Consider the following 88,980-nt stretch of genomic DNA (forward strand, 5'->3'; position numbering starts at 1 on the left):
ATATTTCATGCCAAAATATCCTATCATTTCATGGCACATGCCAAAAACCATTTTATGATATATTGGCACGCAAAACAAGCCTATTTTTCAATGTGCCGAAAAGTATGCTTTTTACACATCAAAAGCCATTATTCAGCTATGTGCTCTCCAAAAGAGCACAATCGCGGCAGCTCCTCTTACCTTACAACTTACATCCATCTAGGTAATGGTCGATAACATCTTGCTATTCAAACTTTCTCGGCTCCAACTGGCTTATCTATTGAACTTAGCTGTAAATCAGTCCATTCATAAAAAAAGTCGCGATTTCAGCGACTTCTAAAGTGTTTTCGCAATTTATGATACTTCACAGGCGACACCGTCCCGGTCCCGATCGAGCTTCGTGCTATAGCCTGGATCTCCTTCGTATAATGGTGCTTTACCCGACGCCTTAACTTCGGTGCAATTTGCATAGGTAATGTTTGTATCCGCCGGAGGAGTTGTCGGCGTTGTTTCTTGCTCCGTTTCTTTTACGTTTCCATTGGTCTTACCGTTAATTACGAAGAGAACTTTCGTGCCATCTTTGTAATCTTCCAGCTGATTACCGACCCACGCGCCGGCTCCGCGATTGTCAGATGAGGGAACGTAAGCAACGCCAGCTCCGGCGCCGCCCTCTTCACACATAGCCATTGGCCATTCATCGCGGTCATAACCGTCTTTCGTTGGAATACCAGCGAGTGACTCTTCTCGGTTGGCGTCCGCACCGTGTCGATCAATTGTACAGATCGCTGACTCACCTTTCGCCATTGCCGCTTTTATGTGCGCCGCTGTCTCCGGATATTTATCGGCAGGGAAGATAATTGTTATGTCATATGTTACGTTTCCGCTTGTGATTGTAACTGTGAACGTTTTCGAGTCATAGTTAACATTTGCGCCGAGCAATTCCGCAGCCGCACGTACAGGTACGTATGTCGTTCCACCAATCACTTTCGGTTCAACTTTGGCAACCGTTCCGTTTACGATAAGCTTCATTTTCGGTATTGACGTCACTTCTTGCGCTGCAGCCAACGGTGAATCACTGGACGTAATCGTCACGGTTTTAGACTTCGCATTGTAGTTCACATCCGCGCCTAGTAATTCCGCTGCGGCTCGGACTGGAACGTATGTAGCACCACTAATAACCTCCGGCTCGACACTCGCAACCACACCATTAACAATAAGTGTCATTTTCGCTGCTGCAGTTGCCATTGTGGTTATGGAAAAAAACATTGAAATGACTACTACTAACGTTATTTCCAGCCTGTTTTTCACTCTCTTAACTCTCCCCATATTTGCAAATTAGTTCCATATCACTTTACTATATATTCCCTCAAATGACTATTTATTTTTGAATAGATATCAACAAAAACAACACGCAATATGTGCAAACATCAAGCTTGTTTTCGTAGTCTCCGACATCATGGGTTAATCCAATCGGGACTTGCTTGCAGCTTGAGTCAAGGAGAGATTAACCGCAATATACTTCCAGGGTTTACTCGCTGAACAATGAAGCGCAAGAAAGATGAATTGGAGTTTGTGCTGCGCGGCAGTTAGCCAAGGGGCTGCCGATTATGCTGGCAGCCCTTTTTCATTGTACCATCGTAATCGTTAGCAAATTATAACCGCCAATTTATACTGTGAACATTACTTGATAATGTCGTTGAATTTCGAAATCGTGCTCTCAACCGCCCCCTTTACATCCTCGCCCTTTTCAATCGGTTGGGTCAGATTCTCCCAAATCGCGCCGTCAATTTCACCTTGCTTCGGCTGGTTGTTGAAACCACGGGCAACCTCGGATGCCTGACGGATAGTTTCCACCGCATATTCTTTCTCCGGACGGCTAGTCTTGATCAGGTCAAAGCCGGATTTGGTAGGTGCAACCACTTTCCATTGATGAGCCGCATTTGTCATATCGACTAGCGCTTTAGCAGCGATTTCCTGACTTTTCGTCGTGCTAGATATAGCAGTTAAACCGATCCAACTGAACGTAACCTGCTGTGTGCCTTTCGGCGGGATCACCATTCCAACTTTGAACTTCATTGTTTTCTCGAAATCGTCACCGGCGCCACCGATAAACATGGCCACTTTGCCAGTTTTGAACATATCCCCGTTGCCCATTGAATCGGCCTGCGCGCGTGCTGGAGCGATGCCGGACTTCACGATGGTCTGGTACATTTCCAGACCTTGGATCGATTCCTGGGAATCGAGCGTAATATTACCGTTCTTATCAAAGACATCGCCGCCGTAAGACCAAGTGTACATCGCAGTCGGAATGTTGTTTAGCAGTGCGCCCCATTGACCGTCTTTCGTCAGCTTTTTGCCGGATTCAATAAATTGTTCCCAGGTCATGTCGTTGGTAGGGACCGGAACGCCGGCTTTATCGAAAATATCCTGGTTATAGTACAGCATGTATGGCTGGGAGATCCAAGGCAACGCGTACAGTTTGCCGTCATTCCTGCCTACGTCGAGTGCTCCTTGGAAATAATCTTCGGCTTTATAATTGTCGACGGCGGACAATTGCTCATCAATCGGGGCAATCGCGCCGAGGCTCGCGTATTGCGCAATATACTCTTGCGACAACCACATGAAGTCAGGGGCTTGTTTACCTGCAATCATCGTTTGCAGCTTCTGATAGTATTCAGCCGGAATGCTCTGCACTGCAATCTCATAATCTGTCGCGCCTTCATTCAACTTCTTGACGAGACCTTCAAATTCTCTCAATTCTTCGGCGCCTGCCCACGTCGCAACCTTCAATTTCACTTTCTCGGTCAGAGCGGCATCATCATTCTGCTTTTCGTTAGACGACGTATTTACATTGTTCGAGTTCCCGCCGCATGCGGACAAGAGGGAAACTAATGCCAGTACAAGAGCAAGAAGCAAGCAATGCGTTGCATTTCTTTTCATGTGTGGGATTCCCCTTTTTATTTATTTGAATTTGATTTCGCTCGATTAAGCTAATATCAATATTCATTCATTTCCCGATGGATGCAGGCAGTCTCCAGTTTTTAACCGGCATTACCCCTTGATACCGCTAAGCTTAATGCCTTCCACGAAATACTTCTGTGCCAGAAAAAAAACGATCAGCACCGGCAGCAGTGCCATAATCGAACCAGCCATAAGCGGTCCCCACTCCACCTTCATGACACCTTTGAACATGGACAGCCCAAGGGTCAATGTGAATTTATCGACGTCATTCAAATAAATAAGCGGACCGAGCAGGTCATTCCAGCTTCCTTGAAAGGAGAAGATCCCAATCGTCATTAATGCGGGAACTGACAACGGAATGAAAATCCGATAAAAAATTTTGAAGCTGTTCGCCCCATCGATGACTGCGGATTCTTCCAAATCCTTCGGAACCGAAAGGAAAAACTGCCGTAGAAGAAAGATGAATACGGGAGCGCCGCCGAAAAATCCGGGAATAACGAGCGGCATAATTGAATTGCCCCAGCCAATTTCACTGAAACCGATAAAGACGGGAATCATCGTCACTTCTCCCGGCAGCATTATGGTCGAGAGTACCAGCAAAAACCAGATGTTTCTCCCCGGAAAGTCGAAACGGGCGAAACCGTACGCCACGAAGGCCGAGACAAACACATTCGATAACAATTGAGAAACGTAATGATTACCGTATTTTTGAACAGATTTAAGAAATTGATTTCCAAGACAGCTCTCCAGTAATTTTCCCAGTGCATCCCGTCAGGCAGAAAATGAGGTGGGATTTCGAAGATTACATCACCTGATTTCAGCGAGGTTGAGATCATCCAGATCAAGGGAAACAAGGTGACCAAGGAAAAAATGACGAGCAAGAGATAGACCATAATTTCGCGCATGATCTTTTGACGTCTTCTTCCGATCCCACTCACCTGCCTTTGCGCGATTTCGATGTGACTTCATTTTCGTAGTAAACCCAGGCGGAGGAAGACTTAAATGCCGCAAATGTAAGTAGCAGAATAATGACAAACAAAATCCATGCCATTGCCGTTGCATAACCCATTTTGAAAAATTTGAACGCATTCTCATACAGGTAAATCATATAAAACCGACCCTCGTTTTCAGCACCGCCGATTATATAGGCATCCCCGAACTTTCGCATGGCACCGATGATTCCCATGATCAGATTGTAGAAAATGACCGGTGTCAGCATCGTCAACGTGATGTGTCTGAACTTCTGGATCCCGTTCGCTCCGTCGATTTCTGCTGCCTCGTACAAATGGCCAGGAATGTCCTGTAGGCCTGCGAGATAGGTCAACATACCGCCGCCTGCTCCCCAAATCATCATCATGAGATAGGACGGCATGACGAGAGAGGCGTTCGTCAGCCAACCGAGCGGTGCGATCCCGACCTTGGACAGCAGCAAATTGATGAGCCCGAAGTCTGTATCCAGAATCCACTTCCACAGCAGTGATATGGACACGCCAGATACAACGGCCGGTAAATACAACGCCGTGCGGAAGAAGGCAACGCCTTTCACTTTCATATTGACCAGCACCGCGATCAACATGGAAGTGGCGATGCCAAGAGGCACGGAAATCACTGCAAACTTCACTGTCACCCACAATGCCTTGCGGAAATTCTCGTCCTTTATCAAATCGATGTAGTTCTGGAAACCTACGTATTTCGGCTTATTAAAAGTATCCCATTCAGTTAAGCCGACATAAAAGGCGAATATGAGAGGAACGATAGTAAACACGAAAAATCCGATGATCCATGGGGTAATGTAAATATAACCTTCGAACTTCTTTGGCCTCACATTGCTGACCCCCTTACTCATCAATCACAATCATCTTGAGCTTCATGTTGGGCAGCATTTAACCGATAACCGTTTCATCGATACGGTGCGGTTAACCATTTAATCAATCTCAACCATAACGATTCGACAGATATTTATGGGTGATGGACGAAGCCATGATGGTCGTGTTTAACGTGTATCTGCGATTCTTGAGATCAAGTGTCATTAGTTGAATAATCTCTTTGTTTATGCGGATCTCCGTCAAGTCGCTACAGCTGACAGTTGACCATAAGCAAACAACAGTTTTAAGCGCAGGTTTATTCGATTAACTTATATATTGCTGTTTTTAATCCTAACTCAATTCATATCTCTCCTTCATATCAACTTTAAAACGAGCATTAGACCAGAACTGTCCACACGAAGCATAATCCGTCGACTCTGTTTTAGATTACGTTATGTGGACAATATGCATTCTATTTATTTTTGGATAACCAGCAAGAGAATCGGATAAAGTCAACTTATCCATATGTTTACCCGCAATATAGATAATACGGGTAAGGTTTTTTATCGATAAATTGGCCTCTAACCATCTGTGTATTTCAAGATTACAGAAAAGGAACTTATTATGGGGCCGTTGGATTAAAACGCCGATAGTGTGATAAAATACATAATAGTAAGACTAATCAAGGGATGGTGTGTTATGGAGCATATTTTGAAATTGGAAAGCGAAATTCGGATGAGATATCAGATTACAATCCCCGAGGATATACGTGTGAAAGCAAAATTGGAGGTTGGTGACAAACTGTTATGGCAGTATGATGAGATTCGTGACGAGATCATTGTAATGCCAAAGCCAAAGTCGTTCTCCGAAAAACTTTGGGGACTTGGTAAAGAGTTATGGGTAGATGAACCTAGTGATGAATATGTTCGAAAGGAGCGAGAAGATTGGTAAACACCTCCTCACTCTCTTCGTTCAAGAAAATGGCATTGGATACGAACATTTTTATTTATGTGTTTGAGCAGCACCCTGAATTTGGTGAGAAAGCCAAGTGGCTCCTCGGGCAAATTGAAGAAGGAACCTATTCAGCAGTTGCTTCAACCATTTCATTGACAGAGATCCTCGTGAAACCGATTCGGGATGCAAATCTCGCCTTAGAAAAGCAATATAAGCTGCTTTTCACCCATTTTCCAAATCTTTCGGTTGTGCCCGTTGATAATATAGTTGCCGAAAGGGCCGCCTTTCTACGAGGAAAATATGGAATGAAAACACCTGATGCGCTTGTGATTGCATCCGCCATTATTGCACAAGCTGATGTTTTTATTACCAACGATTTTCGACTGGAACAGGTAGAGGAAATAACCTGTAAAACTTTGACTCAATTTTAACTTTAAAATAAAGGTTAAGAAGGATACAGCTCCACCCATCTGGCCAAGTAATTTCCCTCGGGTTCGCGACCGTCACCAGTTCGCCGAGAGCTACACTCCTCGGGAGTAGGATGAAGCTCTTGACCGACTGGACATTTGAACCGGCTATCCAATCGCATGCAGCGGAATGTTCACCATCGACATTGCCTGTTTCTTTTGTTCATCATTCACGTGCGTATAAATCATTGTCGTTTCAATGGATGAGTGTCCCAATAACTCTTTGACAACTCTAATATCGACCCCATTTCTAAGGAGCATCGTCGCAAAACTGTGCCTTAATTTGTGGCATGAGAGTTTCATATCCGTGACTTTGGGGTTCTTCTCTTTAAAAGCCGCGAAAGTTTCCCCAACAATTTTCTGGATCTGCCGTATGGAAAGCCTTTTCCCCTTTTGTGATACAAAAAAGGCATCCTCCTTCGCGCTGTAAGGCATGATTCTTAGCGCTTCTACCTCGATCAAATACGACAACAAAACAGCAGGCACAGGGATTTCGTTCCATTTACGCCCTTTTCCGAATACTTCAATGGACTCTTTCCCTTTCTTGAAATCCTTGAGATTCAGCCGATGTACCTCGCCCACCCGAAGCCCACAATAACCCATCAGCAAAAAAATCGCAATATTCCTACTTCGGTACCGCCCATCTATATACTGGAGAGTCTCGACAAGTTCTTCTTCTTCGAGATATACTGGTTTCTTGTTTTTCTCCGTTTTTGATTTTTTCACCTCAAGGGCCGGATTGTGGTTAGCCATCTCGAAATCGATCAATGCCACATAAAAAGAGCGAATTGCTGATAATGTCCTGTTCCGTGTCCGGTCTCCGGTCAAATGCTGTTTGGCCACCAAAAAACCAACAACGTTCATTTTCCCCGCATCTTCTGCCGGAAGTCCTTCTAATGATTGAAGATAAGAATGAGCTTCTCTCAAATACTCTTTTTGTGTGGTATCCGTGTAACCCGCCTGCTTCATCCATATAGAGAAACTATGAATCTGTTTCCCGTATAATTCTTCAAGCTCATAATCCCGCGGCAAATATAATCCCCCTCTTATCTCTCATGGTAACCGGTCCGCAATATAAACAATGTCCCCGGCGGCTTTTTATATGTCAGTTTATTGGCTTCGATACATTCAAACACAGCATACTTGGTCCCCTCTTACGATTATAAAATCGTTTTAAACCGAAAGTGCGCCAAACTATACTTTTGCGCACTTATTATAGCACACATGTTCCCTGAACCGGCCAATAAAATCAAATAATTACGATTCAATAAAAAAAAATCTGTTTGATTTACATAATCAATATTATGTTAACTTTAATTAACTTTCAGCCAAAAACGACTTTCTTAATAATAGATTGAGCAAATTATTGAATACTTAAATTATTACATATATACTATAATATGTTTTCACGCAATTTCATAAATCCTTAAAAAGCCCTACAGTGCGACACTTGGCTTGTTCTTATGCTATAACAATATATAACAAAGCCACGTGATCTCATTAAATAAGATCGCGTGGCTCTTTATCTCATTTTATTTTTTTCGAGATTCTTGCTGATGGGACTACGAACGTCCCGATAATTGTTGTTCAGCTATTTGTACAAGCGTGCGGGTCATATTACCGCCAATTGTGCCTGCCTCCCTAGTAAGGAGTTGCCCGTTATAACCATTTGGGTTAAGCTGGATACCGAATTGTTGTGCAATTTCATATTTCATTTGATCCAGGGCTGCATTAGCTTGCGGAACGACTAGCTGATTGTTTGAGCGGCTCATATAGTTAAACCTCCTTTTTAATGTGAGGTTATTATGTGTTGCTCAAATGGTATTATTCCTAGATTATGGATGTAATTATTTCCAATTTTAAATCAGATCCGTAATAAAAAAATCGCCGACCTTCCGCATGTAGCGGGGACGACGATCTATAGATATTGGTTTAAAGTCTTTTATACTGCTCGATTTTCCAAGCCCTCACTAAGTTCCTTCAAATAATCGACAACATTGGAATGTTTGCGCATCGATTTCTCGTGCACCAAATTCAGTTTCCCGTTGTCCAGCTGGCCAAAACGTTCTATTAGCTGAGGATTGTTATGTGACCAGTCAATCTGACCCAGCACATCTAGACAAGTTGCCCATTCGGGATTATATTTACCACCAGCAAATAAATATTCGTGCGCGTATAGGGCAATCGACTCTTGTATGGTGCGACTTGCTGAAATGTATTGAGCTGTTCCAGGCTGCTCCGGCATATGCGGCAGCACAGCATTAAAATATTGATTTAAGATTTCTACATGACTGGTCGAATCCTTCCTAATCCGACGAGCAAGCTCGTAGGATAGGTTCGCTTTACCAGTGTAGAGCAGCGAGGCAATGGAGTATAACCAGCTGAAGCACGTAAAGTTTTTGTTATACGCCGTTAAATTATTTCTCCGCTCGATTCCGACGGACTTCAGCAGTTCGTTATGATCGGCCACCTGCTGGAGTACGATATTCAGAGGATCGCTGCCATCGAACGAATGTCCAAGTTCCTTACTGACGAGCTGTACCTTAGAGTTGATGTCACCAAATAGTTGCTTTTCTTCTTCTTCGCCAAGACCAATGTACAGCTGAACCGATAGTTCGGTCTCCAGTAAATCGAGCCGGCGTGCCTCCACCTGCGCTAGCAGCCCTTCTGTCTGCTCTAGCTCCTCCTGAAAATTCAGCTCCTCAGGGTAACGGCGGCACATCAACTTCAGCTTCGCAACATCCCGCTCGTATTTCCGGCTTTCCTTCTGTAGCTGCTCATTCGAGAAGCCGAGCGCCAGAATACGATGCTGACCATCCAAAATGCTAAGCTTTGAGCCGTGCAGCATGACCAGATGATCCTCCTCTTTTGCCAACGAGCCGACATCGCGAAGTGACAATGTAACTGGTCCAAAAAATACATGGTCCAACTCACGCTCCTGAAGGTAACTGACAATTTTGCGGCGCTGTCCCCCACTTAGCTTCCGCTGAACTATTGGATCAATCGTCGTATAGTTCAGTAAATCGTGAACTCGCATAGAAACGGTTGCGACTCCGAATCTCTCACAATACGGGTGTATTATCATGTTTAAACGAAGACCATCTACCATTAGCTGACGTCCTCCTTATCCGAAATAAGAAACAGATGCTGACTGTCGAAAAACTCTCTCACGAACTGATACGCCTTCATGATGCGGCTTCTTCTTGGCAGCCGGTCCTTTTCGTCGTCTTTGTATATTTGATTCCAATCGATATGCGGCAATATTTTCATCGCATATTCGAGCGAATATTTATTGAACTGTAGCGTTTTGAATGCCTCTTCATGAAAGAACAGCGCCAGTGCAATTTGTAAATTCTCCGACCAACAAAGCTGGGCGCGGTCCGGTTCGGGTAAATAACGAAGTAGCGTGGTGATGTAAAAGACTGCTTGCTCCAAGTGCTCATCAAGCTCTTTCTCCGTATAATGATAACCGTTATTCCTCGCCGCCGACTTCAGCCGTTTTTCGAATAAAGCAACCAATATTTCGACTACGAGCGAATACGCGAAAATGTACTCGTTGCCCCGGCCGCGCTCTGAAAACATATCGATCGGCAATTTATCCATAACATCGTACTCCATCACAAGGCGAGACGCCATAATGTGATAAAAACGGCGTTGGTCTCGCAACACGGCCAAATTACCGCCAATTTTCCTTGGGAGCTTATTGATATCCGAAAACAACTGGCGCTCTTGGCGGGCGTTTATGTCCAAATAAATCATAACAGATATCGGGAAATCATAGAGCTTCCGCAGCTTAATGGTGATTTCTTCCACACGGTCATATTCCCGTCTATCCTTCGCTCTGGCCATATTTCCTTGCAACGTTTCCATCACTCGTCGGAATGCAGCCAGCCGATGTTGTCCATCGACGACATAACATTTCTCAACGGACGAAAGATAATATTTTTCTCTTGCAGTATCGTATCGTCCTGCACCTCGTGCGGACAATATGACACCGGGGAAATAAATATTTTGGCCGTGATCCAGATAAAGCAAAATATAATCCACGAGACGGGATACGTTTTTGGGGATGAGTTGACGCTGGACTTCCAAATCAATTTCATAAATCGAAAACAACTTACTCATAGGCAGAGTAGTGGAAATTGTCGATTGTCCAAAAGTACGGGCAAGTCTTCCGGGCACTTCTATTGAAGTGCCGGTATGATTGTTCGAAAGTAAATCTGATAGTGATTGTACGGGTTCCATTAGTTAGTCCTCCATAATATTTAATTTAGAATACAAAAAAATATTCATGTGAGCAACCTAAGTCACTATATATCTATGATTAACTGCTTTCTCTCTATTCAATCAATCTTTTATAAAAAAACTACCTGCACTCGACAACAGATTTCCGATCGCAGGGAACCAAGGAAACAAACTTTCTAATTATCCAGTATACACCTCACAGATTATGAAATGATAATCGAAGGTTCTGCAAACTTTTGGTAAGGCATTGACCAAGGAAGAGTACAGCGATCAGGGGTTCGAGTATACGTCACGACTACCACAACATGCTGCAAAGGTTGTCACCCAAATCAGCATGCCACGATGCGACAATTGTTATGACAACGCCTCGATGGAAAGCTTCTTCTCGTAACCAAAACAGACAAGCTCTATCCTTATGATATACGAAGTTTGGAAGAAGCACAAAGCAGAATCGAAACATTTATTTAATTATATAACCATAATAGTCCGCAGAGAAAATAAAAAAAATTGACGCCGGCTCAGTACCGACGTCAATTTGCTGTCTTTGTTTTCCCAATGTCTACTAATTGAGGCTTGTTCGGGAAACCCTTTTTCCGTAGAGCGGTAAGCTGCCACTGCGCGCTTACCGTCTTCTCCGGTGATCGAAGGAGCCCTTTGCTCCTTTACCGTTTGATCAAAATCAGCAATTAGCCCTGCATCCGTATTGTCTCCCCAGAAATTCCACTTACACCGGAATCGTTGTTATAGATAACAATCTTTTGAGCGAATGCATCAACAAACAGATTACCCTTGGTCCCAATGATTTCGTGCGTCACATCTCCCCAAGTCGAAACCGTTTATTGTGGAATCAGCTACAATCCATTGTACTGAACATACCGTAGTCGAATTGGATCGTGAAAAGACCGCAGTCGTCATTCGGATAATCAATGAATGTCTGGAAACCGATCTCTGTATACTCTTCCGTGGCTTCTGCTCCCGATAACCAGCGCATGATATCTAACACATGTACGGTATGGTCGATGACAGCCCCACCACCCGATTTGTCTTTTTCAACAAACCATACCCCGAAGAAATTATCCCCTATGCATCGATTATACAGGAGGACATTCCTTTGGAGCTCGGATACGATGCGCTAGTATCGGCGTTCGAATGGGGAATTAGGGGAGATGGAATCCAATCGGAGGAAACAGCATGTCGAGCAGCATGCGCTGCGAGGCAAAAGACGCTGTTCTAGTCCGTTACGGTTAAGGATATAAGTTCTTTTCCTTCTGCTTAGCCAAGAACTTATATCCTTAAAATAAAAATCGAAAATGAGTGCCATATTTATATCAATTCTATAATTTCAGACGTTCTGTTGCAATGGAAGCCAGTAGGGACGCCCCCGTCGCGAGACAGCTTTCGTTAATGTCGAAGCGTGGATGATGCAAGCCAAATGTACGTTCCGCGCCTGCGCGACCTGAACCGAGCCAAAAGAAACAGCCGGGAACATGCCTCAGATAGTCCGTGAAATCCTCACTACCCATTGTAGGTTTCGCTTCCATCCGCTTTTCTTTGCCGAGCAGTTTGTCGGCAACATGGTTGACATGATCGATGCATTCATCCGTACCGACAAGTACCGGTACCTGCGGTGTGTATGTTACCTTCCCTTGGCACCGGTAACCTTGGCAGATACCATTCACGATCCGTTCGATCCGTTCCACCATTCCGGCCTGAACCCTTGGCGAGAATGTACGGATTGTTCCTGTCAACTCGACCAGTTGAGGGATCACGTTGTGCGTGTGTCCTGAGTGGAAACTTGCGATGGTGATTACAGCCGGATCAAATGGCGAAATCTCGCGGCTGACCGCAGTTTGCAAACCCATAACGATGGCAGATGCGGCTAAGATTGGATCAACGCATTGATCTGGTATCGCACCATGGCCGCCTTTTCCTTCCACCGTGATGCCGATGGTATCAGCGGAAGCCATCATCGTACCATGCCGCGTTGCCAAGCAGCCGGCCTCGAGCGTAGGCAGGTTATGAAGACCATAAATCTCATCTACCCCTTCCAAAGCGCCTTCCGAAATCATCGACTTTGCCCCAGCAGTGATTTCTTCCGCTGATTGAAAAAGAAAACGGACCTTTCCATGCAGATGCTCCCGATTTTCACACAACAGATGCGCTGCTCCAAGCAATATCGTGGTATGCGCATCATGGCCACAGGCATGCATGACGCCGGGTACTCGGGATGCGAAAGACAGTCCCGTTTGCTCCAGGATTGGTAATGCATCCATATCCGCTCTCAGCGCGATGGTCGGTCCGGCTGCAGCACCGTGCAAATCCGCTACGACTCCATGTCCACCCACCTTGGTTTTGACGTGTAGTCCAAGCTCCCTAAGCATGTCTGCCACGATCCTGGCCGTTCTCTCCTCCTCAAAGCTCAACTCCGGGTTCATATGAAAGTCTCTCCTTACAGCCACAAGCCGTTCGGTCAAACTTTCCCCTTCTGAAGCGATCTTACGCAGCAGATCGATAGTCATTGCGGTTTCCTCCTCTTCTTCCATTGTTCCATAATTACCCTACCGGTCGGAGTTTGGGCCAATCCTCCCTGGGCGGTTTCCCGATACTTCTCCGGCATGGAGCTTCCCACCTCGTACATCACTTGCACAACTTCATCGGAGGGGATAACACTTCGGATGCCGGCTAAAGCCATGTCCGAGGCTGCAAGAGCGTTTACTGCGCCGAAGCCATTGCGGACGATGCACGGTACTTCCACCAAGCCGCCGACCGGATCGCAAATCAATCCGAGCGTATTTTTGAGAGCCAAACCGACAGCATGAACTGCTTGCGATGGCGATCCTCCGCGTAGTTCGGCCATAGCTCCTGCCGCCATGGCGATTGCCGAGCCGACCTCCGCTTGGCACCCACCTTCCGCCCCGCTGACAAAAGAACGATTCGCCACCACGTAACCAATAGCTCCCGCACAGAACAATCCGGATACCATCCAATCATGATTCCAGCCAAATCGTTCCTGACTGCTGACAAAAACACCGGGAATGATACCGGCCGATCCTGCCGTTGGTGTGGCGACGATACGTCCCATCGAGGCATTCACTTCTGACACGGCTAGCGAGTATGCCATTGCCCTAGCCGCAACGTCGCCAGCACTCGTTTCTTCTGAAGAGATATAAGCCATTACACGTTGGGCGTCATTGCCGGACAGGCCGCTGCGCGAGGAAGTATCTTCCGTCAATCCTCTCGATACCGCTTCCTTCATGATCTTATAATAAGTAGACATTTTGGCGAATTCCTCTTCTGCCGGCCTGCCCGATTCGTTAGCCTGCTCTTCGAGCATGAGTAGCCCGATCGTTTTGCCTTCCACTTCACACAGGGTAGCCAATTCGTGCAACGATTGGAATCTCATATCTTTACTCACTCCATCAGTTCGATTGATTTCACTCGTTTTATTCCAGTTATTTTAGTCAACTTACCAAGCAGTCCATCAGGCGCGAGTAGATCCGTCTCTATCGTCGTCATCGCCTCACCATTACGGGCTTTGCGGTCGACTGACATTTGACTGATATTGAGACCCGATCGAAACAAATACTTAGTCACTTCGGCTAGAACGCCCAGCCGATCGGTATGGTAGAGTATGAGTGTCGGGTAAGCTGCAGTAAATTTGACGTCAAACTCATCCACCTTGATCACCTCGATGTTGCCGCCTCCTATTGAACAGCCAGTGATGGATACATGCCTTTCTTTCCACCGTGCGTGAATATCTACCGTGTTCGGGTGAGGTACTACTCCGTTACCGTTGCGAAATATGACGAGCATACCCGATTCGAGAGCAACCTCAAGTGAACCTACGATTCTCGGGTCGTCCGTATCCCAATCGAACAGTCCACCAACGACAGCTAAGTCAGTACCGTGTCCGCCGTACGTCTCTGCGAATGAACCGTATAACTTGATTTCCACTTGTTCTGGCAAACAGCCGAGCAATTGGCGCGCGACCCGACCAATCCGAACAGCCCCCGCCGTATGGGAGCTGGACGGTCCTATCATTGATGGGCCGATGATGGAAAACACATCTCTAAAGCGCAAGGCGCTCCCCCCTTCTAGTCCTGTCCTAGGTTCGAATTTCACCGCAGTACAGCGCTAGCTTAGTAATTCCGCCAAGTATCATACATATTATTAATTTTATCCAATGTCTGGGACAGAGCGTCTAATGCGGATTCAGGCACCATTTCTCTGAGTCCCAAGAAAGTAGAACGAAGCGTTTTTCTGTGTATCTTTTACTTGAGGCAACTTTATTTCTGAACCATATTCTTAATCACCACTAGATCATACAGTTCAAGCACTGATAAATTAAATTCAACCCAACCATTTGAAATCTGGAATTCAATTAACTCTTGATGCATCATAGATTGTACTGATTCTACCCCTGTAGCCTTTATTCGAAAATGAATATCTCTCATCGTCACCGGATCACGAAATTCAACACCATCATGTCCACTTTCGTTAACCAACTGCAGAATCCAACGATCCTCGTTAGTCTGGTAGTGAAGTGTTACTTCCACCCATGACGGAGCATTTGTTTCCAGTACCAAGTTGTCACCTATCAGAGAACGCACTAAATCTTCAAGGAGTATAATATGATCTTCTAATCCGAACTGATAGACAAGCTTATCTATCTCCCATGGAATGTAAACTGCTTCGCCCTTACCAAAAGTATTCGAGATGATCCCAGGATGGTTCGTCTCCCTCACGATACACTCCTGCTCAGGATCAGCATATTCAATTTCTGATACAAGGTTGAAAGACGTTTTAACTCCTTGTTTTAACGAAGAGTAAATATAACCGCCATTCAACATGATAAGTCCTGTCTCCCGTAGAGTTTGAAATTGATTATCATTGGTGTTTCGGAAAAAGGCGTTTTGCATGTTGACTTTTTTAGTGACGACTTCTTGCACGCCTAAACAAGAAAGTCCTATATTAGTTCGCTTATTGCCCTGTTCATCGAATTGCCCAGTCTCATAGGTTGAAACTAAATTTCCACCGCGCTCGACAAATTCGTCAATTTTCATGCAGACGGTATCATTTAAAAGGGCCACATTCGGAAGAATTAATAATTTATAATTTTCCAAGAGACGGTCAGCATGATCCATAGCAAGCTGTGAATCATCAATAATGTCAAACTCGATATGGGCCTTTACAAGGACGTTGTACCAACCTCGATAATATTTAACAAAACTCTCCATCGGTTCAGTTCGGCCTAAATGCTGACGCGAATTTTGATCAGACCAGACTAAAGCTATTCGAGCTGTAGATTTCAAGCTTTCGTAATATTCCTCATGTTCAGCTGCAAAGCTATACAAGCTTTTAATCAGAGTCTCTGTTTTCCGATCCTCCAGCCAAGGAAGACCTACAAATGCTACAAATGGCCAACCTCCATTTGCTATAGCCTGAGCTAATCCGGTATTCGTCCAACCTTTGGAATGGGACTCAAAACGGCCACCACCACATTGAAAAATATTAATAGTCGAAGAAAATCCGGACCCAAATGTACGTACCATACGACAGGTTTCGCCCGGCATATATCTCCATTCTGCCTGCGGAACTCCATGTGTAGAGTTTGGGTTAGGCTTCATCCAGTGTAATTCAACCTCTGTAGCATCAGCAAAGCCGCCGAGCAAACCCATAGGCGCCCTTCGCCCTCTTCCCTCAAAAATAGCTATATCATCAGATTTCCCCTTGGCATAATCATAAATGTGCTGGGCATGAGCTTGGTACATTTTTTCGCGGAATTCCAAATATTTAAAGTAATTTGGATCTTCTAGATTTTCTTGCCTGGGCAATGGCAAATTATACATTTCCTTAAAGCGTTCCTTACAGGCTTCGCAATGACAAGGTCCATGGTATACACCCTGACGATCCCGATCCTTATAACCAAACATATTGAAAAAAACACCGTCTAACTTATAATTCTCAGTTACTTCTTCAAATATAGGAAAGAAAAAGTCTTGATAAAAAGTGCTGCTTGGGCAAGTAGTGAATAACCCTTTATTCACTATGGGCTTGCCTTTCTGGTCCATGTAAAACCACTCCGGGTGATCCTCGTAGGCATCTCGACGCAATCCGCTAAGATCAAACCTGGCAAAGACTTTCATTCCATAACCGTGCGCTTGATCTAATATTTCACCCAATATGTCATTATTCATTCCCTCAGGCATATGATGGTAAGGTATTTTAGTCGGATACCAGGCCATAATTCCTCCAACGTTCTGGAGAATTGTATTACAGCCAAAATGATATAGATCGTCTACCATCTTAATGCCATCGATTCTTCCATCGTTAATTCGTAAAATGGGTTGGATTACCCGACGAGGGGTAGTCCACCACTTTTTATTTTTTTCCATCTCCCGTAACACTCCTTATAATAGTTATTATTTAGCTGGATCACTCATATTGAAGAAAGCTTCTTATGCCTTGAAACTTATATAAAGCCTAAGTGCCGCTTTTCTCCTCATGCACAGCAACTAATTAGTCGTATAAGACCCTTCGCATTAGCCGATTTCTCCGTCAGATGCGGATACAAGGTAAAACCATTCTCCCATACTTTATTATGAACGCTCCGAGCTTAATCAGGGGAGAAGCAGGTATTTCGACTGATGAAGTGCCCGGCCTCGAATATCGACGAGCCCCTGGTCTCAAAGTATAGCAGTTCCACATAGTTCGGATAACCAACCCTCAAAAATGTAAATTATCTGTTAGAAATTCTATATTGGTTAGGAGACATCTGACTGAACCGCTGGAACACACGATTCAGACTTCGTTCTGAATAACCGACCGACTCTGCGATTTCAACAATCGTATAATCCGTCTCTTTCAATAAATCCTTGGCTCTTTCAATCTTGCACGTGACCACATAATCGACAAAAGAGAGACCACCCTCCTGTTTAAATAAACGACTTAAATATGAGGGACTCAATCCGGCCAACTCTGCGCACTCGGTCAGGGAAAGATTGAATCCGACATTCTCTTTAACGTGATTCATCACCTTACGGATTAAGAACCGGGTCTTTTCCTGCCTAATCTCTTCCGTCATTTGCCTACAGAGCGGGAAGAACTGTTCGATAAACCAGTCGTAGATTTCAAGGGACGTTTCACAAATTTTTAATTGTTCAAAAGGATTCTTTTCCATCTTATGTAGAATTCCCGGTTGGATTTCCTCAAACGATTTGATTAAAGATGATAGCAGAATATGGTAGCACTGAAATACCGTCTTGTATGACCCGGATTCACGAACTTTTTGCGAAAACGAATGAATCATTTGATTCGCCCTGTCTTGTTCATCTTGCACAAGTGCATCGATAATTTGCTGCTCCACATCTTTTGGGTAGCTGAATAACGAATGATTTTCATGTATAGATATTTCATTGTAAAACAATACCGTCCTTGAATCGAAGATGAGTTGATTCTGTAGAGCAAGCTGCGCCTCTGTGTAGGATTGATGCAAATTGGATATGTTCGGATAATGCTGACCAATTCCGACCGATACCGATAATGATAAATACTGGAGCATTGTCTCATGAATCTTTTCCGCGTAGTTTCTAGTCATTTGATCAATCTCTTTCGCAGGCGTGTTGGCTTCATAGACTAGGATCGCTATTCCTTCCTTATCTCTCCCATCGACAATCGACCCATTTAAGATTGGAATGTCTGGTATCAACTCCCGCATTACGTTGGTCACGGCAAAAATCAGGAGTTCCCGATTTTTGGGCAAGAACCTTTTTTCCTTATGCAAATTCCCCACGTTCACGATTAATACCTGATAACGTCCACGTACGGGGATACCGTAAAGCTCGTATTCGCAGGCCAACGAGCTTTCGTTGGTATAGCTGTTTGTCAACAATTCATACAAAAATAGATTGCGCAGATTCGGTTCAACCTTTTTTAAATATTTTTCTAAACTTTCCGCCTGCTCATTTAGATTTTGCAAACAGGACTGGATGAACTCGAACTCATTCTCCTTTTTACACAATAGGGTATCTTTCCGCATCACTTCTCCAACTTCAATTAATTCTCGAATTGGTTTGTAAGCCAACTTCGAACTAATGATTGCAAGAAGAAGCCCTATAAATAAAAGAATGGTGACTGAATAGATCATGAACCAACGAATCCAGCTTAAATATTTGACCATTTCGTTCTTGGGAAAGTAAGATAAATATGTTCGACCAAATGCATTGCTGTAAAAGCTAACAAAATAGGATTCGCCCAGTTCATCACGAACAATGCGTTTGTCTGTGACGGATTTATCTACGATTAAATGGGCTAATCTCCCAACTTGCTGGTCAGGTGATTCCGAATCCAAAGAATTCAGCATTATCCGGTGACTGGAATCTATGATTTCAAACGCTTGATTACCTATCGTTGTCGCGTAGCTGCTCATATGTTTGATTAATTTGCTTTTATTCACATTAATGATAAGTATTCCTTGCGGAGTTCCTAAATTCATTACTGGTAGATCCCGAAAAAATGAAATACTACCTCTTTTTTGGGCTTGCGGCAAATAAATCCACCCACCACCTAGTTCCTGCATCTTCCTTAATCTCTCGATATCGTCCTTGTCGCGAAAATCAGACAAACTTACATATCCGAAAGAATTGGATATTACGAATCCCGAAGACTGATCGTAAAACAAGATTTCATCAATAAACGGATTAGAGTTTTTGTTCATGTCAAGAACATCAAGAATGGAGGAAATTTGGATATAGTTTTTCAGCAATTCTGGTTTATTCATCACATCATTTATAAGTGGATTTATGGAAAGATTTAACGATTCATATTCGATGTTCGTCAAAATACCCTCCATACGATCTTCTAAAAGCATCAAAGATGTCTGATTATCAGTTAATAACTTTTTTGTCAACTTTGTCATTGAAACATTATAGTAAGCAACCTCTGCAAGAATAACCGGGATAGTGATCGATAAGAAACTGAGCCAAATAAGCCGGTTCCAATATTTCGACTTCGGTAAAATCATTTTTATCGATCTTTTTAAAATTGTGAAGATAAACCTCATGATTGTACCTCCCCGATCTGAACACATCAAACTCTTTGATACTTTTTGATGGTTCGAACAAAAGGTATACCATCATCTCTTATAAAACTGCTTAATTATTGAAATTTGCAAAGGATTCAGCAAACTCCTTGTAGGATTGTTTAAAATCCGGCATATTGTTTAGTTTATCTACGTACGCCTTATACTCTTCCATGGAAATCTGACCGACAATTGCTTGAGTAACTTTGCTCTCGAACTCTTTTTGATATTTCGGCCAAGTTTTCAGCCAGGTTTCGGATAATGTAAAAGATGTTGGGTCCACTTTACCAACTTTGTCGTATTGACTTACTTCCTTAATTTTTGCATCATTATATTCTTTGCTCGCAGAAAAATTCATGACCCTGCCATCCTTCACGTAACCCAGTACTGCTGCACATTTACTGGTAGTGTTAACTTCTTTTGTTCCTAGCTCCGTCAACTGTTTTTGTCCGTCCACCAGTGTGTAGTGCGTACCTTCAATACCATAGTAAGCCAAGTCAGTCATTTCCGGAGAAGCCGAGTAGTCAAAGTACTTTAGAATCTGCTTCACTTTATCTTCAGGAACCTTTTTAGAAATGTAAAAGCCACCATTCACTGCAGTGCTCAACTCCACGGCATGGTTTCCATCGGGACCTTCTAATGTCAAGTTCATGATTTGGGCATTGACCTGACCGAGTTTTTTCAATTCCTCTTCCCAAGTATAATTCCAAGAAATACTTCGTGAATACGAAGCACCGCGTCCTGTTTTAAACATTTGTTCGGCCATTTCAAGTTTGGTTACAGAGAAATCCTTACTCATTAAGCCTTCCCGATATAAATTTCGTTCCCATTCGACCGCTTTCGTAAATCCAGGATTTAATTGAGTAAAGATTAGCCCACCTTCGCTATTAAAGTTAGGGTCCAAGCCCCCGAAACCCGCCACAATAAAAGAATTGACAAGCGAATCCATTTCCTGGATTAAACCAGTCGTATTTGTTTTTGCGGGATCGTTAGCCACGATTTTTTTTAATGCAGCGACGTACGCGTCCAGAGTGGTAGGTACCGGTATATTTAACTGATCGAGCCAATCTTTACGAATAGTGATTCCAGAATCGATTCTTTGGCGGGAGCGCGGCAATGCGTAGATTTTACTATCCACAGTCAAATACTTTAAAGCATTCGGTGGCAAATTGTCCCTGAGATTCGGATATTCTGAGAAATCCCCCAGGAATGGCGTCAAATCCCAAAACGCATCGTTTTTTATTGCTTTTAGCAGTGTCGGTCTGTTCAAGAAAGGGGAAGCTAACACTTCGGGTAAATTTCCTGAAGCAAGCAATAAATCCATTTTAGTCCCTACTTGTGCGCTTGGAACCCACTCAACTGTTAATTGGGTATTGGTTCTTTTCTGCCATTCCGTCCAGAATTGATTTTTCATATCCGGTACCTCATTGTACACTCCCGACAATATCTGAATTGACAAAGGAGCAGTTGAAGTTGATGGATCGTTTACCGCGGACGGATCTGTTTCTTCTGTAGAAGATAAGGCTGGCTCACTCGCGACATTGGTATTTGAACATCCGATTAGCAGAACAAATACCAAAAATGTTATAATGCCCGACAATATTCGTTGATCATTTCTATTGTAATTCATGGTTAAATCCTCCTTATACAAATCAATTAGACATCACTTATTTCCGGCTTCCTTAGTGAAACTTATTTCGAATCTGCAATTATCCCTTCACTGACCCGAGCATCACCCCCTTAACAAAATGCTTTTGCAGAAAAGGGTAGACAATCAAAATCGGAGCCATAGCCAGTACAATTGCCGCCATACTAACCGTTTCTTTAGGCACCATGAGCTGGTCGGCGCCGGCGGCTATAGGAAAGTCGGAATCAATAACGATTGTCTTGATGAATACTTGTAATGTCCATTTTGAAGAGTCGGATATATAAATCAAGGCGTTAAAGTAAGTGTTCCAATGGGAGACTGCGAAAAATAACGTAAATGCAGCGATCGCCGGAGTGGACAACGGAACAATGATTCTCATGAACGTACCCATTTCATTGCATCCATCGATATTCGCTGCATCTTCCAATTCCGAGGGCAGCGATTCCAAAAAGCTTTTGATAACAATTAAACTCCATGCGCTGGTTAATGACGGCCATATTAACGACCAATAGGAATCCAGCAGACCTAAATTTTTTACCAATAAATAATTAGGGACAATCCCGACATTAAACACTAGTGTAAAAATGACTCCACTTATGAAGAGGTTGCGTCCTGGCAAGCTCTTTTTCGTGAGCCCATAGGCCATGGTAAACGATACGATTATGTTCAGAACGGTACCGACTATCGTAATAAAGATTGAGCTTTTTAAAGCGTCTATAAAACCGTTCGTCGACAAAATCTGTTTATAAGACGCAATCGAGAATTTGTCGGGTATTAAATAAAATTTTAAAGGAACATACGCGGATGGATCTGTAAAAGAAACACTAACAATATACAAAAAAGGGAATATGCAAGATATTGAAATCAGCATAAGCAAGGAATAATTTACCCAATCAAACAATGTAATTCTTTTTTTCAGAACGAAACTCATAATTATATCCCTTCCAATCTAGCAAATTAGTATATCCCTTCATGGCCCATTTTTTTTACAATATAATTGGATAACAACACGAGTACCAAACCGACTACGCCTTTAAACAATCCTACAGTCACTCCTAAACTGAACTCTCCGTTCAGGATTCCCTGCTGATAAGAATAAGTGTCGAATACCTCTGCTACGTTAAGCACCAGCGGACTCATCATGAGCAGTACCTGCTCAAAACCAATATCGACCATTTGTCCGAGCTTTAGTATAAGAAGAATAACGATAGTGGGTTGAATTGCCGGCAGTGTAATATGCCAAATCTGTCTCCAACGGGATGCTCCGTCAACGACTGCGGCTTCGTATCTTTGAGAATCTACCCCCGCCATGGCCGCCAAGAAGATAATAGTCCCCCATCCGACTTCTTTCCATATGTTCTGAATAACAAGGATACCCCAGAAATATTTAGGTTCCGTCAAAAATGCAATCGGCTTATAACCCATTCCACTGATAATTTTGTTAACGATACCTATATCATTTGAAAGAATAAGAAACGTCAAGCCGGCCACAATAACCCAGGATAAAAAATGCGGCATATATACAATGGATTGATTGATCTTCTTAAATACCTCGTGCCTTACTTCGTTTAGCATCAGGGCTAATAGAATTGGCGTAGGGAACATAAACACTAGGCTCAACACGTTAATAGCAAATGTATTTCGTAACATGAGATAGAAACTGCTGTCATTGAATAGATTGGTGAAATTTTTAAAGCCAACCCAATCACTTCCAAGAACGCCAACTATAGGATTGTAATTCTGGAATGCCAGCAGCCCCCCCCACATTACCCCGAATTTAAATATTAGAAAGTAAAGGGCACCTGGCAGGATCAGCAAATAAACAAATTTGTGCTTAAGGATTCTACTACCTAAATTCGATTGTCTTCCTTGTCTTATATTTATTTGGAACTCGCTTTCCATTCTGGCGGAATTGGACCGAATCATTTTTGGCATAACATTAACTGACCTCCATTCTCTTTTTTCGTCTATAGCGATACCCCAACTTTACGAAATACATTAACGGCAGAATACAGACATTATTTGTTATGACCCATAAATAACACTCAGATTTCAGCTGTTTCACTGTTTTTCGGTATTATTTGGGCTTAGTTTTTTATCGCAGTAGCAACTTCTTTCAATTAGGTAATTCCGATAATTCCAGTCGCGCAAAGAACGACAGATAGCATGGAACGAATTATGTTGTAAAATCATTGTACGGAGTTTTTTGTACAGGGAGACATCATCGTCTAGCGATGTTTCCTGATCCCGTCGGGAATGTAATAACATTCTTAGACGTCACCCAATGACAAGAACCTTATTACATTCATGAAAAAAGCCGCGGTTTCCGCGACTTTTAATGTAATCATGTTTTGTCTTCCTACATCGCACCACTTCCAGTGGCATGCTACAGGTTATTTATTCACATTTTTTCTAATAAAGCCGCCAAGGAAGCATCCATCTCGCTGTGCTATTTGGTCAGAAGGCTCAAGCGGTTCGCGGCGGAGCAGGAATAAGCAGCACAAGCGCAATTGGGCTAACAGAAGCAAAAAATAAAACTGGATATACGCAGGGTAAGCCGACCTTTGTCTCCAGACTATTCAAGCGGGCTAGTGACGCCGCTACTATTTGGCGGTAGCCCACTCGTCGAGCTGTTTTTGCTTCTCTGCAATGACTTTATCAATTCCGGCCGCTTTCAGCGCGCTATTAAATTTCGGCAGATTTTGAACTGGATCGAGCGTACCGGTCTCCAAACTCATCGCGTATTGCTGAATGACATTCTGAATGGCTGCCAGCTCTGTCTTGACCGGCTCTGGGTTGTACATAAAGCCGAGGGCTGCCGATTTTTTCGCTCCTTTATTGAATTCGTCCATCCGCTGCCAGATATCCGGGCTATCTGTTACCCATGGGTACGCCAATAGCTGGTTGCCGAACATCCAGCCCTGCCGCAGGTTATACCCGCTACTTGTAGCATCCACTCCTTCCGGAAAATCAATGGTTTTGTTCTCTTGAACGACGTAATGCTTCCCTTCGATCCCCCAATGAAGCAAATTAATGATCTTCTTATCCGAATACAGGAGGTTCAGAACCATCATCGCCCGTTCCGGGTCTTTAGAATTTCGTGTAATGGCCATCATTGCATTCGTAATCGTGAGTGTATTCATCATGGCGGGGCCGAGCGCCACCTCCGTCAATTCGGTTCCCGCCGATGCACCCGTTTGCGTCGTAATGCCTGGTTTTCCTTTGTTAGGGGTCGAAAAGCCGATTTTAGCCTTGAGATAATCCCGACCCGTCTGGGAGGTCGTCGCAATATCCTTCGGGATAAAGCCAGCCTCATACCACTCATGCAGCTTCATGACGAATTGTCTATATTCTTCGCTTTCGTAAAGATTGACCACCTTGAGACTATCTGTGTCGGTCAGAACACCGATCGTATCGCTAAGAGGATCGATCGTCGTTTGCAGCAGTGGATAGGCGATGGAGGCGCCGCCGCCCCCCTTGCCGATCAGATTCAACTCAGGATGCTTTTCCTTGATCGTCCGGAAGATCGGTTCCAAATCATCCATCGTCTTGACACCGCTGATATCGATGTTGTTTTCCTTCAGCAGATCGGTACGCATCAGAATAGTCGGGTAGGCGGCAAAGTCCCGGATGGTCGGAACACCGTAAATTTTACCGTCGATCTTCGAGGCGGCGAGTACCTCCGGTTCGAAGGCGGCGATAATCTCTTTACCGTAGGTTTGCAGCAGTTCGTCGAGAGGGATCAGCTTCTTCTGCCCCACCTCCGATATATACTGGTCCTCACCGGTGAAGAGCAGGTCGATCTGATCGTTGCCCGACAGCATTAGCACCTTCTGCTGTGTCCATGCAGCCGGTTCAACTCTTCGCAGCTTGACTGTCGCATTGATTTTCTCTTTCGTAATTTTGCTGACCTCTTCCTCGATAAGGCTGAGGTCCCGCTGGTCTCCCCCCCAGAAAGCAATCGTAACCTCATACGGCCGCAGTTGTCCGTCTGCAGTCGCTCCTCCGCCAGCGTTCGGGGTGGAGTTGGAAGAGGAACAGCCGCTCATGATCAAGCTGGCCGTCAGGAAGAAGAACAACAGAAGCTTACCCGTTCTTATTGCCATAAATAAAAGACCTCCCTCAGATCTTTAAATTTAGTACTCCCTCTGGCATTGCTCATCCATGATGTTTGACTGCGGTAAAATTCTCATCCCGGGGGGAAGGCGGCAGTACATTATCCACCTATCCCCTGATCCGTCGACTTCCCTGCCTTGCTGGGAAGTCGGCTTGATTTCCTGCTTTCGCTCAGCCACATTACCAGAAACCCCGCGACGCCGGCAACTGAGATAGCCGCGCATATTTGATACAACGTCCTGGGTCCGAGGTAATCGAACATCCAGCCACCGAACAGGCCGGCGATGATGCCCGATATCCCGCCCCAGGTCAGTGCGTAGATTGCCTGCCCCGTAGCTCTGTATTCACCGGGAATTAAATGTGCCGATAAGCTGGTTCCAACATAGTAGTAGCCTCCGAACGTAATGCAATGAAGAATCTGAATAAGTACGATATGGATCGGACTGCCTACGACCGACATCAGCAGCCAGCGGATGACGAACAATAGGCTGACGACGACCAACGTCCCGATCATCATCTTCGTTGATTTTTTCAGAAAACGGTCAAATAGCAGAAATACCGGAATTTCGAATATGGCTGACAGAAAGACGGACCAGCCAATCAATTCCTTAGAGCCTCCGAGACTGACAATGTATAGTGAGTTGAACGTCTGATTGATGGAATTGGGCACCGATATGAGAACTCCCAGAACGACGAAGGTGAAAAAAGTTTTGCTGGACAGCATCACCTTCCAGTAACTCTGCTTTCCCGTCCTCGGCTTGGAAACTACACGCCCCCGGGGGAGGCCAATCGTAAAAAGCAGCGAGACAAGCATCATCATGCCGTAAAGAACCCACAAGTTCAACAGACCCATCCAACTGATTACAGGTCCCGCCAGCACAGCAATAATAGCCCAGCCTAACGAACCCCACAGCCGAATCCCTCCGAACTTGTGCTTCGTATTCTCGATGGCGTTCAATATTAGGCTGTTGCTCTGCGAGAAGGTCGGGCTGTTGAAGAAAAAGAAGACCAGCATCATAACGAATATAAGCGCGTATTCCCGGATTTGGAACACCACAATAGTTGCAAGCAAGTTCCCTATCAATAAAAAGATAAGTATCTTCCTTACATTCTGCAGCCTGTCGCTCCAATACCCCCAGAACGGGTTGGCGAATAGGGAGATAAACGGACCCCCAGCCATCACCATGCCGATCTCCACTTTGCTCAGACCGATCTCCTGAAAATACAGCGGAAAGAATGACGTTAAAATGGCAATGGTACCATACAAAAAGAAATTGAAGCGCTTCAGAGTAGCCAAGGACTTCGTGCTTTCTCCGGCCATTTGACCATCCACCTCAAGTGAACCCCCCTTCAGAATCGATGACTTTTACACTGGGATGGCGGTCGATTTCGAATACTGAATTATTTCATCACTGCTTACCTCTTTCCCAAGGTGATCCGATAAGTAAATTCCTTCGCTGATGAGCATCGTTTGCAGGGCGATCTTGGCGGTCGGCAGCAGCTCGACTCTGCCTTGAAGGGCAGCAATCCAGTGATGCTGGGAGGATTGATAGGCGTCGTAATCAGGCTTTAGATGGTTCCAGCGTCCATCCAACTCATCCAAATTGACGGTGCAATTCAAGTCCATATCACACATTGTGGTGTGGAAGCTGAAAGGCGCGAGCACCGTCTGATCCGAATACGCGGGCAATCGGATGCCGCCCTTCGAGCCGACGACAGAGCAGCCCTCAATACTGCCGAGATGAACGCTCCAGGCTTCACAGATATCGAGCGTTGCTCCCCCTTCGAATTTTACAAATCCGAGACCCAGCTCCTCTACGTTGAAGACAGCCTGCTGGGCACGGGCCGCATCGGTTTCCATCTCGCGGTACCCTTTGCCGGACACCCGCGCTACCTTCGGCAAATCGAGCAAATACAGCATTTGCGATATATGGTAGACCCCCATATCGATTAAGGCGCCTCCGGCGGCAATGTCTTTATTCAGGAACGCCGGTGTGCCATAGCCATCAATAAACGGGCGCCCTCTGCGCCGGTGACCGGTCGCTCTGGCATGATACAGCTTACCGAGTAGGCCTCCTTCGGCCAGCGCCTTCGCCGCCTTCGTCTCCTTGCGATACAGCGTGCCAAGCTGGATATGCAACTTCTTGCCGTACGTTTTGGCCGCGTTCAGCATTGCCTCTCCATCGCCGTAAGAGCCGGCGATTGGCTTCTCGCAATAGACATCCTTCCCTGCCTGGAATGCTGCAATAGTGACCGGCGAGTGTAGGTTATTATGCAGACAAACATCGACCGCTTCAATATCGTCGCGAAGCAGCATCACCCTGAAATCGGTATAAACGTCGGGTATATTGAACTGCGCCGCGACAGTCTCCGCTTCCTTTTCATTGACATCGCAGATCGCAACCACCTCGACATCCGCAATGTTCGCGTAGTTTCTTAAATGCGCTTTGCCGATCAGACCCGCTCCGATAATTCCGATTCTTATCATTCTTCCCATCCGATTATCCCCCTTATCGTTTCATGTTTGTGCTGTGTGCTTTAGTCAAAACACGTTTCACGGACGCTATCGCCCATTCCATCTCGAGGTATTGGTTGCCCTGCGCATTGTATTCTATACCCCAGTATCCGTCGTAGCCGGTGTTCAGAAGCGTGGCGACAAGTTGTTCCGCCTTATCGGAGGCCGCTGTTTTGCCATCGAAATGCGTATGATAGACCCAAGGCGCGACCAGATTGTCCCCGATCTCTTCGTCCACAGCCCATCGCCCCATATGGAGCAGGATGCCAAAGCTCGGATGATTGACCGCCTCCGCTAGCTTCTTCAAGTAGTTCGGATCCTTGGAGGTTCCCATATGATTCTCCGGCCCGACGACCATTCCAAGGTCGGCGGAAAGCTTACTCAGCTCTAGGAACTGTGCTGCGGTGTATTCGAACTGCTCATCCGTTTCAGGAATGGATTGATGATCGCCTGTGTCGATCCGAACCGTTTTCGCTCCTAACTTGTAGGCTATATGCAGATAAGCGATAGCATTGCCGTAAAGGCTCTTCCTTCTATCCGGATCCGCATCCCACAGATGGGCGCCGTCTACCGCAATGTTCATAACCTTCATTTCTTTCTCGTCGATCGCTTCGCGAAGTTTCCGAATATACGCTTCGTCCGGCAAGGAGAAGATGTCCTCCCGCGCGCCTTCGAAGGTTCCGTTCCATAAGTCGACCGTATCCAGACCGAACCTGAACTTGGAGGATTCCAAGTACCCGAAGGTATCCATCTTGCCCTCTTTGATCGTATTACTGAACGAATACCCGCCAATGCTGATTTTCATCGTCGTTCCCGCCTCCCTGATGAGTAACTTTGAATCTGAATGTCTCCGTTTACATATGTTGTATGAATGCTTGGGCCACCCGCTTGCCGCCAGGCATCACCTCCTTTGCCGTTTTCAGGACATCCGGAACGATCAGCCCTTAATCGCTCCAACCGTCAGCCCTTTGACAAAATATCTTTGGAAGAAAGGATAAGCAACCAGTATGGGCAGCACGCCTATGACCGCTATTGCAATCCGCACCCCTTGCGTCGGAATCAGGTTCGTGTCGTCCAGCATTCCGGAGTACTGCACGTTGTCGAGCAGATATTGCACATTCAGCAGAATGGTGTTTAATAGAACCTGGATACTGTACAGCCGATTGTCCGAAGTGTAGATCAGCCCGTTAAACCAGTCGTTCCAGTAATTAATGACTTGAAATAATCCGACCGTTGCCATTACGGGCAGCGACAACGGCAGCAGCATTTGCAAGAATATTCTGAATTCTCCAGCGCCGTCCATATGCGCTGATTCCAGTACCCCATCCGGAACCGAAACGGTGAAGAACGTCCGGAGCAGGATGACGTAAAAGGCACTCACCAACAGTCCGGGCACAATCAAGGCTAGCAGCGTGTTGTCGATGTTTAACACATTCGCGTAGATCAGATAAGTCGGGACAAGGCCTCCGTTAAAGAGCATCGTGAAAAAGACGAAGAAGGAAAAGAAATTTCTCAGAGGCAGCTCTTTCCGGGACAGCGGGTAAGCCAGCAACGTCATGAAGACCAGGCTTGCGAACGTGCCGATAACCGTTACGACGACTGATATCCCGTATGCATTAAAAATGTCGCTTGATTTCGCGAAAATAAACCGGTAGCTCTCCAAGCTGAGCTCGCTTGGGAAGAACGAGTAGCCATCTCGGATAATCGCGTTCTCGGACGTGAAGGATGCCGCTACCAGAAGCAAGAACGGAATAAGGCAAAACCCGGCGATAAGCACAAAAAAGACATGGAGTGCAATTTGTGCCAAGCTATTACTTCTCAATCGTGCCTCCCCCTTAAAATAACGAATGGTCAGGATTTATTCTTTTCACAACGTAATTGGAGAAAATGATCAGCGCGAAACCGACGATGGATTGATAGAAGCCAGCGGCTGACGCCATCCCGATATCTCCGCTTTTCAGCAAAGCACGATATACATAAGTATCCAGAACATTGGTCGTGGGCAGCAGCGGCCCCGAGTCAAGCGGCACTTGATAAAACAGGCCGAAATCGGCATAAAAGATTCTTCCAATCTGCAACAAGGTCATAATGACGATAACCGGTGTAAGCGAGGGGAGTGTGATATGTATGATTTGCTTGAATTTCCCGGCTCCGTCTATCGTTGCGGCCTCGTAATACTCATGGTCGATGCCGACTATCGCGGCGAAATAAATGATACATAGATAACCCACGCCGTGCCAGAGCTTCACAATCGTCAAGATGATTGGCCAATACTTGGCCTCCGTATACCACATGATTCCCTCCATCCCGAACCACGGCAGAATGGTGTTGTTGACGAACCCCGTCTCCATGCTGAGCAAAGAGAATACCAGGTAGCCGATAATAACTGTAGAAATCAGATAAGGAAGCAGAATGGCGCTTTGATAAAAGCGGCTCAGAAACCGGTTCTTCAGCTCGTTCAGCATAATGGCGAACATCACGGAGAAAAAGAGATTAAGCACGATAAACGTGGCGTTGTACAAAATGGTGTTCCGGGTAATGATATAAGCCTCGGAGGTCTTGAATAAATATTCGAAATTCCGAAACCCGATCCAGTCCCCGCCGAAGACACCTTTGGAGAAGTCGATTTCTTTAAAAGCAATAGCGATCCCAAACATCGGTAGGTAGTTGTTAACCAGCAGATACAAGAGTCCCGGGAGCAGCATCACATACAGAACTTTGTATTTTTTTATTTTTTTAAAAGCCGCACGGTTAAGCCATGATGACATCGGCAGTCCCCTTCCTCTATTTTGATTACTGCTCGTTCTTGAACCTTTCAAACCTCTTAACAGACTTTCCCTACCCCAGAGCTAATCGCGGATTCTACACCTCCCTTAATTAATTGTTCCATCGGAAAAACTAATTAAAAAAAAATATATACTCTATATTTGCGATTATATGAGCTTACCTCTCCCATTGTCAACGGGTTAATTTCACTTATTTTATATCCCGAATTTTCAGACTTTATGTCGAACAAAGGAGTTAAACGGTCTGTTTTGATATTTGGTAAAGTTGACATCGCTTGTACCCTTCTTCTATAATTGCTTTGAACGACCCCCTCCTCCCTCCGGTAATGACGGGCATAGGGAATTGGTCCCCATAGTGCCGAACGCTCTGTTGAAAGTGCTTTTTTCATACCGTTTTTTAGTCTTCCTTACCTTTCTGTACTCCCTGTCTGCACCATCGGAATTCCTTTATAATGGAATAGGAGCGGCCCCATATATAGATTTGTGCAAGCAAAATCGCGGGACTATCCTTTCAACGTCGCTCTGCAACGCGCCACTCACCGCATCGACTGGCTGCCCTAACACCGTAAATAGATACGATCTTTATTGTTAAAGCCTAGGATAGGACGAAAGTATATTGAGAATTTGGAGAACTGATATGATAAAAATAGGAAACCAACAAATGCTGAAGGAGATCAATATCTCTACTTTGATCCATACGATATTCGAGCATGGACCGATATCCCGCGTCGAATTATCGCGAAAAACGAAGCTCAGCCCGACAACGGTATCCATCCTCATCGAGGAAATGATTCGCGAACAGCTCGTTCACGAAATTGGGACAACCGGCAGCGGGGTCGGCCGGAGAATGACCTTGCTGAATATTCGGGCGGAGGGCGGTTATGTGGTCGGCGTCGACCTGTCTAGCTCCCCCGCCCAATGCGTCCTGCTCAATCTGAGCGGAGAGATTATAGCGAACCGAAGCATGAAATCGCTCATCGGAGAAGAGCAGATCCGCAATGAATTGGCTGTCTTCATCCGTTCCTTTATTGAAGAGCATCATATTCCCCTTGAACTCATTAAGCGCATCGGCATCTCCCTTCCGGGAAGGCTGGACGATACGCAAAGCGTCGTCATCACTTCCCATTATTTGCAGCTTCAACAGTTTCCACTTCTGAAAATGCTGGAGAATAACTTGTCCATTCCCATTCTGCTGATCAATGATCTGGATGCAGCCGGTTTCGCCGAGCGCTTCAGCGGAGCGGCAAAAGGCGATCATACGACCATTTTCCTTATGATCGACTATGGAACGGGCGCTGGGCTCTTCTTGAACGGTCAGGTATATCATGGTTCCATCGGCACGGCTGGTAGGACCGAATACCTGGCTCCTTACTGCACGCCCATCCTTGCCGAACGCTTACAAAAAAACGATCCTGCGAGATTCGGAGCAATGTCCTCGGAGGAAGCCATTCGAAGCTATATCGAGCTGGCGCTAGCCGGCACCGAACCGTTCAGCGAAGAGGCTGAGCATATGATTCGGGATATTGCCAACTATTGCGGGAAGACGCTGCAAATGCTGAACCCTCAGAAATTGGTGCTGGGCGGATGGATAACTGATAACGAATTGTTTTTCAACAAGCTGGTAGCGGCTATCCATCAGGTCGAGAACTCGATATTCGGAGCGACGCCCGTCGTCGCTTTTCACTGGAAAAAATATGGCGCCGCCATGGGAGCGGCTACGCTTGGGCTCCATGAAATTTTCAAGCTGAAAACCGTACAATAGTGGAATTAACTGATTAATGACGAACAGCCTCACCCTAATAAGGGCGAAGCTGTTCCATTTTATGCCTATATCCCCAAGAACGAACATTGAGACAGACCAAGATCTGAATAATATTATCTGTCAGTCCTAATATTAATTTACGGAGTCCATTGTTTCTTAATTGAAAAACCCGCATAGATTCAATACATCATGTCTAACACATTATCTTTCCCTGAAATACAATGACATCGTGCTTTTTAAATTGAAAGAAAATCTAAACTCGCACTTTTTGGGCTGTTTCAGCAATCGCCTGTCCGGCACGTTTTTATAGGCTTCGATCGTGTTATCGAAATAAGGTGTATTTTTCTCTTTAAACACAAGAGGCGTGCAACCCGACAACAAAAACCGTCCCTGTTGCAAAGACGGATTATGAATGTTGGCGATCAAAGTGCCATTCAGAAAATGAAAGATAAACCTCAGTACGTCATTATAGGGATGTCAATTAAAAAATTATTGGAGTTCGGGATATCGTTTATTTCTCATATTTGCTCCTGCCAGATTGATTCCATAATTCCAAATAAGCACCACGTCGCTGGATTCCAATACGGCCCGAATTGATTCTTGCCAACCCTTCCGATGAAAACGTTGCACCTCCCCATACGCGACAGGAGCGCCGCTACGTTCACGGGCGCTCCTGTCGGATTCTGTTCAAACAGCGGCTGACCCGACTCCGATATTCCTGCAGATATGAACTCCATCCGTAATTCGCCAAGCGCAGCAATCTCCGCCATGCGTAATCTCCCCAATCGGAATTTGGCCGGCTTTCAGAACTTCTCGAAGTGGGCAGGCCGGCAATTGGTGGAGCTCTTCATCAAGAGAATAAACGGGGAATCGTTTCTACCAATCACCTTGAAAAAAACCGAATTGGTCATTCGTGAAAGCACCAAGAAATTAACATGAGATTCGTCGCGCTAGGATTTTCATGCAGTTAAGGAAAATAGTAGATCGGCTTAGATTGACCAGGGTTAATAGAAGATGCGATGAAAAAAAATTCGAAAGGGACGAGGAGCCGGGGTACCACTTAGAACTTCTCTATAAAAACAAAAATATTCACTTTATTTAATAACGCTAAACGGGTACACCTCTACTTTTTCAATTTTACCCGCTCGTTAGTAGAACGATGGACTGCCGCGCGGCAATTCTTCGACAATCCCTTGCTTGGACGCACCTCCTGGCAAACTATCGAACAGAACTTTGAACTTAATGACAGGCTGTGCGTACAAGCTGCTTATAACATTCCCGCTTCCCAACTCAGATAAGCTAAAATCGGAGCATCGGCAATTCCCGCTAATTTACTTCTTGGCAAACGAATAATCGTGCAAATACAAAGACGTCGCAAGCTCCACCATGCCTTCGTCCAACCATCCGGTCATGTTAAGGGTCGTTCCGTGCTTCCGTAGAACCATTGGCGAGGCCTTCATGCACGATTGAATACTTAAGAACTTCACCATCTTCCGTATCGTCTATGGTAACCACTCCCGCGTATTCCATCGATTCGAGGTCGTTCAAGACGATGTCCATATACGGCTTCTAATTCCAACCGTTTTCGTTTGTAGCCGGCATCGGATACCACTGCGTCAATACATAACTCCTTCTTTGGACAAACGGGAGCGAAAACTCATATGCAATCTCTACGATTGCACTTCCTTCCTGCGAAATCTTATGCGGTAGAGTGATCTCACCCGTTCCTTAAGTGCTCCTCCTTGTTGCTGATTCCACAGACAATTTTTATTCCGCCTGCCTCTATTGCATCCAGTTCCCCTTTAACCCATCCTTGCCAATGGCCTTTAAATTAAATAATTCTAACAAAAGAATTTGCCCATTGCCGCCTGATGAGATTTCCAGTCCATTTTCATCTTGTCCCGGATAGATCAAATCGCTCAAAACTATCCTGCCATCATCAGCAAAGACCTCAACAGATGATTGGTCCACATAGATATGAAGCTTAAGTGCTGAGCCAATCTCCCCAAGTTTCGCTGCATGTCTGCCGGCAAAGTCCGGATGAAAATCAACTTCTCCTGATCTTGTGCGGTCTATAAACATCTCACCATGGGCAGCATCATATCCTATAACCGTTTCATGATTCACAGATGTTCTTACCCTTATCGCAAAGTTTTCTCCATTCGCCGTTTCGAGTTCCGCAATGATCTCAAAGCTGTCCAGGTTTAAGCCCGCAACTCGTTCCCTGAGGCTCTCAACTGTTGTTTCTTTCAGGGATAATACGGGAACCCGGAGTTTCTCTAGCTCCCTGATGGGCCGTTGAATAAGTGCAATCTCCCCATTCCTCGGTTCCAAAGATAGCGTTCTAGGCACGGTCATGGAGCTTCTCCAGCCCTCAGTGGGCGTCATATTCGCATATTTCCAATTGCTCATCCAACCGATATAGATTCGGCGTCCGTCTTCTATTGGAATGTCAGACCAACTGACACCCGCGTAATTGTCTCTGCCGTAATCCAACCATTTGACATGATTCGGCGATTCGTCCAGTACAAACGTATTGCCGTCGAATTTACCTATAAAATATTGAGTTCTGGAACCTTCCACATGGTCCGATGAATTTCCGATACTGACGAACATCACCCATTTGGTAAGTTGAGGGTCATTCCCAACCGGAAGAGGGAATAAATCCGGACATTCCCACACACCGTTGTGCGAACCAATACCCTGTCCAAATTCACTGGCGTATGTCCAACTCTTTAGATTTGGAGAATGGTAGATGCAAACCGTCTGGCCCGATGCCAGAATCATTACCCAACGCTTCGTCGGTTGATGCCAAAATACTTTGGGATCCCGAAAATCGGGGTATTTTTCGTTGGCAAGCACGGGGTTTCCCGCATATTTTGTCCAGCTTCTTCCCGAATCCGTGCTGTAGGCAAGACTTTGACGCTGCCGAAGTCGATCAGTGCCCGGCGCTTGATCATGATGAGTAAATATTGCGACCAAGCCGGGTTTTCCATTAAAAAAGCCCGACGTATCGTTCCAGTCGACTACGGCACTTCCTGAAAAAATGGCACCGTGTTCATCCGGCTCCAGAGCAACCGGTAAGTACTCCCAGTGAACCATATCCGGGCTAGCCGCGTGCCCCCAATGCATAGGCCCCCATGTTGTCCCATAGGGATGATACTGATAGAATAAGTGATATTCTCCATTAAAGAATACCATACCGTTCGGATCATTCATCCAATTCCGCTCTGGCGTAAAGTGGTAGTCAGGCCTTTCTTCGTCATTTGAACCCTCCGTCTTCACTTTTTTTTAGTTTCCAAAAGTTTCAGTTCATATCTGCATGTTTCATTTGCCAAACCTCTAATCGGGACACTAATAGTGGGCTGCCTGCGGAGATCGTCAAACCGTCGCTATCAGCCAAAGACGGATAAACGCGCGAGGTAAGACAAGCTTCATCCCCCGCAAATACTTCAATGACGGAATGGTCGACAAATAATCTCACGTCCAGGCGCCCGTTTTCCAGCTCGGGAAGCTTGCCTGTGATGCAGGATTTATGCGTTCCGGGAAACAAGCTTGATCGCGACCGGTCAATCATGATAGACATTGCCGAAGGATTAATCACGATCCGGGTCTCTTCTTCTCCGCCGCTTGAACGCATAACTGAAATCACGACTGGCTCCGTCACATTCGCCAAATCAAGCTCGGCATATACCTCATAGGCTCGGGAACGAATCCCGGTGTCATAGGGCTCTGCATCTACAGCCAACTCATGAAAGACCGAATGATCTCCACGCAGCGCGCTTAGCTCCGGAACGGGGGACATCGCAATTTTCCCATTGTCCTTCAGAAGCACCTCCCGCGGCAAGGCAAGCGCTCCTGCCCAATCCAGCTGCAATGGGAAGTCTTCTCCTCTTGAGCCTTCGGGCATCCACCCGAGCAGGATTCTTCTTCCGGAAAGATCGGTGAAGCCGGTTGAGGCATAGAACCCTTCCCATCCGCCATGGTCTGCGTAACCGGTCGCATTTGGCTGCAACTGCAGCTGCTCATTTACCGTGCCGGTAACATAGCGCACTTCGCCGGACGGGGAGTAGAAAAGAACATACCGGTTATCGAATTTGAATACATGCGGGCATTCCCAAATGGACTCGTCCCCTTTATGAAAGAAACCCGTAAATTCCCAGTCGTGCAGGTCGCTTGAGCGGTACAAGGCAGCACAGCCCTTCCCTTCATGAACGCCGCCAAGCACCATCCGCCATCCGTCTGTTTCCCGCCACACATACGGGTCACGCCACTCTTCAATATTTACATTCCCATGAATTTTTCTCGTTAGCGTAGGATTATCCAGGGACTTCTCCCAGTTCATCAAATCGCCGCTGCTGTGTGCCTTCCATTGTTCGGACCCGGTTACGGCATTACGATCCCCGCTGCCAATACTTGTATAGAATAACGTAACTTTATTCGTTTCTACAATCGAGCACCCCGAAAAACAATGATTTTCGCCTCTTTTATTGGAAGGGAAAAGCGCCACGGGGAGGTGTTCCCAGTTCACCAAATCCTTGCTTTTGGCATGCCCCCAATGGATGTTTCCCCATTCGGGTTTATCCGGATTATGTTGGTAAAACAGATGATATTCTCCGTTATGATGAAAAGGCCCGTTAGGGTCGTTCATCCAGTTCAATTTCGATGTAAAATGAAAGACCGGTCGATAAATATCCATTCTATCGCCTCCTTTAAAAAATAACGCGGATACCTGAGAACCCGGGATAACGAAGTGATTCAGGTATCCGCAATTGATTATTACTATTACTTTTGGTTTGCCTGAAAGCGATCGTAGGCTTCCTGAACATAACCGATAAATTCAGAAAGGCCGGCCTTTTCCAGTTCCTTTACATAAGAATCCCACTCTTCATCAATGCCGCCATCGGTAATCCACTTTCTGCGGTTCGTATCAATCAGGCCATAGATTTGAGGCGATAAAAGCGCCATTTTCTCAGCAGTCTTTGCATCGTAGAACAAGGTGTGCGGGATATATGGATCATTCAGGTGTTTATCCAAAAAGCCCACCGCCTTCATGTCGTCTAAAATGTCCTTCGCATCCTGCGGGTACTCAACAACCGTATCATAATAGTCAGTCAGAATGGCAATAGGCGAGTTGCCTCCAATCGTTTGTCTGGCTCGCATATCGTTGTAGGTATCCAATCCGTCTTTCAGGGTGTCAAATACCATTACGCCATTCTCGTCTTTCTTGTATTGATAGCCAAGCGCTCCCCAGTTCGTCTGAACGGACCACTCTGGATCATACATTTTATCTACCCACGCAAGTACTGCTTCCGGATTTTTAACTTTGGTCGTCAGGACAAAGGCAAGCGGATTATGCATTTCCACAAGGTTTTCACGGGCTCCATATTCACCACCAGGCCCTGTCATGTAAGGAATCGGCACGTAATTGTCGGCAACTTGCTTACCTGCAACGTCAAGAACAGAGAAATGCACTAGCGATCCGATCGTTACCGTCTCATCTCGCAGCTTTGCTTGCAGTTTTGGACCATCATTAATGGTAAATTCCGGGTCAATCAGGCCATCTTTATACATTTCGTGCAGGTAATTAATACCGGTCTTATATGCTTCGGTAGTGGCTGTGCTGAAGATTTTTCCGTTCTCGTCGAGGAACATGCTGTCACCACGGTCGGCTTGTCCCCACAATCCGAAAAATTGACCAAAGTCCGAATTATTTCTCCAAGAACCGATTCCCGAGTTAACACCTTTGTTCGCAACCGACAATCCGATTTCATCCTTAATGCCGTTGCCGTTCATGTCATTATCGACAAATTCCTTTAATGTATCACGATACTCGTCGATCGTAGTTGGAACCGGCAGGCCAAGCTTGTCCAGCCATGGCTTATAAATTTGTAGAATACCCTGGTTGAGAATCAGACCGAACATTTCCTCAATATAAGGAAGACCGTAAATGTGTCCGTCCGGAGCGGTAATCAGCGCCCGGTATTCAGGACGTTTTGCCAATACTTCTGAAAAATAAGGCATATTGTCGATGTAATCCTCAATTGGCAGGAACAGACCTTTGTCCACATTATTCATCACATTATTGACAGAAAGTGTACCGAGGAACGCATCAGGAAGATCATTGCTTGCAAGCATCAGGTTTATTTTCTCATCGGCAGATTCACTCGGAATCTCCTCCCACTGGACCTTTACGTTAGATGGAGCTACTTCACTATATTTTTGAAACCAGATCATTTCATCAACAGGCAGGTTTCTTGGATCCTTCGCACGAACAATTTTAATGTCCGTCTGCGCATTTGGATCCATAGCCTCGGTATTCGCTTCTTTATTGATGGCAGCAGTATTCTCCTTACCTGTATTATCATTTGAACAACCAGCGAGCAATCCGACTGAAAAACTAGCAATGATCAGGATTTGAAGCCATTTATAATGTTTCATGTTTGTACTTGACCTTCCCTTCAGTAAATTGTATGAGTACCATTCCAATCATCTTGTGTTACGAGCTGTAAAATCACCTCCTTCATAGAATTCACGTCGCAGATGCCACATTAGCCTTTGATGGAGCCAATCATCACGCCTTTTGTAAAATACTTCTGCAAGAACGGATACACAATGATGAGCGGCAAGCTTGCTGCAACGATGACGCCATACTTCAACTGTTCAGCAATCCGCTGCTTGGCGGCCAGGGACATCGGGTCGACTACCATCCTTGATCCCGCTTCATTCATGATCAACAGATTGCGCAAGATGACCTGCAGCGGAAATTTATCATCGCTTCTCAAATAGATAAGCGGTTCGAAAAAGGAATTCCAATGGCCGATGCCATAAAACAGCGTCATAACGGCAATGATGACCTTCGACAACGGGAGTGCAATGGAAAAGAAGAACCTGAAGTCCGAGCATCCATCCATGACAGCCGCTTCCAACAGTTCATCGGGAATCGTGCTTTGAAAATAAGTTCGCGTAATAATGATGTTCCATACGGAAGCGGCGACCGGTAGCGTGATGGCCCAGATCGTGTCCAGCATTCCCAATTTGGAAACCAACAGATAGGTGGGAATGAGTCCGCCACTGAAAAACATGGTGAAGGCGAATAGCATCATGATCGGCGTTCTTCCCACCAAGCCTTTACGTGAGAGGGCATACGCGCAAGGGATCGTGATCACCAGATTTATGATCGTTCCGCATACGGTATACAGGATGGAATTGAAATAACCTTGCCAGAGCGGCTTATACTCAAAGATCTTTTCATACCCGTCAAAATAAAGGGATTTAGGAATGAGAAGGATTCCGCCACCGTTGACGATATCCGGGTCGGTGAAGGAAGCGATAAAAATAAAGTAAAGCGGATACAGGATGGAAATCGTTATGATGCCCATAAACAAATAATTGAAGACAGTAAATACTTTGTCGCTTGTCGATAGATTTTTCACGAAATCCGCTCCTTTACCATAAGCTGTTTTGCGTTAATCGTTTGGAGAGATGATTGGTTATGATTAAGAGCGCAAAGTTAACGACCGAGTTTAACAAGCCGATTGAGGTTGCCAAACTATACTGCGCATTCAGCAATCCTACCTTATACACATAGGTAGAAATGATCTCCGATACCGGCAGATTCATACCTTGCTGCATCAGGAACGCTTTTTCCCAACCAACGGACATCACGTTGCCTACTCCGAGAATAAGCAGAATCATGATTGTCGGCAAAATCGAAGGAAGATCAATGTGCCAAATTCGTCTCACCTGGGATGCACCGTCCACCGTAGCCACTTCATGCAACTCGGGATTAACACCGCTTAAAGCAGCTAAATAGATAATCGCGCTGAAGCCCATTGTCTGCCATATGCCTGAGGCAATATACACGGTTCGGAACCATTCCGCACGTGCCATAAAGTTAACCGCTTCTCCACCAAACATGGTGATCAAGATATTGACAAAGCCTGTGCTTGGGGCAAGAAATACATTAAGCATGGAAACGAGAACCACGGTAGAAATAAAATATGGCGCATACGTAACCGTCTGAACAAAACGCTTTACTATTTGTTTACGCATCTGGTTGAGCAGCAACGCGAATAGGATGGGTATCGGAAATCCGATTAACAAAGAGAAGACACTGAGCTTGAGTGTATTGACCAAGACGTCGACAAACACATAAGATTCAAAAAATGTTTTGAAATGCTTCAATCCTACCCATGGGCTGCCCAAAATACCTTGGATTGGATTAAAATCCTTAAATGCGATCACAACCCCGTACATAGGAACATATTGAAACAGTATGAGATATACGAGAGCCGGCATCAAAAGTACATACAATTGCCAACTCTTCAATACATGTGTAATTGATTCTTTCTTCGTCATTACTGCAAACCCCCTGACCCCGTACCGGCCAAAGAGCGGATTTTAATGTTATGGAATACGGCCGTCCCGAATTGAGCATAAAAACGGAGATAGTCATATTTTTTGCTCAACCGCGATATCATCGTTCGTTGACCGTTAATGCAAATATCAATGAAGTTTTCTCTTATGACGGCCTCCACAACGACCCTCTGCTCCAAGCCGCTGACATTATATAGGGACGAGGCTTCATCTTCCGTGAAGCTTGGCGCATAAATATTGTGTATACCGAATTTTCGGGCAGCCGGTTCGAATCGAATATCTCTGCCTTGCTTGAATTTCCCCGAGTCTGCTAAGGAAAATCCGTAATACATATTCGGGTATCCGGGGGTAACTTCAAAGGAAAGCGTATATTCATGCCCAATCTCGGTCATCCGGCATTCGGCTAATCCTTCTTGGTTTTCAAGAGATATCGTATCTCCTTCAATGAACTCTCCGTCAATCGTCTGCATATTGATAACGCGACCGGTTCGATCGGTTAGTTCGTCCACATAACGCGTACCGAGAGAGCCGTCCGAATGCTGCAGAAGCTCGCGGATGATCAGTTCTCCGCCATATTTGCCCGGTTCGGACAAGAAACCTGCTGTCAATCTTCTGCCGTTCTTATAAGCTGCAGACTTTGGAACCCGCATCTGGATACCATCCAGAATATCCACTGCAGGTCTAAGCCAAGGCCCAAACGGATTGCGAGAATACCGATATCTGGCTACACCGTCGTTACTGAAGATCAGATAGTACCAACCGTTCCACTCGAAGTAGTCGGGACATTCAGGTTCATCATGATAACCGGGTACGATAAATGGTGATAGTTCATCCCAATTTTCCAGATCCTTGGAAGTCAAGTGAGCCAAACATCCATGTTGTACATCGCCATCCACAATACTGGTCGTTACCAGCATGTGATACATCCGCTCTTCGTCTTTAAATACGATTGGATCCCTTACCGAGCTGAGGCGATAGCTTTCGGAAAGCTGTATGTACCTGCCGCTTTTTTCATAATGAATGCCGTCACGACTTGTCGCCCAAGTCAGACGAGCCGGCGAGCCGTCAATAGCGCGAACCGCATAATAGGCGTAATATTGGTTTTTTTCGTTAAATACTGATCCTGTGCAAATCGAGCCTTCCCATTCTTCCGTTATACCGACTCCTATAGGGTGGTGAACCCAGTCCTTCAGATTATCCGTTGACATATGGGCCCATTGATGAGCACCGAGTCCCCATTTGCTCCGGTGTCCGCGCCGATCAAACAAGTAGAAGATATGAAAGGTGGTTCCGTCATAATATGGCATACAGTCCCCTACACTTGTGTTGAATCCCCTCGGCCTCCAGTATTGTATGGTGACGGGCTCGGCACCCAGCAGCTCATTTTGTTTTTTATGCAAGTACTCCTGGTCCCCGAAGAGTTGAGTCATTTCCTGCTCACTGATGGCATAGCTCAGAAGTCTCGTTTGTGTGACGCCCGTGTACGACTGAACCTTGGCTTGCCGCAGATCGATTGCTCCTATAGGCCACTCCTCATCAACCAGCACGCCGTCTACGAAAAGCGCGAGGTGATACCCGTTATACCGGATAAGTAACTCGTGGTGTGAATGTTGAGAAACTTGTAAGGGGACTGTCATTGTAAGCGGTTGCGATTTGGCGTCCGTAAACAGCTCAACCATGTATGTATGCAATTTAGATTCAGGCAAAGCTGTTGAATAGAGACGGATTATTTTGTGACCTACCTCATCCTCGACTGATAATAGCTCCCCGTTCCTTCCTGATACGACCGTAACCAGTAGCGATATCGCTTTTACCAGCCCCCAGTGGACTGATGTGGCAGGCGAGGTCTCCTTCATTAATAGCTCCTGATGATCCAAATTATTGTTTTTCACTATGTCATCTCCATTTCGTCTTTATGCGAATCCGTCCAAAGTAAATAGTTCACTGTTCTTGCAGTAAAGCTCCCGGTATATTGCATACTGATGGTCATAACACTCTCGATTCTGTGTAATGGGGGTTACCGGAACGTCATTGATTTTAACGATTGCGGAGCAGGCTTGTTCCACGCTATCGTATATCCCGATACCGACAGCAGCCGTTATAGCTGCCCCTACACATGCTTGTTCACTCATTGAACTTGTGTATACTTCCTGGTCAAAGGTATCCGCGAGAATTTGTTTCCAAAGCTGGCTCTTGGCTCCTCCGCCTGATACGATGAGCCGCTTTGACAGGACACCGAGTGATTTGAAAATTTCCATACCGTCTCGCTGTGAAAAAGCTACGCCTTCCATCACTGCCCGAATTAGGTGGGCGTCGCGGTGATTCAATGTAATACCGAAAAATAAGCCTTTAGCAAACGGATCCATATGCGGCGTTCTATCCCCAATCAGATAGGGCAGGAAAACTAGTCCCTCGCTCCCTGCAGGAATGTGCTTAGCGATTTCATCGAGCTGTTGGTAATTCCCATTCCTCAGAATATTATTCGCCAGCCATTTTAAGGAAAGACCTGCACTCATTGTCGCTCCTAACAAATACCATCGGTTTGGTACCGAATGCAGATAGGTATGGATCCGTAACCTCGGGTCATGAATCGGGCTGTCCAAAGGCGTCATCAGCTGCCCCCCGGTTCCCAATGTGCAGGAAACGGTGCCAGGTTCTATAACTCCATTTCCAATTGCTTGCATCGGTTGATCAGCTCCACCGAATACAACCTTTGTACCAGGATAAAGCGGACTCTCAAGAGATGCTTGCGTTGTCACCGTCCCACATAATTCCCACGAACTGAATACCTTAGGAAATAACTCAGCGTCGATGCCTAACTGATCGAGCAAGGATACTGACCATTCAAGACCTGCGACATGAAAAGCTGATGTTCCGGATGCATCTGTCAATTCGGTCCCGATCTCTCCGGTGAGTCGATACCGGATGTAATCTTTGGGCGTTACAATTTTACTGATTTTCCGGTAAACCTCCGGTTCATTTTCTCTCAACCATAGTAGTGAAAGCAGTTGAAATCCGGTGGCTACCGGGTTTTGAATCAGATCGCCCAGGCTTTCCTTTGAGAACAACGCTTCAAGGTCAATCTTTTGCTGAATGGTACGCTGATCGCACCAAATGATGGCAGGTCGCAAAATGTTACCGTTTACATCTAAAGCAACCAAGCCGTGCATTTGCCCAGATAATCCTATTGCGCTAATATCAATTCCACTTAGCCCCGACTGCTGTAAAGCGTTTGAGGTGGTTTCACAAACTAATTTCCACCAGAGGTTGGGATCCTGTTCGGCGTACCCAGGAGCAGGGATCTCAATCTGATGCTCGCTTTGCGAAAACCCCAACAAATTTCCGTCAGGATTCATTACCATCGACTTTACACTGGATGTGCCGATGTCAATTCCGATCAGCATCTATAACCGTCCCCCTTTTTACTCGAACCAGAATTTGGAACGTTAATTGCAGTATAAGTGAATTAATTCATTCGATCAATATATAAATTAAAAAAAGTAATTTAAAAGGATTATTATTATTCCCTGGCAGTAGGCATAGTACAGTGAACCATTGTAACGGAGATAACACTTGGCAACGTCCAATCCCAAAATCGTTTTATAAATAAAAACATTCTGGGACTAAACAATTCCTGCAAATTTGTGACGTTTAAGTAAAACAAAAAGAGTGCCTTTATTAAGACACCCTTAATTCTTTTATATGTATTTGTCTCTCCTCTGTCAGGCCAATAGGTATAACGACGGTTGAGCAAAAAGATTGTCAATCGCGATCGCAACCGCGCCGAAAAGCATATAGTCTTTTTCTGAGGGTGGTGCAAGTTCGATATGCAGGCGCTTTCTTACATCAGGCAGCACATTTTCTGTTATTACCTCCGATACCGTATCAAGCAACAGCTTGCCTACAGCGGAAAACTCATCCCCGATTACAATCCGGCTCGGGTTATACACATTCACTACGTTGACAAGCCCGAACCCAAGGTACCAAGCGGCTTTGCGGACAGCCTCTTCGGCAATTGTATCGCCTGCTTTGATGGCTTCGCATATGGACTGAATCGATGTGTATTTGTTACCTAACTGTTTCATGAGAGCTGACGTGGAGCAATAAAGCTCCAGGCACCCTTTGTGCCCGCACTCGCATCTGGGTCCGTTGTAATCAATACTCATATGACCGATCTCACCAGCAATACCCAGGGCGCCCCGATATACCGCTCCATCAATGATGATTCCCGCCCCGACTCCTTGACCGGCTGTTACAAAAATCAGTACGCCATGATCTTGTTGGTCATCGCCAAAGCTCCATCTTGCCATGCCCCCGGCATTCGCATCGTGCTCAATATAAACGGGGAGCCCATATACCTGCATTAATTCCTCCTGAATATTGATTTTTTCCCAGCCGGGAAAATAAGTCATTAATGCAATGCGGCCTTCATTACGAAACAAAGGTCCGGGAGTAGCCAATCCAATGGCATATATTTTACCGGTTTGATTCGTATCTATGGCTTCCGTTATCATTTCCTTCATCTTTTGTAGCGCAATAGCTGAACCGTCCCCAGAATTGATGAACCGTTCGTCGAAACTATACTCATTGCCTTCCAAATCATATAAACCAACCATTATCTTAGTGCGGGTTAACCGGATGCCTATAATTTTATAAAATTCACTATTTAACCTGATACCGATCGATCGTCTCCCTTTCTTACCACCAATCATTCCGGTTTCAACTACAAGGCCCCAGCTGATCATTTCATTGACGATGTTGGTGATGGTTGATTGTTTCAGCCCAGAGGCATGGGCTAACTCAGCCCTTGAACAAATTTTCTTTTTTCGTAACAACCTAACGACAAGAGAGCGATTCATTCCCTGTACATCTTCTAGATTCGTACCTGTTATTGTTTTTAGAGTCGACAAGTGCACCCCTCACATCCTATAGTTAGCTTATTGACAAACGGCTAAACGACAAATACCTACATCCGGAAATAACAAGACTTAGAATATATAAAATAAATGACATTAGCAAGAGCGCATTTATTGGAGCTCATTTCACGCATTCCTTGATCCCATACAGGCCGGTTCAAGATGATCTTGTAAAAGTAGCATTTCTGATCATCCATTCTTCAGAGCCGGTCATCATGTAGTCGTCGCTGAAAGTCCCTTAAACCACATCCGCGCTTCGTCATGTGACTCGAACTTGGGCAGTTCGTAAAATCACGGGTAAGACGTCATGTGGCAGTAGAAATCTAGGTTCTCTTTTGTTATCAACTTTCAACTCCGATCGTTATTATTTACGAATTTTAGGAGGTATTTATGCATAGCGATTAACGAAAACAGTTATTTAAGAAATCTGACTTTAAAATGATTAAGCAACCTTGATGTGCCCAAGAGTTCATTGACCGTAGCAAGCGTGAGAAGTCGTCGCTTATAAACTATAGTCTTAATTATATCGCCTTTTTTGATTGGCTCATAGTAGAGGGCTTCTTTCAGGTGATAGAGGCGATATGCCCATAACCATTCTTGAAAATCTAAAGGTAACAGACATTGATCGCTTCGGTGATTACCTTAATTTTGATCTGGGCAATTCCAAGGATTCAATTGCAACAAAGATGGCTTCGCTCAAAACATTATTCCATTATTTATCTGAAATATCCGAGGATAAGCATGGAAATCCATACCTTAAAAGACCTTTTGATTAAAGTCAAAATCAAAAAAGAAAAATTGACGATCTCGGAGAAAGCAGCTCTCATTGAAAATAAGATCCTTTGGGATAACCTCTTTCCAGAATGAATCGGACTCCCTGACTGGGCGCATTTTGCGATCAATGCTGCCGGTAATCAGCCATTCTGATCTGCCGCGGCAATGCACGGTTCGATGGCGAAGGCTTTATGACCCGTGCAGAAGCGTTCACTGGTTTACGGCGAGTTTGGTCTGATAAGGTAAACCTATACTTTCATCGAAAAAAACGTGAAGCGGACGGTCAGCCAATTTTCACGGTCAGCCGATTAACAGACGCCGGCTCAGTACGAGGCCACTGAAAAACTCGAGGGATTGACGGAGCAACTAAAGGTAGAAATAAAAGACGACCCTCATCCTCAATAATTGAGGATGAGGGTCGTCTTTTCGCTGTCAATTCAAGTCATTATGTCTGGCTTTCTACTTCAGGGGGGATTCAACGCTCACAGAGTAGGTTTGGCGTTAGCTCCTTCGGTGTAGCACCCTTCTTTAAATAGATAATTCTTGCATTTTTCCACATCAAAGTGGTAGGTATCTGTTTGGCCTTTTTCATTGACGCGCTTTCCGGATGGTCCGCCTTACACACCCTTCCCAATCCCATGCCGGCACCAAAAGAACTCCAATATTTCCTCGCCTATATTGCCTATACGTTGCAGGGAAACTCTTGAATATATCGTGCTTATTTCCGATTAAAACGCCACCACTTGTGGAATGTATGAAGCGGGCACGCGAATTAGGTGCAACGACAATTTCAATTACCCGTTACGGAAATACAACGGTACAGTAAATACAAAAAGGAACACCAATAATTTTTATCGGCGTCCCTTTTTATACCACTCTGTTTCCTAGCTGAAAAGAGCATATAGGATTATTTCTTAATAGTAAATCGGGATGTACCAGAAATATCGTGAACATCTTTGGTATCTCCCCAGACGATTGTCACTCGTACTGGCTTGTCGCTCGTGATCTCGATCAAGAAGGAGCAATCATCCAATGGAGTCGCTAGCAGATCCATCGTTTTACCAGCAAACCAATAACGTTTGCATCCGACCCTTCCCAGATCAGAATACAAACGCCACGTAAGCTCATTGTGAGCCGCGTCGCCTTTAAGCCCGATCACATACTCCATCAGATACAAGGTAGGTGCAATCCCAGACCACCCCACGAAGTCCTTTTTATCGGCATCCCCAGCATCTATCGAATCCGGTGGATAATTTTCCCATATTGTTCCGGTATCCTGGTATATCTTTACGACGTTGCTCAAGTGATTCAACGCGATTTCCCGGGCCAATTCACTGTACCCGTATCGCTCCAATCCGCGAATCACCATCGTATTCGACGGAGACCACACGGAACCTCTCCAATATCCGCCACGGGGATCGAATCCATCTTCGTCGGCAGCGACAACTGGCACACGATGTTTGCGGTTAAACGTATGAGGATCCTGCAGCCATTCTGCTAGCTTCTCTGCTTGGTCATCATCGGCAACACCAGCAAGCAGCGACCAGTAGGCGGCAATCGTCTTCACTGGTGCTTGTTCCCCGTTATCCGTCACATCGAAATAAAATCCTCTGTCTGGATTCCACATTAACCGATTGATCGTCTCGGCCAGCTCACTCGCCTCTTTTTCAATTTCAGCGACTTGCATAGCATACGCCTTAGCCTTTTCATTCTCACCAACATGAAAGGCCCGGTCCGACAACACACCGGCCATGTCGATTAAGTTTCGTGCGAACAAAACCATTTCGCAGCTGATGTCCACTCCGCTGCCCAAATATTTGTTTCTTGGGGAGTTGTCCATGCTAGCCCAATCGGTCACATACAAGCCGAAATGGTTGCGTAAATGATAACGAAGCGCTTCGTAATATCGATACAACGGCTCGTAAACCTTTTCCAGCCGGCCCGCATTTCCGGTATGACGATAGCTTTCCATTTCGGCCCAGGCCATGATGGGATGATTGAGGTTGTCAAGCGTCAGGTAGGGTGGGGTTTCCACATCCCGGCCCAGTATCGGTTTGAACATATCTTCGTACCGAGGCGGCTCCGTTGTCATTAACCGGCGGTGGCCATAATGGTTATGAAAATAGGAATGAAGCGGTTTGCGATCATGATTAACCCACGGCGAGAAATCTCGTCCACTGTCCCGGATCATCTCGCGGGGAATTTCTCCATCGTCGAGTTGTTTGCAATAGAAGTTATCAAACGACCGGATACCTGGGATGTACGGATCTGCCAAGTTGCAGAACATGGTGATAAACGCTGTGTCCCACATGAAAATGTTCTGATTAAACGCGGCATCGATAAAATTGCTAACAAACCCGCTTTCTTCCGTCGGACGGTGCAGATTCTGATAGGCGATTTCCCAGGTATACCAGTAACAATCGATAAACTCCGGTCTCAGTTCGCACACCGGTTCGGGCAAAAGATTCCGGACTTCTTCAAAGGCTAGTAACGGGGTATCCGAATACTTTTTTTTGCTGAAAAATATACCTCTTGGTGTTACACCCTGACTCTCCACATCTCTCTGTCTCACGTCAGACACTCCTTTCAAATAATCGGTGTTATACGAATTGATACCGGTGAATGGCTTGAACAATTTCTTCCGCAATGAGATCATATGCATACCGGCTGGGATGGATATGGTCGTTCTGGTCGATGTACCAGCGAATCGGTGTTCCTCCGGCCACCTTTTCCTTCACCCGATCAAACACGTTAACAAAGGGAATCTTCTCATTCACGGCGAAATTCAAAGCCGCCTGCAAATACATTTCGCTGCTCCTCCCCCACTCCTGCCGCAAGCGTGGCGTTACATCCATGTAGGTCGGTACATGATCGAGAAAATGCTCTGTATCGGGCGGGATCGTGATAAGAAACAACAACTTTGCGGGTGTCGTCTCCCGAATGACACCTATCAGGCTCCGAAGTACAGATTGATAATTTGCGATCCAGTGAGCGCCATCCAACCGATGATTATAGGCAAAAGATTCAACGACAACAATGTCCGGACTTGCGGAAGACAAGCATTTGCGGTTGCCGCTCCGGAAGGGATCCGGATAGTCATGAGTAACCCTGTGAATGCCGTATTCGGCTCTTGTACCGCTTACGCCATAATTCAAAAGCTCGAAAGGCTGATCTGGAAAATGACTGCCCAAAGCGTCCGCCAATTCCGACATCTCCTGCCCCCAGAATGCTGTCATGGAATCACCCAGGCATGCCAATTTCAGTTTTTTCACGACGTTTCCTCCTGTTTCTAATTATCCCGCTTTTGCTGCAAAAGTAGATGAACACCTCTGTACGTGCTGAGTGAGGTGTCTTCGGAAAACCCAATGACAAAATGGATCGGAGACAGAGCTTCCCGTAGTGTGCGCTCGAATAAGGAATAACTTTTGGCAATTTGTCCGCCGATGACGAGTCTGTCGGCGCGGAATGCACGCACGTACGGAAGCAACATCTCACCAACGGCAAACCCGAATGCATTGAATACTTCGATGGCGTCTCCCCATCCGTCCCGGGCTCTTTCGGCGATTTCCCTTACATCTAAACCAGGAGGAACGTCTCGCTCAGCAGCCAGCCGGAGCAACCCCCGGCGCGATATATAATCATCTACGATCGACTCGCCAAACGGCTGCGAATACAGCCACCCCCCGTCAGGGACGCCGTTCCCTGAAAGCACCAGCTTCCCGTCGATCATGAAAGCGGAGCCTGCACCGGTACCGATTGTGAGACCTATGCAGCGTTCAAAAGCTCCTGCCTCCAGCGCAAGCCATTCTCCCAACAAGAAAAGAGCGGCGTCGTTCTCGAACACTATGCGAAAACCTTCTGACAAACTACGAAAATGGGCAAGCGCAGTTATACGCTTCATCAGTTCATCGCGTATGTTTACACCGTATAGGGACTCGTATTTATCTCCCCCACTGTTGTAACAAATCCCATTGTGGTAATCAAAAGGACCGGGAAACGCCAATCCAATACCCGAAATACTTGATTTCCGGTCGATGATTTTATTTGCTTGAGTTCCAATGATGTCCGTAAGCCGACACAGGATTTCTTCTTTTGAAGCGTCAGCATAAGCCGGAAAAGATTCCTCTGTTCCAGCGCAAACTGATCCTGAACTATCCAACATGGCCGACTTTATGAAAGTTCCACCTACGTCCAATGCAATGGCGTATTCGCTCATGGTACCATTCTCACATTCCACTCTGGAGAAACACCAGCTTTGATCAGCTTACACGGCGTCGAACCGAGATTAACAATTTCGAACCGACCGAACACCGCCGGCAACACATAAGATTCGGCATACGATAGCTCGACGAATACCGAATCGTCTTCGCTTGATACAATTCGGATTTTCTCTCCTTCTACTAAATTGAGCATCATCAGTTCACCGTTCGTATCATCCTCGAAACGATCCTGAAGATGGATGCGACGCACGAAGAATAACAAATCGTCTCGTTGACCGAGCAAGAACTCCTCATTCTCTCCTTGCTTTTGAACCAGCTTCGGACTCGCGATCAAATGCTTTTGAACCCATTCCGTCGTCTTATGGAAGTCAAGATTTTCAGCGGCATATTCGATATTTATCGGCCGCGGCTTGCCATCCAAATCCTTCCGGGCATAGTCATATACTTTGAATGTAAACCACCAGGTGGTAGCCGAGATCTCCAATACCATATTGTCTTTGCCCGAACAATGGACGGTGCCGGTAGGGATCAGAAACAAATCGCCTTTCTCACAATCCCACTCCTGCACGTATTCGGTAAAATCGAATGGAGTGCCGGTATCCTGTGAATTCTGAACGGTTTCCAGAAAACTCTGCCCATCCGTCTGACTGGTAAATCCCAAGTAAACCTTGGAGCCATTCTTTTTTTCCATGATGTAATAGGATTCCTGCTGTTCCATGAACTCGTTAAAATGCTCACGCACGAACGCCTGCTTTCCGTGAACCTGGCATGACAAATTCGAACCGTCAATGGTATCCAGATAGTCGAATCGGATTGGAAAGTAATCGTCGAAAAGACCAACAATCCGTTTCCCGAGAATCTCGTTGAAGCCCCAAGCCATCACGATCAAAAACGGGATTTCGATCACCGTTCCATCCTGCCCGATCAGAATCGAATTTTCCGGTGCAATCGGTTCGAAGCTCCAGGCACAGTTTACCATTTCCTCAGGCAAGCCAGCGACTTTCTTCAAATATTGCCCACCCCAAACCCCAGGTGCGAAAAACGGCTTGACCCGCAGTGGGCGCCTGCTGATATCCTTCACAAGCAACGATAAATCCGAAACAGGAGTAATTACCGGTATCTCTTCGTCGTTCATGTCCAAATAATAGTCCATCTCGGGTAGATGACTCTTGCGGTAAGTTTCCAGAACGGGCCATTCCACAAACAAGGAGACTTTGTATTTCTCCAAAGAATCGAGATTAAAATCGAACCCAAAATTGAGCATTCCCTGTTTTTGCTTCATTTGCTGGAGCTCACGGGAAACGTCGGCAAACAGATTAAGCTGGCACAGCCCTTCCCCACACCAGAAAGCCCCTGTTCCGATTAGGAAGATTAAGTCGTTCCCTTGCTCCTGCAAATCACGAACAGCGACAGCGCATTTGTCCCTGGCATCCGATTGAAAATAGCTTTCGATCCCCTCGTTGGTAAAATAACCAAAAGCGCGGTTGTCCGTAATATTATCTTGAAAGTGTTGACGAATTTCCCCACCTGTCCGTAAAAAGGAGTCCACAGCAATAAATCCAACACGTTCCCCCTGTAAACCTTTTTCTAATTCTCTTCTAAGACCACCAAAACCGGCGCCGTGAGTGCCGTCAATGCCGATGATGAGCGGTGTCACGACCGTTTTCTGCCGTTTGGCATTAATTGCATCGATGACGGCGTGATACCCGGTGCGTAGACAAGCTGGGATATGTGCATCTCTGACCGGATTCACCGGCCTTTTGTTAAACATCTGGTTTCTTCCTCTCTTTCTTTTTTTGTCATCCTTTAACGGATCCCGCCATCAATCCTGCGACAAATTGCTTCTGCAAGGCGAAAAAAACAAAAAGAACGGGCAGAAGCGAAAGCACATTAGCGGCCAATATTTTGGACCACGGTATGGAAACGGAGTCTTGGGCCATCAGGGCAAGCTTGAGCGGCAGCGTAAAATTAGATTCACTCTGCAGTAATACAAGCGGCATCGTGAAGGAGTTCCAGTTCTGCACGAAATCAATGATGACCAAAGCCGTTAATGTCGGCCGAAGCAAGGGGATGACGATCTGAAAGTACGTTCGAAAATCTCCACTCCCATCCACTTTGGCGGCTTCCAGCATTTCGTCCGGAATGTCGTCGATATTCTGCTTCGTAAAAAAGATGGCGAATACCGTAACGGAAAAAGGCAGTACCAATCCGATCAGCATATCAAACATACCGAGCTTCGTGATGATGAAATAAAGAGGCAGCAGGAGAACGGTCGGCGGAACAGTCATCGTGCCAATCAGCAGGATGAATATTACGTTCTTGCCGATGAACCGTTTCTTGGAGAATGCAAACCCTGCCATGCTTGAGAACAAAACAGTCAGTAAAACCGTAGGCACAGCGACAATTAGTGAGTTAAGAAAAGTAACATTGAATTTTAAAAGCTTCCAGATTTCCGGGTAGTTCGTCCATTCGACGACTTGGGGCCATAGGGTCGGAGGAAAACGGGTGATCTCCGCATCGCTCTTCAAGCTTGATGCCACTAGCCAATAAATCGGAATGAAAAACAGTAAACCGAAAGCCCAGAGTATAACGGTAGGTATGATTTTTTTGTTTTTCATGGTCGCTTATCCCCCTCCTAGCCCAGTCTTTTTTCTACGATTTTCTTCTGGATGACAGTGATCACGATGACAATCAGAAACAGAATGTAGGACATGGCTGCAGCCTGACCGATTTCATAATATTTGAAGGCCCTATTGAAAATCAGAAATGGCACGGTGACGGTTGAGTCCGCAGGCCCACCTCCGGTCATGATATAGATCTCCTGGAAAATGTTAAGCGAGGTGATCAGCAACAAAATCATAACAACCAGCGAAATCCGTCCGAGCAGAGGCCACGTTACGAACCGGAATTTCTGAAATTGTGTTGCTCCCTCAATGTCTGCCACTTCATAGAGATCTGGAGAAATATTTTGTATACCGGACAAATAGATCAACATGAAATATCCTATGTTTCTCCAACAAGTCATAATCGCAATAACGGGCATGGCCCAGACCGTGTTGGCCAGCCAGTTCGTTCCGATAATGCCGAATTGGTTTAGAAGAACGTTGACGAGACCTCGGTCCCCGTTAAATAGAAAAATGAAAATCAAGCTTGCGCTGACGACCGATATGATATAGGGAATGAAAAACAAGGAACGGACAACATTTACACCCTTTAGTTTCTGATTGACGAGCATGGCCAGTAGTAGAGAGCCAATCAAGGTGACAGGGATGAAAATAACTCCAAAATAAAGCGTATTGATAATCGCCTTCAAAAACAACGGATTGGTTAGCGCTTCTTTGTAATATTCTAATCCGACGAAATCTCCTGGAATGCCGAACAGTCCGGACGTTTTCAAGGCAATCGGTTTGATGTCTTTGACGCTGGCCACAATAGACCAGATAATGGGGTACACGAGAAACATCCCTAGAATTAGTACAGACGGAAGGATAAACAAGTAGGCACTAGGGTCCCCAATCTTACTTCTTATATATCGCATTTGGCTACCTCCGCAAAGGAGGGAGCACCCTGAAAAATCCAAGGTGCCCGCTCGATTCATTAGATTTTACTTGGCAGATTTGATGATCTCGTTACCTTTGTCCTGAACCATTTTCAATCCTTCTTCAGCCGATATTGAGCCCGAAACCACCTGGTTCAAAGCGTTTTGATAAATTTCGTCACTGATTTTGGACCATACTGGAATCGGGATAAGCGTGAACGGGTAACTCAAGCCTTTTTGATAAGTCAGGAATTCCGGATGATCTTTGAAGTACTGCGTGTCCGTCATATCTTTGCGAATCGGGATCCGGAACGGATAGTACTTCCCGTCTTCACCTTTTTCGCCCTTCATGATCATTTCTTGTGCCGGCTTGGATGCTAGATATGAAATCAGTTTCTTCGCTGCCGCAAGTTTGTCACCTTCCACGCCAGTTGGTACACTCAGCAGGTACGCGGTAACTTCAGTCGCCTTTCCAGCATCGCCAGCAGGTACTTCGGCTACGCCCATCTCGAATGGAACGTTACCACCTTTCCATACATCAGATACGCCCCAGGGCCCTTGTAGCTCCATTGCGATCACTTGGTTGCGGAAGTCCGCCATAATGGCGCCGCCGTCTTTGTTCAACGAATCCGAAGGCGAGGTTTCCTTCATAAGCTTCGTGTAGAAATCCAACGCTTTTTGTCCTTCCGTGGAGTTGATGGCTACTTGGTAACTTCCGTCTGCGGCCTGGTCCACCAGCTTTGCTCCCGCTTGCGCCGCGAACATGCCATACATCCAAGTAAGGTCCGGGCCCTGTTTCCCAGAGAGACCGATTCCATATTGATCAGGTTTGCCGTCTCCATTCGTATCGATGGTCAGTTTTTTTGCTGCTTCATAGAGCTCGTCCCATGTTTTTGGAGCTTCTTTGATGCCTGCTTTATCAAACATCGTTTTGTTATAAATCAGTTGGATTGTATGCCCGATCCAAGGTATGCCATATAGTTTGCCGTCATTCACGGACAAGTTCCAGATTTCCGGAACATAGTTGTCTTTCTGACTTTCGAAATCAGCTGTCAAGTCGACGAAAGCCTGTTCGGGTGCAAGTGCCTTCACGTCACCATACGGAACTTGCAGTACTTCCGGTGCCTTACCGCTCAGAATCTGTGTGAGCAGCTTGGTACCGTACTGAACGCCACCGAGCATTTCAACTTTTACGTCCTGGTTTTCCTTTTCGAATTGATCCAACACCTCGCGAATGGCTATCCCCCTGCCAGAATCACTGGCCCAAGCGATTTGCATGCTGATATTCGTTACTTTTCCGCTTGATGGAGTGCCAGCCCCATTATTAGTTGGCGTTTCTGAAGCATTGCCGCCGTTATTACTCGAACAAGCAGATACAACCAAAAGACACGCAGCCAAAGATAATGCCGCAATTCCGCGTTTTAACACTTTATAACCTCCTCAGTAATTGCCGATAAACAATGGGTTAATGATTCGTAAGAAAAATGGGTTTTACTGATTTGAAAATTATGTTCGATAACGCTCCGGTACCCATCTGCGTCTGTGAGCAATTCCGCCATCTGCACAGCAGCCGCTTTCACTTTGGTTCTATCTATAATGGCCAATCCGGAAGGATCGGTCTTGTACTGACTACCAAGCGAGACCGTGTGAAACCCATAACCTAGGATATCCCTTTTGTAAACAGGATATTCGAAGATCATAAGCGGCTTCCTGGCAAAAAACGCTTCCAGTAATTGATTGCCCCACCCCTCCACAATACTTGGGAAGGTCACAAAATCGGCGATCACATAAGCATCCCACAAGGAATAGATGTTCTGTCCGTTCGCATAACTACGGGAATAATCGATAATCGGATTAATGAATCGCAAATCCACATTCAGTTGTTCCGCCTTCATGCGAAGCTTTTCCGTATACTCGTAGGCCGATTCAGGCATCCCCGCCAAGAGATATAAAATCCGGCTGTTTTCCGTGAGCCTTCTGCCGTTATAAAGAAGGGGGGCCTCTGGTTGCCGGCGCTTTAGCTCTTCTTGTAGCGCGGAAACGATATCAACGCCCAGTTCGATCGCTTTGCGCTCCGTGACGCGGGTCGCCTGTAGAATAACGATATCTTCATCCCTCACGCCGATCTGGCTGCGTAGTTTACAGTTGTACTCGTCACTCTTCCAAAGAGGCTGATTAAAATCGAATACGTTGGGAATAACATACGGCTCAATGCCCCGGCGTTTGAATAGTTGTTCGGCGGCTATGCGGTTTGTAACCGCATGCCGGATGCCCGGCATATTCGGCGGAAAGCATTCCTCTAGCCAACGGACGACCGACGGGCAAGTGGGATTTTGGTACTTCTCACGCTCCCAATAAAAATTATGGTGAAATCCCAAGCAGGGAACTCCCGTCCGTTTCACCGCAGAAGTAAAGGCAATACCTGCCGGAAGGCTCCAACCAAGCGACCAAATATTAAAGGGAACAAGCAAATCGATTTGTTCCGAATCGAGAAATTCGATCAACTTCGACTCCATTCGTCCTGCGAAACTTAAGACATCTTCCGTAAACTGCTCTTCGCTGTCATAATCCTGCAGTTTATCAAAGGCGTTGTAGACAATTTTTGCGTTTAATGGATTTCTGTAATGGAGTTCAGGGATGATATGCGCATTCGTCATGCCTTCGCTACCGGCCAGTAGAACGATCCGGTGACCCATCCGGGTCAACACAGCTTTCCATTTATCCATTTCCATAGATACGCCGTCTGTTTCTCCGCTTCTAAAATGGGCAAGCGCAATGTTCAATGCTTCACCTCCTTCATAAGTTGGATTAATGGCCAATTACAGTGCTGTTAAGCTTCCCATACGGGCCTTGGTAAATAGCACTGTTTCGAAAAAGCGTTTCACCGCTTCATACAATAGGGATTCCCCCTGCACCATCGCTTGATCCAATGTCATCACCCGGTCGATGATCGGGACGATCATTCCAATGTTTCCCTGTTGTCCGGCCGTCCATTCCATATCGGCATGACCGGTAAACACGATAATCGGCACCTCATAAGGTTCCGCCAGCCGCGATAATCCGGACGGAACTTTCCCGAGAAGCGATTGGCTATCAAACTTCCCTTCTCCGGTAATGATCAAATCCGCATTTTTGAGTTCTTCCTTCAGATGACTAAGTTCGGCGACCAGATCGAACCCCCCCATCATCTGAACTTCCGGAAGGACGGTATGAAGACCAAATCCCAACCCTCCGGCCGCACCCGCTCCGGCTGAATTGCGTTCATCTCGATTCACGGCTGCGTAGATCAGATCGGCAAACCGTTTCATGTTTAGCTCGTATTGGTCCAATCTTTCCAGGGAGAGTAGTCCTTTCTGCGGACCAAACATCCGAACGGCTCCTTCCGCCCCCAGTAAAGGGTTCTGAACATCACTCGCTACCACAAACTCCACTTCTCTCAGCCTCGGGTCTATTCCGGAAAAATCGAGTTCCTCCATTTCCGCGAGAGCTTTCCCGTTACCGTCCAGTTCCTTTCCCTCCGAGTTTCTGAAGATAGCACCCAATGCTTGGAGACATCCGGTACCAGCATCTATGGTAGCACTTCCTCCCAGCGTCAAAATAATTTTCCGTGCTCCTTTGTTCAGCGCGTGACGGACAAGCTGTCCTGTTCCATAGGTAGTAAGAAGGTCCGGATCCCGTTCAGTAGGCGGTACAAATACCAGTCCGGAAGCAGCGGCTGTCTCGATGATGGCCGTCTTCTCTTCATCCATCCAGCAATAGGCGGCACGTATGATATTCCCCCGGGGATCCTTCACCTCATGTTCCGTTTTCTCACCCCCGGTGATCGTAAGGAATGCCTCCACCGTGCCTTCCCCGCCGTCCGCCATAGGAAGCTTAAGCGTATCGGCTTCAGGAAAGACAGCCAGAATGCCAGCTTCAATCTGATCGGCCGCAACCTTGGCACTAATAGAGCCTTTAAATGAATCCGGCGAGATGATGATTTTCATATCTCTTCCGCACCTTTCGAATGTTTGATCCATCGGATCTGATAAGGAGCCATGAGGAGCGCATCGGATTCGCCGATTGTAAACTCCTCGCCGTCATTCAGGTCGGTTGCTGCATCTCCGGCCTTCCATCCCAGAAATTCAAAAGGGAAAGGGATGGAAAAAGCTTCATTCGTAATATTGATAACCGCTAATAGTTGACTACTATTCGCATCCGTACGCAGCAAGGTAAACAATCTATCATCAAGATGAATTGCTTGTTGATCCGAATTCGGATGGAATGCTGGCTCGGAACGGCGAACCTCCAGCAATCGGCGAAGGGCATAGAATACATGATGCCGCAACGAATCAGGATCGCGCAGTTCCGCCTCCACCTCTTCCTTGTTCAACTGCTTGCGGTTGATGGACCGGTACCGGCCAGTTTCCCGTACACCATCCAAATCATTTCTAGAGCCAAGTAGGCTATGAACATAAATCCCCGGGACTCCCCTGAAAGACAGAAGAATGCCGTGCGCAGCGGCGAAACGTTTCACCTTGAGCTCGTTCTGGTCATCGGGATGGGACAAAGCATCCAAGTAGTTAATGTTTAGTTCATACGGACTTTGCGTGCCGTCTCCGTTATTTCTGGTCGAGACGAGTCCTCCGTGATCCGTTACACGCCCGACCAACGTCTGAACTTCTTCTTTGGTCAAAATTCCCTCTACCGGCCGGACGCCGATCCCATCGTGGGAAGCGAGGAAGTTGAAGAACGTCGTCTCTCTTGTGGTTGGCTCAAGTGACTGCGCCCACTCTAGAATCCTCCTACTATTTCCGGAAAGAATAGTGTGTAAGGTAAGCGGCGGCAGTGGGAATTGGTACACCATGTGCGATTCATTATGACCGTTTCCAAAGTATGAGACGTTTTCCCGATGAGGGACATTCGTTTCTGTAATGATCAAGGTACTTGGTGATGCGACCTCTAACACTTTACGAATGATCTGGACGATCGCGTGCGTTTCCTCCAGGTGCATACAAGTCGTGCCGAGTCTCTTCCACATAAATCCGATCGCATCAAGCCGGATGTAACGAGCTCCGCTTGAAGCGTACATGAGAAGCACGTCCAGAATGTCGAGTAGTACTTTTTCATTTTTGAAATTGAGGTCGATTTGATCTTCGCTAAACGTGGTCCAAATATGCTTTATGCCAGAGGAACTTTGGTAGGGATTCAGCAACGGCAAGGCACGAGGCCGAGTTACCAGGCTATAATCCGCATCGGGATCTCCCTCGATGAAATAATCCGCGAACCGGGGATTGCCAGCCAAATACTCCTTGAACCATTCGCTGTGTTGGGATATGTGATTGATCACACCGTCGTACATGAGGTCGAAATCGTGGGACAGTGCTTCAATGTCATCCCAAAATCCCAACTTCGGATTCACTGCGCGGTAATCGATCACGGAAAACCCGTCATCAGACGAATAAGGATAAAAAGGCAATAGATGAATGGCCGATACGAGCCCCATCCAATATTCGCGAGCAAAATCCAATAGGGTCTGCAGCGGACGTTCTCCCTCTTGGAGCAGGCTGTCTCCGTATGTGATAATCATCACATCTCGTTCAGTAACCCAATCCTTTTGGGCGGATGTGGACGAATTTTTATAGTTAGATATGAGCTGTTCGATTTGCTGCAGCAGTATACGACCCTTGTCTTGCCCATAAACGAAGGCTAGCTTCTCCCACAATTCTGATTGATCTGAGGTGATTGTCATAAGCCGCTTACTCCACCTTTGTCTTTTTAGTAATATCATGATAACAGAATATAAAAAGAGTCCTCTATGTTACAGAGGACGATAAAAAGCGTTTTCTTTTCTACATTTCTTGTTACGGTTAACAGTCGTTGCATTATTTATGCACAACAAGATACAGCGCCAGGTATAAGACTACTGCTTCTTCAAATACCCTAGGGTCATACCCCGTCAATTCTTTGATTCTGTTCAATCGATACTGAAGTGTATTCTTGTGAATAAATAATCGATCAGCCGTCTTGTTAACGGATTGATTACAAGCAAAAAATTCGGTGAGCGTTTCTAACGTTTCTTGAGGATGGGGCAGAACCTCCGGATTAAACGTCTTTTTCAGATATTGTACACGCAATTCTTCGGTTACCCCGTCAAGTAAAATTTCCAATCGAAGATCATCGTAGAAAACCAGCTGGGTTTGACCTGCTCCTTTGACGTGGTATTCTGCTTTTTGCGCTTCTCGATAGGACCGCATAATATTGTAAGTGGACTCGTTTAATCCGCCCACACCTAATCTTATAGAATATCCGTCTATTTGAGAAAGCTGTCTGATCAAATATTGAATTTTATTGGATACAAACTCTTTTTCTTTGTTTCCTCCATCTTTGGGATAGGTCAGTAAGACAACAAAGTGTAACAAACCCAAGGAAACGACTAAGTCTTGATCATTGAACCGTATCGCATCGCGAAGCTGCTGGTAGATCAGATTATGCTTTTGTTGAAACTCCACCACGTTTTGGTCATTGCTTTCCGCGTTTTCCTTCTGTACACGGATGACCGTTACAGCTCGGGGTATATGCACATTGATATTGAGCATCCAACCTTGGGAGGATAATTGTTTCTCGTTCTCCCGTCGGCCTTTTAACCAATCACGAATGAATACCTCCCGAGATTGATTGACCAGTTCGGTTTGGCTATCGATGATTTCTTCTTTTATTAAGATCTCAGACATCTTGCGAATAATTTCGCCGTACTGCAGCAAACTTTGCCCATTTCCCGTAATCCCGATAACCCCAACCACTCGGTTCTCGAAAAAAAGCGGAAGGTTGATCCCTTCCTTTGTTCCGGAAAACCGGCCTTCACTACCAACGATAAGCTTTTCCTTGGTTTGAAGGACCTTCTGAGCTCCCTCATGTAAGGTGCCGATCCGCGTTTGGTCGGTACTCGCTATAATTACACCGTTCTCGTTCATGAAATTGATGGGCATATCGATGATCCCTGAAATCTCCTCCACGATATGCTGTGCTTTTTTCCCGGATATCAGGGGTATGCACCACCTCTCTATGATGTACTATTCAGAACTTAACCGAGGTATAGGGTTTTCATCCGTCTCATCATACGAAAACATAGAACTTCATTCAAGAGCAACGGCAACTGTAGTGTTATAGTGCTCAAGAATAAAAACTTCACACATAGCTGCAGCAAGTTGTCTCGGACCGGCAAATGGTATCGCTATAAAAATGGAAAAAAAGCCAATTAAGTCTGGATGTGGACACCTCTTCAGAATCCGCCTTGCGCTGACCGAGTCCAATCTTGGTGAACTTCGGGACGATTCTCCGCTCATGGGTGTCTAATACTTATTCTTACCGAACAAAATAAAAAAGGGTTATTGAGCAGCATATTCTTTGGAGAGGATCTTACAGGCCGGAACATTGATATTCTAACTGACAAGCCCTACATGCAATTACCTGGTAACACATGACCTTGGATTCGTTAAACGCCAATGCGTTATTTACCATCCAAATTAATGATCTTCGATCCCAAACGATCAATACTTACCGACTCCACAACAGTGTTCGAGATAAGTTATTTTTTATAGATTGTTGCACAATCTGCTTGAATACCAAGTGCTATTTGAATGGTCGCTTTTGATACAAGTAATTTACACCAATCTTGTTAGGAATATTTGTCGGATAAGTGTTCAAAAAAATAAAGTTGTAGACTGACTTTGTTGATTATACGCGGTTTTTACCTGAAAAAATCGTTTGCCTTTCGGGTGCCATTTTATTTCGCAGTGTAATCAAAATGAGAAGTCTTTTTCCGACGCTATTCCCTTTTGCAGTATCCTGCCCGTTCGTATTATGAGGTCACCAGATCTTTCTGGTCGACCTCTTTTTAGTATGGTCGTAAGATAGCGGTAGCCGGGGGTCGAACGATTCTGCCCGTGGGAGTTGGATCCTGAGAGCTATTCAGTTCATCCCCCCTACTTGTTCAACCATGGTTAGGCTGGTTGGGACGTTGATCCCGTATCACATGCGATAGTGTGGAAAACAAGAAGGTTAGGGGCTGCCGGTGAAAATACTAGGGGAGTAATGGAATGAATCCAGTCATGATACCAGCTCTATACCTTTTTATATCGGAAAAATTCATTGGTATTCAAGAAGTATGGCGAAGAGAACAAGAGATTTAGTGCTTGTCAGAATTAAAGATCAATACAATCGTTCATTGAATTTATTGGATGGTAAAATGTGGATTGATCGAATATCCGAAAAAATCGAGGTCAATGCCATTGAAATATGGCGATCATTAATATAATCGATGATGATCCTCACCCTATACACATCCATCTGGTTGACTTTCAAATTCTTGATCGCCAGCCGTTTGATGTTTCTCATTTTCAAAAAACCGGCCAGCTTATTTTTACAGGACCTTCTGCTCCGCCTGAACCCTACGAAATGGGACTCAAAGATACAGTTCGGACCCCTTATGGTTACATTACATCCATTATAACCCTATACCGGGCGTTACATATGGCATTGTCACATGTTGGAGCATGAAGATTATGAAATGATGCGCCCCTTTGATGTTTATAAAGTACAGGATTAGAAGTGCCTGCAAGCATCGTCAATTCGGGATTCAATCCGTTTAGTACACAGTGGATCAGCAACACCCTTTTGCTTCCTTCGACAGCACTTCGTATTGGCTCTCCAGACTCATCTGGAAACGTCCGGTGGTTCTATGCCAATAAACCGCTGTCGGGTTCGGCATTGCCCAATCTGTACCTGGCAGATAGTTATTATTAAAAAAGGACAGTCACCGGATGGTGGATGTCCTTTCTGTTTAACCGACTGAAAAATCCAATTGTAGCTTCAGCAGCAATATTATTTTTTTGTCCAGACTTCCAGCATCTGCACTGATTCACGTTGATGAAGCTCGGATCCGAATTCGAACACGGCATAACCTTCGAATCCGATTTCCCCAAAGCTTGAAAGAAGCTGACCCAGGGTATCGTTCCTTGGCCGATTGGAAGATGTTCATCGATCAATCTCCACCGTGATGATCGTGTAGGTGAAAATGCTTGATGCGTGTTCCAAGCCTCTTCACCGCTTCCGCTACATCCAGACCAGCATGAACCGCATGTCCTTTCCCAATAACGACAGAGGCGTATAATATTAACAAATCGTAAATAAGTGTATACCCTGTTAAGTCAAAGGCAGCGTAGTCCAACTTGTGTTTTTAATGGATCTCCTCAGCTATTGACTTGTTGTAATAGAGAATAAGGATTGCAACTGCGTTCCTGTGATGTATGCTAATGCGACTAGGAGATCCAAACGTTTAACCTAAAACGGTATGTTTATTACAATTAACGGATTGGATTAAACAGCATGAATATACTCACGTTTGCTATGGAAGGCACAGGTGTATTGTTGGAAACCTATTGTTAACATGCTTGAAGCTGAAGGCATTGAAATTTTAGTGGTGAATGCTCAGCAAATAAAAGTACTGCCTGGTGTGTAAAACAGATGTCAAGGATTCGAATGCATTTATTTATCCCCATACACTGACCGAAATCAACTATCCACCCATTCCAGTACGTATAAAGTTAAAAAATGAAGCTACACGGGCTTAGTCGTATAGCTTCATTAGCGATCGACCAGATCCGCAAGTATCTATCATGTTCAGATAGTTTAATAACGATGAATTCTACCTCAAAGAAGGAAGAACCACATATATATCGAATACCATTATGATAAATTCTTTTCGACTGGAGCGAGGGTCAACATGCTCTATATAAAAGATGTTTTGCTGCAATTACTGTTCGCACTGATGCCATTTGTTTTATATAACATCTACTATCGTGATAAAGCCGTAAATTATTCGAAAAAATTTATTAGTATTACGTGTATAATTTGTCTTTTTATGTCGATGACCTTTCCATCAAGCGTGCATGACGGAATTATATTTGATATCCGTTACGTGATCATGTTCTTCGGAATGGTGTTCGGCGGTATGGCTACAGGATTTATTCTGCTTGCTGAATTTGTCATGTACCGCTTGTTGGTAGGCGGAGATGGTTTGTTTTCAGCGTTTATTATAATCGCGGTCACTTTTAACTTATCCGTTCTCTTATCAATCTTATACCGCCGCCAATCCAAGTACCGAAACCTAATAACTTTCATAGCAGGGATAAGCTTTTCCATTGTTCCTATTTGTATAATGTTTGTAACACAATATAAATATGTGATCGAGCACTTAACCTTCAATATCCTAGTTATGCCAGTACAAAATTCCTTATGTATTTGGCTATTGATTTCCCTTTTTAATAAGGCTATTTCTGACAAGCAGTTATACCTGAGATATCTTGAAACCGAAAAAGTCGAAACTATTACTCATGTTGCCGCCTCCCTTGCCCATGAAGTCCGCAATCCACTTACAGTAGTCATGGGATTTTTGAAATTAATTCGTGATGATTCTATTTCAAAAGAAAAGGCCCAATATTTTATTGATATTTCTATTGAAGAAATAAAGCGAACAGAAGTCATTCTTTCTGAATATCTTTCAATAGCTAAACCTAATAATCCAATTTATGAGCAAATTGATCTTGTATCGCAGTTAAACTCGGTTATAGATATCATGACACCATACGCTAGTATGAATAATGTCGTTTTAGATATACACAATAACAAGCAGGAACTCTTTATATCTGCAAATCCAAATGAAATCAAACAATTAGTTATTAATTTTATGAAAAACGCCATTGAAGCTTGTTCTTCTGCATCAAGAGGCAAGGTTAACATCGGTATTAACCGGGTATCCCATTTTGCAAAGATAACAATACATGATAATGGGGTTGGAATGAGTAAAGAACAACTTGACCGTTTAGGAACCATTTATTTTTCAACTAAAAACAAAGGGACAGGATTAGGATTAACGTTTTCTTATCAATTAATCCGTTCGATGAACGGTGCTGTATCTGTACGAAGTGAACCAGGAAAAGGAACTGAATTCATCATCTCGTTACCTATATCCAACTAACTATTTCTGCCTTTAATAGTAGTAAATCGTTTCCCTGAACTTCTTCATCGAATATCCAGAATTATTATGTAGGCAATCTAAATGAACATTATGTATTTGACAAGGAGCATAGAACACGGACATATTAAATCACGCCGGCAATCGTGGTTGAAATTGGAAACTCTCTAACCTTCACTCCCCGCGACCAGACCCCGTGCTTTAATACCATATGGGGCGCTTGTACAGGAGCCTCGTTCTCAACAAGAATTTTTCCCGTGGTTGGCGTTAACAAATCGGCCATTCTGTACCACTTCTCGCCCCCAGACTGGATATGGGCAGACTCCGACGCCGCCCTATCGGGGAATGTCTCTGTAATCAAACGGAGGAAGGGCCTGAAGGGCGGCTCCCGTCATGCGCGACATACCTCCTCATTCGAACACCTTCGCCAGGATCGCAGCATTCCCATCGCGAAGGTGTTCGTAATTAAAGCAGGGCTGGATAAGGCATAGTTGGCTTGCTTCAGATTCCGCAGGGGAATCCGGGGCTTGAATTAATCGGATCTGCACTAACTAGGCTTCATAAACAACCGTTCCGTTGGAAACGGTTTGAACGATATCAAAGATCCGTTCATTATCGGATCGATACAGGATGAAGTCGGCAGGTGAACCGACTTCCAGCTTGCCTACACCCTGCCGGTCCAGTCCGAAAAGCCTGGACGGATGCAAAGTGGTCATCCGTATTGCTTCTTCAAGTGTGCAAACCTCCGACCGAACCATCCTCTCCATTCCGTGATGCAGCGGTAGTGCAGCTCCTGCCATAATATCGCGGGTGTGAGCCAAATGCAAAAGTCCGTCTTCTTCAAGGATCACATCGTCGTTAATTCCCGTGGAATATCTGCCTGGAGGAAGGCCGGCCAGATGAACCGCGTCGCTTGTGAGAATGGCTTTTTCGACTTTGGCACGTATCATGACCTTTAACGTTGAATCTGGCAGATGATGACCGTCAGGGATCAATCCGGCCCATAGGCGGTCATCCGCCAGCTGCGCCCAAATATAATTCGGGTGACGTTTAATAAAAGGATGCGCCCCGTTACCCAAATGCGTGCTCATTGAAGCCCCGGCATCCACAGCAGAACGGATCTGCTCTTCAGTTGCACCGGTATGTCCGATTGCGGCGACGATGCCCATACTCTTCAGTAATCGGATGAATGCAATGGAGCCGGGCTTTTCAGGAGCAAGCGTGACTTTGCATATCCTCCCGCCCGCCGCATGGAACCATCCCATGAATTCTTCCTCGTTCGGGTCCCGAACCCAATTCTTGTTATGAGCTCCTCGAGGTCCGTCTTCCGCACTAATGAACGGACCTTCCACATGGATGCCGATTACGGCGTTGTCTACCATCGGATCGCATGCGCAGGCGTCCGCAATTGTGCGTATGCAATGCAACATCCGGTCCATTGGACCGGTAACGATAGTCGGGCAAAAACGGGTAATGCCCCCTCGATGCAGCACCTTTACAATTTCTTTTACCGTCTCCACTGTTACATCATAATGATTCAAATCATGTCCGCCGATACCATTCAGCTGTACGTCGATCAATCCGGGAGCGATCCAGAGCTCCGCTGGTTCTTCCGTCGTCACCACCTCTGCGATTCGACCGTTTTCAACACTTACCCTCACCGTCAGCCCGCTTTGCCAATGTCGCGCCGTATAAACTCGCTGCATCATGATCGTCCTCCCGCTTCAGTTTTCACCTTTTATATATGCGGCTGACTCGCGCTCCAGGACAAGTGTCCAATCGTCATGCGACTTTAAGATCGTTGCGGGAATTTCCGGGGTTATATCGTTCTCCAGCATCTGTTTGATCGCGTGGGCTTTCACCGCATGTGGAACGGCGGAAATTATTCTCTTGCTCTGCATAATTTGATTCACGGACATGGATATGGCATACTCCGGCACATCGTTCACTGCCGGGAACCATCCTTCCCCCACCTGCTGCCGCTTGCAACCTTCATCCAGGCTTACGACAATATATGGCTCTTTGATATCGAAATTCGCCGGCGGATCATTGAATGCGATATGTGCGTTTTCTCCAATACCAATTAGTGCAAGATCAATCGGCGCTTTTCCAAGTTCTTCCGACAACCGCTTCATTTTCTCCTCATATTCACCTTCACCGTCTACAAAATATATACTTTTCAAAGAAACCCTACTTGTAAAGCGCTCCTTCAAATATTTGCGGAAGCTTGCCAAATGCTCCTCCGAGATTCCAACATATTCATCCAGATGAAACATCTCCACTTTCGTCCAATCGACGTTCAAAGCACACAGTTCATCCAATGTTTCGAATTGCGATGCGCCGGTAGATAGCACTATTCGCGCCAAGCCCTGCTCCGCAATCGCTTCATTGATTACTTGTGCCGCAAGGCGTGCGGCCTCTCTGCCGAGTTCCCGCGGGTTATCCATAATTTTTAATTTCATCGTAATCTCCTCCATAAGCTTCCACTTAATAATTTGAATGATAGCTCCGTTGCAGTAATAAACTACAGTAATCGATTTCTTTTTCTGTGAAAAAAATGCTGCTGCTTCACAAAGTTCAGCGGCCCAGGTTTGTGCGAAGAAATCATCGGTAACTTTCTTGGTCATCTTCTCCTTTCATATTTATGTTATATTTTATTGCATATTACTAACATAATCAATATCTTCAAAAGCCACTATTTTATAATTTTAGCTTAAAAGTCCTTTATAACCGTCATCGATTTGTATAAACTAAAGTATCAAATATAACATTAAAGAACTTTCGAATGTAACAGTCGTCATTTCAGCATTTAGATTGCTCGGGATAAATCCAGCGGGATATCAGAAAATCAAATTACCTGATATAATAGAAACAAAAAGTAATTGATCACGATTATCATATTTCATAAATGGAGATTGTTAAATGAAAAATACAATAACGATTCACGATATCGCCAAAGCTGCCAGTGTTTCTTCCGCAACCGTTTCCAGGGTATTGAGCAATAGCGAATATCCGGTTAGTCCTGCCATGCGCGAAAAAATTCTACGGACCGCTTCAGAAATGAAATACATCCCTAATCAGCTCGGAAAACAATTAAAAACCAATACCAATATGACATTGGGGATTATCATCCCGTCTATTACCAATCCGTTTTATTCGTCGGTTATATTGGGAGTCGAAGAAGTTGCCCGTAGTCACAACTACCATGTTCTGCTATGCAATTCTCAGCAGGATCCAAAACTTGAGGAACAATTTTTGAAAACTATTTTCGAAAAACAGGTTAAAGGCCTCCTTATTTCATCCATCTCCCAAAACACCAAGCTTCTAAAACAATTTATCAATTTGGGATTGAACGTGATTGCTTTAGACCAGGAAATAGACGAAAAAGAAGTATGTCGGATCGAATTCGATTTCCACAAGGGCGGTTATATGGCGACAACTTATCTGATTGACAAAGGACATCGGAACATCGCCTATGTTACCTCTCCCTTGGATCGACCAAGCCGCAAAAGCATCTACAAAGGATATTTGGACGCGATGGTGCAGCATGGATTGGAACCATTGATCGAGGAAGCCGAAGCTGAAGGTGAAAAAGCTTATGATGGAATTTATGAATTTGACAACGGCAAACGATTAACGGGCAGGCTACTTGAACGCTCCAACAATCCAAGCGCTATTTTTGCCTGCAATGACATGACCGCTTTCGGCATTATTAACGAACTGACTACACGTGGGATTTCCGTGCCTCAGGATATATCGGTCATCGGATTTGACGGGATTGAATTCGGACAAATGATTACTCCGTCTCTTACAACGATTAAGCAACCTGACTATGAAATGGGTCGAATGGCATGTGGCATGCTGATGGAAATGCTGGCCGAGAACAAGAAGCCTTACCTTAATTTCATGCTGCAGCCCCAACTGATCGAACGAAGCTCCGTTGTCGGAAAAGATGAATAAAGATTTGGTTTGGAATGCTCGTAATGATCGAATCCCCGATGAAATCATCGATCCCCGGCAAGACTCAAAACCGATAGCGCGTTAAGGCTGCCTATATCTCAGCAGCCTTATACACATACTTTAGGGCTAACGTTCGGGATGGTGAAATAGGAAGACTTAGACTTCCTGTTTCTGAATGATTTGAATCCTCCACTTTGCCAGATCAGGCAAATCGAAATATTTCAGCATACCTGGGAGCACGACGCTCATAATATCGTATGAATCATAATACCTCGATCGCACCCAGTCCCCTATGCATCCCAAACCGTTTCCGGACTCTATACTCCGGATCCGTCCATCTAGTACCGACGCCAATTCACCGTATATCCCTTGGCGTCCGTTCACGTACAGGTGCAAATCATCGCATTTCATGTCCGGCAGCCACTCTGGCAAACTAAGCGCCCGGATTACATCAAAGGTTCGCAGCGCCGCCATACTGTCGTTCAACCACATTAAATCGTTCGTTAATTTATGAATGATTTCATAGAATTCCAACGGGTCATTATTCGTCAGTGGGTGAGGAGTGAGAGGTCCGACACCGGAAACATCAAGAACGATGACAGCTCTTCCGGCAACGCAAGTATTACGCAGCCATTGCAAGTGTGAATGGATACGGCTGGTACCGCCATCCCATACGGCGATGGTTGCCGGCAGTTCAGTGCCCTCATACCGGCAATCCCTAAAAACAAAGGCATGATTGAAGATGCCTTCCTGCGCCCACCAGATTACATTGTAAACTTGAAGTTCGTCAATATGCCCCTGCATCATGTGCAGCCTTGGATTCAACTCACATGGCTGTCGTAAAGAGAAGACCTTCTCCCGCAGCCAGAGCAGCGCTTTCTCCTTCCGCTGTTCTTGTGGATAGGCCAAGCGCACGGCTTCAAATTCACCCACCCGGTCCCGATTCTCCTCATTGACCGCCCGCGCTTCCGGGAATTCCCCCCGAACCTGACCGGATCTGGTACACCACAGCCTTGATGGTTCGAATGGTTTGATTCGATCATCTGAAGGAGTTACCTCTTCCCCGAGCAAGTGCTTTGAAAAAAACTGTGCAGCCGTTCTCGCAAGTAACGGTGTATAACGATGAACCGAATCATCCTCCGCCGATTGAAGGCAATCATCTGCCCCGTACATTTCCCAAAAACGTTTCGTTCGTGCGATCGTTCTCCGTGTACCTTCCAGTGGAAAAAAATCATATCTTACTGCCATGACCAAGACCGGCTTCGGCACGAGAGAGAGAAGGATATCTTCGTGGTCAAACCCCAGTGCCGACATACCGAGCCAAATCTGCTCAGCATCCTGTGCCCCGCCTGCCAGTTGATAAATTTCCCGGCTTATAATAAACGTTGCCGGAGCGGCAGCGGCGATGCGCGGATCGCAAATCATCATAAGCGAGACTTGAGTTCCGCCGCCTGAATTCCCCGTCACGCCGATCTTGGCGGGATCAACTTCGGGACGGGTGCACAAGTAATCCACCGCTCTCATCCCATCGTGAACGAAATATCTAGCCAGACCGTCGCCAAGCGGCCAGCATTGGCTCCCTACATAATCATGTTCACCCGTACAGCTTCTTACTGTCGGCCTTTTAATGGATGGCTCGTAATAACTAAGCCGTTCTCCCTGCCCGATAGGGTCGATCGCCATGACAACTAACCCCGTTTGAACGAGATACTGGCAAACAGTCTGATATTCCGGATGATGCTTCGCCTCTTCATGGTGACCGCACATGAACAGTACGGCACCCCGAGGTGTCGTGATGCCTTCCGGCACATACAGGTTGGCCGTGACGAACGTATTCGACCTTGATTCGTACACGATTTTCTCAATGGCGAATCCGTCACCGGCCACTGAGGCAATTACTCTTGCATTAAGAGGGGTATCCATAGGAGGCAGCCCGCCAATGACTTCAATGAACTTTGTTCGGAGGTAAGTCTGGCGTTCCTCCAACTGTGCCTTGGTCTGAACCTTGTCGCGTGCTTCATCTCCTAGTGCAAAAGCCTCTTGGGAACGGGAGTATACCGATCGCTTCAATTGGTCCTTCACATCATAAATCGAGAGTGTATAATTCTCTAAACTTTGGATTCGCATTCGATGGTCTCCTCCTTCAATCCTTGCAGAAGCTCCTTAATGGCAACGGATTTCCCTGTAGCGATGGATAGATTCGCAGCAGCCCCTATCAGCATAGACATTGCTCCCGCATGGGTACCGGCCTGCTGCCCGAGCGGATCGGCCACGTCACCGACGAAGATCATTCTCCGCAAACGTTCGTCTCCCCCGCCATGGGCGCCTCCGGTTTTTCCAATCGTATAGCTTACCTGCTCTCCTTGCCTGTTGAACAACTGAATTCGTCGGACCGTTTTGTCCGCCTGCAGACCGCTGTGGATATCCTGCGCCTCGATTTTACCCAGAGTTCCATTGATTGAGACTTTCCAACCTTCGTATGGACTATGGGCATTCAACGAATAGGTCAGCAAGGCGCCTCCCGAATACCGGACATTGACCGCCATCGTATCGTAGATATCGATGTCGTCGCCGAACACACATTGATCGCGGATATATCCGTCTGCAGACTCCACCTCATAATAATGTGTTTTGGCGAATTCGTCCGCCTTAACATCAAAATAAAATTCACAGCTATCCGTATGGCTGCAGGTTAAGCATCGTTCCCCCCTGTTCTCCCGGGTCGGCCCGTAGAACCTCCTTGAGCCGAACGCATGGATCTCCTCAGGTTCTTCCTCCAGCCACCAGTTTAGCATATCGAAATGATGGGTTGCTTTATGGATCAACAACCCTCCGCTGTTTGCCATCGACCTGTGCCATCTGCGAAAATAATCCGCCCCGTGCCGAGTGTCGAGATTCCATTCAAAGTGAATGCTGAGAATATCCCCTATCGCCCCTTCTTTGATCAGCTCCTTGATCCGGGCAACGTAAGGTATAAATCGGCAGTTGAATGTCACGATGACGCTCCGTCCCGTGCGGCATTCCGCCTCCAGGATAGCCCGGCATTTCTCGGCGTCGGTAGTGAGCGGCTTCTCGGAAATAACATCGCAGCCTGCGTCCAGAGAACGTATGATGTATTCGTGGTGAAACTGATCAACTGTCGCTACAATTACGGTGTCCGGTTCGCCTTCTTTTAACATTTTGTCAAAATTGGTGTAAACCGGCACATCCCCGCAATCTTGACTGAACAATTTGGCTCTGAGCCGGTTAATGTCGTACACCCCAACTAGCCGAACGGCATCCTTTAGTTCTGTGAACATGGGCTTGGCAAACATGTGCAGCGCCCTGCTGCCGGTACCGACAATCGCATATTTCTTCATTATGATTTGAACCTCCTAATCTCGTTGGCTTACGCCGAGTCATTATTCTTTGAGGGAACCGATCATAACGCCTTTGACAAAATATTTCTGTAAAAATGGATACACGACCAGAATCGGAAGCACCGCCACGATAATTATGGAATACTTCACCTGTAAGGCGAACAACGCAATGTCGCCTTGGTCTGACATGCCCTCTGTCATGCTATCCTGATTCTGGATCAGAATTTTGACCATATATAACGATAATGGCTGCAGATGTGCGTCCGGCAAATAAATCATCGCCGAGAAGAAATTGTTCCAATGCCCTACAGCGTAAAACAGGGTCAATACCGCAATGATCGGCATGGACAATGGAACAATCAAGCGAAGCAAAATCGTTAGATCGTTTGCCCCGTCCAATTTGGCGGATTCATGCAGGCTTTCTGGGATGTCCTGAAAGAATGTGCGCGCGACAATGATGAGAAACGCGCTGACTGCCCCTGGAAGCAGGATCGCCCACGGTGTGTTGTACAGACCAAGATTCTTGATTAAGAGAAAGGAAGGAATCAATCCGCCGCTAAAAAACATGGTTAAGACTATAAAAATCATGAGGTGCTTACGGGCAAAAAAACCCCGCCTCGATAGGGGGTAAGCCCCCAAAACCGTCATAACGACGTTAATCGCCGTTCCGGCAACCGTGTAGAAAATCGTGTTGGAATAAGCTCTCCAAATATCCGGATTTTCAAATACTTTGCCGTAAGAGCCAAGCGAGAACCCCTTCGGCCAGAGCCATATGGACTTGTCGGCAACATATTTCGGGTCACTGACCGACATGCTCAAAACATAGATGAACGGATACAATGTAATGATGATGACCAGAGACATGATCATGTAAATCAACACATCCGTTACCTTCTCGCCGGGTGATTTCTTAATCGACACCAAGAATGCATCCCTCCCATCACCACAACGAAGTTTCCGAAACTTTTTTACTTGTATAGTTGACGGACAACAGCAGCGACAAGTTGATCAGATTGTTGAACAACCCGATTGCGGCGGAAAAACTGTACTCGGAATTAATGACTCCTCTGCGATACACGAATGTGGAGATAACATCAGCGGTTTCATATGTGGTCGGATTGTAGAGGAGCAAGATTTTTTCAAAGCCCACTTCCATCAATTGACCTACGGAAAGAATGAATAAAATGATGATAGTGGGAAGAATGCCTGGTAAAGTGATATGCAGCATTTTGTGCCATCTTCGGGCACCGTCGATTTCTGCGGCTTCATAGATTTGCGGGTCAATAGCGGAGATCGCCGCCAAATAGATGATCGACCCCCATCCAAAGCCCTGCCATATACCTGAAGAGACATAAATCGAACGGAACCAATCCGAGCTGTTTAAGAAGTTAATAGGCTCCATACCAAGCTTAATCAGCAGCAGATTAATGATACCGTCTGTCGGCGAAGTAAAGTTGACGATCATGCCGATTACAACAACGATTGAAATAAAATGCGGCAAATAACTGATCGTTTGCACAGCCTTCTTAAACAGGCTCTCTCTTAATTCGTTTAAAAAGAGAGCAAACAGAATCGGTACAGGAAATCCCCAGAACAACGTGTTCAAGCTCAGTAACAGTGTGTTTCTAAGCAGACGCCAAAAATAGATCGAATTGAAAAATTGCTCAAAATACATAAATCCTGCCCACGGACTGCCAAGGATTCCGTTCAGGGGTTGAAATTTTTTGAAAGCAATGATGATGCCGTACATCGGAATGTAATGAAAGACGAAAAAATAGATGACCACGGGCGCAATAATGAGGAGTAAGACTTTATCCCTCTTGACATGCTTGATCAACTGATGAATCCGCCTAGGACGATTATCGCTTTGCAGATCACTCTTCGGGATATCCGCCTGCAATTTCACCCCGACGTTCATGTTAACCCCTCCTATTTTACCATCCGGTCAAACTGGGCTTGTTTGGTTTTGATAATCTGGTCGATCCCAATGGATTTGAGAGTGGACACGAATTTGGGCCAATCTATTTTTTCTTGTCCGGTTATAAATTTCGAAATCGTTTCTTCCATATAGGTGTCGATATCCGTTTGAAGGCTGGAAACCTCCAGGATTTCGTCGATCGAAGGCATGCTGAGCGGAACAGGATCGGACAGATAGTTTTCGACCTTCTTTGCCATATCTCCAAGTTTCGTATCTTTATTCAGGATAGCAGCAGCTTGTTGGTAAAGTGGACCTTTGGCGTTCCGGATCCACGGCGTTGTAGGCATGGCTCCCAAATAACGCAGCGCTTCGTTAAATGATAATCCGTCCGGGTTATGGACGACCCAATCCGTAAATTCGGGCTTACCGTCTTTGATCGTGTAGCTTTGGCCTTCGATTCCATAAGCGACCGCGGTGCTCCCTTCTTCGCTGGCATAAATATAATCCAGCCATTTTATGGAAACCTCCGGGTTTTTGCTGTCCTTGCTGATACCCCACCACCCGCTCATCGGACCGTACTTCTCATATGTGCCCTTAAAGCCAGGGTTCTCGGGCGGCAGCGTGATCTGCCAATTAACATCTTTGACACCGGCGTTTTGCTGAGCGACATTATAGCGGTTCACGTTGTTTATAAAATGGTTGGTTGTTCCTACAAGGTTTCTTGAAATATTAGAAAAGATGTCACTGTCGGTATTTTTCAAAAATTGTGGATCGAGCAGACCTTCCTTATAAATTTTATTTAACCAGACGATCAACTCCTCGGCTCTTGGGTCCATCCATTCATATTGAATCTTCCCGTTCTCATCCGGAAAGTAACCAAAGCTGTAAAACAGATGCAGGCCTAATGCGCTTCCGAAGACGTTTATTCCATCCAAATTATTATTCGGGGAAAACGGAATCTCGTCCTGCTTTCCATTGCCGTTCGGATCTTTCTCCTTAAATGCCTTCAGCACGGTGTACCATTCATCCAACGTTCTCGGTTCCTTCAGCCCCAGCTTATCCAACCAGTCCTGTCGAATTAATAGGCCGTTCGGATCTGCGTAGGCTACTCCGGTGACATCCGCGGAAAGTGCGTAAATTTTGCCGTCAGGCGCATTCATATATTTAAATATATCCGGGTTCTCTTGCAAATAACGTTTAATATTCGGAGCGTATTTATCAATCAGTCCATCCAAAGGAATAATCAGCCCGTCGCTGGCAAGCTTAGTTGGAAATTGGTCCGGGATGGTAAGGATGTCCGGCAGTCCCTCGGCAGCGGCCAGGCGTACCTTTATCACTTGCTGATATTGGCTGGAAGGAGTCACGTCCCATTTGATCTTAACGCCGGTTTTCTTCTCTATTTGTGCCCAGACCGGAAGATTCTGCGAGAAACTTCTGGGAGCGTAATAGTTATCGTTTCCCGCAAACGTTAACGTAACAGATCCGTCTTTTACGATAGGTAGTGAATAATTTTCCGCAGGCTTGGACAAATCAAGCGTTCCGGTGGAATCTACTTTATTTCCCTGGGATTGGCAGCCGGCCGCAGCAATCACGGAAACCAGCAACACCGAAGCGGCAATCCTTCTCCTTCTCTTAACCATTTGAAAAATCCTCCCTTTATCAAAAAGTGTTTAACTTCAGCTAAGCGTTCACCGTGGTTAGACAAGAAGTAATAGGATGGGATCTCCTGTTGGCAGGAATTAGTCATAGTAATCGATTACTTTTCTAAAATGGGATCACCTTAACGCAACCTTCATTACGTTTGTAAAATAACAGCTTAAACTTTACTTCTGGGATGTTACAATTCATGATGATTGTCGCCCTGCTTGCTTTGGAATAATAATCTGAAATGTCTGATTTTATCACATGAAAACGAATATTTATTGTTCACCTCCTTATTCAAATTTACTTTTTATATATAACATATTACGTTATATACAAATTAATGACCTCATTGTAAATAAAAGAGTTAATATAAAGTAATCGATTTCTTTCCAGAAAAAAAATTAGATGGTGAATTGATCAAGACCTTTTGAACATTTTATCATCCAAGTAGTTTGATATGGTATTAGTCGACCATGTTAGATATATTTACATAATACTAACGCAATTCGATGACGTCAATAACTTATTTTTATTTTGTTCCGAAGCATAACGGGTTATATATAAAACTAATTTAACCAAATGCTTAAAGCGCTCTGGCACTGACAGCTTGGATGTTGAAATGTTTCCTATTTTGATTTGAAGATCCGCTGGGCAATCCGCAGCGGGCAATACCGAAGAGACGGGAGATAGATTATCGGCTCTACACCCCTCTTTGAGCAGCATTAAAATGTTCATCCGAATAGGATCGCTAAGTAGGTAGGGACGGAATCATGCACGTTTCCAGCGGTGACGAAGAAATCGGTTATCCGGTTGTACTTCACATCTACGGTACGATGGTCCAAATAGTAGAATCCTTCCGGTTTCCCGTCACGGATCATATAACCACTGTCCGGAACTGTCGTACTGACCTTCACTTCCTTGTCTTCGTTCACCTCCTCCCGTGGTTTTAAGGCTTTTTTTCGTTTGTCTTTCGGGCTGCTTCAACGGCGGCGTTGAGTTTATCCGAGTAATCGCGTTTGATTTGGTGTACTTGCTCCTTCGTGTACTTGTGCTTGTTAGCGTTTGCCTTTACATACGTCGATATCCGTTCCTAAATTGGAATTACCCGCCGTAATGACATCATTGAATGTACCGAATATATAACCAATTAAAACTCACACATTTTCGGTCTGATTCGCTGAGACTGATACTGCTTGCTGTCCCGCTCTTCGCCAGCGTCCTGGAACATGCATGCGGTAAAGCAGCTTTACGATCCTGCTGTCCACCCCCACGTACAGAAGATGAGCCAATACGAATATAACCGGAATCGACAATGCCGTTGTAAGCACGAAGCTCCAGCCATAGCTGAAGCTGCCGGAGAATAACTTGAACAAATAACCCGACAAGCTGCATAATACGGCAAAATGAACCAGATACAGCGAAAATGATAACCGGCCCAGATAAACGGCTGACCGGCTCTCAAGCCATCGCTGGCTGCTGCGGCTGTTGAGAAGGGACACAATAACCAGCAGCGCGCCCAGCGTACGGTAGGTGATACCATTCGGAAAGCCTCCATCGCCAATGGGAAGCCATTGATAGAAAAGGCCCGTCGGACTGATATAAGGATATGAGCCCAAATACAAACCGCTGAGCGCGATCAACCCCACAATCGCGGTGGACCGAATACGGACTTTGCTTGCCGCGAAACTGTTGGTCAAATCACTGAGCAGCATGCCAAACCAGAAGCCCAGATAATAGGAATCCCGGAAGAGCCAGATGCCTGCCGCATAAGCGACAAAACGAATCGGCGAGGTGCCCAGCAGAAGCAGGACCGCAAAAACCATGAATGAACCTAGCAGTTCATAGGTCATGGTCCAGAGAACCGGATTATATGCCATCCCGTATGTGAAAAAGGTATGAAACAACGTCTGCCAGACCATCTCCCCGAAGCCGGGCATTACCGCATAGGGGTCTGGCATGGGTGAAAGCGTAAGCGCTTGAATCTCTCCGTACGTATTCAATCCCAGAGCCATAACCGCATAAGCAATCAGCACCGATACAAAAGCCGGTACGGCAAGCCGAAAGTAACGTCGGATCAGAGAGTTGGCTATCAATCCTCGGTCATGATGGCGAAAAAAACGGCAGCTCAGCACATAACCGCTCAGTACAAAAAACAGGCAGACAGCAAAATTGCCGTTATAGAGCACATTCAGCGGCGTCATGGGCACAACACGGTCAAAGGTAAAGTGGGAAATGTCCGCCCTTTTCTCGAACATAGCGGGCAAAAACACCTGAAAATAATGAGCCAAAACAACAGCCGCTGCAGCCAGACCACGCAATCCGTCTAGATACTCGATTTTACGTCCACTCATTTCCCTTCCCCCTTCCCCAGGATCGAGCTCGAATAGACCCATACCTGGATGGCTGCCCCTACCATGTTGCTGGCTTCGCCCAGTTCAGCGGTGACAACTCTTACTGCTGACAGCATTGACGGCATCGATCTGCTTTCAATCAGCCTTCGTAGCGGAGAAAGCAAGGGCTCTCCCAATCCCGCAATGCCGCCGCCAATTATAATCAACTCCGGGTTGAAAATATGAATGAGGCTTGTGATAGCTGTACCAAGCGCGGCGATCGCATCGTTCATCACCTCAACTGCCAAGGGTTCTCCTTCCTGCCAACGGACAATAACATCGCTTGTTGCGGTATCATTTCCGTCAGGATCAAAACAAGCAAGCGCCCTTTTCTCCACATACCGTTTTAAAATGCCAGTGCCTGACGCATAAAGCTCCAGGCATCCGATATTGCCGCACATGCAGCGCGGGCCTTGCCAATCGACACTCAGATGACCGATTTCCCCGGCACCACCGTTTATGCCGTGAACGAGTGAGCCGCCCGTGATGACGGCCCCTCCTACTCCGGTGCCGAGCGCCAGGCAGACCATGTTGGATGCGTTCTTCCCCGCCCCGAAGAAGGATTCTGCAAGCGCCAATACATTCACGTCGTTATCGACAAGGACAGGCAGACCAAAACGCTGCATCACCTTCGCTTTTACCGGCGTGCCGGTATAACCGGGAATCAAATCATTCGCATAATGGACGATGCCTTCGGAAAAGTCGATTTGTCCTGCGCTTCCGATGCCGATCCCCGACAGCTGCCTGCCCTCGCAACGCTGCTCCCAGGCTGCGAGCATAATTTCGATACCGCGAAAAACCTGCTCCATGACCCGGCGTTCGGCAGCCATCGTCGGCAGTGTGTATTGATATAAAACGTCGCAGCTGCTTTGAACGAGACCGAACCGGATTTTCGTGCCTCCGATATCGATCCCAAGCGCGACCTCCCCTTCAGGAAAAGCAGGAATCATGCCATTCGCTCCTTCCTCTCTTCCGGAGTGCCGGAAGTCCGCTGCTGCCTATTCTCATAAAGCGGACAGCATACGGCTAAGATTGAGTATGGAGCGTTCCGAGCCCTGTTTCTGTTCTTCGTCTCCTTCATATTCCACCGTGAGCCAGCCGTTATATCCGTTATCCTTCAGATGCCCCAGTATAAACGGCAGATCCACCGAGCCTTCACCGGGCGCAAAACCCGCATACCGCTGACCTGACAGCGAGGTATAGATCTTGCCTTCATAATCCTGCTCCACGAGGGCAAAATCCTTGAGATGGACATGCGAGATATGATCCGCCAGCTTCACGGCTGCTTCGCTCGGGCTCTCATCAACAAGCAGGAAATTGCCGGTATCGAAGGTGCTGCGCAGATGCTCCGAGCCCACTTCACGAATCACATTCAGCACCTGCTCCGCTTTGCCGGCGAACAAACCATGATTTTCAAGACAAAGGGTAACCCCTTGGCTTGCGGCATACGCCGATGCTTCCTTAAGACCGTCAATAATCCAGTCGCTTGCTTGCTCATAAGACACATCTCCGGCCTTGTCTCCCGAGAAAACACGCACGACCCTGGCTCCGAACGTTACGGCCCGGTCAACTGAAGACGTAATGTCCGCGAGCTGCCTGGTGCGCTCATCGGCATCGGACACACAAAGATTGTTGCATGCGCCGAAACAGGCCATGGTAAGGTTCGTCCGGGCAAGAGCATCCCGGATCCGTCCGATTTCTCCGCCGTCATCATTCCAGAAGACGCTGAGCAGCTCCACGCCTTCGACTCCCGCCGCAGCGGCAAATTCGATGAAGGCCGCATTGTCCATCTCTTTGGCAAACATGGACTGGTGCAGACTCCATACACTAAGACTTGTTTTCATTCGGGCGCTCCTTCTTTCTCCGCAATCATTTGATGTTCAGTCAACCATCCATCCATCATCGATGAGTACATTTCCGTAATCAGCTGCGGACGTGTAATCGCGCTCCCGATCACAACATATTGCGCCCCCGCTTCCAAGGCCAGCCGTACATCTTCCTGGCGCCATACTCTTCCCTCCAGCAGCAGAGGCACGCGCAAGGATCCGCTAAGGCGGCGCACAAGAGCAATATCCGGCCCCAAAAGCTGCGGACTGTAGGGCGTATAGCCGGACATGGTGGTCGACACATAGTCGAAGCCCATCTTCTCCGCTTCAAGCCCTTCTGCATAATTGGAAATATCAGCCATCGCCAAGCGGCCCTTGCTATGCACATAATCCAGAAGCTCGCGCACCTGGCTGTATCTATTCTCCCGGTTTGTCATATCCATGGCTACAATATCCGCCCCGGCATTCACGACTGCTGCCGCTTCTGTCAACGTAGGCGTGATGTAAATGTCGGAGCCCGGTATCGACTGCTTGATCAAACCGATCAAAGGAAGCTCAGTCGCGTGTTTGATGGCGTCAATATCTGTCGCGCCATTGGCGCGGATGCCGACAGCTCCTCCGAGCTGTGCCGCAAGCGCCATCTTGACCATCGTATCGCCGCCGTATAAAGGCTCGCCGGGCAATGCCTGACAGGATACGATAATTCCTCTCTTCAATAAACCTGTCATTGCACTTCTCCCTTATCTATGAAATTTGGTGAAACTCTTCTCGTTGGGGACATTGTGCAGCAGTCGGTTAACGATTACGGGCATCAGCCTTTAATGCCGGTCAGAGCAATCCCTTCCATAAACTGTTTCTGGGCAAAAAAGAAAACAACAATAATCGGAAGCGTAAACATCGCGCTGGCTGCCATAAGCTGCTCCCATTCGATGTAGTGGGTCTGCATGAAAGCATATAACCCAAGCGATAACGTATAGTTTTTCTCATTGTTCAGATAAAGCAGCGGCCCCAGAAAGTCGGACCAGGTGGCCAGAAAGGCCAGCACCCCGACCGTTGCAATCACCGGTCTGCAAAGCGGCAGTATGATTTGAACATAAATTCGAAATTCCGACGCACCGTCAATTCTGGCCGCCTGAATCAGAGAGTGTGGCAGCGTGAGAAAGAACTGCCGCATCAAAAAGATATAATAGCCAGCTCCCGCACCAAGAAATGCCGGCAGTATAAGCGGAATATAAGTCCCTACCAAACCCATACGGCTGAAGGTAACATACAGTGGAACCATAGTGACTTGATAGGGCAGCAGCATCGTAGCCATAATGACGGCGAACAGTATTTTTTTGCCAAACCATTCAATATGAGAGCAGGCATAAGCGGCCAGTGGCGCCGAGATCAGCACGCCCGCCATCACCAGTACGGAAATAAACAGCGTATTGCCGCTCAGGCGAAAGAAATCGATCGTATCAAACACATCGGCATAGTTTTTCCACTGCGGCACTTTCGGAATGTAGATGGGCGGATTAGCAAACAGCTCTCCCTGCTGTTTCAGGGACGTTGACAGCAGCCACAGCAGCGGCGCCGCAAAAACAGCGCTGCATATTACCAGAAGGGTATAGGGAAAGACTTTGAATTTCAGCGCGTGCATGATTACTCTCCTCCATAAGTCACCCATTTTTTTGAGCCCCTGAATACAAGCCATGTCACCAGAGCCGTAATGACGAATAACACCCATGCCATTGCGCTGGCATGACCCATGCGGAAGTCGACAAACGCTTCACGGTAAAGCAGGATCGCATAGAACAGCAGCGATTTTTCCGGCCCCTGCATCGTCTGGTCCGGTCCCGATGCCGAAAGCGAAGAAAGCATGAAAGCCTGGGAGAAGAATTGGAAATAGGTGATCAGACTCACAATCAGCTGGAACAGAATAATGGAAGAGATGCTGGGCAGGGTCACATTGAAAAACTTCCGGATGGAGCCGGCACCGTCGATATCCGCTGCTTCATAGAGACTGCGCGACACATCCTGCAGCGCAGCCAGGAAAATGATCATCGTTCCCCCGCAGCCCCAGGCAAGCATCAGGATAAGCGACGGCTTCGTCCAGGCTGCATCCAGCAGCCAGTTCGGACCCAGTACGCCGAACATGCCCAGAAAGGAGTTGATGAGCCCGCTTCCGGGGTTTAGCACCCACATCCACACCAGTGATGAAGCAATGACCGGAACAATGGAAGGAATATAGAATAGGGTCCGGAAGATGGGCAGTCCCTTTATCTTCAAATTTAATAATTGGGCAGTCAACAGTCCTGCGATAAGCGTGACCGGCGTTGCAAAAACGACCATATAGAGCGTATTGCGGATGCTGATCCAAACATCTTTATCTTCAAATATCCATATGTAGTTGTCGAGTCCCACCCATTTCAATGATTTAAACAAATTGAAATCTGTGAAGCTGTACACGAGTGAAGCCCCGGTCGGATATAACGTAAACAGTAAAAAGCCGATGATGAAAGGGGTTGAAAACAGAAGCCCCGCCCAGTTCTCTTTGATTCTCATCTTTAGCCCTTCTTCCCTCCCGATATCGTAACGTCCATCCGGCCCTCCTGATGGAAGCATGGAACCGGCCCGATGATACGGGCCGGGGACGAATTATTTAATCAGTGCTTCAGTCCGGCTTTGCATGCTTGCCAGACCTTCTTCAGGCGTTTTCTTCAGATTGGCTACGGCTTCCGCCTCTTCTTTTACGACTTTGTTGAGAATATCGTTCAATGCCGGAATATTGGGGAGCGATTTGACATTCCCGCTTTTGGATAATGCGATAAATGCATCCGCATCCTGGATTTCCTTGAACCTGGGATCCTCCATCGCTTTCACATTAGCCGGTATGTTGCCAAGGCCGGCCGTGAATTCGGCCAATTCCGGAGCGCTGAACAAGAACTTCATGAATTCCCATGCACCGTCGGTGTTTTTGCTGTTTTTGGCAATATAGAAGATCGAGCTTTGATTCTCCCCGCTGCCTGCAAGCTCCGGATGGCCGTCCAGGTAAGGTAGCGGCGCAAGTCCGTAATCAAGGGTAATATTGTTGTTTTTCATAAAGGTCGACAGCCAAGGGCCATCGATGCGGAAGGCCTGCTTGCCGGTCATAAAAGGATCTGTCGGATCGAGCCATTTGCCCGAGGCCTGAATACGTTTGATGCTGTCAACGCCGAACTCCTTGTTGTAGTCGTAAATGGATTGCAATGCCGCCAGATTGGCATCGCTGTTGAACAGCGCCTTATCTCCATCCTTGGATACGTATTCGCCGCCAAAGCCATACGCCAAAGCCTGGAAGGAAAAGTTCGGATAGCTCGGAAAGCCCAATACATCCAGTGTTCCGTTAGCGTTCTTTTTGGTCATTTTGACCGCCATATCATAAAGTTCTTTGCTTGTTTTGGGAGGCTCGGTGTATCCGGCTTCGGCGAGCAGCTTTTTATTATAGAAGAGGCCCTGAACGGTGGTGTTCATCGGAAGAGCGTAAAATTTGCCGTTATATATGCCCTGCTCCAGAGAGGCTGGAATGAAATCAGTCAATTCGTACTTATCTCTTTCGATCAGGCTGTCCAGCTCCAGCGCAATGCCTTCCTCGGCGTATTGCGCCACATTGGAAGCGAAAGAATCCGTCAGATCGGGACCATTTCCGCCTGCTATAGCAATTTTCACCTTCTGCTCATCCGGAACGGACAAGCCTTCAACCACATATTTGTCTTGACTCTCGTTAAACTTCTTTACCAATCCTTCCAACACTTCTCCTTCCGCACCGCCCCATAAGTACCATAGGGTAACTTTGGATTTCTCTCCGCCTGCCGCCGGTGTACTGCCCCCGTTACCACCTGAATCCGCTTCACCGTTATTAGGGGTGCTGCCGCCTGCGCAGCCTGATAATACCAACGTGAGCACAAGGATTGCCGCAACCACAAACGCCATTGATTTCGCGCTGTAACGTTTAACCAAAATATCCCCCACCTTTTCGAATTACTGGATTAGAAAGTATGTTATGCTTTCTGACTCGATTATAACAACGCATGATAAAACAGTAAAGATATTTATTCTTTATTTTATAAAGAAAATAAATATATCCTCCATTTTGATTTAGTTTGGTTTAAATATCCATTTTGAAACCGCTGTCAATTAAAGTTAGAAACACATATCCCATAGAACCCATGCTGATAACTAACAAAGGAGTGCATTTTGTCCTTCAACAAATGTACCCCTTTGCTTTCTGTTACTCCTTTTACAGACCAATTCTATCATTTATGTTAATTTTGAGTTATATATAATGACATTATCCTAACGCATTGTGTTCCCCTAGAGCTTAACAACATCGTTTGTTTCAGAAGAGATCCTTATTGCTTCAAGCATTTTTACCACTTCCGCGCCCTGCTTTGCATCCGAAACCGGCTCTTCCCGGTGCTGCACGCAGTGGATAAAATGTTCAATTTCTTTCTTATACAAATCATTAGCAGGAACCTGGAGATTATGCTCCACGGGTATACCCCCCATATCCCTAAACAGGGAAAAGGGCTCCAGGCTTGCACCACCTTTCGTGCCGAACAATTCCACCTTTACCGCATCGTCCTGGCTTCCGTTGACCGCCCAGCTCGCTTCGACCGTCAGGACAGCGCCGTTCTTGAATGTAATATATGCCGTGCCCAGATCCTCGACATCGTAAACGCCTGCTTCTTTGTTCTCACTAGAATGGGCAACATAAGCCCCCGATTGATCGGCTTTATAAGGCGCAATTTTATGAAACAGCTTACCCAATACCTTATCCGGTTCGGGCATTCCCATCATCCACCAGGCCAAATCCAGCACATGCACGCCAATGTCCATCATGGGACCGCCCCCGGAGTAGGTTTTGGACGTGAACCAGCCAATCGGCACGCCCCTGCGCCGGAGAATCTTCGTTTTGGCAAAATAAATATCACCAAGTTCTCCGCTTTGAACCGTTTGCTGAATAACCTGTGAGTCCGACCGGTACCGGTGGCTCATGCCGACCATCACCACATTGTTCGAATCTTCTGCAGCCGAACGCAACAATTCGGCTTCCTCGACATGAAGCGCCATCGGCTTCTCCACCAGAACATCTACGCCTTGGCATAGTGCGGTGAGCGCAAGCTGAACATGGGATTCGTTAAACGTACATATGCTGACCGCATCCAGTCTCTCCGCCGCAAACATTTCCTCGGCTGAAGCATAAGCGTTCGCACCTCCGAAATCGGCAGCTGCCTGCTGCGCCCTTTTGAAATCAATATCTGCAACCGCCGTCAATTCAACGTCGGGATGATCCCGGTAATTCCCCAGATGGAACATATGTGCGATGGAGCCGATTCCAATGACACCAACCTTAACTTTTTTCATTTTCTTCCTCCTACGTTTTCTAAAATATTTAATTCTTTATAATTCTATATAAAAGAGGATATTTCCTCCGAAATTAAGAAAAAAAAGATTGATGATCCAGCCATTTAGGGGGCGGATTTAGCAACTGTTAATACAGTTTATCCGCCACAGCATCGGCCGTTCTCTTGATTGCGTCATACGCGGTTTCTTTTCTTTGAAACGTTAACAAAGTCGATATGATATCCACGAGATGAATTTGGGCAATCTTTGTTGACAGGGCGCCTCCTTGAAATGGCATCTCTTTGGAAGGCACAAGCAGGACAATATCCGCATAGTTGGTAATAGGCGATTTGGCATGGCTGGTCAGACAAATAATCGTTGCCCCGTTTTGTTTGGCGGTCTTCATGGAATCGACCAGATCCTTCGTGCTTCCCGATGTCGAGATACCGAAGACAATGTCGCCGGGCTGCACCAGAGCGGCGGACATCGCCATAATATGGGAGTCGCGCTGCACCTCCACGTTCAGACCGATTCTAAGAAACTGGTAATGGGCATCCATGGCTGTGATGCCTGAAGATCCGACGCCATATATGAAAATACGTTTCGCTGCAGCCAGAGCAACCACAGCTTCCTCAACCGCAGCAAAACTGATCAGCTCCATTGTTTTCTCGAGCAGCTTGGTATGGTTCAGCGTAATCTTCCTCGCGATGACCTCCTTGTTATCCTCCTCCTCAATTTCCTCGTCAATATGGGAAGGGACGTTCACGAGATCTTGCGCAATGGAAAGCTTGAACTCATGATAACCGCGATACCCCAGCTTCCGGCAGAAACGGATGACGGATGTTTCCCCCACCCTGGCCTTTTCCGCAAGGTCTGTCACTGTTGCCATTACAGCGTATTCCGGATCATTCTGAACCGCATCGGCGACTTTCTTCTCTGCTTTGGTTAGTGAATTATAGATGCTCGAAATCATAAGAAGCGCGTTCGACGAATTGATCAGCTTACGAAACTTTTTCATCCAAAATCCCCGTCTCATCTAAAAGTTGTTCATTAATTGGTGCCGCTAGCTCCATTAAATCAAAAAATGGGGAGCTGCGCAAAACAATTGTTTCATCTTTCTAGCTGATTGCTGCTTCAAGAGTATCAATGGTTTTTACGAATCTTTTGGTAATCTCCTGAGAGCGGGTAATCGCAGCTCCAGTAACAACGGCATGCACTCCGGCTTCGAAACTTAGCCTGCAGTGTTCCGCGGTCCAGAGTCTGCCTTCTGCCAGCACCTGAATGCTGCCGGAAGCTGCAAGCCTCTTGATTAGCGCGATATCCGGCTCAATCTGTTGAGGATTGTAAGCGGTATAGCCGGATAGGGTCGTGGATTTCAGATCCGCCCGTAATTACATCGCGGCAATTTCCTAAGGCGTATTCGCGCGGATACCGACAGCCACTCCCTCTTCTACTGCCAGCGCCATGGCGATCATCGTACCGTGACCATACAAAGGCTCCTGCTCGGATGCCTGATGATGAATCTGAAGGTCCTAATGGTACTCATTCTTCCCTCATCTTATCACCAAAGCCACCTGCATTAAAGAGTTATTATTTATATTTTCTATAAAAAGAGAATTTTTTCTCCACTTTCGTTTTTTATGATACAATTAGTTTTATTCAATTGACAAGGAGATTTTCATATATGGTCAAAATCATCTACCTGCCTCTGGACGAACGTCCCTGAAATATCAAATATCCGCAGCAGCTTGCCTGTATAAGCGCTTTTGGCGCTGACGGTTCCGCCCTTGGCTATGCTTGGAGACAAGAGGGAGCCTGCCCAAGAGGCACTGCTTATGGACTGACTGCTCGAACAATCATAGGATGCGGATTATTTGATCATATCTGTCGAGTAGTTCTCCCGCTGTTTTTATTGTCATAGTGGTACGAACATCGCCTTCTGCTGTGTCAACGGAATAAATATAGGTGTCGCCTGTCGTGATAATAATGGAATCCTCTATTATTTCACTGATAGAATTGTAGTCGGTTTCCTTCAATCGGATGTTCGGCGATTGCGTGCTCCGGCCTTTGCCGGTACAGCTACTGCGATAATGCTCGTACTTGCTTTGGTGCCATCGGAGGTTCTCGTAGTTTAAAATATAACATTGACCATTGCGACTGAGTTGGGCGCGGTGATCATGGATGAACGAATAGATCAGCGCCGGTTTGGCAAAGTAGTGCATAGCCTTTTTTAGAATTTCATTTTCCTCTTCTAATTCACACCCATCTCTCGGGCCACTTGCGCCACCGATTTACCTTCTTCTTGAACAAGTCTTACGGTTTGGAGATTAAATTCTTTGTCATATTTTTTCGTCATGTCGGACACCTCAATTAAGAATGCATTTATTTTCGCACTCTCGGTTCTCTATGTCCAATGTTTAGTCTAAGTCCATGTTCCCTGCTACAGCCATTCCACTTAAAGTTTCTTGCGAAGGACGGTGATTAAGGAATCTGTTCCTCTAAAGCTGCTTCAAAAGCCGAAGAAACTTTTTCAAATTCCTCATCATTTTCGATCACCCAGAGCTCATCATTCTCGTTGACCTGCAGAAAGAAAATATCTAGATCCTCTTCTTCTTCTCCCCGTCCTCAAGCTCGTTCAAGTATGCAACTGCTATGTAATGCTGGTTCTCTAAATCTAGAGAACCCAACACCTCAACCTCTTGTTCAACTCCCTCATCGTCTACCATTGTGATAACTTCACCATTTTCAATCAACAAATTTAGCCCTCCCTGGTTGTAAGTCACTTTATACTCTTCCTGGAATCGTAGTAGCGTTCTTGAACTATAAGCCATGGCTTGGCTTTTTTGATTCCACGTGGGCGGACTGGGATAACTTCAGACTCATGATTGACTTGAAAGATATTCACCAAGTCATCGTAAATACGCTGTTAATCGCTTGTCTTAAAATTATTTTTGGGCAAGTCGTACCGATCGTGTTCGCCTTGTTGTTGAATGAGGTTCGCCAAGTTTTCTTCAAAAAGACCGTACAGACCCTGATTTATCTACCACATTTCCTATCATGGATTATTCTTGGCGGCATACTGCTTGATATTTTGTCCCTCGACGCCATTATGAACCGTTTCCTCGCCTTGTTCGGCAAGACTCCGGTCATGTTTCTCGGGGATGGCGAATGGTTTCGTGCTGTGGTCATCATTAGCGATTTATGGAAGGAATTCGGGTTTGCGACAATCATTTTTCTGGCTACGATTGCGGGCATTAACCCCGCTTTGTATGAAGCGGCCGAAATCGACGGCGCCGGCAGGTGGAAGCAAACGATTTACGTTACGCTTCCATCCATGCTTCCGATCATCATCGTCACG

The 88,980-nt window shown here is 46.0% G+C and carries 71 protein-coding genes and 4 pseudogenes; 8 read left to right on the top strand and 67 right to left on the bottom strand.

The features are described 5' to 3' along the window. Positions 1 to 333 precede the first annotated feature (333 nt). The 6 genes and pseudogenes from AC0YNV_RS36485 to AC0YNV_RS36510 all read right to left on the bottom strand — a co-directional run bounded on the left by AC0YNV_RS36485 (position 334) and on the right by AC0YNV_RS36510 (position 4,765). Positions 334 to 534 (bottom strand): excalibur calcium-binding domain-containing protein, encoded by a 201-nt coding sequence (locus AC0YNV_RS36485; RefSeq protein WP_475772516.1) that lies wholly within the window; start codon positions 532 to 534, stop codon positions 334 to 336. Continuing rightward, positions 532 to 1,008 (bottom strand): annotated as a pseudogene (locus tag AC0YNV_RS36490) (stalk domain-containing protein); the annotation flags it as partial. The pseudogene AC0YNV_RS36490 and the gene AC0YNV_RS36485, both read right to left, overlap by 3 nt. Positions 1,009 to 1,059: 51 nt before the next feature. After that, positions 1,060 to 1,305, bottom strand: a pseudogene (locus tag AC0YNV_RS36495) (stalk domain-containing protein); the annotation flags it as partial. A 354-nt stretch (positions 1,306 to 1,659) separates the two neighbouring features. Beyond that, positions 1,660 to 2,919, bottom strand: a complete 1,260-nt coding sequence (locus AC0YNV_RS36500) for an ABC transporter substrate-binding protein (protein ID WP_475772452.1) — start codon at positions 2,917 to 2,919, stop codon at positions 1,660 to 1,662. A 111-nt stretch (positions 2,920 to 3,030) separates the two neighbouring features. Then, the gene (locus AC0YNV_RS36505; protein ID WP_475772453.1) at positions 3,031 to 3,540 is read right to left on the bottom strand and encodes a carbohydrate ABC transporter permease; all 510 of its coding nucleotides are present in this window, start codon (positions 3,538 to 3,540) and stop codon (positions 3,031 to 3,033) included. 334 nt (positions 3,541 to 3,874) lie between these two features. Further along, positions 3,875 to 4,765, bottom strand: coding sequence for a carbohydrate ABC transporter permease (locus tag AC0YNV_RS36510; RefSeq protein ID WP_475772454.1), 891 nt, complete (start codon positions 4,763 to 4,765; stop codon positions 3,875 to 3,877). Between the two features lie 679 nt (positions 4,766 to 5,444). On the opposite strand from AC0YNV_RS36510, the gene AC0YNV_RS36515 reads away from it, so the two are divergent. Both AC0YNV_RS36515 and AC0YNV_RS36520 read left to right on the top strand, forming a co-directional pair. Then, positions 5,445 to 5,696 carry an AbrB/MazE/SpoVT family DNA-binding domain-containing protein gene (locus AC0YNV_RS36515; protein ID WP_475772455.1) on the top strand — a complete coding sequence of 84 codons (252 nt, stop codon included), beginning with the start codon at positions 5,445 to 5,447 and terminating at the stop codon, positions 5,694 to 5,696. Continuing rightward, positions 5,690 to 6,130: a type II toxin-antitoxin system VapC family toxin gene (locus AC0YNV_RS36520; protein WP_475772456.1), complete on the top strand. Its 441-nt coding sequence runs from the start codon at positions 5,690 to 5,692 to the stop codon at positions 6,128 to 6,130. Before AC0YNV_RS36515 ends, AC0YNV_RS36520 begins: the two co-directional genes overlap by 7 nt. A gap of 144 nt (positions 6,131 to 6,274) precedes the next feature. On the opposite strand, the gene AC0YNV_RS36525 is transcribed toward AC0YNV_RS36520, so the two are convergent. The 19 genes from AC0YNV_RS36525 to AC0YNV_RS36615 all read right to left on the bottom strand — a co-directional run bounded on the left by AC0YNV_RS36525 (position 6,275) and on the right by AC0YNV_RS36615 (position 30,537). Then, positions 6,275 to 7,198, bottom strand: coding sequence for a tyrosine-type recombinase/integrase (locus AC0YNV_RS36525; RefSeq protein ID WP_475772457.1), 924 nt, complete (start codon positions 7,196 to 7,198; stop codon positions 6,275 to 6,277). Positions 7,199 to 7,728: 530 nt separating this feature from the next. Next, complete coding sequence (locus tag AC0YNV_RS36530; RefSeq protein WP_475772458.1) at positions 7,729 to 7,938, bottom strand: small, acid-soluble spore protein, alpha/beta type; 210 nt, start codon at positions 7,936 to 7,938, stop codon at positions 7,729 to 7,731. A gap of 170 nt (positions 7,939 to 8,108) precedes the next feature. Beyond that, entirely contained in the window at positions 8,109 to 9,275 is a 1,167-nt protein-coding gene (locus AC0YNV_RS36535; RefSeq protein WP_475772459.1) for a DNA sulfur modification protein DndB, read from the bottom strand. Further along, entirely contained in the window at positions 9,275 to 10,411 is a 1,137-nt protein-coding gene (locus AC0YNV_RS36540) for a DNA sulfur modification protein DndB (protein ID WP_475772460.1), read from the bottom strand. Before AC0YNV_RS36540 ends, AC0YNV_RS36535 begins: the two co-directional genes overlap by 1 nt. Positions 10,412 to 11,258: 847 nt before the next feature. Then, positions 11,259 to 11,540: a Gfo/Idh/MocA family protein gene (locus AC0YNV_RS36545; protein WP_475772517.1), complete on the bottom strand. Its 282-nt coding sequence runs from the start codon at positions 11,538 to 11,540 to the stop codon at positions 11,259 to 11,261. A gap of 205 nt (positions 11,541 to 11,745) precedes the next feature. Then, positions 11,746 to 12,930: a M20 metallopeptidase family protein gene (locus AC0YNV_RS36550; RefSeq protein WP_475772461.1), complete on the bottom strand. Its 1,185-nt coding sequence runs from the start codon at positions 12,928 to 12,930 to the stop codon at positions 11,746 to 11,748. Then, entirely contained in the window at positions 12,927 to 13,814 is an 888-nt protein-coding gene (sdaAA, locus tag AC0YNV_RS36555; RefSeq protein ID WP_475772462.1) for an L-serine ammonia-lyase, iron-sulfur-dependent, subunit alpha, read from the bottom strand. The genes AC0YNV_RS36550 and sdaAA overlap by 4 nt, the downstream gene beginning before the upstream one ends. Before the next feature lie 8 nt (positions 13,815 to 13,822). Continuing rightward, the gene (gene sdaAB / locus AC0YNV_RS36560) at positions 13,823 to 14,491 is read right to left on the bottom strand and encodes an L-serine ammonia-lyase, iron-sulfur-dependent subunit beta (protein ID WP_475772463.1); all 669 of its coding nucleotides are present in this window, start codon (positions 14,489 to 14,491) and stop codon (positions 13,823 to 13,825) included. A 206-nt stretch (positions 14,492 to 14,697) separates the two neighbouring features. Further along, positions 14,698 to 16,806, bottom strand: coding sequence for an alpha-amylase family protein (locus tag AC0YNV_RS36565; protein WP_475772464.1), 2,109 nt, complete (start codon positions 16,804 to 16,806; stop codon positions 14,698 to 14,700). 344 nt (positions 16,807 to 17,150) lie between these two features. Beyond that, positions 17,151 to 19,472, bottom strand: coding sequence for a helix-turn-helix domain-containing protein (locus AC0YNV_RS36570; protein ID WP_475772465.1), 2,322 nt, complete (start codon positions 19,470 to 19,472; stop codon positions 17,151 to 17,153). A gap of 91 nt (positions 19,473 to 19,563) precedes the next feature. Beyond that, the gene (locus AC0YNV_RS36575) at positions 19,564 to 21,120 is read right to left on the bottom strand and encodes an extracellular solute-binding protein (protein ID WP_475772466.1); all 1,557 of its coding nucleotides are present in this window, start codon (positions 21,118 to 21,120) and stop codon (positions 19,564 to 19,566) included. Between the two features lie 79 nt (positions 21,121 to 21,199). After that, positions 21,200 to 22,069, bottom strand: a complete 870-nt coding sequence (locus AC0YNV_RS36580) for a carbohydrate ABC transporter permease (RefSeq protein WP_475772467.1) — start codon at positions 22,067 to 22,069, stop codon at positions 21,200 to 21,202. Between the two features lie 26 nt (positions 22,070 to 22,095). Continuing rightward, positions 22,096 to 23,073 carry an ABC transporter permease gene (locus AC0YNV_RS36585; RefSeq protein ID WP_475772468.1) on the bottom strand — a complete coding sequence of 326 codons (978 nt, stop codon included), beginning with the start codon at positions 23,071 to 23,073 and terminating at the stop codon, positions 22,096 to 22,098. 668 nt (positions 23,074 to 23,741) lie between these two features. Beyond that, complete coding sequence (locus tag AC0YNV_RS36590) at positions 23,742 to 25,244, bottom strand: ABC transporter substrate-binding protein (protein ID WP_475772469.1); 1,503 nt, start codon at positions 25,242 to 25,244, stop codon at positions 23,742 to 23,744. A 110-nt stretch (positions 25,245 to 25,354) separates the two neighbouring features. Next, positions 25,355 to 26,587 (bottom strand): MFS transporter, encoded by a 1,233-nt coding sequence (locus AC0YNV_RS36595; RefSeq protein ID WP_475772470.1) that lies wholly within the window; start codon positions 26,585 to 26,587, stop codon positions 25,355 to 25,357. Between the two features lie 33 nt (positions 26,588 to 26,620). Beyond that, positions 26,621 to 27,751 carry a Gfo/Idh/MocA family protein gene (locus AC0YNV_RS36600; protein ID WP_475772471.1) on the bottom strand — a complete coding sequence of 377 codons (1,131 nt, stop codon included), beginning with the start codon at positions 27,749 to 27,751 and terminating at the stop codon, positions 26,621 to 26,623. A 13-nt stretch (positions 27,752 to 27,764) separates the two neighbouring features. Then, complete coding sequence (locus AC0YNV_RS36605) at positions 27,765 to 28,574, bottom strand: sugar phosphate isomerase/epimerase family protein (protein WP_475772472.1); 810 nt, start codon at positions 28,572 to 28,574, stop codon at positions 27,765 to 27,767. A 132-nt stretch (positions 28,575 to 28,706) separates the two neighbouring features. Further along, a complete protein-coding gene (locus AC0YNV_RS36610; RefSeq protein ID WP_475772473.1) occupies positions 28,707 to 29,591 on the bottom strand; it encodes a carbohydrate ABC transporter permease in 885 nt (294 codons plus the stop codon). Positions 29,592 to 29,604: 13 nt separating this feature from the next. Beyond that, positions 29,605 to 30,537: an ABC transporter permease gene (locus tag AC0YNV_RS36615; RefSeq protein ID WP_475772474.1), complete on the bottom strand. Its 933-nt coding sequence runs from the start codon at positions 30,535 to 30,537 to the stop codon at positions 29,605 to 29,607. 655 nt (positions 30,538 to 31,192) lie between these two features. Between AC0YNV_RS36615 and AC0YNV_RS36620 the strand changes: the two genes are divergently transcribed. Beyond that, positions 31,193 to 32,317 (top strand): ROK family transcriptional regulator, encoded by a 1,125-nt coding sequence (locus tag AC0YNV_RS36620; RefSeq protein ID WP_475772475.1) that lies wholly within the window; start codon positions 31,193 to 31,195, stop codon positions 32,315 to 32,317. A gap of 518 nt (positions 32,318 to 32,835) precedes the next feature. Here AC0YNV_RS36620 and AC0YNV_RS36625 read toward each other — a convergent pair. From AC0YNV_RS36625 to AC0YNV_RS36720, 20 genes are all read right to left on the bottom strand, one after another. Then, positions 32,836 to 33,087, bottom strand: a complete 252-nt coding sequence (locus AC0YNV_RS36625; protein ID WP_475772476.1) for a PfkB family carbohydrate kinase — start codon at positions 33,085 to 33,087, stop codon at positions 32,836 to 32,838. Between the two features lie 1,012 nt (positions 33,088 to 34,099). Further along, positions 34,100 to 35,602, bottom strand: coding sequence for a glycoside hydrolase family 32 protein (locus AC0YNV_RS36630; RefSeq protein ID WP_475772477.1), 1,503 nt, complete (start codon positions 35,600 to 35,602; stop codon positions 34,100 to 34,102). A 22-nt stretch (positions 35,603 to 35,624) separates the two neighbouring features. Continuing rightward, positions 35,625 to 37,016, bottom strand: a complete 1,392-nt coding sequence (locus AC0YNV_RS36635; RefSeq protein ID WP_475772478.1) for a glycoside hydrolase family 32 protein — start codon at positions 37,014 to 37,016, stop codon at positions 35,625 to 35,627. 86 nt (positions 37,017 to 37,102) lie between these two features. Beyond that, positions 37,103 to 38,758: an extracellular solute-binding protein gene (locus AC0YNV_RS36640; RefSeq protein WP_475772479.1), complete on the bottom strand. Its 1,656-nt coding sequence runs from the start codon at positions 38,756 to 38,758 to the stop codon at positions 37,103 to 37,105. A 110-nt stretch (positions 38,759 to 38,868) separates the two neighbouring features. Further along, entirely contained in the window at positions 38,869 to 39,699 is an 831-nt protein-coding gene (locus AC0YNV_RS36645) for a carbohydrate ABC transporter permease (protein ID WP_475772518.1), read from the bottom strand. Between the two features lie 67 nt (positions 39,700 to 39,766). Then, positions 39,767 to 40,678 (bottom strand): ABC transporter permease, encoded by a 912-nt coding sequence (locus tag AC0YNV_RS36650; protein WP_475772480.1) that lies wholly within the window; start codon positions 40,676 to 40,678, stop codon positions 39,767 to 39,769. Beyond that, the gene (locus AC0YNV_RS36655; RefSeq protein WP_475772481.1) at positions 40,678 to 42,588 is read right to left on the bottom strand and encodes a glycosyl hydrolase; all 1,911 of its coding nucleotides are present in this window, start codon (positions 42,586 to 42,588) and stop codon (positions 40,678 to 40,680) included. Before AC0YNV_RS36655 ends, AC0YNV_RS36650 begins: the two co-directional genes overlap by 1 nt. Positions 42,589 to 42,609: 21 nt before the next feature. After that, a complete protein-coding gene (xylB, locus tag AC0YNV_RS36660; RefSeq protein WP_475772482.1) occupies positions 42,610 to 44,100 on the bottom strand; it encodes a xylulokinase in 1,491 nt (496 codons plus the stop codon). 318 nt (positions 44,101 to 44,418) lie between these two features. Further along, positions 44,419 to 45,606 (bottom strand): ROK family protein, encoded by a 1,188-nt coding sequence (locus AC0YNV_RS36665; protein WP_475772483.1) that lies wholly within the window; start codon positions 45,604 to 45,606, stop codon positions 44,419 to 44,421. A 1,687-nt stretch (positions 45,607 to 47,293) separates the two neighbouring features. After that, positions 47,294 to 48,958, bottom strand: coding sequence for an MGH1-like glycoside hydrolase domain-containing protein (locus tag AC0YNV_RS36670; protein ID WP_475772484.1), 1,665 nt, complete (start codon positions 48,956 to 48,958; stop codon positions 47,294 to 47,296). Between the two features lie 28 nt (positions 48,959 to 48,986). Further along, positions 48,987 to 49,658, bottom strand: coding sequence for an SGNH/GDSL hydrolase family protein (locus tag AC0YNV_RS36675; RefSeq protein ID WP_475772485.1), 672 nt, complete (start codon positions 49,656 to 49,658; stop codon positions 48,987 to 48,989). A gap of 17 nt (positions 49,659 to 49,675) precedes the next feature. Then, positions 49,676 to 50,602 (bottom strand): ROK family protein, encoded by a 927-nt coding sequence (locus AC0YNV_RS36680; protein WP_475772486.1) that lies wholly within the window; start codon positions 50,600 to 50,602, stop codon positions 49,676 to 49,678. Further along, positions 50,599 to 52,359: a class I mannose-6-phosphate isomerase gene (locus tag AC0YNV_RS36685; protein ID WP_475772487.1), complete on the bottom strand. Its 1,761-nt coding sequence runs from the start codon at positions 52,357 to 52,359 to the stop codon at positions 50,599 to 50,601. Before AC0YNV_RS36685 ends, AC0YNV_RS36680 begins: the two co-directional genes overlap by 4 nt. Before the next feature lie 46 nt (positions 52,360 to 52,405). Further along, on the bottom strand, positions 52,406 to 53,224 hold the full coding sequence (locus AC0YNV_RS36690) for a carbohydrate ABC transporter permease (RefSeq protein ID WP_475772488.1): 819 nt from the start codon (positions 53,222 to 53,224) through the stop codon (positions 52,406 to 52,408). A 17-nt stretch (positions 53,225 to 53,241) separates the two neighbouring features. Continuing rightward, positions 53,242 to 54,060: a carbohydrate ABC transporter permease gene (locus AC0YNV_RS36695; RefSeq protein ID WP_475772489.1), complete on the bottom strand. Its 819-nt coding sequence runs from the start codon at positions 54,058 to 54,060 to the stop codon at positions 53,242 to 53,244. A 150-nt stretch (positions 54,061 to 54,210) separates the two neighbouring features. Beyond that, positions 54,211 to 55,572 (bottom strand): extracellular solute-binding protein, encoded by a 1,362-nt coding sequence (locus AC0YNV_RS36700; protein WP_475772490.1) that lies wholly within the window; start codon positions 55,570 to 55,572, stop codon positions 54,211 to 54,213. Then, entirely contained in the window at positions 55,566 to 56,927 is a 1,362-nt protein-coding gene (locus AC0YNV_RS36705; RefSeq protein WP_475772491.1) for a glycosyltransferase family protein, read from the bottom strand. Before AC0YNV_RS36705 ends, AC0YNV_RS36700 begins: the two co-directional genes overlap by 7 nt. Before the next feature lie 36 nt (positions 56,928 to 56,963). Beyond that, a complete protein-coding gene (locus AC0YNV_RS36710) occupies positions 56,964 to 58,130 on the bottom strand; it encodes a glycerate kinase (RefSeq protein ID WP_475772492.1) in 1,167 nt (388 codons plus the stop codon). Further along, entirely contained in the window at positions 58,127 to 59,875 is a 1,749-nt protein-coding gene (locus tag AC0YNV_RS36715; RefSeq protein WP_475772493.1) for a sugar phosphorylase, read from the bottom strand. Before AC0YNV_RS36715 ends, AC0YNV_RS36710 begins: the two co-directional genes overlap by 4 nt. Positions 59,876 to 60,008: 133 nt before the next feature. After that, complete coding sequence (locus AC0YNV_RS36720; RefSeq protein WP_475772519.1) at positions 60,009 to 61,193, bottom strand: CdaR family transcriptional regulator; 1,185 nt, start codon at positions 61,191 to 61,193, stop codon at positions 60,009 to 60,011. 1,228 nt (positions 61,194 to 62,421) lie between these two features. Between AC0YNV_RS36720 and AC0YNV_RS36725 the strand changes: the two genes are divergently transcribed. From AC0YNV_RS36725 to AC0YNV_RS36735, 3 genes and pseudogenes are all read left to right on the top strand, one after another. Continuing rightward, on the top strand, positions 62,422 to 62,682 hold the full coding sequence (locus tag AC0YNV_RS36725; RefSeq protein ID WP_475772494.1) for a multicopper oxidase domain-containing protein: 261 nt from the start codon (positions 62,422 to 62,424) through the stop codon (positions 62,680 to 62,682). Next, a pseudogene (locus AC0YNV_RS36730) lies at positions 62,651 to 62,731 on the top strand (multicopper oxidase domain-containing protein); the annotation flags it as partial. The gene AC0YNV_RS36725 and the pseudogene AC0YNV_RS36730, both read left to right, overlap by 32 nt. A gap of 1,176 nt (positions 62,732 to 63,907) precedes the next feature. After that, positions 63,908 to 65,161, top strand: coding sequence for an ATP-binding protein (locus AC0YNV_RS36735; RefSeq protein ID WP_475772495.1), 1,254 nt, complete (start codon positions 63,908 to 63,910; stop codon positions 65,159 to 65,161). Positions 65,162 to 65,709: 548 nt separating this feature from the next. Here AC0YNV_RS36735 and nagA read toward each other — a convergent pair. Then, positions 65,710 to 66,867 (bottom strand): N-acetylglucosamine-6-phosphate deacetylase, encoded by a 1,158-nt coding sequence (gene nagA, locus AC0YNV_RS36740; RefSeq protein ID WP_475772496.1) that lies wholly within the window; start codon positions 66,865 to 66,867, stop codon positions 65,710 to 65,712. Positions 66,868 to 66,882: 15 nt separating this feature from the next. Continuing rightward, on the bottom strand, positions 66,883 to 67,785 hold the full coding sequence (locus tag AC0YNV_RS36745) for a glucosamine-6-phosphate deaminase (RefSeq protein WP_475772497.1): 903 nt from the start codon (positions 67,783 to 67,785) through the stop codon (positions 66,883 to 66,885). A gap of 295 nt (positions 67,786 to 68,080) precedes the next feature. On the opposite strand from AC0YNV_RS36745, the gene AC0YNV_RS36750 reads away from it, so the two are divergent. Beyond that, complete coding sequence (locus AC0YNV_RS36750; protein WP_475772498.1) at positions 68,081 to 69,118, top strand: LacI family DNA-binding transcriptional regulator; 1,038 nt, start codon at positions 68,081 to 68,083, stop codon at positions 69,116 to 69,118. A gap of 156 nt (positions 69,119 to 69,274) precedes the next feature. On the opposite strand, the gene AC0YNV_RS36755 is transcribed toward AC0YNV_RS36750, so the two are convergent. From AC0YNV_RS36755 to AC0YNV_RS36850, 20 genes and pseudogenes are all read right to left on the bottom strand, one after another. Then, positions 69,275 to 71,245 carry an alpha/beta hydrolase family protein gene (locus AC0YNV_RS36755; protein ID WP_475772499.1) on the bottom strand — a complete coding sequence of 657 codons (1,971 nt, stop codon included), beginning with the start codon at positions 71,243 to 71,245 and terminating at the stop codon, positions 69,275 to 69,277. Then, entirely contained in the window at positions 71,227 to 72,477 is a 1,251-nt protein-coding gene (locus tag AC0YNV_RS36760; protein ID WP_475772500.1) for a Gfo/Idh/MocA family protein, read from the bottom strand. Before AC0YNV_RS36760 ends, AC0YNV_RS36755 begins: the two co-directional genes overlap by 19 nt. A 42-nt stretch (positions 72,478 to 72,519) precedes the next feature. Then, a complete protein-coding gene (locus tag AC0YNV_RS36765; RefSeq protein WP_475772520.1) occupies positions 72,520 to 73,398 on the bottom strand; it encodes a carbohydrate ABC transporter permease in 879 nt (292 codons plus the stop codon). A 19-nt stretch (positions 73,399 to 73,417) separates the two neighbouring features. Then, positions 73,418 to 74,395 carry an ABC transporter permease gene (locus AC0YNV_RS36770; protein WP_475772501.1) on the bottom strand — a complete coding sequence of 326 codons (978 nt, stop codon included), beginning with the start codon at positions 74,393 to 74,395 and terminating at the stop codon, positions 73,418 to 73,420. Positions 74,396 to 74,406: 11 nt separating this feature from the next. Continuing rightward, positions 74,407 to 76,035 carry an extracellular solute-binding protein gene (locus AC0YNV_RS36775; RefSeq protein WP_475772502.1) on the bottom strand — a complete coding sequence of 543 codons (1,629 nt, stop codon included), beginning with the start codon at positions 76,033 to 76,035 and terminating at the stop codon, positions 74,407 to 74,409. Positions 76,036 to 76,797: 762 nt separating this feature from the next. Next, positions 76,798 to 77,120, bottom strand: a pseudogene (locus AC0YNV_RS36780) (IS5/IS1182 family transposase); the annotation flags it as partial. Between the two features lie 73 nt (positions 77,121 to 77,193). Further along, positions 77,194 to 78,390, bottom strand: coding sequence for an acyltransferase family protein (locus AC0YNV_RS36785; protein ID WP_475772503.1), 1,197 nt, complete (start codon positions 78,388 to 78,390; stop codon positions 77,194 to 77,196). Next, positions 78,387 to 79,379, bottom strand: a complete 993-nt coding sequence (locus tag AC0YNV_RS36790; protein WP_475772504.1) for an ROK family protein — start codon at positions 79,377 to 79,379, stop codon at positions 78,387 to 78,389. Before AC0YNV_RS36790 ends, AC0YNV_RS36785 begins: the two co-directional genes overlap by 4 nt. A 54-nt stretch (positions 79,380 to 79,433) precedes the next feature. Next, complete coding sequence (locus AC0YNV_RS36795; RefSeq protein ID WP_475772505.1) at positions 79,434 to 80,273, bottom strand: sugar phosphate isomerase/epimerase family protein; 840 nt, start codon at positions 80,271 to 80,273, stop codon at positions 79,434 to 79,436. Next, on the bottom strand, positions 80,270 to 80,983 hold the full coding sequence (locus AC0YNV_RS36800) for an N-acetylmannosamine-6-phosphate 2-epimerase (RefSeq protein WP_475772506.1): 714 nt from the start codon (positions 80,981 to 80,983) through the stop codon (positions 80,270 to 80,272). The genes AC0YNV_RS36795 and AC0YNV_RS36800 overlap by 4 nt, the downstream gene beginning before the upstream one ends. 83 nt (positions 80,984 to 81,066) lie before the next feature. Further along, positions 81,067 to 81,897: a carbohydrate ABC transporter permease gene (locus AC0YNV_RS36805; RefSeq protein WP_475772507.1), complete on the bottom strand. Its 831-nt coding sequence runs from the start codon at positions 81,895 to 81,897 to the stop codon at positions 81,067 to 81,069. A 2-nt stretch (positions 81,898 to 81,899) separates the two neighbouring features. Continuing rightward, a complete protein-coding gene (locus AC0YNV_RS36810; protein WP_475772508.1) occupies positions 81,900 to 82,802 on the bottom strand; it encodes a carbohydrate ABC transporter permease in 903 nt (300 codons plus the stop codon). A gap of 93 nt (positions 82,803 to 82,895) precedes the next feature. Then, complete coding sequence (locus tag AC0YNV_RS36815; protein ID WP_475772509.1) at positions 82,896 to 84,236, bottom strand: ABC transporter substrate-binding protein; 1,341 nt, start codon at positions 84,234 to 84,236, stop codon at positions 82,896 to 82,898. Between the two features lie 354 nt (positions 84,237 to 84,590). Continuing rightward, positions 84,591 to 85,643: a Gfo/Idh/MocA family protein gene (locus AC0YNV_RS36820; RefSeq protein WP_475772510.1), complete on the bottom strand. Its 1,053-nt coding sequence runs from the start codon at positions 85,641 to 85,643 to the stop codon at positions 84,591 to 84,593. A gap of 127 nt (positions 85,644 to 85,770) precedes the next feature. After that, a complete protein-coding gene (locus tag AC0YNV_RS36825) occupies positions 85,771 to 86,640 on the bottom strand; it encodes a MurR/RpiR family transcriptional regulator (RefSeq protein ID WP_475772511.1) in 870 nt (289 codons plus the stop codon). A gap of 100 nt (positions 86,641 to 86,740) precedes the next feature. Then, positions 86,741 to 87,001, bottom strand: coding sequence for a hypothetical protein (locus AC0YNV_RS36830; protein ID WP_475772521.1), 261 nt, complete (start codon positions 86,999 to 87,001; stop codon positions 86,741 to 86,743). Between the two features lie 299 nt (positions 87,002 to 87,300). Then, complete coding sequence (locus AC0YNV_RS36835) at positions 87,301 to 87,429, bottom strand: hypothetical protein (protein ID WP_475772512.1); 129 nt, start codon at positions 87,427 to 87,429, stop codon at positions 87,301 to 87,303. Positions 87,430 to 87,873: 444 nt separating this feature from the next. Next, complete coding sequence (locus AC0YNV_RS36840) at positions 87,874 to 87,978, bottom strand: transposase (protein ID WP_475772513.1); 105 nt, start codon at positions 87,976 to 87,978, stop codon at positions 87,874 to 87,876. A 125-nt stretch (positions 87,979 to 88,103) separates the two neighbouring features. Next, on the bottom strand, positions 88,104 to 88,217 hold the full coding sequence (locus tag AC0YNV_RS36845) for a hypothetical protein (protein ID WP_475772522.1): 114 nt from the start codon (positions 88,215 to 88,217) through the stop codon (positions 88,104 to 88,106). A gap of 2 nt (positions 88,218 to 88,219) precedes the next feature. Beyond that, complete coding sequence (locus AC0YNV_RS36850; RefSeq protein WP_475772514.1) at positions 88,220 to 88,378, bottom strand: hypothetical protein; 159 nt, start codon at positions 88,376 to 88,378, stop codon at positions 88,220 to 88,222. Positions 88,379 to 88,503: 125 nt separating this feature from the next. Here AC0YNV_RS36850 and AC0YNV_RS36855 point away from each other — a divergent pair. Then, a partial coding sequence (locus AC0YNV_RS36855; protein WP_475772515.1) for an ABC transporter permease subunit occupies positions 88,504 to 88,980 on the top strand: 477 nt, incomplete at its 3' end.

Source organism: Paenibacillus sp. JT31N11 (assembly GCF_056269285.1).

Coding starts and splice junctions, on each gene's coding strand:
- AC0YNV_RS36570 (WP_475772465.1), bottom strand. CDS start 19,472: ATGAGGTTTATCTTCACAATTTTAAAAAGATCGATAAAAATGATTTTA.
- AC0YNV_RS36770 (WP_475772501.1), bottom strand. CDS start 74,395: ATGAACGTCGGGGTGAAATTGCAGGCGGATATCCCGAAGAGTGATCTG.
- AC0YNV_RS36785 (WP_475772503.1), bottom strand. CDS start 78,390: ATGAGTGGACGTAAAATCGAGTATCTAGACGGATTGCGTGGTCTGGCT.
- AC0YNV_RS36805 (WP_475772507.1), bottom strand. CDS start 81,897: ATGCACGCGCTGAAATTCAAAGTCTTTCCCTATACCCTTCTGGTAATA.
- AC0YNV_RS36725 (WP_475772494.1), top strand. CDS start 62,422: ATGGCGATCATTAATATAATCGATGATGATCCTCACCCTATACACATC.
- AC0YNV_RS36625 (WP_475772476.1), bottom strand. CDS start 33,087: ATGGCGGAGATTGCTGCGCTTGGCGAATTACGGATGGAGTTCATATCT.
- AC0YNV_RS36590 (WP_475772469.1), bottom strand. CDS start 25,244: ATGGCAATAAGAACGGGTAAGCTTCTGTTGTTCTTCTTCCTGACGGCC.
- nagA (WP_475772496.1), bottom strand. CDS start 66,867: ATGATGCAGCGAGTTTATACGGCGCGACATTGGCAAAGCGGGCTGACG.
- AC0YNV_RS36825 (WP_475772511.1), bottom strand. CDS start 86,640: ATGAAAAAGTTTCGTAAGCTGATCAATTCGTCGAACGCGCTTCTTATG.
- AC0YNV_RS36645 (WP_475772518.1), bottom strand. CDS start 39,699: ATGGGCATCATAACGATTTCCATCCTGTATCCGCTTTACTTTATTTTT.
- AC0YNV_RS36540 (WP_475772460.1), bottom strand. CDS start 10,411: ATGGAACCCGTACAATCACTATCAGATTTACTTTCGAACAATCATACC.
- AC0YNV_RS36750 (WP_475772498.1), top strand. CDS start 68,081: ATGAAAAATACAATAACGATTCACGATATCGCCAAAGCTGCCAGTGTT.
- AC0YNV_RS36810 (WP_475772508.1), bottom strand. CDS start 82,802: ATGAGAATCAAAGAGAACTGGGCGGGGCTTCTGTTTTCAACCCCTTTC.
- AC0YNV_RS36550 (WP_475772461.1), bottom strand. CDS start 12,930: ATGACTATCGATCTGCTGCGTAAGATCGCTTCAGAAGGGGAAAGTTTG.
- AC0YNV_RS36535 (WP_475772459.1), bottom strand. CDS start 9,275: ATGGTAGATGGTCTTCGTTTAAACATGATAATACACCCGTATTGTGAG.
- AC0YNV_RS36790 (WP_475772504.1), bottom strand. CDS start 79,379: ATGATTCCTGCTTTTCCTGAAGGGGAGGTCGCGCTTGGGATCGATATC.
- AC0YNV_RS36530 (WP_475772458.1), bottom strand. CDS start 7,938: ATGAGCCGCTCAAACAATCAGCTAGTCGTTCCGCAAGCTAATGCAGCC.
- AC0YNV_RS36605 (WP_475772472.1), bottom strand. CDS start 28,574: ATGAAAATCAGCATTGGCGGGTATTCGTTCAGTAATACGATCAAAGAG.
- AC0YNV_RS36580 (WP_475772467.1), bottom strand. CDS start 22,069: ATGAGTTTCGTTCTGAAAAAAAGAATTACATTGTTTGATTGGGTAAAT.
- AC0YNV_RS36650 (WP_475772480.1), bottom strand. CDS start 40,678: ATGACGAAGAAAGAATCAATTACACATGTATTGAAGAGTTGGCAATTG.
- sdaAA (WP_475772462.1), bottom strand. CDS start 13,814: ATGAGATTCCAATCGTTGCACGAATTGGCTACCCTGTGTGAAGTGGAA.
- AC0YNV_RS36585 (WP_475772468.1), bottom strand. CDS start 23,073: ATGCCAAAAATGATTCGGTCCAATTCCGCCAGAATGGAAAGCGAGTTC.
- AC0YNV_RS36640 (WP_475772479.1), bottom strand. CDS start 38,758: ATGAAACATTATAAATGGCTTCAAATCCTGATCATTGCTAGTTTTTCA.
- AC0YNV_RS36620 (WP_475772475.1), top strand. CDS start 31,193: ATGATAAAAATAGGAAACCAACAAATGCTGAAGGAGATCAATATCTCT.
- AC0YNV_RS36840 (WP_475772513.1), bottom strand. CDS start 87,978: ATGACGAAAAAATATGACAAAGAATTTAATCTCCAAACCGTAAGACTT.
- AC0YNV_RS36710 (WP_475772492.1), bottom strand. CDS start 58,130: ATGAAAATCATCATCTCGCCGGATTCATTTAAAGGCTCTATTAGTGCC.
- AC0YNV_RS36800 (WP_475772506.1), bottom strand. CDS start 80,983: ATGACAGGTTTATTGAAGAGAGGAATTATCGTATCCTGTCAGGCATTG.
- AC0YNV_RS36775 (WP_475772502.1), bottom strand. CDS start 76,035: ATGGTTAAGAGAAGGAGAAGGATTGCCGCTTCGGTGTTGCTGGTTTCC.
- AC0YNV_RS36500 (WP_475772452.1), bottom strand. CDS start 2,919: ATGAAAAGAAATGCAACGCATTGCTTGCTTCTTGCTCTTGTACTGGCA.
- AC0YNV_RS36680 (WP_475772486.1), bottom strand. CDS start 50,602: ATGAGCGAATACGCCATTGCATTGGACGTAGGTGGAACTTTCATAAAG.
- AC0YNV_RS36820 (WP_475772510.1), bottom strand. CDS start 85,643: ATGAAAAAAGTTAAGGTTGGTGTCATTGGAATCGGCTCCATCGCACAT.
- AC0YNV_RS36565 (WP_475772464.1), bottom strand. CDS start 16,806: ATGGAAAAAAATAAAAAGTGGTGGACTACCCCTCGTCGGGTAATCCAA.
- AC0YNV_RS36715 (WP_475772493.1), bottom strand. CDS start 59,875: ATGACAATCACCTCAGATCAATCAGAATTGTGGGAGAAGCTAGCCTTC.
- AC0YNV_RS36600 (WP_475772471.1), bottom strand. CDS start 27,751: ATGGGAAGAATGATAAGAATCGGAATTATCGGAGCGGGTCTGATCGGC.
- AC0YNV_RS36735 (WP_475772495.1), top strand. CDS start 63,908: ATGCTCTATATAAAAGATGTTTTGCTGCAATTACTGTTCGCACTGATG.
- xylB (WP_475772482.1), bottom strand. CDS start 44,100: ATGCTGATCGGAATTGACATCGGCACATCCAGTGTAAAGTCGATGGTA.
- AC0YNV_RS36615 (WP_475772474.1), bottom strand. CDS start 30,537: ATGTCATCATGGCTTAACCGTGCGGCTTTTAAAAAAATAAAAAAATAC.
- AC0YNV_RS36760 (WP_475772500.1), bottom strand. CDS start 72,477: ATGAAGAAATATGCGATTGTCGGTACCGGCAGCAGGGCGCTGCACATG.
- AC0YNV_RS36795 (WP_475772505.1), bottom strand. CDS start 80,273: ATGAAAACAAGTCTTAGTGTATGGAGTCTGCACCAGTCCATGTTTGCC.
- AC0YNV_RS36755 (WP_475772499.1), bottom strand. CDS start 71,245: ATGCGAATCCAAAGTTTAGAGAATTATACACTCTCGATTTATGATGTG.
- AC0YNV_RS36745 (WP_475772497.1), bottom strand. CDS start 67,785: ATGACCAAGAAAGTTACCGATGATTTCTTCGCACAAACCTGGGCCGCT.
- AC0YNV_RS36515 (WP_475772455.1), top strand. CDS start 5,445: ATGGAGCATATTTTGAAATTGGAAAGCGAAATTCGGATGAGATATCAG.
- AC0YNV_RS36575 (WP_475772466.1), bottom strand. CDS start 21,120: ATGAATTACAATAGAAATGATCAACGAATATTGTCGGGCATTATAACA.
- AC0YNV_RS36690 (WP_475772488.1), bottom strand. CDS start 53,224: ATGAAAAACAAAAAAATCATACCTACCGTTATACTCTGGGCTTTCGGT.
- AC0YNV_RS36635 (WP_475772478.1), bottom strand. CDS start 37,016: ATGGATATTTATCGACCGGTCTTTCATTTTACATCGAAATTGAACTGG.